This is a genomic window from Caulobacter sp. P1_D6 (genome assembly GCF_056406095.1).
The window spans coordinates 1-112,928 of sequence record NZ_JBFUAW010000013.1; the positions used below are offsets into that span (position 1 = coordinate 1).

At 68.9% G+C, this 112,928-nt stretch carries 100 protein-coding genes and 1 pseudogene (1 of these 101 running past the window's edge); 40 read left to right on the top strand and 61 right to left on the bottom strand.

Features of this window, described 5'->3' with window-relative positions; all coding sequences use genetic code 11:
• Positions 1-383 precede the first annotated feature (383 nt).
• The gene (locus AC1DYP_RS09320) at positions 384-2,348 is read right to left on the bottom strand and encodes a transglycosylase domain-containing protein (RefSeq protein WP_477046087.1); all 1,965 of its coding nucleotides are present in this window, start codon (positions 2,346-2,348) and stop codon (positions 384-386) included.
• Between the two features lie 300 nt (positions 2,349-2,648).
• Here AC1DYP_RS09320 and recQ point away from each other — a divergent pair, with 300 nt between their 5' ends.
• Positions 2,649-4,511, top strand: a complete 1,863-nt coding sequence (recQ, locus tag AC1DYP_RS09325) for a DNA helicase RecQ (protein WP_477046088.1) — start codon at positions 2,649-2,651, stop codon at positions 4,509-4,511.
• Between the two features lie 76 nt (positions 4,512-4,587).
• On the top strand, positions 4,588-4,884 hold the full coding sequence (locus AC1DYP_RS09330; protein WP_477033747.1) for a hypothetical protein: 297 nt from the start codon (positions 4,588-4,590) through the stop codon (positions 4,882-4,884).
• Positions 4,885-4,948: 64 nt separating this feature from the next.
• Here the strand turns inward: AC1DYP_RS09330 and mmcB are convergent, their stop codons facing one another.
• The 5 genes from mmcB to AC1DYP_RS09355 all read right to left on the bottom strand — a co-directional run bounded on the left by mmcB (position 4,949) and on the right by AC1DYP_RS09355 (position 8,217).
• Positions 4,949-5,407: a DNA repair putative endonuclease MmcB gene (gene mmcB, locus AC1DYP_RS09335; RefSeq protein ID WP_477033748.1), complete on the bottom strand. Its 459-nt coding sequence runs from the start codon at positions 5,405-5,407 to the stop codon at positions 4,949-4,951.
• A 68-nt stretch (positions 5,408-5,475) separates the two neighbouring features.
• On the bottom strand, positions 5,476-5,721 hold the full coding sequence (locus AC1DYP_RS09340) for a type II toxin-antitoxin system Phd/YefM family antitoxin (protein WP_477046089.1): 246 nt from the start codon (positions 5,719-5,721) through the stop codon (positions 5,476-5,478).
• A 207-nt stretch (positions 5,722-5,928) separates the two neighbouring features.
• A complete protein-coding gene (locus AC1DYP_RS09345) occupies positions 5,929-6,477 on the bottom strand; it encodes a lipocalin family protein (RefSeq protein WP_477046090.1) in 549 nt (182 codons plus the stop codon).
• On the bottom strand, positions 6,477-7,004 hold the full coding sequence (locus AC1DYP_RS09350) for a lipocalin family protein (protein ID WP_477046091.1): 528 nt from the start codon (positions 7,002-7,004) through the stop codon (positions 6,477-6,479). The genes AC1DYP_RS09345 and AC1DYP_RS09350 overlap by 1 nt, the downstream gene beginning before the upstream one ends.
• An 88-nt stretch (positions 7,005-7,092) precedes the next feature.
• A complete protein-coding gene (locus tag AC1DYP_RS09355) occupies positions 7,093-8,217 on the bottom strand; it encodes a ferritin-like domain-containing protein (protein ID WP_477033752.1) in 1,125 nt (374 codons plus the stop codon).
• Positions 8,218-8,375: 158 nt separating this feature from the next.
• Between AC1DYP_RS09355 and AC1DYP_RS09360 the strand changes: the two are divergent.
• Positions 8,376-9,082 (top strand): annotated as a pseudogene (locus tag AC1DYP_RS09360) (NAD-dependent deacylase).
• A 40-nt stretch (positions 9,083-9,122) separates the two neighbouring features.
• Here AC1DYP_RS09360 and AC1DYP_RS09365 read toward each other — a convergent pair.
• From AC1DYP_RS09365 to AC1DYP_RS09385, 5 genes are all read right to left on the bottom strand, one after another.
• On the bottom strand, positions 9,123-10,418 hold the full coding sequence (locus AC1DYP_RS09365) for an MFS transporter (protein WP_477046092.1): 1,296 nt from the start codon (positions 10,416-10,418) through the stop codon (positions 9,123-9,125).
• Positions 10,411-11,493 carry a LacI family DNA-binding transcriptional regulator gene (locus AC1DYP_RS09370; protein WP_477046093.1) on the bottom strand — a complete coding sequence of 361 codons (1,083 nt, stop codon included), beginning with the start codon at positions 11,491-11,493 and terminating at the stop codon, positions 10,411-10,413. The genes AC1DYP_RS09365 and AC1DYP_RS09370 overlap by 8 nt, the downstream gene beginning before the upstream one ends.
• 249 nt (positions 11,494-11,742) lie before the next feature.
• The gene (locus AC1DYP_RS09375) at positions 11,743-14,745 is read right to left on the bottom strand and encodes a TonB-dependent receptor plug domain-containing protein (RefSeq protein WP_477046094.1); all 3,003 of its coding nucleotides are present in this window, start codon (positions 14,743-14,745) and stop codon (positions 11,743-11,745) included.
• Between the two features lie 182 nt (positions 14,746-14,927).
• The gene (locus tag AC1DYP_RS09380) at positions 14,928-17,978 is read right to left on the bottom strand and encodes a glycosyl hydrolase family 28-related protein (protein WP_477046095.1); all 3,051 of its coding nucleotides are present in this window, start codon (positions 17,976-17,978) and stop codon (positions 14,928-14,930) included.
• 29 nt (positions 17,979-18,007) lie between these two features.
• Complete coding sequence (locus tag AC1DYP_RS09385; RefSeq protein ID WP_477046096.1) at positions 18,008-21,016, bottom strand: glycosyl hydrolase family 28-related protein; 3,009 nt, start codon at positions 21,014-21,016, stop codon at positions 18,008-18,010.
• Between the two features lie 168 nt (positions 21,017-21,184).
• On the opposite strand from AC1DYP_RS09385, the gene AC1DYP_RS09390 reads away from it, so the two are divergent.
• A complete protein-coding gene (locus AC1DYP_RS09390; protein ID WP_477046097.1) occupies positions 21,185-21,751 on the top strand; it encodes a gluconokinase in 567 nt (188 codons plus the stop codon).
• On the opposite strand, the gene AC1DYP_RS09395 is transcribed toward AC1DYP_RS09390, so the two are convergent.
• Positions 21,740-22,417 (bottom strand): FadR/GntR family transcriptional regulator, encoded by a 678-nt coding sequence (locus AC1DYP_RS09395; RefSeq protein ID WP_477046098.1) that lies wholly within the window; start codon positions 22,415-22,417, stop codon positions 21,740-21,742. The two genes, AC1DYP_RS09390 and AC1DYP_RS09395, sit on opposite strands and share 12 nt — an antisense overlap.
• Positions 22,418-22,775: 358 nt before the next feature.
• On the opposite strand from AC1DYP_RS09395, the gene AC1DYP_RS09400 reads away from it, so the two are divergent.
• A complete protein-coding gene (locus tag AC1DYP_RS09400; protein ID WP_477033761.1) occupies positions 22,776-23,036 on the top strand; it encodes a helix-turn-helix domain-containing protein in 261 nt (86 codons plus the stop codon).
• 16 nt (positions 23,037-23,052) lie between these two features.
• Here AC1DYP_RS09400 and AC1DYP_RS09405 read toward each other — a convergent pair whose 3' ends face one another.
• The gene (locus AC1DYP_RS09405) at positions 23,053-23,475 is read right to left on the bottom strand and encodes an SWIM zinc finger family protein (protein ID WP_477046099.1); all 423 of its coding nucleotides are present in this window, start codon (positions 23,473-23,475) and stop codon (positions 23,053-23,055) included.
• Complete coding sequence (locus AC1DYP_RS09410; RefSeq protein ID WP_477046100.1) at positions 23,472-23,873, bottom strand: metallopeptidase family protein; 402 nt, start codon at positions 23,871-23,873, stop codon at positions 23,472-23,474. The genes AC1DYP_RS09405 and AC1DYP_RS09410 overlap by 4 nt, the downstream gene beginning before the upstream one ends.
• 149 nt (positions 23,874-24,022) lie before the next feature.
• Between AC1DYP_RS09410 and divL the strand changes: the two genes are divergently transcribed.
• Positions 24,023-26,335, top strand: a complete 2,313-nt coding sequence (gene divL / locus AC1DYP_RS09415; protein ID WP_477046101.1) for a cell cycle protein kinase DivL — start codon at positions 24,023-24,025, stop codon at positions 26,333-26,335.
• A 179-nt stretch (positions 26,336-26,514) separates the two neighbouring features.
• Here divL and AC1DYP_RS09420 read toward each other — a convergent pair whose 3' ends face one another.
• From AC1DYP_RS09420 to AC1DYP_RS09465, 10 genes are all read right to left on the bottom strand, one after another.
• Positions 26,515-26,835 (bottom strand): 2Fe-2S iron-sulfur cluster-binding protein, encoded by a 321-nt coding sequence (locus AC1DYP_RS09420; protein WP_477033765.1) that lies wholly within the window; start codon positions 26,833-26,835, stop codon positions 26,515-26,517.
• A 32-nt stretch (positions 26,836-26,867) separates the two neighbouring features.
• Positions 26,868-28,088: an NAD(P)/FAD-dependent oxidoreductase gene (locus AC1DYP_RS09425; RefSeq protein ID WP_477046191.1), complete on the bottom strand. Its 1,221-nt coding sequence runs from the start codon at positions 28,086-28,088 to the stop codon at positions 26,868-26,870.
• A gap of 183 nt (positions 28,089-28,271) precedes the next feature.
• Entirely contained in the window at positions 28,272-29,054 is a 783-nt protein-coding gene (locus AC1DYP_RS09430) for a succinate dehydrogenase iron-sulfur subunit (RefSeq protein WP_056755985.1), read from the bottom strand.
• An 11-nt stretch (positions 29,055-29,065) separates the two neighbouring features.
• Positions 29,066-30,853: a succinate dehydrogenase flavoprotein subunit gene (gene sdhA, locus AC1DYP_RS09435; RefSeq protein WP_477046102.1), complete on the bottom strand. Its 1,788-nt coding sequence runs from the start codon at positions 30,851-30,853 to the stop codon at positions 29,066-29,068.
• Complete coding sequence (gene sdhD / locus AC1DYP_RS09440) at positions 30,853-31,257, bottom strand: succinate dehydrogenase, hydrophobic membrane anchor protein (RefSeq protein WP_477046103.1); 405 nt, start codon at positions 31,255-31,257, stop codon at positions 30,853-30,855. The genes sdhA and sdhD overlap by 1 nt, the downstream gene beginning before the upstream one ends.
• Before the next feature lies 1 nt (position 31,258).
• Positions 31,259-31,666: a succinate dehydrogenase, cytochrome b556 subunit gene (gene sdhC, locus AC1DYP_RS09445; RefSeq protein WP_477046104.1), complete on the bottom strand. Its 408-nt coding sequence runs from the start codon at positions 31,664-31,666 to the stop codon at positions 31,259-31,261.
• 165 nt (positions 31,667-31,831) lie between these two features.
• Entirely contained in the window at positions 31,832-33,079 is a 1,248-nt protein-coding gene (locus AC1DYP_RS09450) for a hypothetical protein (protein WP_477046105.1), read from the bottom strand.
• Positions 33,080-33,150: 71 nt separating this feature from the next.
• Positions 33,151-33,729, bottom strand: a complete 579-nt coding sequence (locus AC1DYP_RS09455; RefSeq protein WP_477046106.1) for a GDP-mannose pyrophosphatase — start codon at positions 33,727-33,729, stop codon at positions 33,151-33,153.
• A 9-nt stretch (positions 33,730-33,738) separates the two neighbouring features.
• Positions 33,739-34,857 carry a cell division protein ZapE gene (zapE, locus tag AC1DYP_RS09460; RefSeq protein ID WP_477046107.1) on the bottom strand — a complete coding sequence of 373 codons (1,119 nt, stop codon included), beginning with the start codon at positions 34,855-34,857 and terminating at the stop codon, positions 33,739-33,741.
• Between the two features lie 50 nt (positions 34,858-34,907).
• Positions 34,908-35,819, bottom strand: a complete 912-nt coding sequence (locus tag AC1DYP_RS09465; protein WP_477046108.1) for a LysR family transcriptional regulator — start codon at positions 35,817-35,819, stop codon at positions 34,908-34,910.
• A gap of 114 nt (positions 35,820-35,933) precedes the next feature.
• Here AC1DYP_RS09465 and AC1DYP_RS09470 point away from each other — a divergent pair, with 114 nt between their 5' ends.
• Complete coding sequence (locus AC1DYP_RS09470; RefSeq protein WP_477046109.1) at positions 35,934-36,689, top strand: SDR family oxidoreductase; 756 nt, start codon at positions 35,934-35,936, stop codon at positions 36,687-36,689.
• 94 nt (positions 36,690-36,783) lie between these two features.
• The gene (locus AC1DYP_RS09475) at positions 36,784-36,975 is read left to right on the top strand and encodes a hypothetical protein (protein WP_477046110.1); all 192 of its coding nucleotides are present in this window, start codon (positions 36,784-36,786) and stop codon (positions 36,973-36,975) included.
• A 41-nt stretch (positions 36,976-37,016) separates the two neighbouring features.
• Here AC1DYP_RS09475 and AC1DYP_RS09480 read toward each other — a convergent pair whose 3' ends face one another.
• Entirely contained in the window at positions 37,017-37,652 is a 636-nt protein-coding gene (locus AC1DYP_RS09480; RefSeq protein ID WP_477046111.1) for a hypothetical protein, read from the bottom strand.
• Between the two features lie 122 nt (positions 37,653-37,774).
• On the opposite strand from AC1DYP_RS09480, the gene AC1DYP_RS09485 reads away from it, so the two are divergent.
• The 7 genes from AC1DYP_RS09485 to trxA all read left to right on the top strand — a co-directional run bounded on the left by AC1DYP_RS09485 (position 37,775) and on the right by trxA (position 47,960).
• Positions 37,775-38,629, top strand: coding sequence for a 1-acyl-sn-glycerol-3-phosphate acyltransferase (locus tag AC1DYP_RS09485; protein WP_477046112.1), 855 nt, complete (start codon positions 37,775-37,777; stop codon positions 38,627-38,629).
• Positions 38,626-39,081: a tRNA (adenosine(37)-N6)-threonylcarbamoyltransferase complex ATPase subunit type 1 TsaE gene (gene tsaE, locus AC1DYP_RS09490; RefSeq protein WP_477046113.1), complete on the top strand. Its 456-nt coding sequence runs from the start codon at positions 38,626-38,628 to the stop codon at positions 39,079-39,081. Before AC1DYP_RS09485 ends, tsaE begins: the two co-directional genes overlap by 4 nt.
• Positions 39,071-40,162, top strand: coding sequence for an N-acetylmuramate/N-acetylglucosamine kinase AmgK (amgK, locus tag AC1DYP_RS09495; protein WP_477046114.1), 1,092 nt, complete (start codon positions 39,071-39,073; stop codon positions 40,160-40,162). The genes tsaE and amgK overlap by 11 nt, the downstream gene beginning before the upstream one ends.
• On the top strand, positions 40,159-40,884 hold the full coding sequence (gene murU / locus AC1DYP_RS09500; protein ID WP_477046115.1) for an N-acetylmuramate alpha-1-phosphate uridylyltransferase MurU: 726 nt from the start codon (positions 40,159-40,161) through the stop codon (positions 40,882-40,884). Before amgK ends, murU begins: the two co-directional genes overlap by 4 nt.
• 2 nt (positions 40,885-40,886) lie before the next feature.
• Positions 40,887-43,871, top strand: a complete 2,985-nt coding sequence (gene addB, locus AC1DYP_RS09505; RefSeq protein WP_477046116.1) for a double-strand break repair protein AddB — start codon at positions 40,887-40,889, stop codon at positions 43,869-43,871.
• A gap of 136 nt (positions 43,872-44,007) precedes the next feature.
• On the top strand, positions 44,008-47,508 hold the full coding sequence (gene addA / locus AC1DYP_RS09510; RefSeq protein WP_477046117.1) for a double-strand break repair helicase AddA: 3,501 nt from the start codon (positions 44,008-44,010) through the stop codon (positions 47,506-47,508).
• An 89-nt stretch (positions 47,509-47,597) separates the two neighbouring features.
• Entirely contained in the window at positions 47,598-47,960 is a 363-nt protein-coding gene (gene trxA, locus AC1DYP_RS09515) for a thioredoxin (RefSeq protein ID WP_477046118.1), read from the top strand.
• A gap of 65 nt (positions 47,961-48,025) precedes the next feature.
• On the opposite strand, the gene AC1DYP_RS09520 is transcribed toward trxA, so the two are convergent.
• From AC1DYP_RS09520 to ftsY, 6 genes are all read right to left on the bottom strand, one after another.
• Entirely contained in the window at positions 48,026-48,346 is a 321-nt protein-coding gene (locus tag AC1DYP_RS09520) for a hypothetical protein (RefSeq protein WP_477033782.1), read from the bottom strand.
• Between the two features lie 111 nt (positions 48,347-48,457).
• Positions 48,458-49,444: a ribosome small subunit-dependent GTPase A gene (gene rsgA, locus AC1DYP_RS09525; RefSeq protein WP_477046119.1), complete on the bottom strand. Its 987-nt coding sequence runs from the start codon at positions 49,442-49,444 to the stop codon at positions 48,458-48,460.
• 165 nt (positions 49,445-49,609) lie between these two features.
• On the bottom strand, positions 49,610-49,720 hold the full coding sequence (locus tag AC1DYP_RS09530) for a hypothetical protein (protein WP_018061233.1): 111 nt from the start codon (positions 49,718-49,720) through the stop codon (positions 49,610-49,612).
• Positions 49,721-49,914: 194 nt separating this feature from the next.
• On the bottom strand, positions 49,915-50,499 hold the full coding sequence (locus AC1DYP_RS09535) for a MarR family winged helix-turn-helix transcriptional regulator (protein ID WP_477033784.1): 585 nt from the start codon (positions 50,497-50,499) through the stop codon (positions 49,915-49,917).
• A gap of 233 nt (positions 50,500-50,732) precedes the next feature.
• Positions 50,733-51,371: an inner membrane-spanning protein YciB gene (locus AC1DYP_RS09540; RefSeq protein WP_477046120.1), complete on the bottom strand. Its 639-nt coding sequence runs from the start codon at positions 51,369-51,371 to the stop codon at positions 50,733-50,735.
• A 2-nt stretch (positions 51,372-51,373) separates the two neighbouring features.
• The gene (ftsY, locus tag AC1DYP_RS09545) at positions 51,374-52,315 is read right to left on the bottom strand and encodes a signal recognition particle-docking protein FtsY (RefSeq protein ID WP_477033786.1); all 942 of its coding nucleotides are present in this window, start codon (positions 52,313-52,315) and stop codon (positions 51,374-51,376) included.
• Between the two features lie 116 nt (positions 52,316-52,431).
• Here ftsY and AC1DYP_RS09550 point away from each other — a divergent pair, with 116 nt between their 5' ends.
• Positions 52,432-53,058: a trimeric intracellular cation channel family protein gene (locus tag AC1DYP_RS09550; protein WP_477046121.1), complete on the top strand. Its 627-nt coding sequence runs from the start codon at positions 52,432-52,434 to the stop codon at positions 53,056-53,058.
• 27 nt (positions 53,059-53,085) lie between these two features.
• Here the strand turns inward: AC1DYP_RS09550 and AC1DYP_RS09555 are convergent, their stop codons facing one another.
• The 6 genes from AC1DYP_RS09555 to dapF are packed head-to-tail and all read right to left on the bottom strand — an operon-like array spanning position 53,086 to position 58,606.
• Positions 53,086-53,529 carry a GFA family protein gene (locus AC1DYP_RS09555; protein ID WP_477046122.1) on the bottom strand — a complete coding sequence of 148 codons (444 nt, stop codon included), beginning with the start codon at positions 53,527-53,529 and terminating at the stop codon, positions 53,086-53,088.
• Between the two features lie 8 nt (positions 53,530-53,537).
• Positions 53,538-54,629, bottom strand: coding sequence for an endonuclease/exonuclease/phosphatase family protein (locus AC1DYP_RS09560; protein ID WP_477046123.1), 1,092 nt, complete (start codon positions 54,627-54,629; stop codon positions 53,538-53,540).
• Positions 54,630-54,631: 2 nt separating this feature from the next.
• Positions 54,632-55,975 (bottom strand): tRNA (N(6)-L-threonylcarbamoyladenosine(37)-C(2))-methylthiotransferase MtaB, encoded by a 1,344-nt coding sequence (gene mtaB / locus AC1DYP_RS09565; protein ID WP_477046124.1) that lies wholly within the window; start codon positions 55,973-55,975, stop codon positions 54,632-54,634.
• Positions 55,972-56,913, bottom strand: a complete 942-nt coding sequence (gene lepB, locus AC1DYP_RS09570; protein WP_477046125.1) for a signal peptidase I — start codon at positions 56,911-56,913, stop codon at positions 55,972-55,974. Before lepB ends, mtaB begins: the two co-directional genes overlap by 4 nt.
• Positions 56,910-57,824, bottom strand: coding sequence for an SDR family NAD(P)-dependent oxidoreductase (locus AC1DYP_RS09575; protein ID WP_477046126.1), 915 nt, complete (start codon positions 57,822-57,824; stop codon positions 56,910-56,912). The genes lepB and AC1DYP_RS09575 overlap by 4 nt, the downstream gene beginning before the upstream one ends.
• A complete protein-coding gene (dapF, locus tag AC1DYP_RS09580; protein WP_477046127.1) occupies positions 57,737-58,606 on the bottom strand; it encodes a diaminopimelate epimerase in 870 nt (289 codons plus the stop codon). The genes AC1DYP_RS09575 and dapF overlap by 88 nt, the downstream gene beginning before the upstream one ends.
• Before the next feature lie 96 nt (positions 58,607-58,702).
• Here dapF and AC1DYP_RS09585 point away from each other — a divergent pair, with 96 nt between their 5' ends.
• From AC1DYP_RS09585 to AC1DYP_RS09595, 3 genes are all read left to right on the top strand, one after another.
• Positions 58,703-59,497, top strand: coding sequence for a potassium channel family protein (locus tag AC1DYP_RS09585; protein ID WP_477046128.1), 795 nt, complete (start codon positions 58,703-58,705; stop codon positions 59,495-59,497).
• 94 nt (positions 59,498-59,591) lie between these two features.
• Positions 59,592-61,733 (top strand): prolyl oligopeptidase family serine peptidase, encoded by a 2,142-nt coding sequence (locus AC1DYP_RS09590; protein WP_477046129.1) that lies wholly within the window; start codon positions 59,592-59,594, stop codon positions 61,731-61,733.
• Positions 61,734-61,819: 86 nt separating this feature from the next.
• Positions 61,820-62,902 carry a GNAT family N-acetyltransferase gene (locus AC1DYP_RS09595; RefSeq protein ID WP_477046130.1) on the top strand — a complete coding sequence of 361 codons (1,083 nt, stop codon included), beginning with the start codon at positions 61,820-61,822 and terminating at the stop codon, positions 62,900-62,902.
• A gap of 20 nt (positions 62,903-62,922) precedes the next feature.
• On the opposite strand, the gene AC1DYP_RS09600 is transcribed toward AC1DYP_RS09595, so the two are convergent.
• The 4 genes from AC1DYP_RS09600 to AC1DYP_RS09615 form a co-directional block, all read right to left on the bottom strand.
• Positions 62,923-63,063: a hypothetical protein gene (locus AC1DYP_RS09600; RefSeq protein ID WP_477033796.1), complete on the bottom strand. Its 141-nt coding sequence runs from the start codon at positions 63,061-63,063 to the stop codon at positions 62,923-62,925.
• A 182-nt stretch (positions 63,064-63,245) separates the two neighbouring features.
• Positions 63,246-63,584, bottom strand: coding sequence for a DUF2218 domain-containing protein (locus AC1DYP_RS09605; protein ID WP_477033797.1), 339 nt, complete (start codon positions 63,582-63,584; stop codon positions 63,246-63,248).
• Between the two features lie 3 nt (positions 63,585-63,587).
• A complete protein-coding gene (locus tag AC1DYP_RS09610) occupies positions 63,588-64,160 on the bottom strand; it encodes a PadR family transcriptional regulator (RefSeq protein ID WP_477033798.1) in 573 nt (190 codons plus the stop codon).
• A gap of 144 nt (positions 64,161-64,304) precedes the next feature.
• Positions 64,305-66,467 (bottom strand): M3 family metallopeptidase, encoded by a 2,163-nt coding sequence (locus tag AC1DYP_RS09615; protein ID WP_477046131.1) that lies wholly within the window; start codon positions 66,465-66,467, stop codon positions 64,305-64,307.
• A 240-nt stretch (positions 66,468-66,707) separates the two neighbouring features.
• Here AC1DYP_RS09615 and AC1DYP_RS09620 point away from each other — a divergent pair, with 240 nt between their 5' ends.
• Together AC1DYP_RS09620 and AC1DYP_RS09625 are read left to right on the top strand one after the other, a co-directional pair.
• Entirely contained in the window at positions 66,708-67,559 is an 852-nt protein-coding gene (locus AC1DYP_RS09620) for a glutamate racemase (protein WP_477046132.1), read from the top strand.
• A gap of 197 nt (positions 67,560-67,756) precedes the next feature.
• Positions 67,757-68,284, top strand: coding sequence for an SRPBCC family protein (locus tag AC1DYP_RS09625; protein WP_477046133.1), 528 nt, complete (start codon positions 67,757-67,759; stop codon positions 68,282-68,284).
• A gap of 10 nt (positions 68,285-68,294) precedes the next feature.
• Here AC1DYP_RS09625 and AC1DYP_RS09630 read toward each other — a convergent pair whose 3' ends face one another.
• A complete protein-coding gene (locus tag AC1DYP_RS09630; RefSeq protein ID WP_477046134.1) occupies positions 68,295-69,968 on the bottom strand; it encodes a hypothetical protein in 1,674 nt (557 codons plus the stop codon).
• Positions 69,969-70,268: 300 nt separating this feature from the next.
• Here AC1DYP_RS09630 and AC1DYP_RS09635 point away from each other — a divergent pair, with 300 nt between their 5' ends.
• Positions 70,269-71,117: a bestrophin-like domain gene (locus AC1DYP_RS09635; RefSeq protein ID WP_477046135.1), complete on the top strand. Its 849-nt coding sequence runs from the start codon at positions 70,269-70,271 to the stop codon at positions 71,115-71,117.
• Between the two features lie 112 nt (positions 71,118-71,229).
• On the opposite strand, the gene AC1DYP_RS09640 is transcribed toward AC1DYP_RS09635, so the two are convergent.
• The 3 genes from AC1DYP_RS09640 to ahpC form a co-directional block, all read right to left on the bottom strand.
• Positions 71,230-72,612 carry an intermediate filament-like cell shape determinant CreS gene (locus AC1DYP_RS09640; protein WP_477046136.1) on the bottom strand — a complete coding sequence of 461 codons (1,383 nt, stop codon included), beginning with the start codon at positions 72,610-72,612 and terminating at the stop codon, positions 71,230-71,232.
• Between the two features lie 258 nt (positions 72,613-72,870).
• Positions 72,871-74,460, bottom strand: a complete 1,590-nt coding sequence (ahpF, locus tag AC1DYP_RS09645) for an alkyl hydroperoxide reductase subunit F (protein ID WP_477046137.1) — start codon at positions 74,458-74,460, stop codon at positions 72,871-72,873.
• Positions 74,461-74,606: 146 nt separating this feature from the next.
• Complete coding sequence (gene ahpC, locus AC1DYP_RS09650; RefSeq protein ID WP_477033806.1) at positions 74,607-75,170, bottom strand: alkyl hydroperoxide reductase subunit C; 564 nt, start codon at positions 75,168-75,170, stop codon at positions 74,607-74,609.
• Positions 75,171-75,351: 181 nt separating this feature from the next.
• On the opposite strand from ahpC, the gene AC1DYP_RS09655 reads away from it, so the two are divergent.
• The 5 genes from AC1DYP_RS09655 (at position 75,352) to AC1DYP_RS09675 (ending at position 80,596) form a co-directional block, all read left to right on the top strand.
• The gene (locus AC1DYP_RS09655) at positions 75,352-76,278 is read left to right on the top strand and encodes a hydrogen peroxide-inducible genes activator (RefSeq protein ID WP_477033807.1); all 927 of its coding nucleotides are present in this window, start codon (positions 75,352-75,354) and stop codon (positions 76,276-76,278) included.
• 43 nt (positions 76,279-76,321) lie between these two features.
• Positions 76,322-77,314, top strand: a complete 993-nt coding sequence (locus tag AC1DYP_RS09660) for a TraB/GumN family protein (RefSeq protein WP_477046138.1) — start codon at positions 76,322-76,324, stop codon at positions 77,312-77,314.
• A gap of 155 nt (positions 77,315-77,469) precedes the next feature.
• Complete coding sequence (locus AC1DYP_RS09665; protein ID WP_477046139.1) at positions 77,470-77,946, top strand: hypothetical protein; 477 nt, start codon at positions 77,470-77,472, stop codon at positions 77,944-77,946.
• Between the two features lie 34 nt (positions 77,947-77,980).
• Positions 77,981-80,131: a M10 family metallopeptidase C-terminal domain-containing protein gene (locus tag AC1DYP_RS09670; RefSeq protein ID WP_477046140.1), complete on the top strand. Its 2,151-nt coding sequence runs from the start codon at positions 77,981-77,983 to the stop codon at positions 80,129-80,131.
• A 72-nt stretch (positions 80,132-80,203) separates the two neighbouring features.
• Positions 80,204-80,596 (top strand): VOC family protein, encoded by a 393-nt coding sequence (locus tag AC1DYP_RS09675; RefSeq protein WP_477046141.1) that lies wholly within the window; start codon positions 80,204-80,206, stop codon positions 80,594-80,596.
• Positions 80,597-80,669: 73 nt separating this feature from the next.
• On the opposite strand, the gene AC1DYP_RS09680 is transcribed toward AC1DYP_RS09675, so the two are convergent.
• Positions 80,670-81,092 carry a CVNH domain-containing protein gene (locus AC1DYP_RS09680; protein WP_477046142.1) on the bottom strand — a complete coding sequence of 141 codons (423 nt, stop codon included), beginning with the start codon at positions 81,090-81,092 and terminating at the stop codon, positions 80,670-80,672.
• 313 nt (positions 81,093-81,405) lie between these two features.
• Here AC1DYP_RS09680 and ffh point away from each other — a divergent pair, with 313 nt between their 5' ends.
• The 4 genes from ffh (at position 81,406) to AC1DYP_RS09700 (ending at position 84,762) form a co-directional block, all read left to right on the top strand.
• On the top strand, positions 81,406-82,941 hold the full coding sequence (gene ffh / locus AC1DYP_RS09685; RefSeq protein WP_477046143.1) for a signal recognition particle protein: 1,536 nt from the start codon (positions 81,406-81,408) through the stop codon (positions 82,939-82,941).
• Between the two features lie 24 nt (positions 82,942-82,965).
• Positions 82,966-83,544, top strand: coding sequence for a 30S ribosomal protein S16 (gene rpsP / locus AC1DYP_RS09690; RefSeq protein ID WP_477046144.1), 579 nt, complete (start codon positions 82,966-82,968; stop codon positions 83,542-83,544).
• A gap of 66 nt (positions 83,545-83,610) precedes the next feature.
• Positions 83,611-84,180, top strand: coding sequence for a ribosome maturation factor RimM (gene rimM, locus AC1DYP_RS09695; RefSeq protein ID WP_477046145.1), 570 nt, complete (start codon positions 83,611-83,613; stop codon positions 84,178-84,180).
• Positions 84,181-84,189: 9 nt separating this feature from the next.
• Entirely contained in the window at positions 84,190-84,762 is a 573-nt protein-coding gene (locus tag AC1DYP_RS09700) for an NUDIX hydrolase (RefSeq protein WP_477046146.1), read from the top strand.
• Between the two features lie 21 nt (positions 84,763-84,783).
• On the opposite strand, the gene tesB is transcribed toward AC1DYP_RS09700, so the two are convergent.
• Positions 84,784-85,638 carry an acyl-CoA thioesterase II gene (gene tesB / locus AC1DYP_RS09705; RefSeq protein WP_477046147.1) on the bottom strand — a complete coding sequence of 285 codons (855 nt, stop codon included), beginning with the start codon at positions 85,636-85,638 and terminating at the stop codon, positions 84,784-84,786.
• A gap of 79 nt (positions 85,639-85,717) precedes the next feature.
• Between tesB and AC1DYP_RS09710 the strand changes: the two genes are divergently transcribed.
• Entirely contained in the window at positions 85,718-86,647 is a 930-nt protein-coding gene (locus tag AC1DYP_RS09710) for a histone deacetylase family protein (protein WP_477046148.1), read from the top strand.
• A 346-nt stretch (positions 86,648-86,993) separates the two neighbouring features.
• Here the strand turns inward: AC1DYP_RS09710 and AC1DYP_RS09715 are convergent, their stop codons facing one another.
• Entirely contained in the window at positions 86,994-87,413 is a 420-nt protein-coding gene (locus AC1DYP_RS09715; protein WP_056443546.1) for a PaaI family thioesterase, read from the bottom strand.
• Positions 87,410-87,925: a PaaI family thioesterase gene (locus AC1DYP_RS09720; protein ID WP_477046149.1), complete on the bottom strand. Its 516-nt coding sequence runs from the start codon at positions 87,923-87,925 to the stop codon at positions 87,410-87,412. Before AC1DYP_RS09720 ends, AC1DYP_RS09715 begins: the two co-directional genes overlap by 4 nt.
• Positions 87,926-87,966: 41 nt before the next feature.
• Here AC1DYP_RS09720 and AC1DYP_RS09725 point away from each other — a divergent pair, with 41 nt between their 5' ends.
• Positions 87,967-88,974, top strand: coding sequence for a ligase-associated DNA damage response exonuclease (locus AC1DYP_RS09725; protein ID WP_477046192.1), 1,008 nt, complete (start codon positions 87,967-87,969; stop codon positions 88,972-88,974).
• Between the two features lie 7 nt (positions 88,975-88,981).
• Here the strand turns inward: AC1DYP_RS09725 and AC1DYP_RS09730 are convergent, their stop codons facing one another.
• Positions 88,982-89,401, bottom strand: coding sequence for a PaaI family thioesterase (locus AC1DYP_RS09730; protein WP_477046150.1), 420 nt, complete (start codon positions 89,399-89,401; stop codon positions 88,982-88,984).
• A 119-nt stretch (positions 89,402-89,520) separates the two neighbouring features.
• Here AC1DYP_RS09730 and AC1DYP_RS09735 point away from each other — a divergent pair, with 119 nt between their 5' ends.
• The 3 genes from AC1DYP_RS09735 (at position 89,521) to AC1DYP_RS09745 (ending at position 92,889) form a co-directional block, all read left to right on the top strand.
• Complete coding sequence (locus AC1DYP_RS09735; RefSeq protein WP_477046151.1) at positions 89,521-90,243, top strand: hypothetical protein; 723 nt, start codon at positions 89,521-89,523, stop codon at positions 90,241-90,243.
• A gap of 112 nt (positions 90,244-90,355) precedes the next feature.
• Positions 90,356-91,252 carry a DUF4349 domain-containing protein gene (locus AC1DYP_RS09740; protein WP_477046152.1) on the top strand — a complete coding sequence of 299 codons (897 nt, stop codon included), beginning with the start codon at positions 90,356-90,358 and terminating at the stop codon, positions 91,250-91,252.
• Positions 91,253-91,284: 32 nt separating this feature from the next.
• Positions 91,285-92,889 (top strand): cisplatin damage response ATP-dependent DNA ligase, encoded by a 1,605-nt coding sequence (locus AC1DYP_RS09745; RefSeq protein WP_477046153.1) that lies wholly within the window; start codon positions 91,285-91,287, stop codon positions 92,887-92,889.
• A 58-nt stretch (positions 92,890-92,947) separates the two neighbouring features.
• On the opposite strand, the gene AC1DYP_RS09750 is transcribed toward AC1DYP_RS09745, so the two are convergent.
• From AC1DYP_RS09750 to AC1DYP_RS09765, 4 genes are all read right to left on the bottom strand, one after another.
• A complete protein-coding gene (locus AC1DYP_RS09750) occupies positions 92,948-94,174 on the bottom strand; it encodes a multidrug effflux MFS transporter (protein WP_477046193.1) in 1,227 nt (408 codons plus the stop codon).
• Between the two features lie 136 nt (positions 94,175-94,310).
• A complete protein-coding gene (locus AC1DYP_RS09755; RefSeq protein ID WP_477046154.1) occupies positions 94,311-95,192 on the bottom strand; it encodes a hypothetical protein in 882 nt (293 codons plus the stop codon).
• Positions 95,192-95,941 (bottom strand): hypothetical protein, encoded by a 750-nt coding sequence (locus AC1DYP_RS09760; protein ID WP_477046155.1) that lies wholly within the window; start codon positions 95,939-95,941, stop codon positions 95,192-95,194. The genes AC1DYP_RS09755 and AC1DYP_RS09760 overlap by 1 nt, the downstream gene beginning before the upstream one ends.
• 63 nt (positions 95,942-96,004) lie before the next feature.
• Positions 96,005-97,165: a DegT/DnrJ/EryC1/StrS family aminotransferase gene (locus tag AC1DYP_RS09765; protein WP_477046156.1), complete on the bottom strand. Its 1,161-nt coding sequence runs from the start codon at positions 97,163-97,165 to the stop codon at positions 96,005-96,007.
• Positions 97,166-97,327: 162 nt separating this feature from the next.
• Between AC1DYP_RS09765 and AC1DYP_RS09770 the strand changes: the two genes are divergently transcribed.
• Complete coding sequence (locus AC1DYP_RS09770; protein ID WP_477046157.1) at positions 97,328-98,311, top strand: mechanosensitive ion channel family protein; 984 nt, start codon at positions 97,328-97,330, stop codon at positions 98,309-98,311.
• On the opposite strand, the gene AC1DYP_RS09775 is transcribed toward AC1DYP_RS09770, so the two are convergent.
• From AC1DYP_RS09775 to AC1DYP_RS09795, 5 genes are all read right to left on the bottom strand, one after another.
• The gene (locus AC1DYP_RS09775) at positions 98,241-99,416 is read right to left on the bottom strand and encodes a trans-sulfuration enzyme family protein (protein ID WP_477046158.1); all 1,176 of its coding nucleotides are present in this window, start codon (positions 99,414-99,416) and stop codon (positions 98,241-98,243) included. The genes AC1DYP_RS09770 and AC1DYP_RS09775 overlap by 71 nt on opposite strands.
• Positions 99,417-99,506: 90 nt before the next feature.
• On the bottom strand, positions 99,507-100,907 hold the full coding sequence (locus AC1DYP_RS09780; protein WP_477046159.1) for a pyridoxal-phosphate dependent enzyme: 1,401 nt from the start codon (positions 100,905-100,907) through the stop codon (positions 99,507-99,509).
• Positions 100,908-101,008: 101 nt separating this feature from the next.
• Entirely contained in the window at positions 101,009-101,242 is a 234-nt protein-coding gene (locus AC1DYP_RS09785; RefSeq protein ID WP_477033830.1) for a hypothetical protein, read from the bottom strand.
• 134 nt (positions 101,243-101,376) lie between these two features.
• On the bottom strand, positions 101,377-102,030 hold the full coding sequence (gene fsa / locus AC1DYP_RS09790; RefSeq protein WP_477046160.1) for a fructose-6-phosphate aldolase: 654 nt from the start codon (positions 102,028-102,030) through the stop codon (positions 101,377-101,379).
• A gap of 78 nt (positions 102,031-102,108) precedes the next feature.
• Complete coding sequence (locus AC1DYP_RS09795; protein WP_477046161.1) at positions 102,109-102,660, bottom strand: D-glycero-alpha-D-manno-heptose-1,7-bisphosphate 7-phosphatase; 552 nt, start codon at positions 102,658-102,660, stop codon at positions 102,109-102,111.
• Positions 102,661-102,779: 119 nt separating this feature from the next.
• Between AC1DYP_RS09795 and AC1DYP_RS09800 the strand changes: the two genes are divergently transcribed.
• Complete coding sequence (locus AC1DYP_RS09800) at positions 102,780-103,937, top strand: AGE family epimerase/isomerase (RefSeq protein WP_477046162.1); 1,158 nt, start codon at positions 102,780-102,782, stop codon at positions 103,935-103,937.
• On the opposite strand, the gene AC1DYP_RS09805 is transcribed toward AC1DYP_RS09800, so the two are convergent.
• Positions 103,921-105,237, bottom strand: a complete 1,317-nt coding sequence (locus AC1DYP_RS09805; RefSeq protein WP_477046163.1) for a mannose-1-phosphate guanylyltransferase/mannose-6-phosphate isomerase — start codon at positions 105,235-105,237, stop codon at positions 103,921-103,923. The genes AC1DYP_RS09800 and AC1DYP_RS09805 overlap by 17 nt on opposite strands.
• A 95-nt stretch (positions 105,238-105,332) precedes the next feature.
• A complete protein-coding gene (locus tag AC1DYP_RS09810) occupies positions 105,333-107,369 on the bottom strand; it encodes an NAD(+) synthase (protein ID WP_477046164.1) in 2,037 nt (678 codons plus the stop codon).
• A gap of 199 nt (positions 107,370-107,568) precedes the next feature.
• On the opposite strand from AC1DYP_RS09810, the gene tkt reads away from it, so the two are divergent.
• Positions 107,569-109,533 carry a transketolase gene (tkt, locus tag AC1DYP_RS09815; RefSeq protein ID WP_477046165.1) on the top strand — a complete coding sequence of 655 codons (1,965 nt, stop codon included), beginning with the start codon at positions 107,569-107,571 and terminating at the stop codon, positions 109,531-109,533.
• Positions 109,534-109,662: 129 nt separating this feature from the next.
• Positions 109,663-112,928, top strand: partial view of a M10 family metallopeptidase C-terminal domain-containing protein gene (locus AC1DYP_RS09820; protein ID WP_477046166.1) — the 5' portion only. Its footprint extends 3,679 nt past the window's final position; only the first 3,266 of its 6,945 coding nucleotides appear in the window; it begins with the start codon at positions 109,663-109,665; its stop codon lies off the right edge, out of view.

Genomic DNA, 112,928 nt, shown 5'->3' on the forward strand with positions numbered 1-112,928 from the left:
GCGTGTATTGCCCATTGGCCCGCGCCCTCGGCGGCTGGGACTGGTTGGAAACGACCGGGACCGGGTCCGGCTAAGCCTCAACAGGGCTGCCCACCGGATGCTGGCGGATAACGATGGCGCGGAGCGGTCGGCTTCGTCGAAACGGTATTTGCTTCAAACACTCCGGACGTCGTCCGGCGCTCCGCGACCCTTTCCACACCTTCAGCGGCGATCCGCGTGAAGCGGCGAAGCCGTGCCAGTTAGGTCCTCCCCCTGTGGGGGAGGTGTCGGCGCAGCCGACGGAGGGGGGAGGGATCGGAAGGTGACCACAATCCGGATCGAACGACCCTACAACTCCCCCCACCGGCCTTCGGCCGCCTCCCCCACAGGGGGAGGGCCTAGGATCAGTAAGGCAGCTGCTCCGGCGCCGGCGTCCCTGGAGCCGGCGTCTCGGCCGCCGGGCCTTCGGGTCCCGTCGGTCCGGTCAGGATGTCGCCGATCGGGTCGTCGGTCGCCGGGGGCGGGGGTTCGATCACGCCGCCGGGGATCGGGGTGGCCTTCAGACGCGGCAGGGCCGCGGACATGAAGGTCTTCCAGATCTCGGCCGGGGCGCCGCCGCCGGTGACCCGCTTCATCGAGGTGTTGTCGTCCTTGCCGGTCCACACCGCGGTGACGAAGCCGCCCGTGTAGCCGACGAACCAGGCGTCGCGGTAATCGCTGGTGGTGCCGGTCTTGCCGGCGATGTCGTAGCCCGCGACCTTGGCCCGCGTGCCCGTGCCGCCGGCCACGACCTGGCGCATCATCTGGTTCATGTACTGCAGCGACGGCGAGCCGATCACGGCCGGGCGCTGGGTCTTGTCGACGCTATGGTCGTACAGGACCTTGCCGCTGGTCGTGCGGATGCGCTCGATGCCGTAGCCCTTGGCCAGGAAGCCGCCGTTCGAGAACGGGGCGTAGGCCTGCGCCATCTCCATCGGCGAGACCTCGACCGCGCCCAGGGCCATCGACGGGTCCAGCTGGATCTTGCTGGTGATCCCCAGGCGACGGGCGGTGGCGGCGACGTTGCTGGTGCCGACCTCGCTGGCCAGGCGCGCGGCGACCGTGTTGATCGACTGGGCCAGGGCCGTCTGCAGGGTCATCGGGCCCAGGTACTTGTTGGTGTAGTTCTTGGGCTCCCAGTTGCCGATCTTCACCGGCTCGTCGACGACCATGACGCTGGGATTGCGGCCCTGGTCCATGGCGGTCAGGTAGACGAACGGCTTGAAGGCCGAGCCGGCCTGGCGGCGGGCGCTGGTGGCGCGGTCGAACTGGGTCTCGCCATAGTCCGCGCCGCCGACATAGGCGCGGATGCGGCCTTCGCCGTCGATGGCGACGAGCGCCGCCTGCTGGACGCCCTGGGCCTTGTGGCCCTCGACCCCGAGCTGCACCGAACGCTCAGCGGCCACCTGGATCGGCAGGTCCAAGGTGGTTTCGACCACCAGGTCCTCGGTCGGCTCGCCGACCAGCGAGCGCACCTGGGCGTCGACATAGTCGGTGAAGTACTGGGCGCGCTGGTTGGCCAGGGTGGCCGAGACGCGGACCGGCTCGCGGAACGCCTCGTCGCGCTGCTCGGCGGTGATGGCCTTCATCCGCACCATCTCGTCCAGGACGATGGTGGCGCGGCGGGCGGCGCGGTCGCTGGCCGAGACCGGCGAATAGCGGGCGGGCGCCTTCATCAGGCCGGCCAGCAGGGCGGCCTCGCCGACGGTCAGCTGCGAGGCGGGCTTGTTGAAATAGCGCTGCGAGGCGGCCTCGATCCCATAGGCGCCGGCCCCGAAATAGACCCGGTTCATGTAGAGGGCCAGGATCTGCTTCTTGCTGAACTTCAGCTCCAGCCAGACGGCCAGGATCAGCTCCTGGGCTTTGCGGCGATAGTTCTGGGCCGGGCTGAGGAACAGGTTCTTGGCCAGCTGCTGGGTGATGGTCGAGCCGCCGCGCTGCGGCCCGCCCTCGTGGGTCATGTTCCAGATCAGCGAGCGGGCGATGCCCCAGGGGTTGAAGCCGATGTGGTGGTAGAACTGCCGGTCCTCGATCGCCACGAAGGCGGCGGGCACGTATTCGGGCAGGGCGTCCAGGTCGACCGGCGGCGCGTACTGGCTGCCGCGCACGGCCAGCAAGGCCCCGGACCGGTCCAGATAGTTGATCGAGGGCTGGCGCTTGACGTCGTACAGCTTGGAGGTGTCGGGCAGGTCGCTGGCGAACACCGCGAAGAAGGCGACGACGAAGATCAGGCCCCAGACGCCGAGCACGACCGTCCAGTAGAGCAGCGCCTGGAGAGGCGTGCGCTGAGGTCTCGCCGGCTTGTTCCCGCCGAAGGCGCCGTTGGCCATGTCGTCCCTGTCTCGAAAGTCGAAGTCCCGAAAGGCGCGGATGTCCCGGGGTCGCGCCGAAATCCGTTTAGCCGAAGCCCACAAAACGCGCGACAAGATTGACGAGAGATGAACGGCCCCTCATCGCCCTTGCGCGTCCCGCGTGTTCATGTTTCGTTTCAGCTTCCGGTCGCACCGCCGAGACGGTGAAGACCCCATTTGCAGGGCCCATGAAGCCGATGTCCGCTTTCAAGCCGAATTCCGGGGCCAGATCGTGGCGCCGCGCTTGGCCTGGGGTCCGAGCACTGTCAAAAGACGCCCGTGTACGACCTTCCTGATTCCGCCCAAGACCGACCCGCTCCTTCGCTCGAGGCGGCGCGCGAGGTGCTGCGCCGCACGTTCGGCCACTCGGACTTCCGGGGCCTGCAGGCCGGGGTGATCGGCGAGTTGCTGGAAGGGCGCAGCGCCCTGGCCGTGCTGCCGACCGGCGGCGGCAAGAGCCTGTGCTATCAGATCCCCGCCCTGGTCCGCCCGGGCCTGGGCCTGGTGGTCTCGCCGCTGATCGCCCTGATGGCCGACCAGGTGGCGGGCTTGCAGCAGGCGGGCGTCGCCGCCGAGCGCCTGGACAGCAACACCCTGCCGGGCGAGCGCGCCGAGATCTGGCGGCGGATCGACGCCGGGGTGCTGGACCTGCTGTACTTGTCGCCAGAAGGCCTGATGCAGCCGTCGATGCTGGAGCGGCTGTCACGCCTGCCCCTGTCGCTGGTCGCCGTCGACGAGGCCCACTGCGTCAGCCAGTGGGGCCACGACTTCCGGCCCGAATACCGCATGCTGGGCCGTCTGGCCGAGGTCTTCCCCCACGCCCCGCGCCTGGCCGTCACCGCCACCGCCGACGCCCGGACCCGCGACGACATCCGCGCCGAACTGCGTCTGCAGGGCGCGGCCGAGTTCGTCGACAGCTTCGCCCGCCACGAGCTGGCCCTGAACGCCGAGCGCAAGAAGGGCAAGGGCCACGACCGGGTCATCGAACTGGTCACCGAGCGCCCCAACCGGGCCGGCGTCGTCTACGCCGGCAGCCGGGACAGCACCGAGAAGCTGGCCGAGAAGCTGATCGCCGAGGGCATCCCGGCCCTGGCCTATCACGCGGGCCTCGACAAGGCCGTGCGCGCCCGCCGCCTGGAGGAGTTCCTCGAGGCCGAAGAGGCGGTGATGGTCGCGACTATCGCCTTCGGCATGGGGGTCGACAAGCCCGACGTCCGCTTCGTGATCCACGCCGACCCGCCAGCCGCCATCGAGGCCTACTGGCAGGAGATCGGCCGGGCCGGCCGCGACCGCCAGCCGGCCGAGGGGATCACGCTCTACAGCTCGGCCGACCTGGCCTGGGCCGTGCGCCGCATCGAGGCGCAGAGCGCGCCCGACGAGGTCAAGGCCGTGCAGCTGCGCAAGCTGCGCCAGTTCTACGCCATGCTGGAAGGCGTCACCTGCCGCGCCGCCGCCGTCCGCCGCTATTTCGGCGAGGAGGGGGTCGAGCGCTGCGGGGTCTGCGACATCTGCATCTCGCCGCCCACCGGCGTCGACGCCACGCAGGCCGCGCAGAAGGCCCTGTCGGCCGCCCATCGGATGGGCGGGCGGTTCGGACGGGGCCGCCTGGTCGACCACCTGCTGGGCAAGACCAAGGACGTCACCCAGGCCGAGGCGACCATGTCGACCTTCGGGATCGGCAAGGAGTTCAGCCCCCAGGGCTGGCGCGACCTGATCGACACCCTGGTGTTCGAGGGCCTGCTGCGCGAGGACCCCAACGACGGCCGGCCGCTGATCGGTCTGGGCGACGGCGAGGGCGTGCGCCAGGTCTATCGCGGCGAACGGCCGGTCTCGCTGCGCCAGCAGCCGGCCACCGCCGACGGTCCTGGGCGTTCAGGCGCCGGCAAGACCGCCCGCAAGCGCCAGGCCCTGACCGTGCCGCTCGAGGACCAGGCGCTGTTCGAGGCCCTGCGCAGCTGGCGTCGCGAGGAGGCGGCGCTGCAGCACGTGCCGCCCTACGTCATCTTCCACGACGCCACCCTGGCCGAGATCGCCGCCGCCCGTCCGGCCACGGCCGGCGCCTTGGCCAAGGCCGGCGGCGTGGGCCAGGGCAAGCTCGATCGCTATGGCGAGGCGGTGCTGAAGGTGGTGCGCGACAACTAGATCCGCACCTGGGCAAGGAAACGTTTCGCGGCGCGACGTGTTACGATGGTCGGCGCCTCCATCCGCAGGATTTCGCATGACCGACTTCACGATCAAGACCCCGGCCCCCAAGGCCTCCGCCAAGACCACGGCCAAGGAAGGCGTCAAGCGCGCCAAGGCCGCCGTCGAGAAGGCGGTCGAGACCGTGGCCGAGAAGACCGAGGTCGCCCGGACCTTCGCCGCCGAAAAGGCCGAGGTCGGCAAGACCTGGAGCATCGAAAAGGCCAAGGCGGCCCACATTGTCGCCGAAGAGCGCCCCGTCGCCCTGGCGGTCGGGACCTTCGTGGCCGGCCTGGTGTTCGGCTTCCTCCTGGCCCGTAATTTCGACCGTTGAGCGCCGTCCTTGCTTTGACGCGTTTTCTTCACGCGAACCGGTCGCCACTTCGCTCGAAAGCGCTTTAGAGCGTCAGCCGCTCGGCGTTGACGCCGGCGGCGCGCAAGGCGGCCAGCCGGGCGAAGGCCAGGGTCAGCGCCTTGCGCCGCGCCGGGGCCAGGGGCGCGACCGGCGCCTCGCGGACGACAGCCCCGCCAAAGCCGTCGGCGACGATCAGGCCCGGCTCCTCGGGCAGGATCCCTTCCGGAAAGTCCGGCGACACCGAGAAATAGAAGGCGTCGCAGTAGGGCGCGTATTCGGGCCATTTGCGGTCGACCCGGAAATCTTCCAGCCCCGACTTCACCTCGACGATCAGGATGTCGCCCTTGGGGCCGAGCGCCATCAGGTCCGCCCGACGACCGTTGGGCAGCGTGACCTCGGCCAGGGGCGCATAGCCCAGCGAAACCAGGAACCGCCCGGCCCCGCGGGTCACCAGGCCGGTGGTCTCGGGCCGCGAAGGCCGAAGATCGATGACGACGTCCATGCCGGAACTTTGTTCCAGCTTTGTTCGTGGATCAAGAGGTCAGTCGCGAACGCGACATGCACGCCTCTCTACGGCTCGATCAGGTCCCGTTCGCCGCCTTGCCCAGCATCGAGTTGCGCAATCGAGTCCCTCAGGCGGCTCTCGTTCGTCTGCGACGAAAACAGATGCATCAAGGGCTTGTCAGACTTGGGATCTGGTTCGCCCGACGCGGCCAACAGCAGCTCGCAGGTTTCGATCCCCTCAGTCACCGCCTTGCGCCAGACCTCGTGGCCTTCGGCCCCGCGTAGGAATTCCAGCTCGTCGAGGCCGTCCACCAAATCGATGAGCTCTGTCCGCACTCCAGCGGCCTTCATCCGCGAAAGCACTGCAGGCTGCCCAACACCCGAAACACTTCGTCTGGGTGGGCTTTGCCCTCCTTCAGGGCGTGCAGGAATCCAAGCACCGCAAAGACGACGAGCTTCTCTGTCGATCGATCCATCATCTCGGCAGCATGCCACGGTCAAGCAGTGACTTCGACCTCTTCAGGTCGCGGCGTGCTTCGTCACCCGCAGCATCGCGGTGTCGTAGCCCATGGCCTTGGCGCGATCGATCAGGGCCCTGAGCTCGGCGGGCGTGGGCGGCGTGCGGGTCAGGAGCCACAGGTATCGGCCCGAGCCTTCGCCGACGATCGACCAGCTGTAGTCGTCGGCGTGGTCCAGCACCCAGTAGTCGCCGAGGAAGAACGGACCGAAGAACGAGACCTTCAGCTTGGCCCGGGTGGCGAGGTCCGCGACCTTGGCCTTGCCCTCGCTGACCTTGACCGGTCCGGTCGGCCCGCCCTCGTGGCAGGTGTTGACCACCCGGATCAGCCCGTCGGGCCGCTTGGAATATTCGGCCGTCACACCGTCGCAGCCCTTCTCGAACCGCATGTCGTAGCGCGCCGCCTCGTACCAGAGGCCGGCATAGCGATCGAGGTCGACGGCCTTGGCCGGCTGCGGCGGATTGCGATTGCCGCTGGGTCCGCCCACGCAGGCGGCGACCGCGATCGCGGTCAGGACGACGGCGGCGAGCAGGCCCGGAACGCGGCGCATCAGGCCGGCGGCTGCTGCGGATATTCCAGCTTGGCGTAGCCCAGGGCCTTCACCCGCTCCAGGGCCTGCGCCTTGTCGGCGGGGCTCATCACCGCCTTGCGCGACAGCAGCCAGACATAGTTGCCGCCGGGGGTGGCCATGATCGCCCAGGACTGGTCGTCGGCCCGGTCCAGCACCCAGTATTCCTGCTTCTTCAGCCCGCCCAAAAAGCTCATCTTGAACTTGGCGTTCTGGGTGCCGGCGACGATCGCGCCCGTGGTGTTGAAGGTCTTGGCCGCGCCCGAGGGCGAGCCCTTGCGGCAGATCTGGCGCGCGGAGAAGCCCTTTTCACCCTTGCCGGTGAACTCCGTGGTCGGCGCCTCGCAGTCGCGCTGGCCGCTGTTGGGGGTGCGGGCGATCTCGTACCATTTGCCGCTGTAGAAGCTGGCGGCGATCGGCTTCGACGGCGGCTGAGCGGCCGCGAGGGCCAGGCCGGGGGTCTGTATCGCGAGCAGGCTCGCGGCGAGGAGGATCGAGAGAATTCGCATGTCGCCACCTTGCCCCACAAGGCGCCAGAAACGCAAAGCGCCCCGCCAAGGTTCCCTGGCGGGGCGCTCCGAGTTCTGAACGACAGGCCTATTCGGCGGCGATGGTCACCGGCGTGGCGCGGTCCTTGAAGTTGATGGCCTGCAGGTGGCGGATGCCCTCCTCGGCGATGTCGTCGCCGACCATCCGATCGCCCTCGCCCCGCAGTTCGTCGATGTCGACGTACATGGCGTAGAAGGCCTTGGTGCGGTCGGTGATGATGCCGGCGTTCAGCAGCGTCTTGACCAGCACCCGGAAGATGTTGGTCTGCTCCTTCATGTTCTCCCGACGCAGGTCGTCGGTCATGATCTTCCCGTACTCCTCGACCACCTTGTCGGGATCCAGGCCGAACTCGGCGTAGAGGTCCAGCTGCTGGTGCGGCGAAACGAGGTTGAACAGCAGGGTCTGGAAGCAGTGCGCCGCCCAGTCCTCGATGATCGCGTGCTCCTCGGGAGTCAGCTTGGGCACCGTGCGGTCGGCCCAGATCTTCCCGAACTTGTGGTGGAAGGCCTCGTCGGTCATCACCAGCTGCAGCATCTTCTTGCCCAGCGGGTCATTGATCTGATTGTAGAAGGTGGCGAAGGCGCCCATGGCCAGGCCCTCGACCAGCATCTGCATGCCGATGATCTTCTTGTAGACCTCGGGCGCGCCGATGATCTCGACCAGCAGGGTCTTCAGAGCCGGCCCACATTCCACCGGCTTGCCCCAGCGCGCCTTGATGTACTTGGCGAAGGCCGTGACGTGGCGGGCCTCTTCGCGGGTCTGGTTGGCGGCGTATTCCTGGGCGCCCTGGTCCTTGAGCACATGGCAAAGGCTGGCCGACAGGTTCAGCGCGCCCTGCTCGCCGTGCAGGATCGACGAGAAGCTGCGCAGCACCGACTGGTTGATGAAGCGGATGCGCTGCTTGGGATCGCTGAGGTGGTTGGAGACGTAGTCGGTCGACAGGGCGATCACGAGGTCCTCGGGAACCAGGGCCTGGTTCTCCATGTCGAACGGCTCGTCGTAGTCGATATAGGCCTTGTCCAGCGGGTCCCAGAAGTGGTCGTGGGTCGCGGAAATGATCTTGTCGAAAGCCGTGGAGCGGTTGTTGTAACGGTCCAGTTCGAGCATCGACTCGAAGTCGTCCGGCGCCACCGCGTCGTACATGGCGTCCTTGGTGATGTTCTTGTCCGTCACGGGGGGCTCCTCGCCAATGGGTCTGGACAGGATCCGTCTAACGCGGGTCTCTTTCCTATCTAAACACTGTCAACTCAAAGAGCCGATGGGGTCAAATTAAAAGTGACGACTGCGTCAGGTTCGCAAGAACGCCCGAAGGGCCGGGGGAAAGCACGACCATGGGACTCAACGTCTTCGTCCTGACCGGCGCCGGGATCTCGGCCGAGAGCGGCCTGGGCACCTTCCGCGACACCGCGGGATCTGGACCCAGTACGACCTGTCGGAGGTGGCCACGCCCGAGGGCTTCGCCCGCGACCCGGCCAAGGTGCGGGCCTTCTACAACGCCCGCCGGGCCAACCTGGCCAACGCCGCGCCCAACGCCGCGCACGCGGCCCTGGCGCGACTGCAGGCGGGTCTGGCGGCGCGCGGCGGACGCCTGTTCCTGTGCACCCAGAACGTCGACGACCTGCACGAGCAGGGCGGCTGCGTCGACGTGGTCCACATGCACGGCCAGTTGCGGATGACGCGCTGCCACGACTGCGGCGCGACCTGGCCGGACGCCGAGCCCTTGAGCGCCGACAGCGCCTGCCCGGCCTGCCGCATCGTCGGCACGGCGCGGCCGCACGTGGTCTGGTTCGGCGAGGTCCCCCTGTTCATGGACGAGATCGACGACGCCCTGGAGGAGTCCGACCTGTTCGTCTCGATCGGCACCTCGGGCGCGGTCTATCCGGCCGCCGGTCTCGTGGCCCAGGCGCGGCGGCTGGGCATCCGGACCTGCGAGCTGAACCTCGAACCCTCGGACAATGCGAGAGCCTTCGACGAACGCCGCTACGGTCCGGCGACCGAGGTCGTGCCGGCCTGGGTGGACGAGGTGCTGGGCGGGTGAGGGCTAATGAAAACCGAACGCCTAGCCGGCCGGGCGATGGTCACCCGCTGGTCGCTCGCGCCTTCTCCAGCTGGGCCATGGCGTAGAAGATCAGCACGGCGGTCACCATCAACACGGCGGCCAGGGCAAGCATCGGCGCGAGGTTGCTGCCCGTCGCGTCGCGCACCATCGGCACCAGGTTCTGGGCGATGAAGCCGCCCAGATTGCCGATCGCGTTGATCGCCGCGATGCCGGCGGCCGCGCGCGGTCCGCTGAGGAAGCTGGGCGGCAGGCTCCAGAACACCGGCTGGGCCGAGAAGATCGCCGGCGCGGCGATGCACAGCATGGCGAACTTCAGGGCCGCGCCAGGCAGGACCACGCTCAGGATCAAGGCGGCCGCGCCCACCAGGACGGGTCCGGCGATGTGCCAGGCGCTGGCGCCGTGGCGCGCGGCGTGGCGGGGCACGAACCACAGGGCCACGGCGACCAGAAGCCAGGGGATGATGTTGATCAGCCCGTTGACGGTGTTGGAGACGCCGAACGACTTGACGATGGTCGGCAGCCAGTAGCTCAGGCCATAGGCGCCCAGCGGCATGCCGATATAGAGGCCCGCCAGCAGCAGCACGCGCGGATCGAAGATCGCCTTCCAGGCGCCGCGATGATCGTCGACCACCCCGCCCCGCTCCGCGTTGAGGACGCCGGCCAGCCAATCCTTTTCGACCTGCGGCAGCCACCGGGCCTGGGTCGGACCGTCCGGCAGGCGCCACAGGACGTAGGGCGCCAGCAGCACGGCCGGAACGCCGGTGACCAGGAACACCCATTGCCAGCCCGCCAGGCCCAGCGTGCCGTCCAGGTCCAGCAGCAGGCCGCCCACGGCCGCCCCGACGGCGTTGGCCACGGCGCTGGCGATCATGAACAGGCCCACCATCCGCCCGCGATGGGCCTGCGGGTACCAGAGGGTCAGCACGTAGAGCACGCCAGGGAAGAAGCCCGCCTCGGTGACCCCCAGCAGGAACCGCAGGACGTAGAACATCGCCGCGTTCTGGGTGAAGCCCAGCGCCAGGGTGACCAGGCCCCAGGTGAACATGATCCGCGTGAACCAGACCCGCGCGCCCACCCGGGCCAGGATCAGGTTCGACGGCGCCTCGAACAGGAAATAGCCGATGAAGAACAGCGACGCGCCCAGGCCGTAGGCCGCCTCGCTGAGGCCCAGGGCCTGGACCATGTCGAGCTTGGCGTACGACACGTTCTGCCGATCGATATAGGCGATCAGGTACATCACGCAGAACAACGGCATCAGGTGACGCGTCACCCGCCCGACGGTCGCGCGTTCCATGTCGGGGGACGGATCAGGCATGCGATGACCTCTCGCGGGCTTTCACGCCCGAAATCTGGGTGACGTGTCGGGGCGGCGCGGTGGACTCGCGCTCGATCAAGGCGTGGCCCAGGACGTAGTCGGCGGAAGCTTCGGCCGACGGCTCGGTCGATCGCAGGACGCGCATCAGCCGATCCAGGGCCACGGCCGCCATCTGCCGCACCGGCTGGCGGATGGTGGTCAGTGGCGGCCAGAGCGTGGTGGCCACGGTCGTGTCGTCGAACCCGACCACGGTCAGGTCGCCCGGCACGTCGAGGTGTCGGCGATGGGCCACCGACACGGCCGCGGCGGCCATGTCGTCGTTGCTGGCGAAGATCGCGGTGGGCGGCGGGTCGGCGTCGAGCAGCTGCTCGGCGGCGCGCAGGCCCGAAGCGTAGGTGAAGGCGCCCCGGGCCAGGACTAGTTCGGCTCCCGCGACCGCGGCGACCGCCGCGCGGGCGCCCTCGATGCGCTCGCCGCTGGCGGTCTGGTCGGGGTTGCCGGCGATGAAGCCGATCCGTCGGTGGCCAAGGTCCAGCAAGTGCTCGGCCATGGCCTGGCTGGCCTGGCGGTCGTCGATGCGGACGTTGATGGCGTCGGTCGGCGGACGGCCAGCGGCGACCACCGCGACGGGCAGGTCGGCGGCGCGCAGGATGTCGCGCACGACGGCGGACTCGCCCAGCGGCGGCGCCAGGACCACGCCGTGGACGCCCGACCCCAGCAGCCGCCGCAGCTCCTGCGGCGCCGGGATCTGGCCGTTTTCGCCCCGCACCAGGATCAGCCGGGCGCCGGCGCTGGTGGCCTCTTCGAACACGCCGATCAGGAAGTCGCTCATGAAGGCGGCGCTGGGATTGGAATAGATCACCGCGATCCGCAGTTCGCCGGCCATGACCAGATTGCGGGCCGCGAGATTGGGCGCGTAGTGCAGCTCGCGGATGGCGGCCAGGACCGCCAGGCGCGTCTCTTCCCGGACCTTGTCCCCGTCGTTGATCACTCGCGACACCGTCATGCGCGAGACGCCCGCCAGTCGCGCGACATCGACAATGGTGGCGCCCCGGGCGCGGTCCGGCCTGATCAATGGATAGCCCGCTGAAGGTCCGCCGGCGATGCGGCGGCGAGGTATTGGTCCGATCGTCGGAGCTTCACCTCCGACGTGGGGCAATAGGGACGCGGCGCGCCCGCGAACGCAAGCGCCGCGCGCCCCAGGATCAAGTCCTGTCCAAGGCATGGATCGCCTGGCCAGAAAAATGCGCCCGGATCGGGCCGGCGATCAGCCGGACCGACCCGGGCGGCGCCGCCCAGGGGGAGGTGGAAGAGGCGGCTCAAGTTAGAAGCTGTAGCGCAGGCCGACGTGGTAGAACCGGCCCAGCAGGTCGTAGAGCGCCGGGTTGGCGTCCAGACCGGTGTTGGTCTGCGGCGACGGCGTCGGGTCCTTGTTGAACAGGTTGGCGACCTTGAAATAGGCCGTCAGCCCATCCTTGATCTCGTAGGAGCCGCTGACGTCGACATAGGTCGCGCCCTTCATCTGGTTGTAGTCGATCGTCGGATAGTTGTTGTTATCGGCTGAGGATCTCCCCACCGGACAGCTGCCGGCGGCGCACTCGATGTACTGGCCGCCGATGACGCCGTCGCTGAACCAGCGCTCCTGCAGGCTGAGCATGAACCGGTCCGAGGTCCAGGTCTGGACGGCGAGAACCTTCCAGTCCGGCGTGTTGCCGGAGTTCTGGCCCGCGGTATCGACAACGGAGCCGCCGGGGAAGCCTTGATTGGTGACGAACTTGTGGGTGTTGGTCGCCAGGGCGCGCAGATCGAATTGGCCCGGCACGCTGGGCAGGTCGAAGCGGTAGCTGGCCTCGATGTCGAAACCGCTGGTCTTGATCGAGGCCAGGTTGAACACCTGGGCGTTCACGAAGGGGGCGCCCGGGTTGAGGTTGAAGCCGCCGCAGTACTGCGTCAGACCCGAATAGCAGAAGTTGACCACCTGCTGAGCGCTGAGGCTGGAGATGCCGCCGTTCAGCACGATGTTGTACCAGTCGACGGAGGCGCTGAAGCCCGGCAGCCACTTCGGGTTCGCCAGGACGACGCCGAGCGTGAAGTTCTTGGCGATTTCCGGTTTCAGGTTCGGGTTGCCGATCACGTTCTGGAAGAGCGTCAGCGCGCCTGGTCCCGCGGGCTGGCCCGCTGGGGGCGTGCCGTTCGAGGGAATGGTGAAGTTGGGCAGCGTGGTCGTGACCGGCGCGGCGAACAGCTCCGACAGGTTGGGGGCTCGCACGTCGCGCGAGGTCACCGCCCGCAGGCGGATTCCGTCGACCGGCGTGTCCCAGGTGCCGCCGACCTTCCAGGTATAGACGGTGCCCGAGGTGCTGTAGTCGGTCCAGCGGCCGGCCATGTTCAGGTTGGCCTTGCCGGCGGCGTCGGAGTCCACCAGCGGCAAGTTCACTTCCGCGTAGGCCTCCTTGACGCTGTATTTGCCGGCGCCGGAGTGATAGTTGCCCGCGAACCAGTTGTTGCCAGCCGTATTTAGAGCCGGGTCGGCCGGATAGTCTGCGGTGTAGGGCGAGGCAGCCGAACCGTCGCCGTAGGGGTCGCCTTGCACATGGTACTGCTCGCGGCGGTACTCGGCGCCGAAGGCCAGCGCCACCGGGCCGGCCCAGCCCTGGATGGGCTCGCCGCTGAAGTTGATGCTGGCGACGTCCTGCTTCTGGACCGAGTGCTGATACGGGCCGTTCTTCGGGGTGATGTAGGCCAGGGCCGCGTCGCTGGGCGTCTGACCGCCGAAGACGTTGATCGGTTGGCACCCGTTGGCGCGGGCGGTCGCGTCGACGCAGACGATCTGGCCGTTCAGCGTGGTCGCCTGGATGGCCAGCCGATACCGCGGGTTCAGCATGATGTCGTTGACGTGGATGTTCGTCGTGTTCTCGCCGTGCGTGTAGTAGGCGTCATAGTGCCAGTCCGTGCCGAAGGCGGCGAACTTGCCGTCGGCGCCGATCACGCCGCGATACTGGGTCCGCGTCGGATGCACCGAGATGTTCCTGGGCAGCAGCGCATTACTGGTGCCGAACGTGAACTGGGTGATGCCGGCGTTGGCGCAGGCCGTCACGACCGACGCCGGCAGGTAGGGGTTGGAGCACTGCATCGTCAGGCCCGTCGTCGCCCCACCCGGATTGGGCTGGTTAGCGGATTCGACGCGCGCGATGTTCAGCGTTCCGTAGATCTCGTTGTTGTCGTCGATGTCGTAGGCGACGCGGCCGTAGCTGTTCATCCGCGTGATTTCGGACTGCAGCGACGTGCCGACGCCGACGTTGCCCGACAGGTCGCCGCCGATGCAGAAGCCGCCGTTCGAGTAGCAGTTGCTGACCGCGCCGTTGGCGGCCTTGGACGGCACGCCGTTGGAGCCATACTGGAACTGGAACGGGTTGCCGTTCTTGTCGAAGGCGGTGCCCTGCAGCGGCCCGGCGCTGATCAGGCCGTACTTGGTGTACTGATAGGCTTGGGCGTGCTCGCGGTAGAGGTATTGCGGCGAGCCGTCGTTGGTGATGCCACGATTGACCAGGGTGGCGGTCGTGTACCAGTCACGGCTGCCGGGCGCGTCCTCGCCGAAGCCGCCGGCGGGAACGCCTTCCTCCTCGTCGTATTCGGCGCTGACCTGCACGTGCAGGCGATCGTTCAGGAAGGCCTTGCCGCCCGCCAGCTGCAGCAGGAACTGCTCATTGTCGCCATAGGTCGTGACCCCGGCGGAGACATTGGCCTTGAAGCCTTCGAAGCGCTTGTCGGTGATGAAGTTGACCACGCCGCCGACCGCGTCGGAGCCGTAGGACGCCGAGGCGCCGCCGGTCACGACGTCGACCCGCTGGACCAGAAGCTGCGGGAACAGGCTGATGTCGGGAACGCCGGTGATGTTGGCCGGGACCACGCGCTGGCCGTCCAGCAGGGTCAGGGTCCGGATGGTGCCCAGGCCGCGCAGCGAGAACGAGCTCAGGCCTTGCGAGCCGCTCGACGTGCTGAACGTGCCCGTCGTCGCGCCCGTCGACCCCTGCAAGGAGGGCAATTGGGCGATCGTCGTGAAGACGTTCGGCTCGGCGTTGCGCTCGAGGTCGGCCTGGCCAAGGGCCTGGGTCGGCGTCGGCGCGGTGAACCCGCTGGACCGGATCCGAGAGCCGGTGACGATGATCTCGGTCAACGCCGTGGGGTCGGACGCCCCCGGCGCAGGCGAGGGCTGCGCCGTCTGGGCGCCGGCCGCGCCGGCCGCCGCCATCAACGCCACCGCGCTCGTTGCGAACAACGCGCTCAAAAAGGGCGATCCCCCCCGTACACGACCTCCAGCACTCATCCCGCTGCCTCCCATTTTCGTTGAGCCCACCCGACGATGGCCTTCCTGGAAGCTGTCAGACAAAGGGGTCGCGAACCATTACGACCATGGTCGTACGTCGGACGGTCCGGGGATCCACGCAGCCGACTTCGAAGGCGCTTTCGCGCCTTTTCGGTCGGCCGGTCGACGGCGTTGTCCTGGATCTATTCGGGCCGCACCGCGTAGAGCGCGTGATGGGTCAGGACGAACAAGGTCCGCTTGCCGGGCCCGCCGAACACCAGCTGCAGCGGCCGCTCGGGGACGTCGATACGCCCCAGCTCCCGCCCATCCGGGGCGTAGACGAAGACCTGGCCGTTGGCGACGTAGACGCGTCCCTCCCCGTCCGTCGCGACGCTCTCGCCGCCCCGGTTGGCGAAGACTTTCAGGTCGGTGATCGCGCCCTGGTTTCCGACCAGGCCGCTATAGGTCTTGTTCTCCGAGCTGTTGGCGACGAACACCCTCTGACCCGGCCTGGCCGTGGTGAAGCCGTAGGTGTCGAGCGCGTCGGAGAAGCGCAGTCCGCGATAGTCGGGCGGTCCCTGCTGGATGACCCTATAGGCCGGCAAGACCAGGCTGCCGTCGGGCGAGACGTATTGCTGGGGCTTCGGCAGCGCCATGTCGCGCGCGAACATCTCGGCCAGGGTGGTGAACTGGTAGGTCTCCAGGTCCAGCTGATCCTCGAACTCGCCGTTCTTCCACCAGTTGACCGGTAGAACGGTCGCCGTGTCCGCGGAGTCGGCCGCCGGCGTCGCCGGGATCACCGTGACCTCGCTGTCGGGACTGCCGGGCTTGAAGCTGTAGACCGTGCCGTTGCGGCCGTCCGACGACAGCACCAGCAGGTTCCCCGAGCCGTCGACGGCCAGGTTGATCGGATCCAGGGTGTTGTCGCGGACGATCGACAGCTTGCGCTGGTCCGACCAGCTGTAGATGCGCTGGTGGCGGCGGTCGGTGAAGTACAGCGTTCCGGCCGCGTCCACGGCCCCGCCGCCCAGCGAATAGAAGCCGTCGCCCAGCTTCTCCACCCGCGCGCCGGCGGGGAAGGTCGAGGGCGTGACCGGCTTTGGATCGCCGGTCAGGTCCAGCACCGCGAACTGGCGCTCGCGCGTCTCCAGCCCGCTGGTGACATCCAGGATCGCGTTCTCGTAGGGGTACTTGGTCAGGCGCAGGAAAGTCGTGCAGCCGTTCTCGTCGCAGGTCCCCACGCCGCTCTCGCCGTTCACCGCCACGTTGCGGAAGCGGATGTCGCGCGAATTGTAGACCCTGACGGCCGCCGACGCCGGCTTGCGGGTCCGGGTGACGCGGTAGCCGTGATAGTTGGCCACCAGGATGTCGTGGGAGTCGCGGATCTCCAGCGAGACGGTGTCCTCGCCCTCGCCGGCCTCCTCCTCGGTCTGCGGGGCCAGGAGCTCCCAGTTGGCGACCCGGTTGAGGCTGATCTCGGTGCGCACGTGGTGCTCGACCGAGGCCTGGTAGATACGGCCGGGCGTCTGGGTGTCGGACACGTAGATGCCGGAATAGGCGTAGGTGCTGGGGCTCCAGATGTTGGCGAAGGTCCCGCCGCCGCCGTTGGTCACCCAGAGGCTGGGATACTGGCCCGCCCAGCGCTTGGCCGGATCGGAGTCGGCCGTGCCGTTGGCGTTGTAGGGAACGACCCGCGTGCCGTCGTAGAGGTTGGTGCCGTGGCCGCCCTGGAACTTGACGTCGTCGACCAGCGAACTGGCGCCGGCGGTCCACAGCAGGGCCGTGGCGCGCGGATTGATCCCGCCGGTGTTGAGGCCCAGCCCCGAGACGACGGCGTCGCCGCCCGCCGCCGACGCGACCAGCGCCTTGGGGGCGCCGACGCCCTGATAACCGGGCGTGCGGTCGGGCAGCACGATCTGGGTGAGGCTGGGGTGCAGGCCGACCAGCACCGTGTCCGGCCGCAGCTTCAGCGTGTCGGTGACGTGGTAGAAGCCGGCCGGGAAATAGACCACCCTGTGGGTGTCGATGGCCTTCTGGATGGCGGCGGTGTCGTCGGCGGCGTTGTCTCCTTTGGCGCCCAGCGTGCGCACGTTCACCCAGTCCGACATGGACGGCAGGGCTCGGATCGCGCGAGCGGGCCGGGCCGGCAGGCCAGGAATCGTCTCGGCCTTCATGTCCGTCTTGTAGGCGCCCATCTGGCCCAGGCCCGGCAGGGTCAGACCGTGGGTGAACGACGAGACCCGGTAGGCGCGCCCCTTGCCCGGCTCGGTCTTGCCGCTGTCGCGGAAGCGGGCGAACACCGGGGTGTTGGCGGCCACGGCGTTCTCGAAGCCCACCTGGGTGTAGACGTTGTTCTCGTTGGAGATCACGACGGCGGCCTTGGAGACGTTCTCGAAGCGGACGTCCTTGCCCCACTGCCAGTCGCCGTAGCCGCGGTCGATCTCGATCCCCACGGGGGTGTCGCGCATGGCGACATTGACCAGGGTCAGGCCGGCCTCGTGCTCGCGGATCGCGGCGTCGCGCTGGCCCTCGAACGTCGAGTCCATCAGCACGAAGCCCCAGGCCGGCGAGGTCTTCTCGGCCAGGATGCCGTAGCGCCCGCCCTTGAAGTGCAGGTCCGTGGCGGCGTTGGCGACCTGGTGGAGGCCCGCCAGGCCCGAGCCGATGTCGAACTCCATGTGGCTGAGATAGGCGTGCTGGGCGGCGTGGAAGCGGATCACCGTCGCGGCCGGATTGCCCTTGCCGATCTTGAAGTCGATGTTGCTCATCGCCGAGTAGAAGGTGCCGGGATTGGCGTCGGCGACGTCCTTGTCGAACGGCACGCTGCCCGGCGGCGGGAACGGCACGCGACGCGCCGGATCGCGCTTGGCGCCGGCGAAGATCACCATGTTGGCCAAGCCCTTCTGGAACCCCGGCGTCGCATCGCCCAGCAGGACCTGCGGGCGCGTGGCGCCGACCCCGAACACCCGCACGCCCGGCCAGAGGAACAAGGTCTTGCTGATGCGGTAGCGGCCCGACGGCAGGAAGACGAGACCGCCGCCGTCCTTGGCCGCCGCCGCGTCGATCGCGTCCTGGATCGCGGCGCTGTCGTCGGCGCGGCCGTCAGCCTTGCCGCGCACCACGACGGCGGTCGGATCATCCGGCGCCTTGGCGAAGGCCGAGACCGAAGTCGCCGCCAGGACGTCCGATGGTCCGCTCGCCGCCACGAGCAACGCGATCAGAGCCGCGCACGGCGCGAGAAGCCAGTTCTTCATGGCGAACCTTTTCGTACCTACGGTCTTGGTCAGGGCGTCACCGCGTACAGCGCGTGATGGGTCAGGACGAACAGGGTGCGCTTGCCCTCGCCGCCGAAGATCAACTGCAGCGGCCGCTCGGGCAAGTCGATGCGACCGGCCAGCCGACCATCGGGCTCGTACTGGAAGATCTGGCCGTTGGCGACGAACACCCGGCCCTGGCCGTCGACCGCCACGCTCTCGCCGCCGCGATTGGCGAACACCTTCAGGTCGATCAGCGTGCCGCCGGGCCCGACCTGGCCGCTGTAGGTCTTGTTCTCGGACCCGTTGGTGACGAACACCCGCTCGCCGACCGCGCCGCCGATCAGCCCGTTGGCCTGCAGGCTGTCGGCCCAGCGCCAGCCGACATGGTCGGGCGGTCCCTGCTGCCACACCCGGAAGGCCGGCAGCGACAGGCTCCCGTCGGGCGACACATAGGCCTGGGCCTTGGGCGCGGCGACGTCGCGGGCGAACATCTCGGCCAGGGTGGTGAAATGGTCGGTCGCGGGATCGTACTGGTCCCTGAACTCGCCGTTGACCCACCAGTTGACCGGCAGCAGCGTCTTGGCGCCCGGCCGCGAGGTCGCCGGCGTGGGCGCGATCATCGTCATCGCGTCCTTGGGCCCGTCCGGGTCGATCGAATAGACGCTGGCCTGCGGGCCGTACGAGGACACCACCAGCAGCTTGCCCGAGGCGTCGACCGCCAGGTTCACGGGGTCGAGCGAATGGTCGCGCACCACTTCCAGGCCCTTGGCCGCCGTCCAGCGATAGATCCGCTGGAAGCGCTTCTCGACGAAATAGAGCGCGCCGTCCGCGCCGACGGTCGCGCCGGAGATCGACCAGAAGCCGCTCTCCAGCTTGCGGACCTTGTCGTCGCCCTCCACAGCGGCGGCCGGCTTGGCCTCGCCGACTACGTCAAGCACCGCGAATTCGCGCTCGCGGACCTCCAGCTTGCGGGTCTTGTCCTGGATCGCGTTCTCGAACGGGAACTTGCTGGCGCGCAGATAGGTGCCGCAACCGATCTGGTCGCAGAGGGCGATGCCGCTCTCGGCGTTGATGTGGACGTTGCGGAAGCGGATGTCGGTCGAGTTGAACAGCTTCACCGCCGTTTCGGCGGGATGGTACGACCGCGTCACCCGATAGCCGTGATAGTTGGCGAACAGGATGTTGCGCGAGTTGCGGACCTCAAGCGAGACGGCGTCGGGGCCGTCGCCGACCTCCTGCTCGGTCTGGGGCGCCAGGAATTCCCAGTTCTGGACGTTGTCGAGCACGAACTCGTTGCGCACGTGGTGCTCGACCGAGACCTCGTAGATGTGGCCCGGCGTGCTGGTGTCGGAAATGTAGAAGCCGGCCGAGGCGAAGGTGTTGGGGCTCCAGACGTCGGCGAACGTGCCGCCGCCGCCATCGGTCACCCAGATGCTGGGGTACTGGCCGTCCCAGCGGCCGTCGGCCACCGGATCGCCGCTGCGCGCCTGGGCCGCGCCCAGCGGCTTGCCGTCCATGGTGGGCGTACCGCCGCCGCCCATGATCTTGAGGTCGGTGACCTGCGAGGTCGCGCCCGAGCGCCACAGCAGCGCCGAGGCGCGCGGGTTGACGCGGCCGGTGAACACCCCGATCCCCGAAAGGATGTTGTCGCCGCCCTTGGGCGTTTCCAGCACGGGCGCCACCGGTCCGACGCCGGCATGGCGCGGATTGTCGTCGGGGATCACCAGCTGGGTCAGGGCCGGATGCAGGCCGACCAGCACGGTGTCGGGCCGAAGCTTCAGGGTGTCGGTGACCTTGTAGAAGCCGGTCGGCAGATAGAGCACGCGGTGCGTGTCGATCGCCTTCTGCAGAGCGGCGGTGTCGTCGCTCGTGCTGTCGCCCTTCACGCCCAGGGTCTTGACGTTGACCCAGTCGGCGACCGGCGGCAGGGCGCGGATCGCCGGGGCCTGCGCCGCCGGCGGGCCCGGCAGCGGGGAAAGGTCCACGTTGGTCTTGTACTCGCCCATCTGGCCCAGACCCGGCAGTGTCAGGCCGTAGGTGAACGAGGCCACCCGATAGGCGCGGCCCTTGCCGGCCACCGTCTTGCCGCTGTCGCGGAAGCGGGCGAACACCGGGGTGTTGGTGGCCACCGCGTTGTCGAAGCCGACCTGGGTGAAGACGTTGTCCTCGGCGGAGATCACGACGCCGGCTTTCGAGACGTTCTCGAAGCGGACGTTCTTGCCCCACAGGCTGTCGCTGTAGCCGCGGTCGATCTCGATGCCTACCGGCGTGTTCTTGATCGCCACGTTGACCAGGGTCAGGTCGACCTCGTGCTCGCGGATGGCCGCGTCGCGCTGGCCGTCGAACGTCGAGTCGACCAGGGTGAACTGCCAGGCCGGCGAGGTCTTCTCGGTGACGATGCCGTAGCGGCCGCCGTGGAAGTGGACGTCTTCCATGATGTTGCCCGCCTGGTAGACCCCGGCGAAGGCCGAGCCCAGGCGGAAGTCCATGTGGCTGAGGAAGGCGTGCTGGGCCATGCGGAACCGCACCGCCGCCGCCGCCGGATTGCCCGCGCCGATCTCGACGTCGACATTGCTCAGGGCCGAATAGAAGGTGCCGGAATTGGCGTCGCGCACCTTGACGGTCGACGGCACCACCGTCGGTACGGGCACGGGGATCTCCCCGACCTGGTATTGGTCGCCGCCCGTGAACACGATCATCGTGCCCACGCCCTTCTGGAAGCCCGGCGTGTTGGGTCCCAACACGAACACCGGCCGGGTGGCGCCCACGCCGAAGATGCGCACGCCCGGCGGCACCAGGATGCTGCGGCTCAGGCGATAGCGGCCCGACGGCAGGAAGACGAGGCCGTGGCCGGTCTTGTCGCGCGCGGCGTCGATGGCTTTCTGGACCGCGTCGGTGTCGTCGGCGCGGCCGTCGCCGACGCCCTTGACGGTGACGGCGCGGGGATCGTCGGGCGCGGTGAGCAGGACGGAGCCGGTCGAGGCCAGAGCTGGGGTCGAAACCACCAGGAACGCCGCCAGAAGGACCGCTCTCATACCGCTACTCCTCGTCGCAATCCCTTATCGATAAGGAAACGCCGCCCGCCCGCCATCCTCGACCATGGTCGTAGTTACGCCCTGTCGGCGGCCCGGTAGAACCCGATTTCAACCGTGCGATCGGCCTGTCGGTCCTTCGCCCTGCCGGCCGCCTTCCAAGGAGACCGCTTGCCGTCGCCATCCCGCCTCGCCCCGTCCGCCGGGTTCGCCATCATCGCCATGGGCGTGAGCGGGAGCGGAAAGTCGACGCTCGGCGCCCTGCTGGCGAACAAGCTCGACTGCCCGTTCCTGGAAGGCGACGACTTCCACGACGCGCGCGCGATCGCCAAGATGAGCGCCGGTCAGCCCCTCGACGACGACGACCGCTGGCCCTGGCTGGATCGCCTGGGGTTGGCGGTCGGCGAGGCCCTGACGTCGGGAGGGCGGGTCGTGGCGGCCTGCTCGGCGCTGAGACGCAGCTATCGCGAGCGCCTGCGCGGCGCCATCGCCGCCCCCACGCGCTTCGTGATGCTGGACGCCAGCCACGACGAGCTCCTGCGGCGTCTCACCAGCCGGTCGGACCACTACATGCCCGCCAGCCTGCTGGAGAGCCAGCTGGCCACGCTGGAGCGTCCCGGCGCCGACGAGGCGGTCTTCACGCTCGACGCCGCCGCCCCGCCCGAGCGGCTCTGCGAGATCGCCCAGGCTTGGCTGGAAGACGCGCGCAGGGCCGCTGCGGGCGCCTCAGGGCATTAGGCGTTTTCGACCGCGCGACAGATGCCAGCGCATGGCCAGGGCGGCGCTGTCGCCGTCCTGCGCGCGGATCGCTTCGACGATCATCTCGTGCTCGCGCATCATCTCGCCGATCACTTCCGGCGGCCGCGATCGCGAGATGTCGACGCCCGCCCGCATGATCCGGTCGACATCGGCCTCCAGGGCCTCGAAGGTGACCAGGAAGGCGGGATTGGCCGTCGCCAGCACGATCCGGCGATGCAGCTCCATGTCCTCGGCGTGGGCGGGCGCGTTCGACAGCAGCGCCTCGCGCAATTTCGAAAGCCCTTCCTCGATGCTGGCCATCTCCTCGGCCGAGCGTCGGACCGCCGCCAGCCGCGCGGCCTCGGCCTCGAGCACGAAGCGCACCTCGTAGCTGCCCATCGTCGACGGCAGTTCGGAAAGGGGCATGTAGGCGCCCAGCTTGTCGGAGGGCCGGCTCTTCACGAACGAGCCGGCGCCGCGCCGGGCCTCGGTGATGCCGTCGGCGGCCAGCCGAACGAGGGCCTCGCGCMCGATCGTGCGCGACATGCCGAAGATCTCCGCCAGGCGCGCCTCGGAAGGCAGACGATCGCCGACCGCCAATCCGTCGGCGTTGATCATCTCAACGATGCCCGTATACGCCCTGTCCGCTAGGCGGCCTTCGCTCATCCGTCGGTCTCCAACTCGAACGGCGCCACCATCGCGCTATTCGCCCGGCATAGAAAGCCGGCGCGCCATCCACCCTCCAAGGGCGCTTTCGGGCGCCGGACAGGCCGGCTTCGCTTCGCTCGCGACGAGCCTTTTTCGGCTCACTGTATGCCAAACCTGTATGACAGGTTTCGAGATGAAACTCTACAGATCGAAATGTTCACGCTCACATCGGCCAAATCGCTTGAACTTGTCCAACAGATAGCGTTACCATCACGAACGCGACCCGGATTCACCGACCATCACTCGGCGAACAAAAGAAACCGGGCGCTGCGCCGTCCAAAACGGCCGCGCAGGGATGAAGCAGAGGGGTTCAGCAATGACCACGACGGCAGTCCGCTTTATCGACCGGAATCTGGAGGCGGCGTTCGACGAACTGACGCCGACCCAGCTGAAGGTCCTGGAAGGCGTCAATTCGGGCCTGCTCAACAAGCAGATCGCTTTCGACCTCGGCATCGCCGAGGCCACGGTCAAAGCGCACATGACCGCGCTGATGCGCAAGCTCAACGTTCACAACCGGACCCAGGCCGCGATCGCGGCCCAGGCCCTGGCCTACTGGCCGCGGTCCGCCGCCCGATAAACCGTCGAGCCGCCGCCTAGCCTTCCAGCGACGCCAGCACCTTCGGGTCGCGCTTGGCCAGTTCGACGATCCGCTCGATCAGGGCGTCCTTGCTCTCCAGCGCCAGGCCGTCGCGCAGGCGGGCCAGGCGATCGCGCACATAGCCCCGGCCCGTCGTGTCCAGCAGATTGGCGGCGACCACCACGGCCGCCTGGTGCTTGCAGGCCCCGAACTTCTCGAAGCCCGGGCAGGTGCAGGCGCCCTCGCCGTCCGGGGCGCGCAAGCTGACGACATAGAGGTCGCCGACGCTGCCGGTCACGTGGGCGGTGACGGCGTCGTCCTCGATGGCCACCAGGTCGACCTTGCCCGCTTCCGCCAGCTGGACGCCGCTCTCGAACCAATGCGCCTCCATGCGTCCCTGCCAGGCTTCGGCGTCGAACAGGCTGTCGGCGGAACTCATGCGTCGTCCTCGATGCGGTGGATGTCGTCGTCCGACAGGCCGAAATGGTGGCCTATCTCGTGGACCAGCACGTGCGCGATCAGCTCGCCCAGGGTGACGTCGCCGCGCTCGCACCATTCGTCGAGGATCGGCCGGCGGTAGAGAAACACCATCGACGCCTGCGGCGTGGGGTCGAACAGCGAGCGGCGGGCCAGGTCGACGCCCTGGTAGAGGCCGGTCAGCTCGAACGGATCCTCGATGCCCAGATCGTCCAGCACCTCCTCGGAGGCGAAATCGTCGATGCGGAACACGACGTCGCCGGTCTGGCGGCGGAAGTCGGCGGGCAGGTCGTCGAACGCCTTTCGCGCCAGGGCGGCGAAGTCGTCCAGGGACGGTGCGAGGCGATCGGTCCAGGTCATGGTCGGTACATAGGCTGGCGGGACCGCGCCGGAAAGACCAGTAAGGGCTGTGCGACAGCCACGCTCATCGCGCTCTGGTCACGCGCGGCCTAATCTGTGAATCTGATTCGCTAACCACGTCCGCAGCCCGGGGGCCGACGACAAGCCTGATGACCTCGTCCGACCTGATCTTGGCCGCGACGGCCGGCGCGGTCTGCCTCGCCCTTTGCGCCACGCTGTGGGCGATGTCCCAGCGACGGCGGTTCGAGGACCATCTCGTCCGCCTGAAGGCCCGCGCCCAGGTCCTGGAAACCCGGCTGATGGACAGCCAGGGGGCCGCCGAGGCCTTCGAGAGCGCTGTGGTCGCCATCCACGACGGCGGCGTCGACCTGGTGTCCGGCGAGGACGCCCTGGCCGAATGCGCCAAGATCCTCGACGTCGCCGCCGACGCCCAGGCCGTGGTCGTGGCCCTGACCGAAGCCGATCCGTCCCACGCCCAGAAGCTGAAGGCCTTGTTCGAACAGGGCGAGGTCTGCGCCTTCGAGGCGCGCGGCCCGCGCGGCGGCGTGCTGGTCGAGGGCCGGGCGGCTGGAACCCGGGCCTGGCTGCGCCTGGCCGCGGCCGCCGCCAACGAGACCGGCCTGCCCGACGCCGGCCGCTTCGCCGCCTTCATGGACGGCCTGATCGAGCCGGCCTGGATCTCGGGCGCCGACGGCGCGCCGGTCTGGGGCAACGCGGCCTATCTGCGGGTGGTCGGGGTCGAGACCGCCGGCGACGCCACGCGCGACAACAAGTCGATCGACCGCGCCGCCGACGCCTTGGTGGTCGAGGCCGCCAAGGCCGGCGAGCTGCGCGAACTGGTCCGCTGGGTGCCGCTGGACGGCCGCCGCCGGGCCCTGCGCTTCTCGGCCCAGCCGCTGGAAGGCGGCGGGGTCGGGGTGTTCAGCAGCGACGTCACCGAGGTCGAGGACATGCGCGACGCGCTGAAGAAGCACGTCGCGGCCCACGACGAGACCCTCAACCACATCGCCGACGCGGTGGCGATCTTCAGCGCCGGTCGGCGTCTCGCCTTCCATAACACCGCCTTCGCCGAGCTGTGGGGCCTGGAGCCGGCCTGGCTGGCCGAGCGTCCCACCCACGGCGAGGTGCTGGACCGCCTGCGCCAGCGCCGCCGCCTGCCCGAGACGGTCGACTACGCCAAGTGGAAGGCCGCCGAGCTGGCGCGCTACGAGGACCTGGGCCCCCAGGCCGACGAAATGTGGGACCTGCCCGACGGCCGCACCCTGCGCGTCGTGCGCCAGCCCCACCCGCTGGGCGGCATGCTGCTGCTCTATTCCGACATCACCGGCGAGCTGCGGCTGAAGGCCCAGTACAACGCCCTCATCCAGGTGCAGCAGGCCACGCTGGACAAGCTGAACGACGCGGTGGCGGTGTTCGGCTCCGACGGCCGCCTGCGGCTGCACAACGAGGCCTTCGAGACCTTCTGGAACGTCTCGGCCCAGGCCCTCGAGGCGGCGGTCGACTTCGAGGGCGTGGTCGAGTTGTGCGTGCCGCGCCTGCATGACCTGAGCTTCTGGCGCGAACTGAAGGGCCGGGTGGCCGATCCCGACCCGCAGATGCGCGCCCCGACCTCGGGCGAGACCCGCACCTCGGACAATCGCATCATCGTCTATCAGAGCCGTCCGCTGCCCGACGGCGCGACCCTGATCGCCTTCGCCGACGTCACCGACACCCGCCAGCTGGAAAGCGCCCTGGCCGACCGCTCCCAGGCCCTGACCGAGGCCGAGCGGCTGAAGCGCGACTTCGTCGGCAACGTCTCGTACGAGCTGCGCACGCCGCTGACGACGATCATCGGCTATTCGGAACTGCTGGAGCGGGCCGACGGCCTGTCGGAACGCAGCCGGGGCCACGTGGCGTCGGTGCGCTCGGCGGCCACCCAGCTGGCCCGCTCGATCGACGACGTGCTGGACATGGCCCAGATCGACGCCGGCGAGATGGCGCTGGAGATCGAGGACATCCGCGTGGCCGGCCTGATGAGCGACGCCCAGGAGCGGTCGCTGAAACTGGCTCAGTTGGGCGGCGTCACGCTGTCGGTGGAGTGCGATCCGGACGTCGGCCTGATCCGCGGCGACCACAAGCGGCTGTCGCAGATCCTGGACCACCTGATCGAGAACGCCCTGCGCCAGACCCCGCCGGACGGGGTGGTCACCCTGTCGGCACGGCGCGCGCTGGGCGAGGTGCGGCTGGACGTCGCCGACACTGGCCGGGGCGTGCCCTTCCACGTCCAGGCCCACATCTTCGACCGCTTCGTCGGCCGCGACCGCGGCGGCCCGGGCCTGGGCCTGGCCCTGGTCAAGGCGCTGGTCGAGCTGCACGGCGGCTGGGTGGCGCTGGAGAGCGAGCCCGGCGCGGGGTCGATGTTCACGTGCCACCTGCCCGAGACGCAGCAACCCGGGGCGGCGCAGCCGGAGTTTGGGTTCTAGAACCTAGTTTCGCGCGGCGAACGCTTGCCCTACGGATCGCTTCGCGATCGTCTTCCCCCACAGGGGGAAGAGGCGCCGCCGGCGAGGTGCACGAGCCTCCGCCCCCTATGGGGGCGGACAGACCGCGAAGCGGTCAGGTGGGGGCAGGTGAGTGAGCCACCGCCCCAGAAAACACCCAGCTAGTGCTGGCTCTCAGGCAGCCGCACCACCAACCCGTCCAGCCCGTCCGACACCTTGATCTGGCACGACAGGCGCGAGTTCGGCTCGACGTTCTCGGCGAAGTCCAGCATCGACTCCTCCATGGCCGACTTCTCGCCGGTCTTGGACAGCCACGCGTCGTCGACATAGACGTGGCAGGTGGCGCAGGCGCAGGCGCCGCCGCAGTCGGCGTCGATGCCCGGCACGTTGTTCTTCACCGCGCCTTCCATGACCGTCAGGCCCGGCTTGACGTCGATGACGTGGTCCGTGCCGTCGTGCTCGATGTAGGTGATCTTGGCCATGGGTCCCCTGAACTCGCTTTTGAACGGTCGTTTTACGCCGCTACTTCTTTCATGGAAATCGTCGGATCCGCCAGCTTCTCGATGCTGACGGGCGTGCGCTTGGCGATCAATTGCTTGCCGGCCATGAACTCGGGCGGCGCGTTGACCGCCTCGACGGCCTGGACCAGGTCGCCCTTCAGGTGGAAGACGGCGAACTTGGCGGCCGCAACGTCGCCGCGCACCACCTGGCGGTCGGCGTCGAACGGCAGGCCGGCGATCTGCAGTTTCAGATCGTATTGGTCGGACCAGAACCACGGGATCTCGTGCGGCGGCATCGGCCGGCCGGCGATGGCGGCGGCGGCCTGCTTGGCCTGCTCCAGGGCGTTGGGCACGCTTTCCAGGCGGAACTGGCGGCCGTAGATCGGCAGCGGGCGGTGGGTCAGGTCGCCGATGGCGAACACGAACGGATCGGCCGTGCGGGCCTCGATGTCGACCACCACGCCGTTGGCGCACTCCAGCCCGGCGTCGCGGGCCAGCTCCTCGTTGGGGATCGCCCCCACGCCGACCAGGGCCGCGTCGCAGGCGATCACCGAGCCGTCGGTCATCCGCACGCCCGTGACGTGACCATCGACACCGTCGAACCCGGCCACCCCGGCGTTGAGCACGAAGGTCACGCCCCGCGCGCCGTGATAGTCCTGGAAGAAGCTCGACAGGGTCTCGCAGGCCACCCGGGCCAGCACACGCGGCTCGCGCTCGATGATCGTGGCGTGGCCGCCCAGGGCCATGGTCGAGGCCGCGGCCTCCAGGCCCACATAGCCGCCGCCGACCACCGCCAGACGCTTGCCGGGACCCAGGTGGCTCTTCAGCGCCTCGGCGTCGGCCGCCGTGCGCAGGGCCAGGACGCCGGCCAGGTCCGCGCCGCGGATCGGCAGGGCGCGGGCCCGGGCGCCGGTGGCCAGGATCAGGTAGTCGTAGGGAAGGTGCTCGCCCGAGGCCAGGGTGACGGTCTTGGCGCCGCGATTGAGGCTGACCACCACGCCGCCCAGGCGCAGGGAGACGCCCGCCTCCTCGTACCAGCTGCTGGGCTTGAGCTGCAGGCTGTCGGCGTCGGCCTCGCCCTTCAGCCAGGCCTTGCTGAGCGGCGGGCGCTGATAGGGCAGCAGGGGCTCGTCGCCGATCAGCACGATCGGGCCGGTGTGGCCGTATTGGCGAAGGAAGGCGGCGGCCGAACCGCCGGCATGGCCGGCGCCGACGATCACGACGCGGGCGTTCAGATCACCGGTCCCTGCTTCACTCAACGCCAAAGTCCTCCCGTTCGAGCAAAGATGACGGTGGCGTCACCTTTTTGCAAGCCGATCGGCCTTGGGCTCGAAGATCGGTTTTAGCGATCTTCTGCGGCGTTTGAAGCACCCTCGTCCCGAGCCCGTCGAAGAACGAGGGAAATGGAGCCGTGGTGTCTAGACCACGCGCTCCACCAGCATCTTCTTGATCTCGGCGATCGCCTTGGCCGGGTTCAGACCCTTCGGGCAGACCTGGGCGCAGTTCATGATCGTGTGGCAGCGATAGAGCTTGAACGGGTCCTCGAGGTTGTCGAGGCGGTCGCCCGTGGCTTCGTCGCGGCTGTCGATCAGCCAGCGGTAGGCGTGCAGCAGGGTCGCCGGGCCCAGGTACTTGTCGCCGTTCCACCAGTAGCTGGGGCACGAGGTCGAGCAGCAGGCGCAGAGGATGCACTCGTAGAGGCCGTCCAGCTTGGAGCGGTCTTCCGGCGACTGCTTCCACTCGGTCTGCGGCTCGGGCGTGACGGTGTGCAGCCAGGGCTCGATCGAGGCGTACTGGGCGTAGAACAGCGTCAGGTCGGGGATCAGGTCCTTGACCACCGGCTGGCTGGGCAGCGGGCTGATCTGCACGGCCTTGCCGGGGGTGTCGGCGTGGCCGTGGGTGCAGGCCAGGGTGTTGCGGCCGCCGATGTTCATCGCGCACGAGCCGCAGACGCCTTCACGGCACGAGCGGCGGAAGGCCAGCGTCGGGTCGATGGTGTTCTTGATGTAGAGCAGGGCGTCCAGGACCATCGGGCCGCAGGCGTCGACGTCCACCTCGTAGGTGTCCCAGCGCGGGTTGCGGCCGTCTTCCGGATCGTAGCGATAGACCTTGAACGCGCGCGTGTTCTTGGCGCCGGCCGGAGCGGGCCAGGTCTTGCCGTTCTGGACGGTGGAGTTCTTGGGGAGGGTGAGCTGAACCATCGATCGTACCCTCAGTACACGCGCTGCTTGGGCGGGATGTAGTCGATATCTTTCGACATGGTGTAGCTGTGCACCGGCCGGAAATCGATCTTCACCTTGCCGGTCGACTGGTCGAGCCAGGCCAGGGTGTGCTTCATCCAATTGGCGTCGTCACGCGTGGAGAAGTCCTCGCGGGCGTGGGCGCCGCGGCTTTCGGTGCGGTTGACCGCCCCGGCCACGGTCACGACGGCCTGGCCGATCAGGTTGTCGAACTCCAGGGTCTCCATCAGGTCGGTGTTCCACACCAGACCCCGGTCGCTGACCTTGATGTCCTTGGCCTTGTCCCAGACCGCCTGCAGGCGCACGACGCCGCTTTCCAGGCTTTCGCCGGTGCGGAACACCGCGGCGTCCTCCTGCATGGCCTTCTGCATCTCGAGGCGCAGGGCGGCCGTCGGCTGGGCGCCGTTGGCGTTGCGGTAGCGGTCGAAGCGGGCCAGGTGGCCGTCGGTCATGCTGTCCTTCAGCTCCGGCTGGGTGGCCATCGGCTTGAGGATCTCGGCGCAGCGCAGCGCGGCCGCGCGGCCGAACACCACCAGGTCGATCAGGCTGTTGGAGCCCAGGCGGTTGGCGCCGTGCACCGACACGCAGGCGGCCTCGCCCACGGCCATCAGGCCGGGGATCACCTGGTCGGGGTTGTCGCCCGACTTGGTGACGACTTCGCCGTGATAGTTCGTCGGGATGCCGCCCATGTTGTAGTGGACGGTCGGCAGGACCGGGATCGGGGCCTTGGTCACGTCGACGCCGGCGAAGACCTTGGCGGTCTCGGAGATGCCGGGCAGGCGCTCGTGCAGGATCTTCGGGTCCAGGTGGTCCAGGTGCAGGAAGATGTGGTCCTTGTTGGGGCCCACGCCGCGGCCTTCGCGGATCTCGATGGTCATGGCCCGGCTGACCATGTCACGCGGGGCCAGGTCCTTCACCGACGGGGCGTAGCGCTCCATGAAGCGCTCGCCTTCCGAGTTGGTCAGGTAGCCGCCTTCGCCGCGCGCGCCTTCGGTGATCAGGCAGCCGGCGCCGTAGATGCCGGTGGGGTGGAACTGCACGAATTCCATGTCCTGCAGCGGCAGGCCGGCGCGCAGCGCCATGGCGTTGCCGTCGCCCGTGCAGGTGTGGGCCGAGGTGGCCGAGAAGTAGGCGCGGCCGTAGCCGCCGGTGGCCAGGATGACCATCTGGGCCTGGAACCGGTGCAGGGTGCCGTCGTCCAGCTTCCAGGCGGTGACGCCCCGGCAGACGCCGTCTTCCATGATCAGGTCGAGCGCGAAGTACTCGATGAAGAACTCGGTGTCATGGGCCAGGGACTGGCCGTACATCGTGTGCAGCATGGCGTGACCGGTCCGGTCGGCCGCCGCGCAGGTGCGCTGGATCGGGCCTTCGCCGAAGTTCTTGGTCATGCCGCCGAAGGCGCGCTGATAGATCTTGCCGTCCACGGTGCGCGAGAACGGCACGCCCCAGTGCTCCAGCTCATAGACCGCCGCCGGCGCGTTGCGGGTCAGGTATTCGATGGCGTCCTGGTCGCCCAGCCAGTCCGAACCCTTGACGGTGTCGAACATGTGCCAACGCCAGTCGTCCTGGCCCATGTTGCCCAGCGAGGCCGAGATCCCGCCCTGGGCGGCGACCGTGTGGCTGCGGGTCGGGAACACCTTGGTGACGCATGCCGTCTTCAGGCCCGCTTGCGCGCAGCCGAGAGCCGCGCGGAGGCCCGAGCCGCCGGCGCCGACGACGACGACGTCGAACTTGTGGTCGATGAACTTGTAGGCCGACATCAGAAGGCTCCGGTGAAGGCGACCTTGAGGATCGCCACGACCCCAAGAGCGCCGCCGAGGACGCAAACGAAAAGATTGGCGAGGACCAGCACGGTCTTGACCGTGAAGTCCGGGACGTAGTCCTCGATCACGACCTGCACCTGAAGCCTCAAATGGATCAGGGCGACGACGATCAGCAGGCAGAGCAGGACGGTGTTGTGCGGGATCGACACCCAGATGGCGGCGCCGTCGAAGTCCAGGGCGGCCAGGCGCAGGCCGGCGAACAGGCCCCACAGGGCCAGCGGAATCAGGGCGATGCCCGACACGCGCTCGGTGATGAAGTGGCCGACGCCGTGGTGCGAGGCGCCCAGGCCGCGGGCCCGGGAGATCGGCGTGCGGAAGCGGGCGGAGGAAGGACCGGCCATATCAGAGCGCTCCGGTTTGGGCGGCGATGACCCAGACGACGACGGCGCCGACCACCGCGAAGGCGATGGCGCAGGCGCCGGACATGTCGGCGATCTTCGGCGTGAAGCCCTTGCCGGCGTCCCAGACGGTCTGACGCACGGTGTAGGCGATGTTGTAGAGCACCGCGACGGTCAGGCCGAACAGCACCAGCTTGCCGAGGAACGAGCCCAGGGAGCCGGTGTAGCAGGCGTAGGCTTCAGGACCCGAGGCCAGGGCCAGGGCCCAGCCGGCCAGCAGCAGGACGCCGACATACAGCGCGAAGACGGTGGCCCGGTGCAGGATCGAGCAGGCCATGGTGATGTGCCAGCGCCAGACTTGCAGGTGCGGCGACAGGGGGCGGTCGGGAAGGCCCCCGCTGGTGTCGGTCATGGTTGCGTCCAACCCTTTGGCTTTGTGCGTTGCGGGATGCTTTTAAGCGCGACGTTGGGGGTGTCAACGCGGCCGCCCTTGTTGAGAAACGTTCTCAGGGCAAGGCGATCAAGCAGCGGAAGCCAAAAGCTGGAACCTGGATTGCGACAGGCCGAGCAAGCCCTCTCAGGTAACCTGATTGTTGTAGCCGTTCGAATTCGTGCCGCCCAAGGAGATCGCGCCGGTCCCGTTGCGGTGAGCATAGGTGACGGAGGTGGTGATGCGATCGGTGTTGGCCTCTGCGAGGATGCCATAGGCGCCGTTGTCGCTGTAGCTGCCGCCGACGAAGCCGACCTCGGTGACAAAGCCGGCGCCGTCGGCGCTGACCAGCGCGCCGTAGCCGGCGCAATTGTTCACCCGGTGGCCCGTCACCTGGCCGTCGCGAACAGCTCCCGCCCCAGCGGTTCCCTTGATCAGCAAACCTTGCGAACTGCATTGCGAGGAGGAGCCGCCCGTGATGGTCCAGCGGGTGGAATCCAAGATGTAGATCCCGGCGGCCGACGCGCCTAGGGCATGGCAATTGGCGATCTCGAAATTGTCGCTGCCGTTGGCGAGGATGCCCACATATCCGCCCGTCGTACGAATGCTGGAAAGCAGCACCTTCCCGCCACGCTGGCTGTTCGCCGTCTGCAACATCACGCCGTAGGCGCCTGTCGGGACCTCGACGACGAGATCGGAGAAGACGACGTCTTCGTATCGTTCCGAAGCCGCCGCACCGTGGGCGGTGAAGCCGCGGATGGTCCCGTTGCTGACCACCAGCCGTTTGGCGACGGTGTCGCCGCCTGGATTGGTGTTGAGCCCGTAGGATCCGCGAGGCGCGCCGGCGCTGTCCGACAGATCGATATGGAAGTCCGTGACGATGACATCGACACAGGCGTGATAGAGATAGAGGCCTCTATTGAAGCACTTGTAGACCTTCACGCCCGAGATCCGGCCGACATTCACGCCGTCGAAGACGATGCCCATGTAGAACCCGTTCGCGGCGCCCGACACGGTCACGTTCTCGACCGTCACGTCGTTGGTGTTGTAGGCGCAGATCGCGGCGTTGAAGCTGGAGTTGGTGGGTTCGGTGGTCTGTGTGGACTGGATCTTCAGATTGCCGATGCAGTACGGGCCCGCGCTTCCGGCGTTGAAATAGATCACCGGGCTGTCGAGATTGCCCGAACGCGTCAGGACGCTGGTATCGCCTTCGCCGAAGATCCGGATCGGGGCCGTGATCGGATAGGTGTGCGCGCCGAGACCCAGATTGGTGTTGGCGGGAATGTAGAGCGGCAGCCCGGTCGACAGGGCGTTGGCGATCGCCTGGGTGAACACCGCATGGTCATCGACGCCCGTGATGGGGCCGCAACCACGAACATCGATCCGATCAACCATCGCACGAGCATTCCACAGCCAAGGCTGACTCAACCCTAGGCCTAGAATGTGACAAAGCCAACCTTATCCGGCTAGAACAGGTTCAGCGCCGCGTGCTGCAGCAGCATGATGGTCTTGGCGTCGCGGATCTCGCCTCTGGCGACCATGGCCAGGGCCTCGTCGATGGTCAGTTCCAGCACCTCGATGTCCTCGCCCTCGTCGGGATGGCCGCCGCCGTCGCCGATCCGCATCGAGGCGTCGTACTCGGCGACGAAGAAGTGCAGGATCTCGGTCACCGAGCCTGGGCTCATGAAGGCCTGGAAGACGGGCGTCACCGCGCCCAGCCGATAGCCCAGCTCCTCCTCGACCTCGGCGCGGATGCGCACCTCCGGCTCGGCGTCGTCCAGCAGGCCGGCGGCGGCCTCGATCAGCAGGTCGTCGTAACCGTTGACGAAGGCCGGATAGCGGAACTGCTTGACCAGCAGCACGGTGCGGTTGGCCAGGTTATAGGGCAGCAGCACCGCCCCGTTGCCCCGGTCGTAGTGCTCGCGGTGCTGGGTCTGCCAGGTCCCGTCGCGGCGCTTCCAGTCGAAGGTGGTCGTCTTCAGGACGTACCAGTTGTCGGAGAGCAGTTTGGTCTCGTGGACGCGGACGCGGTCTTTGATGCTCATCAGGCTCTCCTAATCCCGGATCCGAGCGACATAGTCGGCCGAACGCATTTCCTGCAGGCGCGACACCGTCCGCTCGAACTCGAACGACCCGTCGCCGGCCGGGTACAGCGCCTCGGGCTCGCCGTGGGCCAGGGCCACCAGCTTGGCGTCGGCCTCGTAGAGGGCGTCGACCAGGGTGTTGAACCGCTTGGCCGCGTCGCGCCGGTCCGGCGTCAGCAGCGGCACGTCTTCCAGGAACAGGGTGTGGAAGCGCTCGGCGATCGCCAGGTAGTCCTGCGGGCCCAGCGCCTGCTGGCAGAGGCTGGCGAACGAAGCGCGCAGCAGGCCGCCGGCTGCGCGGGGGAAGTGCATCTTGCGGCCCAGCACCTCGATCTTGGCGCCGGTCTCCTCGGCCCCGTCCAGCATGTCGGCCCACAGGGCGTCGAACGCGGCGAGGTTGGTCTTGTCGTCCGGGGCCAGCCAGGTGCGGGCGGCGCGCAGGCGGTCCAGGCGGAAGTCGACAGGCCCGCGCACGGCGACCACGTCCATCTTCTCCTTCAGCATGTCGATGAAGGGCGTGAAGAGCTGGCGGTTGAGGCCGTCCTTGTAGAGGTCGTCCGGCGGGCGGTTCGACGTGGCCACCAGGGTCACGCCCTGGGCGAACAGGGCCTCGAACAGCCGGCCCAGGATCATGGCGTCGGCGATGTCGGTGACCTGCAGTTCGTCGAAGCACAGCAGGCGGGCGTCGGCGGCGATCAGGTCGGCCGTGGGCGCGATCGGGTCGTCGCCCTTGTGCTGGCCGAAGCGCGCCTTGCGCTCGGCCGCGTCGCCCTTGCGCCAGGCGTTGATGTGCTCGTGGACCTCGGCCATGAAGGCGTGGAAGTGCGCGCGGCGCTTCTTGGTCACCGGGGCGCTGTCGAAGAACAGGTCCATCAGCATGGACTTGCCGCGCCCGACCGGTCCCCACAGATAGACGCCCTTCTGACCCTTGGGCTTGCGGCCGAACAGCGAGAAGCCCGGCTCGCCGGCGTTGTCGAGATCGGCCTCCAGCCGCGACAGGGCGTCGACCGCGGCGGCCTGGGCGACGTCGGGCTTGATCTCGCCCTGGGCCAGGCGCTCTCGGTAGGCGGTGCGGACGGATGTGGGCATCGCCACGGGGGTTAGCGCGCCAGAAGCTCCAGGGAAAGGGGGCGAAGAGCCTAGGCGCGGCCCGGCGTGCGAAGGCGGCCGCGCATGAACTCCACGAAAGCGCGGAGCGGAGCGGAAGCGCCCAGGCGGCTTGGATAGTAGAGACGCCAGTCGGTGGGACCGGCCAGATAGGGGTCCAGCACCCGCTCCAGCCGCCGCGTCATCACGTGCGGCATGGCCAGGGGCTCGGGCTGGTAGGTCAGGCCCAGCCCGTCCAGCGCGCCCTTCAGGAGGAAGTCGAAGTCGTTGACGCTGATCGCGCTGTCGACCGCCACCTGGAACTCGCGGCCGTCCTCCTCGAACTCCCAGCGGTAGTTGTTGCGGCGGGTGGTCTGCAGGACGTTCAGGCAGGGAATGTTTTTCAGGTCACGCGGATGCTCGGGCCGGCCCCAGCGCTCCAGCAGGGCGGGCGCGCCGACCACGCAGAATTGGAACGGGTTCGACACCCGGACGGCCACCATGTCGGGCGCGATCATCTCGCCCATCCGCAGGCCGACGTCGAAGCCCTCCTCGATCAGGCTGACCTGGGCGTCGTCGACGACGATCTCCAGCCGCACGTCCGGATAGGCACGGAGGAAGTCGGTGACCACCGGGGCCAGCACCATCCGCAGGGCCAGGCGCGAGGTGGTCAGGCGCACCGTGCCCGCCGGACCCTCGCCCAGGGCCCGCGCCGAGACCGTGGCGGCCTCCATCGCCTCGACGGCCGGCTGGGCGCCCTGCAGGTAGCGCCGGCCGGCCTCGGTCAGCCCGACCTCTCGCGTGGTGCGGGCGAACAGCACCACGCCCAGCCGGGCCTCCAGCTGCTTGACCGCATGGCTGACCGCCGCCGGCGTAACGCCCAGGTCGGCCGCCGCCACGGTGAAGCTTCGCCGCCGCGCCACGGTGGTGAAGGCCACGACGCCGTCCAGCAGGTCGCGCTGCATTATCAAATCCTGTTTGAAACAACGTTCAGACTATCAAGGATTATCGCGAGGAGGTCGAGCGCTCATCTTCTGGCCACGGGGCGAGCACGCCCCACGGAACAAGGAGATCCAGCCATGACCGACAGCATCGACAACAACATTTCCGGCAAGGTCGTCGTCGTCACCGGGGCCAGCAGCGGCCTGGGCGAAGCCACCGCCCGCCACCTCGCCGCCAAGGGCGCCCGCCTGGTGCTGGCCGCCCGCCGCATCGACCGCCTGGAAGCGCTGGTCGCCGAGATCACCGCCGCCGGCGGCCAGGCCATCGCCGTCCAGACCGACGTCACTGTCAAGGCCGACGCCGACGCGATGATCGCCGCCGCCGTCAAGGCCTTCGACCGCGTCGACGTGCTGATCAACAACGCCGGCTACATGGCCATCGCCCCGATGTCGGCCGCCCTGACCGACGAGTGGGACAAGATGATCGACATCAACATCAAGGGCCTGCTGTACGGCGTCGCGGCCGCCCTGCCGGTGTTCGAGGCGCAAGGCTCGGGGCACTTCATCAACATCAGCTCGATCGCCGGCCGCAAGGTCTTCAGCCCGGGCGGCACGGTCTACAGCGGCACCAAGTTCGCCGTTCACGCCATCTCCGAAGGCCTGCGGCATGAAGTCGGCTCGAAGATCCGGGTGACCGTCATCTCGCCCGGTGGGGTCAACACCGAGCTGAAGCACGGCAGCTCTGACGCGGAGTCGCTGAAGAACCTCGACGCGTTCTACCAGATCGCCATCGGCGCCGACGCCATCGCCCGCGGCATCGCCTACGCGGTCGAGCAGCCGGCCGACGTCGACGTCAGCGAGATCGCCATCCGTCCCACCGCCCAGGACTTCTGAGCTCCGGGTTCTGACCGAACCGCTCGCCCCCGGCCATGAAACGTGACCGGGGGCGACGTCGTTTGTTTCCCTGACACGTCAGAAGGAGACCGACATGGCCCAACCCGAAGACCGCGCGATTCCCTCGGACCTCGCCCCCGAAGGCGAGACGGCGGCGCTCTACGACGCCGACGACAACCTCGACCTCGACGCGGGCGCCGCGCCGCGCGACGGCGACCTCGACCACCGCCCCGGAACCAAGACCCGTCAGGCGCGGAAGGCCGAGATCAGCAACCGGCCAGTGTGATCCGACTGGGGACATGCCCTCGCGGCGTGTCCCCGGCCTTCCTAGGCCCCCAGATCCTTCCGCACGAACCGATAGGTCTCGCGCTTCTCGCAGGCGCAGGCCTTCATCTTGCCGTCCGGGGTCCACCAGACCAGCAGCGGATAGGCGAAGTTCACGCCGTTGGCCTTGAGCAGCGGCCGCAGGTCCTCGACGGTCTTGCGGCCGGCCTCGATCACGGCGGTGCGGGCGACGTCGCCGTCGGCTGGCGCGATGCCGGCCGCCGTCCAGGCCTCGACCGGGGTGGCGTCCCACTTCTCCGACAGCGCCCAGCTGCGGTTGACCCACATCTCGGCCACGGTCGCGCGCTCGGCGGGGGTGGACTTCGGCACGCCGTTGCGGTCGGCGCGGGCGATCTCGATCAACCGGGTGTCGACGCCCGCCTTGTGCAGGCCCGGATATTCCTCGTGCTTGAAGCGCACGCAGTCCGGACAGGTGCGGAAGCTGACCATGTAGAGTTTCGGCCCCTTCAGCCCCGGCGACACCCAGCCCGCGCTTTCCAGGATCTTGGTGATCTCGGCCTGGTTCCTGGTGATCGTCTTGGGCCGCCAGCGCAGTTCGAAGTTCCAATAGGCCCAAGCCCCCGCCCCGACGGCGGCGACCACGACGATGGCGACGAGCCAGCGACCGAAACGCTTCATGCAATAACTCCCTCTTCCCCAGCCCCTAACGTCCGACGTCGCGAGCGGTCCGTCAAATTTGGCGGACCCTCGCCTTGGCCACCTCTCTTGGAACGGCGCGGCGGCTTCTCTAGAGTCGGCGGATGAACACGTCGCAGGCCGTCGAACCGGCCCGCCCCCACATCATCGACACCCTGATCGCCGAGCGGGCGCCGAAACTGTGCGGCTCGCCGGCCTGGCCGCTGGCGCGTGGGCCGCTGCACGCCCTGCTCAGCTACGGCAAGGCCCGGGCCATGGTCGACGCCATCGCCCCGATGGGCGGCCGCGAGGCGCTGGAATATGTGTCCGACCTGCTGAGCGTCGAGGTCGACGTCCAGGGCCTGGAGAACCTGCCCGCCAAGGGCCGCGTCGTGGTGATCTGCAACCATCCCACCGGCATCGCCGACGGCATGGCGGTCTATGACGCCCTGAAGGCCCGGCGGCCGGACATGCGGTTCTACGCCAATTCCGACGCCCTGCGCGTCTGTCCGGGCCTGGACGAGGTGCTGATCCCGGTGGAGTGGGTCGAAGCCAAGCGCACCTTGAGCGACACCCGCCGCGTGGTCGAGCGCACCCGGGCGCTGCTGAAGAACGAGCAGGCCCTGATGATCTTCCCCGCTGGGCGCCTGGCCACCAAGGTCGAGGGCAAGCTGACCGACAAGCCCTGGCAACCCTCGGCGGTGTCGATCGCCCGCTGGAGCGACGCGCCGATCACGCCCATGCACCTGTCAGGACCGTGGTCGACCCTGTTCCACCTGTTCGACGGCCGCGCGCAGGAACTGCGCGACATCACCCTGTTCCACGAGATGCTCAACAAGCGCGGGCGGCGGTTCTCGCTGATCGTCGGCAAGCCGATCGCCGCCAGGGCGCTGGACCCCGACGCGGCCATGGCCACCGGGGCGCTCAAGCACTTCGTCGAGCGCGTGCTGCCCACCAACCCCGACGCGGTGTTCGGATGATCCAGATCGACCTGCCCGACGAGGCGGCCACCCAGGCCTTGGGCCAGAAACTGGCCTCGGCCCTGCGCCCCGGCGACGCCGTCTGCCTGACCGGTCCCCTGGGGGCCGGCAAGTCGACCCTGGCCCGCGCCCTGGTCCGCGCCCTGACCTCGCCCGACGAGGAGGTCCCCAGCCCGACCTTCACCCTGGTGCAGTTCTACGACGGCCCCGACTTCCCGGTCGCCCATTTCGACCTCTACCGCCTGACCGACCCGGACGAGGCCTACGAGATCGGGCTGGAGGAAGCGCTCGAGGACGGCGCGGTCCTGATCGAATGGCCCCAGCGCCTGCAAGGCCGCCTGCCGGCTGACCGACTCGCTATAGACATCACCCCGATAGGCGACGATGGGCAGGCGCGCCGCGCCGTCATCACGCCGCACGGAACCTTCGAAGGACGCAAGCTTGAGCTCTGATCGCGAAACCCTCAAGGCGGCCTTCCTGTCGGCCCACGGCTTCGGCGACGCGCGCCGCGAACTGTTGAGCGGCGACGCCTCGACCCGGGCCTACGAGCGCCTGACTCGAGGCGGCGAAAGCTTCATCTTCATGGACCAGCCGCCGGCCCTGGAGAGCGTGGTCTGCCCGCCGGGCGCCAGCGACGCCGAGCGCGTGGCCCTGGGCTACAACGCCGCCGCCCGCCTGGCCGCCGGCTCGGTCGCCGCCTTCGTGGCCACCGCCGCCTATCTGCGCGCGCGCGGCCTGTCGGCCCCGGTCATCCTGGCCCACGACGTCGAGGCCGGTCTGGCGGTGCTGGAAGACCTGGGCGACGGCCTCTACGCCACCCTGATCGCCGAGGGCCAGGACGAGGTCCCGCTGTACGAGACCGCCGTCGACGTGCAGGTGGCTCTGCACGCCGAGACTCCGCCCGACGTCCTCACGGCGGAAGGCGGCGTGGCCTGGCCGCTGCTGACCTACGACACCCTGGCCCTGAAGATCGCCACCGACACCTTCCTGGAATGGTGGCCGAAGTTCTCGGGCCTGTCTGCGTTCGATGACGCGGCCGTGGCCGAGTGGGACGCCCTGTGGGCCCCGGTCTGGGTGCGCGGCGAGGCCGGCGCGTCGGTGTTCACCCACCGCGACTATCACGCCCAGAACCTGCTGTGGCTGCCCGAGCGCGACGGCGTGGCCCGGGTTGGCCTGCTGGACTTCCAGGACGCCCTGCGCGCCCACCCCGCCTGGGACCTGACCCACCTGCTGCAGGACGCCCGCCGCGACGTCTCGCCGGAACTGGAGCAGGCCATGCTGGACCGCTACCTGGCCGCCCGGCCCGGCGTCGACCGCGCCGCCTTCATCGCTGACTACCGCGCCCTGGCCGCCTCCAACGCCGCCCGGATCCTGGGCCGGGTGTTCGCCCGCCAGGCCCTGCTGGGCCGGCCGCAGTACGAGGCCTACATGCCGCGCACCTGGCGCTATCTGGAGCGGAATCTCCAGGACCCGGCGATGGCCGGGCTGAAGGCCTGGTTCGACAAATACGTGCCGTCGGAGTTCCGTCGATGAGCGCCGCCCCGAAGATCGCGATGGTCCTGGCCGCCGGCCTCGGCACCCGCATGCGCCCCCTGACCGACGACCGGCCGAAGGCCCTGGTCGAGGTCGGCGGCAAGGCGCTGATCGACCACATGCTGGACCGCCTGGCCGCCGCCGGGGTCGAGACCGCCGTGGTCAACGTCCACTATTTCGCCGATCGGCTGGAGGCGCACCTGGTCCAGCGCGCCGCCGCCCATCCCCTGCCGCACATCGTCATCTCCGACGAGCGGCCCCAGGCCCTGGAGACCGGCGGCGGCGTCAAGCACGCCCTGCCGCTGCTGGGCGAAGATCCGATCTGGGTCGCCAACATYGACTCCGTCTGGATCGAGGACGACTCGGCCATCGAAGCCGTGGCCCGCGCCTGGGATTCGGACAAGATGGACGTCTGCTTGATGCTGGCCTCGACCACGGAATCCCTGGGCTTCCACGACACCGGCGACGTGTTCCTCGATGGCGACGTCGTACGCTTCAAGGGTCCCGGCGAGACCGCGCCGCTGGTCTATGTCGGCGTCCACATCACCAAGCCGAAGATCGTGGCGGACGGTCCGGACGGTCCGTTCTCGCTGACCCCGATCTGGAAGGCCCTGGCCGCCCAGGGGCGCGTGCGCGGCGTCGCGCCGTCCGGGGTGTGGATGCATGTCGGCGACCCCGACGCGCGGGACATCGCCGAGGCCCGGCTCGCAGGCGGCGCCTGACCATGACGGGCCCCTTTGATCGCCCGGGGCCGCGCTGGTTCTCGATCCCCGCCCACCGGCCCTTCGTCGAGGACCTGGCGCGCGGGCTGCTGGACGCCTTGGCGCCGCTGGGGCCCGAAGCCCTGCCCGCCGCCACCGTCCTGACCCCCACCCGACGCGGCGCCCGCGCCCTGGCCGACGCCTTTGTCGCGGCCGGCGGCGGCAGGGCCCTGCTGCTGCCGCAGATTCGGCCGCTGGGCGACCTGGACGAGGGCGAGCCGCCGTTCGAACCGGGCGAACTGAGCCTGGACCTGCCGCCCGCCGTCTCCTCGCGCCGCCGCCGGTTCGAGCTGGCCCGGCTGGTCGCCGACAACAGCCATCTGCTGTCGTTCCAGCCCCAGGCGGGCCAGGCGCTGGAGATGGCCAAGGCCTTGGCCGAGTTCCTCGACAGCTGCCAGATCGAGGAGGTCGTCACCGACGACGGCCGCCTGGACGGCCTGGCCGAGGGCGACCTGGCCCAGCACTGGCAGGTCTCGGCCCGGTTCCTGAAGGCGGTGCTGACCGCCTGGCCCAAGCGTCTCGAAGAGATGGGGCTGATCGACGTCAGCGACCGACGGGTGCGGCTGCTCAACGCGCTTTCGGACCAGTGGGAGCAGAACCCTCCTCAGGGCGTACTGGTCGCCGCCGGCTCGACCGGCACCGCGCCGGCCACCGCTCGGCTGCTGCGGGTGATCGCGAGCCTGCACCAGGGCGCGGTCGTGCTGCCCGGTCTCGACGACGGCCTGGCCGACGACGCCTGGGACCAGATCGAGGGCGTGCAGGGCGAGCAGCATCCGCAGGGCGCGATGAAGCGCCTGCTCGACGGGGCCAAGGTCACCCGCGCCGACGTGCGTCCCTGGTGGCCCGAGGCCGACAGTCGGGGCCGCTGGCGTCGTCGCCTGATCAACGAGGCCCTGCGCCCGGCCCAGGCCACCGCCGACTGGCTGGCCCAGATCGACCGGCTTCGTGCGGAAGCGCCCGGACTCGATCCGATCGAGGAGGGGCTGAAGGGCCTGTCCCTGGTCAACGCCCGCACCGAGGAGGAGGCGGCCGTCGCCTGCGCCCTGCTGCTGCGCGAGGCGCTGGAGACCCCCGGCCAGACCGCCGCCATGGTCACCCCCGACCAGGAGCTGGCCCGACGGGTCAACGCCCGGCTGGTGCGCTGGGGCGTGATCCCCGACAGCTCGGCCGGCGCGCCCCTGGCCGCCAGCGCCGCGGCGATCCTGGCCCAGCACGTGGCGGGCCTGGCGGTGGATTCTCTGGATCCCGTGCGCCTGCTGGCCGTGGCCAAGCATCCGCTGCTGCGGGGCGACGCCGAGGTCACTCGCGACCTCGAACGCTGGGGCCTGCGCGGCCCCGCCCCCCGCGACGCGGCCCAGCTTCTGGAACGGCTCGCGAAGTATCCTGACGCGAAGGCCCTGATCGAACGCGTCCTGGCCGCCGCCCATCGCGTCGCCGCGCCCTATGTCGCCGACCCCAAGGCGGGCCAGCCGGCCGCCGCCGCGCGGGCCCTGGTCGAGGCGCTGGAGGCCCTGGCCGATCCCACCGACCCGTGGGCCGGCTCGGCCGGCGAGAGCCTGGCGGGCCTGCTGTCCTCGCTGATCACCGACGGCGTCGCCCTGCCGCCGGCCTCGGCCCAGGGCTTCGCCGACCTGTTCGACCGGCTGGTCAACGAGGAGACCCTGCGCACCGGCGGCGCCACCCACCCGCGCCTGCGGATCTTCGGGGCCATCGAGGCGCGGATGGTGCGGGCCGACCGGCTGATCCTGGCCGGGCTGGAGGAAGGGATCTGGCCGCGCGGCGCGCCGATCGACCCGTTCCTGTCGCGGCCGATGCGCGCCAAGCTGGAGCTGCCGCCGCCCGAGCGCCGCATCGGTCTGACCGCCCACGACTTCGCCCAGGCCGCCTGCGCGCCCGACGTGATCCTGGTCCATAGCGAGCGACGCGGCGGGGCGCCGGCCGTCGAGAGCCGCTGGCTGTGGCGGCTGAAGACCCTGGCGCGCGGCGCCGGCCTGCACCTGACTGAGCGGCCCGACGTGCTGGCCTGGGCCCGCGACCTCGACGCGCCTGGCCCTTACGAGCCGATCAAGCGTCCGGCCCCGACTCCGCCGGTCGCCGACCGTCCGCGCAAGATGGCCGTGACGCGGGTCGAGGCCCTGACCCGCGACCCCTACGCCGTCTGGGCCCGCGACATCCTCAAGCTCTTCCCGCTGGACCGCCCCGACGAGCCGGTCGAGGCCCGGGCGCGCGGCACGGCGATCCACGCGGCGTTCGAGACCTTCTCGCTGGAGCATCCCGGCCCTGTGCCGGCCGAGGCCGCCGCGATCTTCGCCGGCCTCTACCTCGGCGAACTGGAAAAGGCCGGCATGCCGCCCGCCGCCCTGGCCCGCGAACGCGCCCTGGCTCGCGAAGCCGCCCTGTGGGTCGCCGAGCTGGAGACCCGCCGCCGGGCGGGCGCCGAACGGATCGTCGTGGAAGCCGCCGGCGAACTGACCTTCGACATCGGCGGGCGGCCGTTCACGGTCACCGCCAAGGCCGACCGGATCGAGCCGACCGCCGACGGGATGGCCCACATCCTCGACTACAAGACCGGCGCCGCGCCGTCGAAGAAGCAGGTCGAGACCGGTTTCTCGCCCCAGCTGACCCTCACGGCCGCCATCCTGCGCGAGGGCGGCTTCAAGGACATCGGTCCGCGCGAGCCGGGCGACCTGACCTATCTGCGGGTCACCGGCCGCAAGCCCGCGGGCGTCGAGGAGGTGCGCGCCGCCGCCGGTGTCGACAGCCAGGAGGCGGCGATCAAGGCGCTGAACGGGCTGCGCGAACTGATCGAGCGGTACGACAATCCGCGTCAGCCGTACCTGTCGCGCGTGGCGCCGCAGTTCGTGCACGACCACGTGGGCGACTACGGGCACCTGGCGCGGGTGTTCGAGTGGTCGACCAGCGGCGATGACGGGGAGGGCGGCGAATGAGCGGCTCGACCGGCCAGTCCCTCCCCCTGTGGGGGAGGCGCTCGCGAAGCGATCGGTTGGGGGATACTGCCGAGGTGGGACCACTCCCCCCTCCGGCCCATTCGGGCCGCCTCCCCCACAGGGGGAGGGACTAGCCGTGTCCGACGCCCTGACCCTGCAACCTGACCCCCAGCGCATCGCCGCCGATCCCGCCATCTCGGCGTTCGTCACGGCCAACGCCGGCTCGGGCAAGACCAAGACCCTGATCGACCGGGTCGCGCGCCTGCTGCTGGCCGGCTCGTCGCCCGAGGCGATCCTGTGCGTGACCTACACCAAGGCCGCCGCCGCCGAGATGCAGCGCCGGTTGTTCGAGCGCCTGGGCGAGTGGTGCGTCACCCCCGACGTCAAGCTGCGCGAACAGTTGGGCGCTCTGGAGGGCCGCGATCCCACCAGCTTCAGCCACAAGCAACTGTCCGAGGCACGGGGCCTGTTCGCCAAGGCGCTGGAGACGCCCGGCGGGCTGAAGATCCAGACCATCCACGCCTTCTGCGAGAAGCTGCTGCGGCGCTTCCCGCTAGAGGCCGGCGTCTCGCCCGGCTTCCAGGTGATGGACGACAGCGCCTCGGCCGCCATCGCCCAGGGCGCGCTGCGGCAGGTGGCGACCTACGTCACCGACCACGACGACGCTTTCGCCCTGGCCTATGCCCGGTTCTCGGTGGCCCTGGACTTCGCCAGCTTCGAGGCGATGTTCGCCACCTTCGAGACCCAGCGCGGGGCGATCGGCGAGTATCTGGGGAAGGTCGGCGGCCTGCAGGGCGCGATCAAGGACGTCTGGAAGGTCTGCGGCTTCCACTATGGGGCCAGCAGCGTCGAGGACGTCGTCGCTGAAGCGATGGCGGAGCTGGACCGCGACCTCTGGCGCTCGGTCGCCGACGTGCTGTTGAACGGCACCAAGACCGACATCAAGTGCGCAGGCCAACTTCGGGCGCTGGCCACCGACCCCGACGCCGACCTCGACCAGGCCTTGGCGGCCCTGTTCACGGAGAAGGGGGCCGGCACGCCCGCCACCTGGCCAGCCAAGACCTCGGGTCTGAAAGCCCACGAGCATCTCCGCGAGCGGTTGCTGGCCGAGCAGGAGCGCCTGGCCGAGGCGCGCGAATGGCTGCGCGCCGCCCGGGTGGCCGAGGACAGCGCCGACGCCCTGCGCCTGGCCGCGCTCTACGTCACCTCGCACCAGATCGAGAAGGACGCCCGGGGCGCGCTCGACTTCGCCGACCTGATCGACAAGACCAGGGTGCTGCTCACCGAAAAAGTCGACGCGGCCTGGGTGCTGTACAAGCTGGACGGCGGCATCGACCACATCCTGCTGGACGAGGCCCAGGACACCGCGCCGGAGCAGTGGGCGATCCTGCGGGCCCTGACCTCGGACTTCTTCGCCGGCGAGGGCGCGGTCCGCTGGCGCGCCCAGCATCAGGGCCCAAATGGGGGGAACGACGCGCGGACCCTGTTCGTGGTCGGCGACGAGAAGCAGTCGATCTACTCGTTCCAGGGCGCCGATCCGCAGCGCCTGCTGGCCGAGACCCAGAGCTATATCGCCCAGATCACCGACGTCGGGCAGGTAGGCAAGGCCGTGCCGCTGATCACCTCCTACCGCTCGACCGTGGAGGTGCTGAGCTTCGTCGACGCCCTGTTCTCGGCCCCGGAGACCCGCTCGGGCGTGCCCGCCCCGGCCGGCGAGGACGTGGTCCGCCACCAGCCGTTCCGGGTCGACCACAAGGGCTGCGTAGACCTGTGGCCGCTGGAGCGCGAGCTGCCCGGCGAGGAGCGCGAGGCCTGGGACGCGCCGCTCGACGCCGAGAGCGAGCACGGCGCCAACCGCCGCCTGGCCGAGAAGATCGCCGTCGAGATCCAGGCCCTTATCGCCCGCGGCGACGCGGTGTTCGACAAGGAGGCCCGCCAGTGGCGGCCGGCCCATCCGGGCGACATCCTGGTGCTGGTGCGCCGGCGCAAGGCGCTGTTCGAGGAGGTGCTGCGGGCCCTGAAGCGGCGCGGCGTGCCGGTGGCCGGGGCCGACCGCCTGAGCCTGTCGGCCCACATCGTGTTCGACGACCTGCTGGCCCTGGGCCGGTTCTGCCTGTTCCCCGACGACGACCTGACCCTGGCGGCCCTGCTGAAGAGCCCCTTCTGCGGCCTGTCGGACGACGACCTCTACGCCCTGGCCAAGGGGCGGCCGGGCACGCTGTGGAAGGCCGTGAACGAGCGCGCCGCCGAACAGCCCAGATGGTCCGCCGCTCGCGACCTGCTGCGCTGGGCCCTGGCAGAGAGCCGCCGCAAGCAGCCGTTCGAGTTCTACGCCCTGCTGCTGGGCCGGGTGGACGACACCGTGCGTTCCAACCGCGCCAAGGTGCTGACCCGCCTGGGCGAAGAAGCCGCCGAGGCCCTGGACGAGTTCCTGGCCCAGATCCTGGCCGCCGAGCAGCGCGGGGTGCGCGACCTGGAGGCCCTGGTCGCCGACTTCGCCAGCCTCGACATCGTGGTCAAACGCGAGATGGAGGGCGCGCGCCAGGAGGTGCGGGTGATGACCGCCCACGGCTCCAAGGGCCTTGAGGCGCCGATCGTCTTCCTGCCCGAGACCACCATGAAGGGCGGGGCGCGCGGCTCGCCGCTGATGCAGACCGAAGCCGGCGGCTTCCTGTGGTGCGCGTCCAAGGCCAACGACTGCGAAGCCAGCATGATGGCCCGCGAACGTCGCGAGAAGAAGGACGCCGAGGAGGCCCTGCGACTCTACTACGTGGCCCTGACCCGGGCGCGGGACCGCCTGATCCTATGCGGCCGGATCGACGCGCGGACCAAGGACGAGAACGTCGGCGGCTGGTACGCCGCCGCCCAGGCCGCCTTCGCCCATCCCGATATCGAATCCGGGGTGCGGGAGATCTCCGACGACGGCCGCAAGCGCTTCGGGCCGGACCCGATGAAGGCCGAAGCCCTGGCGCCGCGCATCGCTCCCGCCATGGTCCCGACACCCGCCTGGACCCTGGCTCCCGCCGCGCCCGAGACCCCCGCCGCCCGCTATGCCGCCCCCTCCACCCTGGAGGACGAGGCCCGGGGCAGCGCGCCCTCGCCCCTGGCGGCTGTGTCGGGCCTGGGCCGCTATCGGCGCGGCGAGATCATCCACCGGCTGCTGCAGCTCCTCCCCGACATCGAACCCGCCGCCCGCAGGACGGCCGCTGGCCGTCTGCTGGCCGCCGAGCGCGACCTGACCGACGACCAGCGCGCCGAAATGGCGTCGGCGGCCTTCGGCGTGCTGGAAGACCCTCGATTCGCCGCCGTGTTCGGCCCCGGCTCGCGGGCCGAGGTCTCGGTGGCGGGCGGGGCGTCCAAGCTGCCCGCCGAGCTGAAGATCGCCGGCCGGGTCGACCGGCTGGTGGTCACGCCGGACCGCATCCTGGTGGTCGACTACAAGACCAACCGCCCCTCGCCCGACCGCATCGAGAACGCCGATCCGGCCTATCTGTCGCAGATGGCGGTCTACGCCGCCGTGCTGGCCGAGGTGTTCCCCGACCGCCCGATCGAGGCCGCGATCGTGTGGACGGACGGCCCCAAACTCATGGCGGTTCCAGAAAAGGTGATGGCCTCGGCCCTGGCCCGGCTGTTCTAGATCATTGCCGAGGGGGGCGCGGGTCCCTAAATCTTGCTGCAAGACGGGGAGCGAATCCCCGATAATGACAGTTTTCTAGCGCGCCCCGGATGTCCGGGCGCAGATGGAGCCAAGCGATGAGCACCGTGACGGTGACCGACGAGTCCTTCGAAAAGGACGTCCTGCAGGCCGAAAAGCCGGTCCTGGTCGACTTCTGGGCCGAATGGTGCGGCCCGTGCAAGCAGATCGCCCCGGCCCTGGAGCAGATCTCCGAGGAACTGGCCGACCACGTCACCGTGGCCAAGGTCAACATCGAGGACAGCCCCACGACCCCGTCGCGTTACGGCGTGCGCGGCATCCCGACCATGATGCTGTTCCGCGGCGGCCAGATGGCTTCGATGAAGGTCGGCGCCATGCCCAAGGCCAAGATCCTGGAATGGCTGAACGAAGCCGGCGTGCACCAGCCCGCCTAAGCGTTCGCCGCTGATCTCCAGCGCACAGCCGCCCGCCTCGCCGACGCGAGGCGGGCGGTTTGCGTTTACGAGGGCTCCGTCTCGCTTTCGCGGAATTCGTCCGCCTCCACGAAGGCCACGCCCTCTTCGTCCAGCACCCACGCCCCCATGAACGCGGGATGCGCCGGATCCAGCTCCTCGTCGATCAGGTCGCCTTCGTAGAGGCCGACATTGCTGTAGTCGAAGTCCAGCGAGAGTTGATGGGCCAGACCCACCATCTCTTCAGCCATTCGGCGCGAGTAGCCCAGCGCTTCGCTCTCGTTGACGAACTCGTCCGCGAGCGTGCTCACCTCCGCCGCATCGCTGCCTTGGGTCGCGCTGGTGGTGACGATGGTGAAAGCGGGCATTGGCGTCTCTCGTAAGTGGCGATCCCTCACCTAGCCCCGTTTGTCGGGAGGCGCGGGCTATATTCTGAAAATACCGCTCGCGACGGCGGGGAGCCGCTGAGCGTCGGACGGTCAGTCGGCGCCCCGGTCGTCCTTCTTGGTGGCGCGGTATTTCTTCTGAAGCCCGCCCAGGCGGCGGCGCTCGGCGTCCTTGGCCGCGCGATCGGCCTTGTCGTCCACGGCGGCCAGTTCAAGCCCCAGCTTCTGGAAGTGCGCCCAGCGATCGGGATCCAGGGCCCCGCTCTCCAGCGCGCCGCGCACCGCGCAGCCGGGTTCGTTGGCGTGGCCGCAGTTGTTGAACCGGCAGGCCTGCGCCAAGCGCTCGATGTCCTCGAACACCTCGCTCAAGCCTTCCTCGGCGTCGATCAGTCCGACCTCCCGGATGCCGGGCGTGTCGATGATCAGCCCGCCGCCGGGCAGCAGGACCAGCTCGCGATGGCTGGTGGTGTGGCGTCCCTGGTCGTCGGCTTCACGGATCGCCTGGGTCGCCATGCGCTGCTCTCCCAGCAGCACGTTGACCAGCGTCGACTTTCCAACGCCGGACGAGCCGATCAGCACGCAGGTCTCGCCCGGAGCCAGATGGGCCAACAGGGCGTCGAGCCCCACGCCTTGCCGCGCCGACACCTGGACGACGGGGCAGTTGGCCGCCAGGGCCTCGATCTCGGCGGCCTGGAGCGACGGTTCGGCGCAAAGGTCCGACTTGGTCAGCACCACCACGGCGCGCGCGCCGCTCTGCAAGGCGGCTGCGAGGTAGCGCTCGATCCGGCGCGGATTGAGGTCGGCGTTCATCGAGGTGACGATGAAGGCCAGGTCGATGTTGGCGGCGACCACCTGCGGCGTTTGCGTGCTGTCAGCGGCCCGACGCACGAAGGCGGTGCGGCGCGGCAGGATGGCGTGGATGGTGGCGGTGCGCTCGACGAGGTTCCTCGACAACGCCACCCAGTCGCCGACCGCCGGGTGGCCGGCCTCGCGCGCCTCGTGACGCAGGCGTCCCGACGGTTTGGCGCGCAGTTCGCCCTCGTCGGTGGCCACCAGGTATCCGTTCCGCTGCTGGACCACGACGCGCCCCGGAACATGGCCCGCGCGCGCGTGCGGTTCGAAGGCCCGCGCTAGCGGATCGGACCATCCATACTGCTTGATCACGTCACGGCTTCCACAAGTACGGGGACGGGCCAAACCCCACCGCCCACCCCACCAACGCGGAGCGGGCGGTCTGGCGTGCGTCTACTTCTTGCCGGGCGTGACAATGAACGGCGAGACCGAGGCCGGGGCCGTCTTCTTGTCGGCCTTCGGTTTGCGGACTTCCTTATTGGATTTCTTCTGACCCTTGGCCATGGCGGCTCCTGCCCGGACGCTCGCGCGCCTGGGAAATCCAGCGGGCCGAGCCGCCCTTTCGGCGTGGAGTGATCCTTAAAGCGTCGCCGAGCGGGGGTCTAAAGGTTTCGGTGGAAGCCCTCCCCCATCCTACGACCGTCGTCCCGACCACAGGGTCCGGGATGACGGCTGAAAATAGAGGGAGGGACTAGGGCCTAGGCGGCCTTCTTGGCCGCCTTTTCCTTCTTGGGTTTCTTGTCCTTCTTGCCGTGGGCCGGCTTCTCGGCCTTGGGGGCCTTGAGCTTCTTGGCCTTGGCTTCGGGCTCGGCGTGGACGTCCGAGACGGCCATGTCGCTGAGCAGCTCCAGGAAGCCCTCGCGCTTGCTGGGCTTGAGCAACGCGAGAATGCGGGCGTCGGCCATGGCCACCTTGGGGCGGCTCTCCTCCAGGACGGCGGCGCCGGCGGGGGTCAGGCTGACGGTGTTGGCGCGGGCGTCCTGGTCGGAGCGCTGGCGCTCCAGGTGACCCTTGGTGATCATCCGGGCGACCATGTCGGCCAGGGTGGAGCGGTCGATGCCGGTGGCGCGGACCAGACCCGTCTGGGTGACGCCCTCGTTCTCGGCCACGGCGGCCAGGACCGCGAACTGGCGCTGGGTGATCCCGCCCGTCCCGCTTTCCTCGGCGTAGATGTCGAGGGCCAGTTGCAGGACCCGGTGCAGGAGATGGCTGGGCGAACGGGCCAAGGCCCCGCCGTTATCGCTCCCACGCTCGCTCTTCGAGTCGCCCTTGGTCTTGGCCATGGTCCGTCGTCCCTCGTTTCCGTCGACGGACCTTTAAATACCACGGTTAGACGTCGTTTTGACGACAGACGGTCCGTGGGCTGTCGATATCGCCTTCCCTGCCGCTCATCCCGGCGAATGCCGGGACCCAGATGGAATGACGGTGTGGCTGACGCCATGAACGCCGAGCGTTTCCAATCAGCCCACAGCTTTAGGATCTGGGTCCCGGCATTCGCCGGGATGAGCGGATTTTCTTAGAACCCCGCATCAGGCGGTTCAGGAGTCTTGGCGTCGTCGCCCTTGGCGATGTGCTTCATCATGAAGGGCACCTGGCTGAGCGAGAACAGCAGGGCCAGGGGCAGCAGGCCGATCCGGAACTTCACCCACATGTCGGTGGTCTGGGTCAGGCGGACCAGTTCGTTGGCGATGGCGGCGAAGGCGAAATAGCCGCCGTAGCGCAGGGTCAGGGTGCGCCAGGCCGCGTCGGGCAGGTGCACGGCCTCGCCCATCAGGGCCTTCAGCGGCGCGCGGCCCGTGAACACGCCGCCGATCATGAAGATGGCCAGGGCCGAGTTCACCACGGTGACCTTGATCTTCACGAACACGTCGCTGTGGAACACCAGGCCCAGGGTCCCGAAGATCAGGGCCATGACGCCGGAGAACAGCGGCAGCAGCGCCACGCGGCGCTCGACCACATAGCCCAGGACCAGGGCCAGGGCCGAGGCGGCCACCAGCACCCAGGTGGCGGTCTGGAAGTTGCGGCCGGTGGCGAAGAAGGCCACGCCGAACGCGACCGGCGCGCCGTAGTCGATGGCGGTGCGCACCCAGGCGGCGTTCTTTTTCTTGGTCGCTTCGGGGGCGGCTTCGGGAGCGGTGGGAGGCGTGTCGGTCATGTTCAGTCTTCCAGGCCCACCAGCGAACGGGAGAAGGCGCGCGCGTCGAACGGCTGCAGGTCATCCACGCCCTCGCCGACGCCGATCAGCTTGATCGGGCTGTCGGAGGCGCGGGCCACCGGCACCAGCACCCCGCCGCGCGCGGTGCCGTCCAGCTTGGTCATCACGATGCCGGACACCCCGACCTGGTTGCCGAAGATCTTCTCCTGGGCCAGGGCGTTGCGGCCGACCGTGGCGTCCAGCACCAGCAGGGTCTCGTGCGGGGCGTCGGGATCGACCTTCTTGAGCACGCGGATGACCTTCAAGAGCTCGTCCATCAGGCCCTGCTTGTTCTGCAGCCGGCCAGCGGTGTCGATCAGGACGACGTCGTGGCCTTCCTGCTGGGCGCGCTCGACGGCCTCGTAGGCCAGGGCGGCGGCGTCGGCGCCCGGCGGGCGAGACATGAAGTCGGCCCCGGCCCGGTCGGCCCAGACCTTCAACTGCTCGACGGCGGCGGCGCGGAAGGTGTCGCCGGCGGCGATCAGCACCTTGGCGTTCTTGCTCGTCAGGTCCGAGGCGATCTTGCCCAGGGTGGTGGTCTTGCCCGAGCCGTTGACGCCGATGAACAGCACCACATACGGCTTGGGGCCCGAGAGCGGATCGAACACCCCCTCGCGGTCGGTCAGTTCGGCGGCGACCAGCTCGGCCAGGGCTTCCTTGACCTCGATCTCGGTCGACGACTTGCCGAACCGCGCCTTGCCGAAGGCGTCGGTGATGCGCGCGGCGATCTGGGGGCCCAGATCGGCCTCGATCAGCATCTCCTCCAGCTGGTCCAGCTGCTCCTGGTCCAGCGGCTTCTTGGTGAAGGCGCCGGTGACCTGCTCGGTCATCTGCTGGGACGACCGGGCCAGGCCGGACGTCAGGCGCTGGAACCAGCCTTTTTTCTGCTCGGGCTTTTCGCTCATGGCGTTCCTTTAGAGCGTGGCAGCTGAAAGTGTGAGCGGTTTCAGCGCCCGCCACGCTCCAATTAATAGAGATAGAGCCCGGGACAGGCTCTATCGGGGTGTGGCATCAAACGCCAATGGACGCGCTTTCGACCACCCTATTCTGGCTGGATTACGCCGCCGTCGCCGTGTTCGGCGCGACCGGCGCGTTGGCCGCCGCCCATCGCAAGCACGACATCATCACCTTCGGCTTCTTCGCGGCCATCACCGGGGTCGGCGGCGGGACGCTGCGCGACCTGCTGATCGACGCGCCGGTCTTCTGGATCCAGCGCCCCGGCTACATCATGGTCTGCCTGCTGGCCGCGGTGATGGTGTGGATGCTGGGCAAGCGGGGGTGGCGATTCCGGGCCCTGCTGTGGCTGGACGCCCTGGGCATGGCCGCTTACGCCGTGGTCGGCACCGCCAAGGCCCTGAACCTGGGCGTCCATCCGTTCACGGCCGTGATGATGGGCGTGCTGACCACCGCGTTCGGCGGCATCATCCGCGACGTGCTGGCCGAGGAGCCGAACCTCTTGTTGCGTCGTGAGATCTACATCACCGCCGCCCTGGCGGGGGCCGCGGTGTTCGCGGGACTGACCGTGCTGCACGTCGGCTTCTGGCCGGCCGGGATCGCCGGCTTCGCCACCGCCTTCGGCCTGAGGGCCTGCGCGATCAAGTTCGGCTGGCATCTGCCGGGCTTCAAAGGTGGCGAGGAGGAGGTCTAGATCCTTCTCCGCTCGCCGGAGAAGGGTTCAGGTGTCGTGATCGGGATGCTGGTGCGAGGTCACCGGCCCTGACGGCCCCATGGGCGGGCGCACAGGCATGTCGGCCAGGTTATCCATCCAGGCCGGGCGGCCCTCGACGGCCAGCTGAACGCCGGGCTCCACCCGTGACGGGTCGTCGAAGGCGAACACCGCCAGGTCGATCTTGTCAGCGCTCCACTCGAAGGTCAGGGGCGTGCCGCAGGCGGCGCAGAAGCCGCGCCGGACGGCGTCCGAGCTTTGGAAACCTGACGGCGCGCCGCGCGTCCAGGTCAGGTCGGCGACGTCGACGGTGACCAGCGCCCCGAACGGACCGGCGAAGGCCTTCTGGCACATGCGGCAATGGCAGATCGACGCCCGGCCGACCTCGCCCTCGACCCGGAAGCGGACGGCGCCGCATTGGCATCCCCCGGTCAGGACAGAAGCGTCGGACATCGGAAACCTCAGGGCTTGTGCGGCGGAACCGGCAGGACGGGGATCGGCGTCAGGCGGAAGGTCACTTCATAGGCGTCGTGGTCGGACAGCACGGGACCGCCCGTGGCCGAGCCGTCGAAGCGGGCCTCGACCTGGATCGGCCGGATCGCCACCCGGTCCCCCGCCTTGAAGCCGATCAGGTCCTGGGTGTCGAGCCACGGGGCGTCGCCGTCGGCCGAGATCTTGGCGTCGCAGCTGCCGGGAGTCCGGAAGCAGACCTGGCTGACGACGTCGAACGGATAGCGCTGCATCACGTAGTCGTACCGATCGGGGGCGTGCATGACGTTGAAGTCGCCGCCGACGATCAGCGGGGCGCCGGGCGTGCGGTCGGTCTCCATGAACCGTCCCAGCTCGGCCGCCTGCAGGTGGTGAGCGGTCTGGTTGCGATTGCGCGGCACGCCCGAGGCGCCCTTGGAATTGAGGTGGGTGTCGGCGATCTCGACCGGGACCGGCAGGCCGGGCACCTCGAGGCTGACCAGCATCACCCCCTTGTTGGCCAGGCAGTCCAGGCCCGCGCAGTAGTGGTAGGCGTGCGACTTGACCCAGTTGATCGGGTGGTTGCTCAGCACCCACAGGCCGCTGGAGCCCCACTTGCCCCAGCCCTCGCCCTTGCGGCGGTACTTCACCCGCTTGTAGCGCGGCCGATCCTCGCGGGTCAGCTGGCTGCCGTCGCGCTGCTTCTTGCGCGGCCCCTTGGCGACATAGGGATAGCCGGAGAGCTCGATCAGGTCGTCGACCTCGTCGCGGAAGCCTTCCTGCAGCAGCACGACGTCGGGCTCGACCCCCTTCTCGCGCAGGGAGGCCAGCTGCCGGCCGATCTCCTTGAGCTTGGACCCGCGCCCCGTCCGCACGGGCCAGGGCAGGCCCTCGACGTTGTAGGTCATGACGCTGAGCTCGACCGGCTGCATCGGACCGATCGGCTGGAAGGCGGCGGGAGGAGAGTCCTCGGTCTTGGGTTCCGGCGCCAGGTCCTGCGGCGGCGGGACGTCCTGCGCGTAGGCCGCGCCCCCGGCCAGCAGGGTCGCGGCAAGAACGGCGATCAGCACGCGACGATCGATCATCCCTAGGCGGCTAGCTCCGCGATGACCCGCGTTCCGTCGTGCCCGACCACCCGGAAGGCGGCGATCTCCCCCTGGGGAGCAACGCCCCCCAAGGCGGGATCGAAGGCGATTTCGGTGAAGTCCTCGGCCCGGGCCACGCCGTCGCGCTCGACCAGGCCCGACAGGGTGCGGCCGACCTGGCGGCTCAGATGCCGTTCGAGACCGGCCTGGCCCGCTTCGCGCAGGCGGCGGGCGCGATCCTTGATCACCGGCCCCTTCACGGGCGGCATACGGGCGGCGGGCGTGCCGGGGCGGGCGCTGTAGGGGAAGACGTGCAGGAAGGCCAGACCCGCCTCCTCGACCAGCTTCAGGGTGTTGGCGAACGCCTCTTCGCTCTCGGTCGGGAAGCCGGCGATCAGGTCGGCGCCGAACGCGGTGTCGGGACGCACGCGGCGCACCTCGGACACCAGCTTCAGGGCGTCCTCGCGGCTGTGGCGGCGCTTCATGCGCTTGAGCACCAGGTTGTCGCCGGCCTGCAGCGACAGGTGCAGGTAGGGCATCAGGCGCGGCTCGGTCTCGAGCAGCTTGAACAGGTCGGGATCGATCTCGGCGGCGTCGATCGACGACAGGCGCAGGCGGGGCAGGCCGGGGACCAGCTTCAGGATCCGGCCCACCAACTGGCCCAGGGTCGGCTCGCCGGGCAGGTCGGCACCCCACGAGGTCACGTCGACGCCGGTCAGCACCACCTCGCGATAGCCTTCGGCCGACAGGCGGCGCACCTGTTCCACCACCTCGCCGGCCGGGGCCGAGCGCGAGTTCCCGCGGCCATAGGGGATGATGCAGAAGGTGCAACGGTGATCGCAGCCGTTCTGGACCTCGACATAGGCCCGGGCCCGGTCCTTGAGGCCGGCGATCAGGTGACCGGCGGTCTCCTTGATCGACATGATGTCGTTGACCCGCACGCGGGTGGACGTGTCGAGCAGGGCGCCCGGCGCGGCCTTCTCGGCGTTGCCCAGCACCAGATCGACCTCGGGCATGGCGGCGAAGGCGGCGGGGTCGATCTGGGCGGCGCAGCCGGTGACGATCAGCCGGGCGTCCGGCCGCTCGCGGCGGGCCTTGCGGATCGCCTGACGGGCCTGGCGCACGGCCTCGTTGGTCACCGCGCAGGTGTTGAACACCACCGCGTCGGCCAGGCCGTCGGCCGAGGCGCGGGCCCGGATGGCCTCGGACTCGTAGGCGTTCAACCGGCAGCCGAAGGTGACGACGTCGACGCCGTCCGGCCCGGACACGGTGGTCGCGGGGCCGCCTTCCTCGCCGACTTGCGGCTTGGGCGTGGGGGGGCGTGAGATGAGGGTGTAGGTCGTCACGGCTTCACCCCCACGCGGGCGGTGTCGGTCGACTTCAGGATCTTGGTCACCACGCCGCAGATATCTTTCTGGGCGACGGGACCCTGGGTGCGGGAATCCAGGCTGTTGTCGCGATTGTCGCCAAGCACGAACCAGGCATTGGCCGGAACGGTGACGGGAGTCAGATTGTCGATTTCGGTGTCATTGGCCAGATCAAGGGTGTCGTAGGTCCGTCCGCCCAACGTCTCGCGATAGACCCGCCCTTCAACGTAGTCGCCGCCTTGAACGTGTACGCCCCAACCCGCAGACACCCGTGGCGTGGGACGCCCATCCACGCTCAGCATACCGTTTCGCATTGCGACCACCTGGCCCGGGCCAGCGACCACGCGCTTAACGTAGCGCACCTTGCCGATACGATGGATGATCACGTCGCCCACGGCGGGCTTGATCGAGCCGCAGAGCGCTCGCGCGCCGTACACACCCAGGATGTCGACCTGAGCGAGGGTCGGATTCATCGACGCGGAGGAGGTCGTGTAGGTGGACAGCGGAAAGAACAGGCGCAGCCCCAATCCGACTAGAAGCGGCGTCACGGCGAACACCAGGTGGACCAGCAAATGCGGTCGCTTCAGGGCGACGCCGGTCGCGCGCGCGCGCCAGGCGATCCAGCCGGCATGAAGCGCGGCCAGCACGTTGAGAATCCAGACCGGGCCGAGCTTGGATGCGTCGTCTGCCCACCGATAGACTCCCGGAGGCGATTGGAACGTCCAGCCGATCACCGCCGCCGTGGCGACGACCAACAGGGCCAGGAACCCCAGCGCCAGACGCATACGGCCAACGAATACATAGCCCACTGGCGGAAGCAGCAGGTTGAGGACGAAAGCCCCGACCACGCCGCGACGCGACAGCGGCTTGGTCGAACTTTCACCGGCTTGGGGGGATGAGAGAACGGCCTCGGTCATGGCTGGTCGACGAACGCCGCGAAGGCGTCCTTCCAGTCGGGATGCCAGCGCGACAGGGCCGGGCGGTTCTCGATGACGTCGCCCATGGCCCAGGCCATGCGCTTTTCATCGACGGCGCGCGGCACGTCGTTGTCGGGACACAGGATGTAGAAGTCGCCGCGCGCGATGCTGTCCAGCATGAACCGCACGGTCTGCTCCGGCGTCCAGGCGGCGGCCGGCTTGTCGGTCCCGCGCCGGGTCATGCCGGTGAAGACGTAGCCAGGGATCAGCAGGCGGGCGTCGACCTGGCAGTCGACGATCTCGCGCAGGCTGTGGGCGAGCCCCTCGGTCAGGGCCTTCACCGCCGACTTGGACACGTTGTAGGCCGTGTTGCCCGGCGGCTGGGTGATGCCCTGCTTGGAGCCGGTGTTGATGATCAGGCCGGGCCGGCCGCTGGCCGCCATCTCCTCGCCGATCAGCTGGACGCCGTTGATCACGCCCCACAGATTGACGTCGAGCACGCGCTTCCACGGGTCCTCGCCCGAGAAGGCGTCGCCCCCGCCGCCGACGCCGGCGTTGTTCATAAGCACGTCGATCGCGCCGAACTTGTCGACGGCCGCGTCGCGCAGGGCCTGGACGGCGGCGCGGTCGGCGACGTCGGTCTCCACGGCCAGGGCCTTGTCGCCGATGGCGTCGGCGGCCTTCTTCAGGGCGCGGCCCATGATGTCGGCCATGACGACGTTCATGCCCTGGGCCGCGAAGGCCTGGGCGGCGGCCAGGCCGATGCCGTCGGCCGCGCCGGTGATCACGGCCGTCTTGCCGGGTCCGATGGCGGGATGGATCGTCATGCGGCGACGAGCTCCGGCAGCCTGCCGGTGAATTCCAGGGTGATCGGGCCGGTCATGATCACGTGGCCGTCGGCCTCGCGCCATTCGATGGTCAGGGCCCCGCTCTCGAACTCAACCTTGGCGATGCGGTCGGTCAGGCCGCGACGCACGGCGGCCACCTGGGCCGCGCAGGCGCCGGTGCCGCAGGCGGCCGTCAGGCCCGCGCCGCGTTCCCAGACCTTCAGCCGGATGTGGTCGCGGCTCTCGACATGGGCGAAGCCGACATTGACGCCGTCGGGGAACAGCGGGTGGTGCTCGACCAGGCTGCCCGTGCCGCGCGCGAAGTCGTCGCTGACCGGGGCGTCGACGAAGAACACCACGTGCGGATTGCCCATCGACACGCAGCCGGGCGTATGGACCAGCGGCGCGTCGATCGGACCGACCTGCAGCTCGATGCCCACGGTGTCCATCTCTTCCGACAGCGGGATCTGGTCCCAGGCCAGGCCCGGCCGGCCCATGTCGACCGTCACCAGCTTGTCGCCGGCCATCACGCCCGACAGGCGCCCGGCCACGGTGTCGAAGGCCACGGACTCCTTCTTGGCCGACTGCATCAGCAGCCAGGCCACGCAGCGGGTGCCGTTGCCGCAGGCCCCGGTCTCCTCGCCGTCCGAATTCCAGAACCGCACATAGGCCGAGGCGCCCTCGGCGCGCGGCGGGTCGATGGCGATCACCTGGTCGCAGCCGATCCCGCCCTCGCCCCCATCCTTGCTGGGACGTTTGGCGATGGCGCGGATGTCCTCAGCCGTCGGATTGAAAGGCTGGGTCAGGGTCTCGATCACGACGAAGTCGTTGCCGAGGCCGTTCATCTTGAGAAAGGTGCGGCTCATGGTGCGGGCTATATAGTGGAAAACCTCGTCCGAGTCAGAGGTCGGGCCCGACTGCGGCGATTTGAGCGTGAGTTTTCCTGTCTGGAAGGGGCTTGAGTGGGCGATCGCGACAGTGAGGAACAGGGTCTGCGCCTGAGGGCCCGGCTGCGGGCGCTCTATCATGGCGCGTCGCCCACGGCGGTGCGGTTCCGCTATGGGATCATCGTCATCGACCTGGCGATCATCGCCTTCTTCGTCGCCGCGCCGCTGATGCGCCGCCACGGCCTGACCTTCTACGCGATCGACTACGGGGTGGCCGCGTTCCTCGGCCTGGACCTGGCGGCCCGGGCCATCGCCCACGGCGAGATCAAGACCTGGCTGAGGAAGCCGATCACCTGGGTCGACCTGTTCGTGCTGGCCACCCTGCTGTTCCCGGCCTGGCTGTTCAACTTCGGGTTCCTGCGTGTGGTGCGGCTGTGGACCCTGATCCACAGCGAGTTCTTCTGGCGCACGATCGGTCGCCGCTACGACGACACCCGGGTGGAGCAGATCACCCGCGCGGCCTCGACCCTGGTGACCTTCGTCTTCGTGGTCACGGGCTTCGTCTATTCCAGCTTCGCCGGGCGGCACGCGGGCATCGGCGGCTATGTCGACGCCCTCTATTTCACCGTCACCAGCCTGACGACCACCGGCTATGGCGACGTCACCCTGCCCGGCGTCTGGGGCAAGCTGCTGTCGATGGCGGTGATGCTGGGCGGGGTGTCGCTGTTCATCGGCCTGATCCAGTCGATCCTGCGACCGCACAAGGTGACCTTCCCCTGCCCCTGCTGCGGCCTGCGCCGGCACGATCCCGACGCGGTGCACTGCAAGGCCTGCGGTCAGGTTCTGAACATTCCCAACGACGGCGACTGAGCGATCTGGCGCCGGACGGCTTTTGCGATACCGTCACGACAAAGGCGCCGCTCCAGAGGCGGCCCACCTGTCACGACAGCCGCCGGATCCCCAGATGCGCAGACTGCTCCTCGTCCTCCTCGCCTCCACGAGCCTCATGACCACCACCGCCCAAGCCGCCGATCCCGTCCCCGCCGACACCGAAGCCCGGACCCCCTTGGCCGAACTGGGCAAGGACGATCCCTACAAGTGGATGGAGGAGATCGAGGGCGAGCGGCCGCTGGCCTGGGCCAAGGCCGAGAACACCCGCAGCTTGGCGATCCTGCAAGGCGACAGCCGCTATGCCGGGCTGGAAAGCCAGGCCCTGGCCATCCTCAACGCCAAGGACCGCGTGCCGGGCGTGTCGTTCGCCGGCGACGGATCCCTGCGCAACTTCTGGCAGGACGCCGACCATGTGCGCGGCATCTGGCGCAAGACGACGCTGGAGAGCTACCGCACCGCCGAGCCCCAGTGGGAGACGATCCTCGACATCGACGCCCTGTCCAAGGCCGAGAACGCCAACTGGGTGTTCAAGGGCGCGGGCTGCCTGGCGCCCGAGGAGACCCGCTGCCTGGTCACCCTGTCGAACGGCGGCAAGGACGCTGTGACGATCCGCGAGTTCGATACGACGACCAAGGCGTTCGTCCCCGGCGGCTTCGTCCTCCCCGAGGGCAAGCAGAACGTCGGCTGGCTGGACAAGGACACCCTGCTGGTGGCCCGTGAATGGGAGCCGGGCCAGGTGACCAAGTCGGGCTATCCCTACGTGGTCAAGGCGCTGAAGCGCGGCCAGGCCCTGGCCGACGCCAAGGAGCTGTTCCGGGGAACGCCCGACGACGTCTCGGCCTCCGCCTACACCCTGACCGACGCCGACGGGAAGGTCGTGGCCGTGCTGGCCGGCCGCGCGGTCAGCTTCTTCGAGGCCGAGACCTATCTGCTGACCGACACGGGACCGGTGAAGCTGCCCTTCCCGCTCAAGCATTCGGTCCAGGGCTATGTCGCCGGCCAGGTGGTGATGTCGCTGGAGCAGGACTGGCCCGAGAAGGGCTTCAAGACCGGCGACCTGCTCAGCCTGGACCTGGCGGCCCTGAAGGCCGATCCGGCCAAGCCCGCGCCCGTCCTGGTTCTGCGCCCCACCGCCAGGCAGTCGGTGGAGGGCGTCACCTCCACCCGCGACAAGCTGGTGGTCGGGTTGCTGGACAACGTCACCGGCGGGGCCCTGGTCTACAGCCATGGGCCCGAGGGCTGGACCTCGCAAAAGCTGGCCCTGCCGACCAATTCGACGATCGGCCTGGGCTCGGCCTCGCAGAAGGACGACCGGCTGTTCGTCAGCGTCACCGGCTATCTGACGCCATCGACCTACTGGCTGGCCGACGCCGCCTCGCTGAAGCTGGAGCAGGTCAAGGCCTCGCCCGCCCGCTTCGACGCCTCGACCCACGTGGTCGAGCAGTTCGAGGCGGCCAGCACCGACGGGACGAAGATCCCGTACTTCGTCGTGCGGCCCAAGGGCGTGAAGTACGACGGGACCGCCCCGACCCTGCTCTACGCCTATGGCGGCTTCCAGGCCTCGATGACCCCGGCCTATTCGGGCGTGATGGGCAAGCTGTGGCTGGAACGCGGCGGCACCTATGTGGTGGCCAACATCCGCGGCGGCGGCGAGTTCGGTCCGGCCTGGCACAACGCCGGCCTCAAGGAGAACCGCCAGAAGGTCTATGACGACTTCTTCGCCGTCTCCCAGGACCTGATCACCCGCAAGATCACCTCGCCGCGCCGGCTGGGGATCATGGGCGGATCGAACGGCGGCCTGCTGATGGGCGTGGCCCTGACCCAGCGGCCCGAGCTCTACAACGCCATCGTCGTGCAGGTGCCGCTGTTCGACATGATCCGCTACACCCAGATCGGGGCCGGCGATTCCTGGAAAGGCGAATACGGCGATCCGGCCATTCCGTCCGAGCGGGCGGTGATCGCCAAGTACGACCCCTATTCCAACCTCAAGGCGGGCCAGAAGTACCCCGAGGTGTTCATCGAGACCTCGACCAAGGACGACCGCGTCCATCCGGCCCACGCCCGCAAGGCGGCGGCCCGGCTGGAGGAACTGGGCTATCCGGTGCTGTATTACGAGAACATCGACGGCGGCCACGCGGCCAGCGCCAACCTGGCCGAGACCGCGCGTCGCCAGGCGCTGGAGTACGTCTACCTGTCGAAGAAGCTGATGGACTGATCCGGGCGTCGTAAACCCAAGTTCAATCTATCCCCGTCAGGATGCCGTCGATTATCCGGCCGCTCTCGAGCCGGTTCGAGGTTGCCTTGAAGATCGACGTCTTCCCCGCCCTGGAACTGCCCGCGGAGGTCCACGCGGCCTGGTCGGCCGTGCAGGCCGGCGAGGCGCGCCTGGACAGCCCGTTCCTGTCGCCGCTGTGGGCCCAGGCCGTCGCCCGCGCCCAAGGCCCGGCCGGCGGCGTGCAGGTCGCTGTCCAGTACGATGAAGCCAGCCGGCCGGCCGCTTTCCTGGCCGTGCGCAAGCGCGGCTCGACCGCCATGCCGGCCGGCGCGCCGATGAGCGACTACCAGGCCCTGGTGACCCGCGACGGCTTCCGGGCCGATCCGCGCGCCATGCTCCAGGCCCTGGGCGTGTCACGCTACGATTTCTGCCACATGCTGGCCGAGGATCCGGCCTTCCAGGGCCACGCTCGCGGCCGCGACGTCTCCTGGGTGGTCGAGGTCGCCGACGGCTATGCCGCCTACGAGGCGGAACGCAAGGCGGCCGGGGTCGGGGCGCTGAAGGACATCGACAAGAAGCGCCGCAAGGTCGAGCGCGAGGTCGGCCCCGCCCGCTTCACCGCCCTGTCGGACTCCCGCGCCGACTACGCGCAGCTGATCGCCTGGAAGCGCGCCCAGCTGGCCGCCACCGGCCAGACAGACCTGTTCAAGACGGCCTGGGTCATGCGGCTGATGGACGAACTGCTGGAGACCCGCGACCCGGCGTTCGGCGGCGGGCTCTACACCCTGCACCTGGGCGACGAACTGGCGGCCGTGCACTTCCACCTGCGGGGCGGCGCCACGATCCACGGCTGGCTGATCGCCCACGACCCGAAGTTCGAGCGCTATTCGCCGGGCCTGCTGCTGTTCCAGGACATCCTGCGGGGCCTGGACACCGGGCCCTACAAGCGCCTGGACCTTGGGGCCGGCGACTATCGCTTCAAGCGCGAGCTGTCGAACCGGCAGCAGGGGGTGATGTTCGGGTTCCTGGGCGCGCCGTCGGTTTCGACCCTGGCGCGCACCGCGGCCTACAGCCTGCGCGAGGTGGCCGAGGCCCTGCCGCTGGGGGCGGTGTCAGCCCTGCCGGGCAAGGCGATGCGACGGATCGACGTCCTGCGCGGGCTGCGCTGAACGTCACGCTCCAGTGATGTCTAGGAAGCCCGTGCGATCAGCGCGATCACGCAGCTCCAGAGCATGAGATTGACGCCGGAAATAAGCAGAAGCCAGCCCAGGCGACCCTGACGGCCGTCCTGCCGCGCGCGATACGCAACGCCGCGAACCACATGACCCATGGTTTCCTCCAAAGCTCTCTACTGGAGCTTGAGTCGGATGAAACCCCTGTTCCGAGGCACGCGCAAGCAAGTTTGATCGGCTGTCCCAGGACAATCTCGAAAATGTGACGGTGGTCTAGCTTTGGGCGTGACAGCCGAAAGTGGATGCCGGTTCGGCGTCCGCCACGCCCTCGATGTTCAAGCTAGGAGGAAACGGCGTTGATCCGCAGGGCCGGCGGGTCGATGCGGCCCGCCTCCCAGGCGCGGGTCCAGCCCAGGCGCTTGACCGGCTCGCGGAAGGCGAAGCGCAGCAGGTGCTCGGCGACGACGTCCTCCAGCCGGGCCAGGCCCTCCAGGTCGGCCGCCTCGATCGTGACGTCCAGCCCCTCGGGGTCGGCCAGCATGCTGCAGGTCCCCAGCGGCAGCGGGATCAGGGCCGAGATGTCGTCGTACGTCACCTCGAACCTGTGGCCCCAATGCTTGGCTAGCTGGATCATGTAGCGCGAGCCCTTGTCGGTGTTCAGGCGGGCATGGCTCTGCATGGGCTAGACCCCTTCGATGGCCGCGGCCGCGTCGTCCATGACCTTGGCGATCGCCGCGACCTGTTCGGGGGTCAGCGAGCCGGAGGTCAGTTTCAGGCGCAGGGCGGTCTTGAGGTTCTCGCGGGCCCGCATGATCTGCGGCGAGAAGGCGGCGCTCTGGGCGGCGGCTTCGGCCATGCGGGTGAACAGGCCGTGGACCGGTTGGCTGTTGCTTTCCAGGAAGGCCTGGCCCTCATCGGTGATCGTGTAGAGCTTCTTGCCGCCGCCGGCGTCGGCCGCGGTGACGTAGCCCAGCTCTTCCAGCAGGGTCAGGGTTGGATAGATCACGCCGGGGCTGGGGGTGTAGGCCCCGCCGGCGGCGGTCTCGACGGCCTTGATCAGCTCGTAGCCGTGGCTGGGCTTGTCGGCGATCAGCTTCAGCACGACCAGGCGCAGGTCGCCGTGATCGAAGAACCGGCCCATGCGGCCGCCGCGACGATGATGGCCTTCGTGGCCGTGGAAGCCGAACGGATGGCGGCCGAAGGGCGCGCCGTGATGACCGCCGTGGCGGCCGTGGTGGGGATGACGTCCAAACATGTAGGTTTTAGATCCTGTTTCGTTATATCGAACTTACAGATATATCGGATTGGCCGAACGTCAAGAGTGTTTTCCGATATATCTGAAATCGATCTAAACAGATCGTGGCCGGGGACAGGCGCATGCGCCTGTCCCCAATCGTGGTTACGCGCCCGGCGGCACCGGGAAGCCGCGGTTGCGCATCAAGGCGCCGATCTTCACGTCGCGGCCGCGGAAGCGGCGGAAGGCCTCGCCCGCGTCGATCGTGTTGCCCACGCTCATGATGTCGTCGTGCAGGCGCTTGGCCACGGCCTTGTCGTAAAAGCCGCCCGGCGCCTCCTCGAACGCCTCGGCGGCGTCGGCGGTCAGGGTGTCGGCCCAGATGTAGTTGTAGTAGCCGGCCGAATAGCCGTCGCCCGAGAAGATATGGCCGAACTGGGTGGGCCGGTGGCGCATGACGATCTCGGACGGCAGGCCGATCTCGGTCAAGGCCGACTTCTCGAACGCTTCCGGGTCGATGGCCTGGCCCCCCCCAGGACGCCATTGGGCGGCCAGGTGGATCTTCATGTCGTAGATCGCCGAGGCCAGGTACTCGACCGTCGAGAAGCCCTGGTTGAAGGTCTTGGCCTTCTCGATCTTGGCCACCAGATCGGCCGGGATCGGCTTGCCGGTCTGGTAGTGGACGGCGAACTTCTCGAGCACCGGCTTGGTCGGCAGCCAGTGCTCGTTCAGCTGGCTGGGAAACTCGACGAAGTCGCGGGCCACGTTGGTGCCGGCCAGGGTCGGATAGGTCACGTCCGAATTCAGGCCGTGCAGGGCGTGGCCGAACTCGTGGAACATGGTGACGGCGTCGTCCCACGAGATCAGCACCGGCTCGCCGGGCTTGCCCTTCACGAAGTTGCAGTTGTTGGAGACGATCGGGGTGATCACGCCCTTGAACTTCTCCTGGGTGCGGTACTCGCTCATCCAGGCGCCCGACTGCTTGCCGGCCCGGGCATAGGGGTCGAAGTACCACAGGCCCACGCGTTGTTTCCCATTGGGCCCGCCCTTGGTCACTTCCCAGACGCGCACGTCGGGATGGCAGACCGGCACGTCGGTGATCTGGGTGAAGCTGAAGTCGTAGAGCTGGCCCGCCGCCCAGTGGATGGCCTCGCGCAGCTTCTCCAGCTGCAGGTAGGGTTTGACCACGTTCTGGTCGAGGTCGTAGCGCGCCTTGCGCACCTTCTCGGCGTAGTGGCGATAGTCCCAGGGGGCGATCTTGAAGGTCGCGCCTTCGGCGTCGGCGACCTTCTGCATGTCGGCCACTTCCTCGTGGACCCGGGCCACGGCCGGCTTCCAGACCTGCATCATCAGGTTCATGGCCGCGTCCGGGGTCTTGGACATCTGGTCGGCCGTGATCCAGTGGGCGTAGGTTTCGAAGCCCAGCAGCTGGGCCTTCTCGGCCCGCAGCTTGAGGATCTCGGTGATCACCGCCTTGTTGTCGTGGGCGTCGTTGTTGTCGCCGCGCGACACCCACAGCTTCCAGCCCTTCTCGCGCAGGTCGCGGCGATCGGAATAGACCAGGAAGGGCTCCATGGACGAGCGGGTGTTGGTGATCAGCCACTTGCCCTTCAGGCCCTTTTCCTCGGCGGCGGCGGCCGCGCCGGCCTTCACCGAATCCGGCAGGCCGGCCAGGTCGCCCTCGGCCAGCTCCAGGGTGTAGCCCTCCTCGTCGGCCAGCTCGTTCTGGCTGAACTTCGTGTAGAGGCTGGCCAGGGCCTGGTTGATCTGGCCCAGGCGGGCCTTCTTGGCGGCGTCCAGCGCCGCGCCCTGGCGGGCGAAGCTGTTGTAGACCACCCAGGTCAGGCGCTTCTGCTCGGGCGTCAGGTTCGAGGTCTCGCGGGCGTCGTAGACGGCCTTGATGCGGGCGAACAGCTGCTCGTTCTGGATGATCTCGTCGCCGAACGCCGCCAGCTTCGGCGTGCTCTCGGCCTCGACCTTCTGCATGGCCGCGTCGTTCATCGTCGAGGTGAACACCCCGAACAGCGCCCCCACCCGGTTCAGGGTCCGACCGGAGTCCTGGAACGCGGCCATCACGCCCTCGAAGGTCGGCGCCATGCGCTTGGCGGTCAGGGCGAAGATCTCCTGGCGCTGCTCGGCCATGGCCGTCTCGAAGGCYGAGGCGAACAGCTCGGGCTTGACCTTGTCCAGCGGCGGCAGGCCGCCGTGCGGGCCGGTCCATTGGGCCAGCAGGGGATTTGCGGAAGCGGCGGCGGGGGTGGCGGCTTTGGCGATCATGGGCATCAGGGCGGTCGCGCTGGCGGCGGCGAGGAAGGAACGACGCTTCACGGGCGGGTCTCCGGAGAAAGGAAGCTGAACCCTAGAGCGCCGCGAGGCTCATCGTTAAGCGCTTTCATGCGGAATTCGTCCCACGAAGCGTGAATTCGACGACAGAAACTCTCCCGCGCCCCTTCGGACCGGGACCGGTTCGTGCCGGCGCCGGACCTGCACGATGCCGCCATGGGCCCGGCGCCAGAATCTCAAGGCGCCCGCGTGGACGGCCGGGCGGCGGCGGGGTAAGCCAGATCCATGTCCATCGGCGTCTTCGACTCCGGCGTGGGCGGCCTCACGGTCCACCGCGCCCTCGTGAACCGTCTGCCCCAGGCGGACTTCACCTATCTGGCCGACCAGGCCAACGCGCCCTACGGCGGGCGTCCCGGCGAGGAGGTCGTCGACCTGACCCGGGCCGGCTGCGAGCGCCTGTTCGACACCGGCGCCAGCCTGGTGGTCCTGGCCTGCAACACCGCCTCGGCCATCGCCCTGCGCCGCCTGCAGCAGACCTGGCTGCCGGGTTACCGCAAGGCCCTGGGCCGGCCGATCAACATCCTGGGCATCATCGTGCCGACCATCGAGGCGGCCACCGGCCTGCCCTGGGAGCACGAGGCCGAGCGGCGCGGCGACAAGGTCGAGCAGCTGGACGTGCTGGGGGTGTTCTCGACCCAGGGCACGACCAATTCGCGCGTCTACGAGATCGAAATCGACAAGCGCAAGCAGGACATCGCGGTGTTCTCGCAAGCCTGCCCCGACCTGGTGCCGATGATCGAGGCCGACGCCGGGGCCGTGGACCTGGCCAAGGCGGTCGAGGTCTATGTCCAGGCGCTGAAGACCCGCATCGGCCGCTATCCCGATCGCGCGGTGCTGGGCTGCACCCACTACGAGATCATCGCCGACATCTTCCGCGCCGCCCTGCCGGCCGGCACGCCGGTCATCCACCAGCCGGCCTCGACCGCCGACGCGCTTGAGCTCTACCTGCAGCGCCACCCGGAGTTCGATCCGGGGACGGGCGGCTCGCGCAAGTTCCTCACCACGGGCGCGCCGGGGCCGCAGAACGGGCTGGTCGAGAGTTTCTGGGGCGGGCCGTTGCGGTTCGAGGCGGCTTAGGAGGACTAGTCCCTCCCCCTGTGGGGGAGGCGACCCGAAGGGTCGGTGGGGGGAGTTTTAGGATTTTCGACCCTGAATTCTGGTTCCTTCCTACCCATCCCCCCTCCGTCGGCTTCGCCGACACCTCCCCCAGGGGGAGGGCCTTGACGGTGAGAGCCGACCGACGGACGGTCCTTCAACCGGGAGGGGCCCACCCCATGAAACACCTGCTGATCGCCGCCGCCGCGCTCGCCGTGACGACCACCGCCCGCGCCGAAGTCGTCGACGCCCAGGCCAACGGCTTCGAGGTCAAGCGCACGGCCGTGCTGAACGCGCCGGCCGACAAGGTCTACGCCGCCCTCGCCCAGCCCTCGCAGTGGTGGAGCAAGGACCACACCTGGTCGGGCTCCTCGGCCAGCCTGTCGCTGGCCCCGATGAGCGGCGGCTGTTTCTGCGAGAAGCTGCCCAACGGCGGCTCGGTGATGCACATGACCGTGGTCTACGCCCAGCCCGGCCAGGGCCTGCGGTTGTTCGGCGCCTTGGGGCCGCTGCAGATGTCCGGCGCGACCGGCCACCTGGGCTGGACCCTGTCGGAGACCAACGGCAAGACCACCCTGACCCAGACCTACGACGTCGGCGGCTACATGAAGGGCGGTCTCGACAAGATCGCGCCGGGCGTCGACCACGTGCTGAGCGAGCAGTTCGACCGCCTGAGGGCCTATGTCGAAACGGGCAAGGCGCCCTAGCCGGCGACCGTCATCCCGGACGCAAGTCCCTGAGCAGCCAGGAGAAGTCGGCGGTCAGCTGGCCCGACTGGTTCCCCTTGCCGGTCTTGGGATCGTACGAGGTCCAGACCCCGGCCGACGAGTGGCAGCCCATGCAGCTTTCCGTCTGGAAGGTCAGGGTGTTGATCCCCGGCGTCACCGGCTTGCCCTGATTGTTGAGCACCGAGTTCCAGACCGGCGGCTGGGCGGCGCCCGAGGCGGGGCAGTCCTGGCCGCTGGGCAGTTCCTCGCCGTTGCACGCCACCTGGTTGCCCTTCTGGAAGTAGGTTTCCATGGTGACGTTGGTCAGGAACACCGGGGTGGGATTCCCGCCCGGTTTGTTGCCGATGGCGTTCGGCAGGCCGCCGTTCCACGGGGCCGGTCCCGCCGTCGGGTCGGTCGGCCACTGGGTGTCGATCAGCTGGTAGTACTGCCAGACCGAGCCCTGGGCCTTCAGGGCCGCCTGGGCCTGGCGGTTCAGGGCGACCTTGTCGCCGGGGATCGGGATGCCGCGCCAGGCCTGGGTCGGGATGCGCGGATAGACGCCCTTCACCTTCTGCGGCAGCTGGTTGACGGCGCACATCGGGCAGTTGGGATCGACGAACGACGGGTTGAGCTTGGGGTGGGCCACCGCGTCGACGTCCAGGTTGTCGACCTGCTCGAAGGTGGACCAGATCCATTGCGGCGAGGTCGTGGACTTGTGGCCGATATGCATGCCGACCAGGCCGACCGTCACCTTGCGCTCCAGCTGCTTGCCGTCCGGCCCCTGGTCGATGACCACCGCCGGGCTGGTGTGGAAGCGGCTGAAATCGTCCTTGCCGGGCTTCAGGATCCGCCAGGCGAACTTCAGCTCGAACGACCCGCTCCAGTCCTTGCCGGGCGTGCCCAGCGGCATGGCCACCTTGTTGCCGGCCTTGGAGAAGGCGACCTGGCCGTTGATGTTGTACAGGCTGTTTTCGCAGAGATAGCCGACCTCGTTGGGGTCGATCATGATCTCGTAATAAACGAACTCGCCGTTCTGATCGAGCATCGGGCCCGAGAAGGCCTGGTTGATGTCGTCGCCCAGATTGGCCGCGTTCAGCTCGCCCACCGCCGACAGCACGCCCAGGAACCGGGTCGCGCGCGGATCGGCGTTGGCGACGGCCTGGGCCGAGAACGCCGCCAATCCCTTGCTGACCGGCTTGCCCAGGTCGCCCCGGAACAGGGTCAGGGTCCGGGCCTTGGGCGACACGCCGCAGGCGGCCGGCTTGGCGCCGTCGGTCTGGAAGATCGAGCTGGAATTGTGCCACAGCGTCCAGTGCGGCGCCCCGAACCGGGTGTCGGTCAGCTTGGGCGCGGCCACGCCCTGGCTGTTGGTGGGCCAGTTCAGCGCCAGGAACATCTGCCAGGAATAGAGGTCGAACTCGCGCTGGACCTCGGAGAACTTCTGGGCCTTTTCCAGCTGGGTCTTCAGCGCGATGTCGACGTCGCCCGGCATCTGCGGCGTCAACTTCGGCGCGAAGTTGGGGAAGGCGGCCAGATAGGCCGGCTTGGACGGCGGCGCCGCGTTGAGGCCCTGGGCGACGAACAGGCCGCCCCCGCCCGCCAGGCACACCATCACGGCGGCCAGCGCCCGCCAGCCGCTCTTCCGTCCCGTTCCCGAGCCTTTTGGTCCTGAGCTTTTCATCACGCCCTCCGCCCTTTTGGCCGGGTCCGCGCAAGGCTGCGCCATGCGTCATGGGCCCGAGCTTCGCCACAGGCTGATCACTCGAAGGGAGAGTCGTCAACATATAAACGTTATGGTAGATCGGCTCGGTTTTCGAGGGCCATCGAAAATCCGGGGGAAGAACCAGCCGCGCCAGGGTTTCGCCCCATGGCGGAGCCGGACGTCGAGTCGAAAGATCGGCGCGAGATTTCGATCCCCCGGGAGGTCCAGGATGGCTAGCGAACTCTATGTCGCCCCGGCCGGCCGTCAGGCCTCCGCGCGATGAACGGCGCCTTCGCCAACTGGTTGGAGACCACGCCGTCCTGGTTGATCGGCCTGGTCCTGCTGGCGACCATGTTCGGGGCGTCGCTGTTCGGCGAATGGCTGCAGCGGCGCACCGCCAAGCCAAAACGCGAAGGCGGGGACGAGGGCGACGGCGGCAAGGAAGGCTACATCGTCTCGGCCACCCTGGGCCTGCTGGCCCTGCTGATGGGCTTCACCTTCTCGCTGGCCGTCGACCGCTTCGAGGCGCGGCGGATGCTGGTGCTTGAGGAGGCCAACGCCATCGGCACCACCTATCTGCGCACCCAGATGCTGGAACCCGTCGACCGCGCCCGCATCAGCCAGATGCTGGTGGACTATACCGACAACCGCCTCCTCCTGGCCAAGGCGCCCCCCGACCAGGTCCAGCCGCTGCTGGCCAAGAACGACCAGATGCTGACCGACCTGTGGACCGCCACGCTCGCGGCCTGGCCATCGATCAAAGGGCTGGATTTCTCCAGTTCGTACCTGGAGACCATGAACAACATGATCGACCTGGACGCCGCGCGGGAGGCCGCGCGGCTGGCCCGGGTGCCCAGTACGGTGTTCTTCGTGCTGTTCGTCTACGTGGTCACGTCGGCCGGCGTGCTGGGCTACGCCGGGGCGAACAAGGAAGGGCGCGGCGCGACCGCGTTCCTGTTCCTGTTGCTGGCGATCTCGCTGCTGCTGACGTTGGACATCGATCGGCCCCGGACCGGCCGGGTCACCGAAAGCCAGGCGCCGATGGAGCGGCTGAGGGACACGCTGCGGAGCCAGCCGCCCGAGGTGTTCGACCGGATGTCGGCCGCGAAGGCCGCTCCGACGCCCTAAAGCATTCCCAAGCGAAGCGGCTTCCGGTTCGCGTGAAGAAACACGCCGGACAAACAACTAGGGCCCCGACCTGATGAGGTCGGGGCCCTAGGCGAAGCGGCGGGCGCGAAGTTTAGCCGGCGGCCTGGACGTCGTCGCTGGTGGCGCCCAGCAGGGCCATCTGCAGGCGCGAGCGGTCGCGGCGGGCCGATTCCAGGGCGCCTTCGGCCAGGGCGGCCTCCGAGCGGATCCGTTCGATCTCGGTCTGCATCTCGGCGACCTTGTCGTCGTGAGCGCGGCGGGTCTCGTCTTCCGAAGCCTGGAGAGCCTCGAAGCGGGTGCGCAGCTGGGCGGCGCGTTCCTCGGCGCGCTTGAGCGCCTTCTCGTGGGCCACCACGGTCTTGGCCAGCTGGTCGGCGCGCTCGATCGCGGCGGCGCGGGCGGTGTCGACGCCGGCGTGGCGGCCGCGCAGGTCCTCGACCTCGTCCTCCAGATTGCGGACCCGTTCCAGGGCGCGTTCCAGGGCGACGTTGAGATCGCCGGCCCGGCGTTCGACGGCCTGCTGCTGGGCGCTGCTCTCGTTGAGGCGGGCCGAGATCTGGCCGTTCATTTCCTCGAGCTTGTCGGCGCGGCCGGTCGCGGTCTCCAGGCGGGTCTGCAGGGCCAGCACCTCGGCGCGGCCCGACTCGACCTGGGCTTCCAGGCCGCGGATCGTGCGGGCGCTGTCGGCCTGGACGGTGGTCAGGGCGTTGTCGGCGGCCAGCAGGCGGGCGCGCTCGGCGGCGACCTGGGCTTCCAGTTCGGTCTCGATGCGCGACAAGCGGGCGACGTCGGCGCCGGCTTGTTCAAGGCGCTTCTTCAGGGTGCCCAGCTCTTCGACCTGCAGGGCCGATTGCTGCTTGGCGGCGGCCAAGGCGGCCTCGGACTCGCCGCGGCGGGTGTCGATGTCCTGGGTCTGGATCCGCAGGGTCTCGACGTCCTGGGTCAGGTGCTCGGCGCGGGCGGTGGCGTCGCGCAGCGAGGCCTCCAGGCCGCCGACCTTCAGCTCGGACTGCTGCAGGCCGTTGCGCAGGCGGTCGATCTCCAGGGCGCCGTCCTCGAGGGCGACGTCCAGCGATTGGCGACGCGCGTCGGATTCGGTCAGGGCGGCGTCGGCGGTCGCCAGCTTGGCGGACAGCTCGCGTTCCTCGGCCTGGGCGTGGGCCAGTTGGCGGGCGGCCTGTTCGAAGGCGGCGCGCAGGGCGATCAGTTCGGCGTGCTCGGCGCGGCGGGCCTCGAACTCCTCGGCGACCGGGCCGCGGATCTCGGAGAGCAGCGGCTCGATGGCCCGCAGGTGCTCGACCACGCGGCTGATGCTGTCCAGCCCGCCGTGGATGGTCTCATAGCGGACGCCGATGGCCTGGGTGGCCTCGACCAGGCGGTCGCTGTCCCCCTCGGGACGATCGTTCTCGGCGGCAAGCATCACGGGTTTGACGCCGCCCTTGGTGTTGCGATCGCCCTTCGACAGCAGCCTCATCTTGCCCATCCCCTACAATTCCCGGGACGACGCCCATCGCGCCGATTCGGCCGTGCCGACCCGTAGAATCATTTGCCCATTCGTTAACAAGATAGCCCGCCCCCGAGATTGCTGTCGAGGTCAAGATCGCGCGTTCGGCGAGAGGCGCATTGACGCATAGCCAGAAACACGAAAGCCGCCGAAACCGCCCTGAAAAGGCGGTCGCGGCGGCTTCATGAAGGTCCGATCGGGGACGTTTCGCTCCCTGTCGGTCGCGCCCTAGGCGGCCTCTTGCTCGGCGGGAACGTCCGGCTCCAGGCGGATCATGTAGTCGAAGGCCGACAGGGCCGCCTTCGAGCCCTCGCCCATGGCGATGATGATCTGCTTGTACGGCGTGGTCGTCGCATCGCCGGCGGCGAACACGCCGGGCAGCGAGGTCTCGCCGCGATGGTCGACCTCGATCTCGCCGCGCGGGGTCAGGGCCACGCCCGCGTCCTTCAGCCATTCGGTGTTGGGCACCAGGCCGATCTGAACGAACACGCCTTCCAGGTCGACGGTATGGACCTGGTCGTGGTTGCGGTCCTTGTAGGTCAGGCCGGTGACCTTGTTCCCGTCGCCCAGCACCTCGGTGGTCATGGCCGAGGTGACGATCCGCACGTTGGGCAGGCTGGCCAGCCTGCGCTGCAGGACGGCGTCGGCGCGCAGTTGGCTGTCGAACTCGATCAGGGTCACGTGGGCGACCAGGCCCGCCAGGTCGATGGCCGCCTCGACGCCGCTGTTGCCGCCGCCGATCACCGCCACGCGCTTGCCCTTGAACAGCGGGCCGTCGCAGTGCGGGCAGTAGGCCACGCCCTTGTTCTTGTACTCGGCCTCGCCGGGCACGTTGATGTTCCGCCAGCGGGCGCCGGTGGCCAGGATCACGCTGCGCGAGGTCAGGCTGGCGCCGTTCTCGAGCTTGATCTCGATCAGGCCGCCCGGCGTCTTGGCCGGGACCAGGCCCACGGCCTTCTGCAGGTTCATGATGTCGACGTCGTAGTCCTTGACGTGCTGCTCCAGCGCCGAGGCCAGCTTGGGGCCTTCGGTGTGCGACACCGAGATGAAGTTCTCGATGGCCATGGTGTCCAGCACCTGGCCGCCGAAGCGCTCGGCCGCCACGCCGGTGCGGATGCCCTTGCGGGCGGCGTAGATCGCCGCGGCGGCCCCAGCTGGGCCCCCACCGACAACAAGGACGTCGAAGGCGTCCTTGGCCTTGATCTTCTCGGCTTCACGCGCCGTCGCGCCGGTGTCCAGCTTGGCCAGGATCTGTTCCAGGCTCATGCGGCCCTGGCCGAACGGCTGGCCGTTCAGCAGGATGGTCGGCACGGCCATGACCTGGCGTTCCTCCACTTCTTGCTGGAAGAGCGCGCCGTCGATGGCGACGTGGGTGATGTTGGGGTTCAGCGCCGCCATGGTGTTCAGCGCCTGGACCACGTCCGGGCAGTTCTGGCAGCTCTGCGAGAAATAGGTCTCGAAGCGGAACTCGCCCTCCAGGGCGCGGACCTGGTCCAGGACCTCGGCGTCGAACTTGGGCGGGTGACCGCCGACGTGCAGCAGGGCCAGCACCAGCGAGGTGAACTCGTGGCCCAGGGGCAGGCCGGCGAAGCGCACATCAGCGCTTCCATCCGCCCGGTTGATCGCGAAGGACGGCTTGCGGGCGTCGTTGCCGGCCAGGTTCAGGCTGACCTTGTCGGAGGTCTCGGCCACGGACTCGAGCAGCGCGCGCATGTCCTTGGAGCCCTGGCCCTCGCCCAGCGAGGCGACCAGCTCGATCGGCTGGCGCAGGTTCTGCAGATAGGCTTTCAGCTGGGTCTTCAGACCATCGTCCAACATGGCGGGCTCCGACTGTAGGCGCGCGGGGAGGGACGCGACGCCGGATTCTTGGAAACTGGAGGGGTGTCGCCGCCGGCTCCGTGGGCTGACGGAACCGGCGGACGACGCCTGTCGCGGCCCGAAGGCGCGACAGGCTGTAGGCGTGCTTAGATCTTGCCGACCAGGTCGAGCGACGGGGCCAGGGTCTTCTCACCCTCTTCCCACTTGGCCGGGCAGACTTCGCCCGGGTGCGACGCGACGTACTGGGCGGCCTTGATCTTGCGCAGCAGTTCGATGGCGTTGCGGCCGATGCCTTCGGCGGTCACTTCGACGAACTGGATCACGCCTTGCGGGTCGATCAGGAAGGTGCCGCGGTCGGCCAGGCCCACGCCTTCGCGCATGACGCCGAAGTTGTTGGTGATCGCGCCCGACGGGTCGCCGACCATGACGTACTGGATCTTGCCGATGGCGGGCGAGGTGTCGTGCCAGGCCTTGTGCGAGAAGTGGGTGTCGGTCGACACCGCGTAGATCTCGACGCCCAGGCGTTGGAACGTGGCGTAATTGTCGGCCAGGTCTTCCAGCTCCGTCGGGCAGACGAAGGTGAAGTCGGCCGGGTAGAAGAACACGACGGACCACTTGCCCTTCAGGTCGGCGTCGCTGACCTCGACGAACTTGCCGCCCTTGTAGGCCTGGGCGGTGAAGGGTTTGATCTGGGTGTTGATCAAGGACATGAAGTTCTCCTGCAGGAATTGCAAAGGCCTTGTACGCAAGGGAAATCGATAGGACCAATCGATTGTTTCATGCTGGCCGATAGGGTCGCTCTATGCGCCGATCCTGCCGGCCTTCGCGAGTGCAGCAAAGATATCGTCAATTGTCTTTTGATTTCCGATAGATCGCCCCTATCTTGCGGACATGCTCCCCACCCTGCGCCAGCTGCAATATCTGAAGCTCCTGTCCGAGCACGGCTCGTTCAGTCGGGCGGCCGAGGCCTGCCACGTCACCCAGCCGACCCTGTCGGCCGGGATCCAGGAGCTGGAGAAGATCCTGGGCGCCCCGGTCGTCGACCGGGCCCGCTCGGGCGTGATCCTGACCGCGGCCGGTCAGGAAGCGGTGCGCCGGGCCGAGGCGATCCTGGCCCAGGCCGAGGATCTGGTGCAGGCGGCGCGTGGCGCGGGCCAACCGCTGGCCGGTCGGTTCCGTCTGGGCGTGATCCCCACCGTCGCCCCCTATCTGCTGCCGCGCGCCCTGCCTGCCCTGCGCGACCAGTTCCCCAAGCTGAAGCTGTACCTGCGCGAGGACCTGACCCATCGGCTGATCGCCGCCCTGAAGTCCGGCGCCCTGGACGCCGCCCTGATCGCCCTGCCCTACGACATGACCGGTCTGGACTGGGCCCACGTCGAGGATGACGAGCTGTTGGCCGCCGCCCCGGCCAACCACCGCATGGCCGCCTTCGACCGGGTCGATCCCGACAGCCTGCGCGGCGACGACATGATCCTGCTGGAGGACGGCCACTGCCTGCGCGACCACGCCCTGGCCGCCTGCGGGCTGGAGCCGCCGCGCGGCGTCCCCGGCGACGAGGAAAGCTTCGCGGCCACCTCCCTGCCCACCCTGGTGCAGATGATCGGCTCGGGCCTGGGCGTGTCGTTCCTGCCGTCGATGGCGGTGGCGGCGGGCCTGGTCCAGAACGCGCCGGTCACCATCCGTCCCCTGAACTCCGACCATTCCAGCCGCGAGATCGTCGTGGCTTGGCGGGCGGGCTCCAGCCGGGGCGCCGAGGGCCGGCTGCTGGCCCAGACCCTGCGCGATCTGCCGCCCGCCGCGCTTTCGCCACGGCACTAGAGCACCTATCCTCTAGCCACGCTTTGAGGAGACGAGGACGGTCATGGTTCGACGCATATCGGCGCTGATCGGCGGCGCGGCCCTCGCCTTCACCACCCTGGTCCTCCCGGCCCCGGCCCAGACCCCGCCGCCCCAGACCGTCGAGCTGCTTCCCCAGGATCCCGGCAGCGCCGTGGTCGAGGAGCTGTTGGTCGTCGCCCGGCCGCCCGGCCCGGCGCTGTGGCTGGTCGAGAAGGGCGGCGCCAAGCTCTATGTGGTCGGCTCCGCCCCGCCCCTGCCGCACCAGTTGAAGTGGGACAGCCCGCGCCTGAACCGCGCCATGGACGAGGCCAGCCTGGTGCTTGTGCCGCCGGAGGCCTCGGTCGGCCCCCTGCAGGTCACCAAGTTCTTCCTGACGGGGGGCGGCGGCGTGCGCCAGCCGTTCGGCAAGAAGCTGGAGAACCGCCTGCCGCCCGACCTGCTGGCCCGGTTCGTCAGCGCCCGCGAGCGAGCCGAGCGCACCGCCGTGCCCTACAAGGACTGGAAGCCCGCCGTCGCCGGCTTCATCGTACTGTCGGACTTCCGCCAGGCGGCGGGCCTGTCCGAGGCCAAGCCGGTCAGCACCATCGAGCGCATGGCCAAGGCCAAGGGCGTCAAGGTCAAGGCCATGAGCCAGTACCGCCTGGGCCCCATCCTCTCCAGCGCCGGCAAGCTGTCGGACGAGGCCAACCTGGCGTGCCTCCGCGACGCCCTGAGCGAACTGGAGTTCGAGGGCTCTCATCCCGCCACCATCGGGACCGACTGGGCCAACGGCGACCTGGCCAGCGTGCGGGCCCGCTATTCGGCCTCGGCGGCCCAGCGCTGCGTGATGCGCGCGCCCGGCGGCCCCGGCCTGCTGGCCCAGCAGATCGGCCAGTCGGCCGATGCCCTCAACGAGGCCCTGAACCGGCCCGGCGTGACCATCGCCGTCGTCGACCTGGCCTTCCTGCTGCCGGCCAACGGCGTGCTCGACCGCCTGAAGGCCTCGGGTGCGACGATCACGTCTCCAGCCAGTTGACGCTCGCGGCCGAAGCTTGAGCACACCTCAAGATATGTAAACTTCACAATACACGTTACGCTTGCATAACGCTGATTTCCTCGCAAAGGTGATGGGGTCGATGACGCCCCATACCGAACGGCTGCGGGAAATCCATGTCGCCATTCCGACAATTCATGGCATGGGCCTGCGCCCTTACCCCGATCTGGGCCATGATTTGCGGCGGGCCGGCGGCAGCCTCGACCCCGGTCCTGGCCTGGGACGGCGCCAAGCGCCTGGGCGTCCAGTGCCTGGTCGATCCGGACCGGCTGCCTGACCGCCGCCGGCTGCAGGCCGCCCTCTGCGAGCGCGTCAGGGCCCTGGCCGCCGACAAGGCGCCGATCCCGGTCGTCCTGCTGGCGCCCGGCGATCCCCGCCTGATCGCCGCCGACACCGCCGTCCTGCTGTTCCACGGCAATGTTCAGCCCAGCGACGGCAAGGGCGGATCGCTGCTGGTCTTCAGCCTGCGCGTCTTCCGCGCCACGGCCGCGCCGTCCGAGCTGTTCGGCGCCGCGCCGCGCGCGACGGCCCCGCCCCCTGGCCCCCAGTTCGACGCGGCCGTGAACGCCGCCCTCGCCGAGACCCTGCCGTGGCGCTCACGGCCGGCCCCCTGACCCCATGGAACAACCTTTAAAACGGGAAGAACCGATGCGCCTCCACGACGAAAGCCTGGACCAGGATCTCCATCGCGAAACCAGCTTCCCGGTGTTCAACGGGCCGACCGACGCGGTCGCCCCCGCCCTGGACGTCTCGGTCCAGCCGGTCGACGCCTCGGTGGACGGCCAGGGCGGCACGATCCGCGACAAGCCGGTGTTCACGATCGAGCAGGTGATCGAGCAGCTCAATCGCGGCGGGGCCGGCTGGACGCCAGGCAATATCGACCACGCCGTGCCGCGCGACGGCGACGTCAGCGTGCTCAACTTCGGCTTCCACACCGCCGACAGCATGTTCGCCGAGCCCTACGTCTATGAAGAGGACGGCGTGCTCTACGGACGTAACGAGTATTTCGGCTTCGCGCCGTTCACCGAGGCCCAGAAGGCCGCCGCGCGCGAGGCCATGGCCAGTTGGGACGACCTGATCGCCCCCACCCTGGTGGAAAGCGCCCCCGAGGTCGCCGACATCACCTTCGCCAACTACACCAACCGGCCCGGCACCCAGGCCTATGCCTACCTGCCGTACGACTACACGCCCGACAACGCCGACCTGATCGCCGGCGACGTCTGGATCAGCGCCAACCAGCCCAGCAACTTCCAGCTGGATGAAGGCCTCTACGGCATCCACACCCTGGCCCACGAGAGCGGCCACGCCCTGGGTCTCCAGCACCCCGGCGACTACAACGCCGCCCCCGGCGTCAGCATCACCTACCCCGCCAACGCCGAATATTATCAGGACAGCCGCGCCTACAGCATCATGTCCTACTTCGCCGCCGCCGAGACCGGCGCGCGGCACTTCGACTTCAACATCTCGACCACGGTCTACGCGGCCACGCCGCTGGTGCACGACATCGCCGCCATCCAGGCGATCTACGGCGCCGACATGACCACGCGGACGGGCAATACGACCTACGGCTTCAACAGCAACGCCGGGCGCGATTCCTACGACTTCACCAAGACTCCGGCCCCGGTCATGGCCATCTGGGACGCCGGCGGGATCGACACCCTGGACGCCTCGGGCTACGCGACCGACCAGATCATCGACCTGACCCCCGGCTCGCTCAGCAGCATCGGCGGCGTGACCTTCGAGACCGCCCCGTCGTTCGAGCAGGTCAACGCCAACCGGGCGGCGGCGGGCTACGCCCCCGTGGCCCAGGCGACCTACAATTCGAACATGGCCGCGCTGGCCGCCAACCCCGTGGTCGGCCGGCTGACCGACAATGTCGGCATCGCCTACGGCGCGACGATCGAGAACGGGGTGGGGGGTGGCGGCTCGGACCGGCTGATCGGCAACACTGCGGCCAATATCCTGATCGGCAACGCCGGCAACGACACGCTGGAGGGTCGCGACGGCGCCGACATCCTTCTCGGCGGGCTGGGCAACGACATCCTCGACGGCGGCCTGGGCGTCGACAAGATGACCGGCGGGGCCGGCGACGACCGCTATGTGGTCGACAGCTGGCGTGACACGGTGACCGAGCTGGCCGGCGGCGGGAGCGACACCGTCTGGAGTTCGATCAGCTACAGCCTGGGCTCCAACCTGGAGAACCTGCGTCTGACCGGCGACGCCAATCTCGGCACGGGCAACAGCCTGGCCAACGTCATCGAGGGCAACGACGCCATCAACCTGCTGAGCGGCGAGGCCGGGAACGACAGCCTGTTCGGGGCGGGCGGCAAGGACATCCTGCTGGGCGGCGCGGGCAATGACCGGCTGAACGGCGGCGGCGATTTCGACATCCTGGTCGGCGGCTCGAGCAACGACGTCTTCGTCTTCGACAGCGCCGCCTTCGACGACCCCTCGCTCGAGAATGGGGACCTGTCGATCGACTTCATCAGCGACTACGCCCGCGGCGACCTGTTCGACTTCAGCGCCCTGGACGCCAACAGCACGCTGGACGGCGACCAGTCTTTCTCGCTGGTCTCGCACCTCGCGGCAACCGGGGCGGGCCAGATCATGGTCAGCAGCTACGCCAGCATCTTCTCGGCGATCGGCGCCCTGGGCGGCGTCGATTTCGGGGTGTTCGGACTGGCGGGGCTGTTCGAGCGCGCCTCGGTCATCTGGGGCGACCTGGACGGCGACGCCGAGTCGGACTTCGCCCTGCTGGTCTCGGGCGGCGGCCTGTCGACCACGGGCTGGCTGCTCTGATCCGCCGGCCTTGCCTCCGGCACGGGCGATGAATACCTCGGACGGGACCGCTTTCCGTCCGAGGATTTCGTCATGCGCCTGCTCGGCATCGACCACGTGGTGATCCGCGCCCGCGACCCGGTCGCCCTGGAGTGCTTCTATGTCGAGGTGTTGGGCTGCGCGGTCGAGCGGCGGCAGGACGCCATCGGCCTGGTGCAGCTGCGGGCCGGCGCCCAGCTGATCGACCTGGTCGACGTCGCCGGGCGCCTGGGGCGAATGGGCGGCGCCGCGCCGGGACCCGACGGCCACAACATGGACCACCTGTGCCTGCGGGTGATCGACTTCGACGTCGACGCGGTCCGCGCCCATCTGGAAGCCCACGGCGTCGCCGTCGGCGACATCGGCGAACGCTACGGCTCGACCGGCGAGGCGACCTCGCTCTATCTGGCGGATCCGGAAGGCAACGGGCTGGAGCTGCGAGGCTGAGATCGGAAGGTCGCCGGAGCGCCCCGGATGGGGGGAAGCGGAGCGCTCCGGCCGCCGGGTCTGGAGCCGGCGATCAGTAAGTCAGGTTGCCGTTGGTGTTGCCGATGTTGTTCAGCGGCAGGCTGGTGGCGTTGCTGCCGCCGCCGCTGTTGCGGCACAGGGCCGTCAGGGTCGCGCCCTGGGCGTTGGCTGTGATCTGGATGTTGCCGCAGCTCTTCTGGAACGTGCTGGCGCCGCCGCTCTGCACCAGATTGCCGTTGCTGTTGCCGATGCCCTGCAGAACAAGCGACGTGCCGTTGGCCGAGCCGTCGGCCTTCAGGCACATGGCGTTCACCGCCGCCTGGCTGCCGGAGACGTAGGCGAAGGTGATGTTCGAGCAGGTGTTCTGGAAGCCGCTGGCCGCGGCGGCCGGCGTGGCGATCCCGATCATGGCCGTCGAGCCGAGGCCGGCCAGGGCCAGCGCCAGGGCGCCGGTCGTCTTGAAGAGTTTGGACATGTCTTCCTCCCTATTGTTGTTGGCCACCGAAGCGGCTGCACGCGATGCGGGCGCGGCGAAGCTATCACAACCTATTAGGGATACAATACGCCATACTCGCAAAACGGGTATGGCGTGGGGGCGGGTTTTGACTCCTCGCGCCTTTCCGTGCATAAGCGCGCGCTTCCGGCGCTTCATCAGCAGCGCCTCCACCGTCACGACCCCGGCCTGCTAGCGCAGGATTCATCCGGACGAGGACGGCGAGGACCCCCATCGACGTGATCGTCCATGGGGGCTGATCGCGTTTGGATGTTGTCTTAAGCCAGGGTTCCGCATGTTCGACGGCCTTACAGAGCGACTTTCAGGGGTCTTCGACCGCCTCGGCGGTCGCGGCGTGCTGTCCGAGAAGGACGTCGACGAAGCACTGCGCGAAGTCCGCGTCGCCCTGCTGGAAGCCGACGTCGCCCTGCCGGTGGTCAAGGACTTCATCAGCAAGGCCAAGGAAGCCGCCTCTGGCGAAGCGGTGATCCGCTCCGTGAAACCGGCCGACCAGGTGGTCAAGATCGTCTATGACGGTCTGGTCGACATGCTGGGCGGCGAGGTCCCCACCGGCCTGAACCTGGCCCTGAACCCGCCGTCGGTGATCCTGATGGCCGGCCTGCAAGGCTCGGGCAAGACCACCACCACCGGCAAGCTGGCCCTGCGGCTGAACAAGATCGAGCGCAAGAAGGTGCTGGTCGCCTCGCTCGACACCCGCCGTCCGGCCGCCATGGAACAGCTGGCCATGCTGGCCAAGCAGGTCGAGGTCGAGAGCCTGCCGATCGTCGCGGGCCAGAGCGCCGCCGACATCGCCAAGCGCGCCATGCTGGCCGCCAAGCTGGGCGGCTACGACGTCCTGATCCTCGACACCGCCGGCCGCACCACCCTGGACGAGGCGATGATGAGCGAGGCGGCGGAAATCGCCCGCATCGCCACGCCGACCGAGACCATCCTGGTCGCCGACAGCCTGACCGGCCAGGACGCCGTGCGTACGGCGAAAGCCTTCCACGAGCGCCTGCCGCTCACGGGCCTGATCCTGACCCGCGCCGACGGCGACGGCCGCGGCGGCGCGGCGCTGTCGATGCGCCACGTCACGGGCCTGCCGATCAAGTTCCTGGGCGCCGGCGAGAAGATCGACGCCCTGGACGTGTTCGACGCCCGCCGCGTGGCCGGCCGGATCCTGGGTCAGGGCGACGTCGTCGCCCTGGTCGAGAAGGCCGCCCAAGACCTCGACGTGGCCGAAGCCGAGCGCATGGCCAAGAAGCTGGCCAAGGGCCAGTTCGACCTCAACGATCTGGCGGCCCAGCTGGGCCAGATGCAGAAGATGGGCGGCATGCAGGGCATCATGGGCCTGCTGCCAGGCGTCCAGAAGGTCAAGAAACAGATCGCCGAGAGCGGCATCGACGACAGCATCTTCCGCCGCCAGCAAGCGATCATCGGTTCGATGACCAAGCTGGAGCGCAAGAAGCCCGACGTCCTGGCCGCCTCGCGCAAGCGCCGCATCGCGGCCGGGGCCGGCGTCGACGTCGCCGAGGTCAACCGCCTGCTCAAGCAGCACCGCCAGATGGCCGACATGTTCAAGGCCATGAGCAAGGACGGCGGCAAGGGCATGGCCCGCATGGCCCAGATGATGGGCGGCGGCGACATGTCCCGGCTCAAGGCCATGGGCGGCGGCAAGGCGGCCGCGTCCGATCAGAATTCCGCGGGGGGCCTTGCCGGCCTTCCGGGGCTCCCCGGTCTTCCGGGATCCGGGGGCGGCGGCGACGCCAAGCCCAACCTCCTCTCCGGTCTGGGCGGCCTGCCCCCCGGTTTCAACCCGTTCAAGAAATAGAACTCAGAACCAAGGACTACCGATATGCTGAAGATCCGTCTCGCCCGTGGCGGCGCCAAGAAGCGCCCCTACTACTCGATCGTCGTCGCCGACAGCCATTCGCCCCGCGACGGCCGCTTCATCGAGAAGGTCGGCACCTACAACCCGCTGCTCAAGAAGGACGACGCCGCGCGCGTGACCCTGAAGGTCGAGTCGATCCAAGCCTGGCTCGCCAAGGGCGCCCAGCCGACCGACCGCGTCGCCCGCTTCCTGGCCGCCCAAGGCCTGGTCCAATGGACCCACGGCAACAACCCCGAGAAGGCCAAGCCGGGCAAGAAGGCCCAGGAACGTGACGCCGAGCGCACCCAGCGCGACGCCGACCGCGCCGCCGCCGAAGCCCAGGCCAAGGAAGACGCCAAGGCCGCCGCCGAAGCCGCCAAGGTCGCCGCCGCCGAAGCCGCTGCTGAAGCCGCCGCCGCTCCGGCTCCGGAACCGGAAGTCGTCGCCGAAGAAGCTCCGGCCGTTGAAGCCGCTGCCGAAGAAGCTCCGGCCGCCGAAGAGGCCCCGGCCGCTGAAGCCGCCGCTGAAGAAGCCCCGGCTTCGGAAGAAACCACCGAAGGCTAAGGCCTTCGGAAGCGCCGCCGCCGGGCTCCCGCCTGGCGGCGGCGTTTTCTTTTGCGCGATACGCTCATGACCCAATCGTCCCCGCAGAACCTGATCCTGGTCGGCCGCGTCGCCGGCGGCTTCGGCGTACGCGGCGAGGTGCGGATCGCGACCTTCACCGAAGACCCGCTGACCCTGACCAGGTTCAAGGTGCTGATGCGCCAGGACGGCTCGCCCGCCCTGACCCTGACCACCGCCCGCGTGGCCAAGGAGGGCGTCGTCGCCCGCTGCGTCGGGATCGAGACCAAGGAAGCCGCCGACGCCCTGCGCGGCCTGCGGCTCTACGTCCCCCGCTCGAGCCTGCCCGAGCCGGACGAGGACGAGTTCTACCTGGCCGACCTGATCGGCCTGACCGTGCGTCACGCGGCCACCAACGACCTGATCGGCAAGATCAAGAGCGTCCAGAACTTCGGCGCCGACGACCTGCTGGAGATCACCCCGGCCCTGGGCGGCCAGACCTGGTACCTGCCCTTCACCCGCGCCGCCGTGCCCGAGGTGAAGATCGCCGAGGGGTTGGTCCTGGCCGATCCCCCGGCGATGGTGGGCGAGCCGGAAGGGCCTGTTGAAGACCCTCTCGAAGGCGAAGACCAAATCTAGGAGCCGGCCATGACGTCCGACGGCAAGTGGCGGGTGACGGCTTCGCGCTACATCCTCAAGGATCGCTGGATCGCTCTGCGCGCCGACGACTGCCTGACCGCTGACGACGTGTCGGTCGCACCCTACTACGTGCTGGAATATCCGGACTGGGTCGAGATCGTGGCCCTGGACGCCGAGGACAACGTGCTTCTGGTGCGCCAGTACCGGCACGCCATGGGCGAATTCACCATCGAGCTGCCGGCCGGGGGCATGGCACCCGCGGACACCGACCCTTGCGTCGCGGCGACACGGGAGTTGCTGGAGGAGACCGGCTGCGCCGGCGTCATGACCTATGTCGGCGAGGCTCGTCCCAACGCGGGAACCCATACTAACCGCATCCACACGCTGCTGGCGCGCAACGTGATCCAGACCGCCGAGCCCAAGGACGACCCCACCGAGCGCATCGAGCACTTCTGGGTTCCCGCCGCCGAGGCGCTGCGCATGGCCCTCGCTGGTGAACTGGTCGTGGCCATGCAGGTGAGTTCGCTGCTGCGGGGACTGACCCAGGCGGGCGTGGCCAACATCAGCGTCCGCGACCGCTGAGGCGCGGACGGCCAGAGGGCGCTATTTGCGAACTCGCATCAGGCATTCCTGGGCCACCGAGGCCACCAGCTTGCCGTCGCGGGTGAACATCTGGCCGCGCACCAGGCCGCGGCCCTGTGAGGCCGACGGGCTGTCCTGCGAAAACAGGATCCAGTCGTTGAAGTCGAACGGATGGTGGAACCACATGGCGTGGTCCAGGCTGGCGGCCTGCAGGCCGGGCGTCGTCCAGATCATGCCGTGCGGGCGCAGGGCGCTTTCCATGAACGCCATGTCCGAGGCGTAGGCCAGGGCGCACTGCTGCAGGCGGACGTCGTCGCCCAGCGGGGCGCGGGCCCGCATCCAGACCTGTTTGGTCGAGGACTTGGGCGTCGGCTTGGTCGGGTGCTGCGGGTCGACCCAGCGCAGGTCCACCGGCCGGGGATATTCGGCCATCTTCACGAAGCGCGGATGCACCTCGTCGCCCAGCGAGCGCATGTATTCGGCCTCGGTCGGCAGGCTTTCCGGATCGGGGGCGTCGGGCATCTCGCTCTGATGCTCCAACCCCTCTTCGGGGGTCTGGAACGAGCAGGCCAGGTTGAAGATCTGCTCGCCGTGCTGGATGGCCGCCACCCGCCGGGTGGTGAAGGTGCCGCCGTCGCGCGCCCGTTCGACCTCGTAGAGCACCGGGGCGTTCACGTCGCCGGGCCGGATGAAATAGGCGTGCAGCGAGTGGCAGATGCGGTCGGGCACGGTCTTGTAGGCCGCGGTCAGGGCCTGGGCGATGACCAGGCCGCCGAAGATGCGGGGAAAGCCGTCATTGGGGCTGACGCCCCGGAACAGGTTCACCTCGATCGGCTCGAGGGTCAGGATTTCGGCGAGGTTCTCGGGCGTGCGCATGGCGGTTGGTTAGGCGCGTGAGGCGGACGGGGCAAGTCGTGACCTTGCGTCAGGCCCTTGGGTTTCCCATCGTTGCGTCATGGCCACGCCTTTTCCCCCCGTCGCACCGCCCATCATCCACCACCCCGCCTTCCGCGCCGAGATGCCGGCCGGCCACCGCTTCCCGATGGACAAGTTCTCGCGGCTGGCGGCCGTGCTGGAGGCCGAGGGCGTGGCGGGGCCGGCCGGTTTCGTCCTGCCCGAGCCGATCGACCTGGACAGCCTGCTGCTGATCCACGACGAGGCCTATGTGCGCGGGGTGATCGACCTGACCCTGCCGGCCGACGTGGCGCGGCGGGTCGGCCTGCCCAACACCGAGTCTGTGGCCAGGCGGGCTCAAGCGGCCGTGGGCGGCACCCTGGCGGCGGCGCGCCTGGCGCTGGAGCACGGGATCGCCTGCAACACCGCCGGCGGCAGCCATCACGCCCAGGCGGACACGGGCGCGGGGTTCTGCGTGTTCAACGACGTGGCGGTGGCGGCGCGGCGGCTGCTGGCGGAGGGCAAGGTCGGCCAGGTCCTGGTCGTGGATCTCGACGTCCACCAGGGCGACGGCACGGCGCGGATCTTCGAAGGCGATCCCAGCGTCTTTACCTTCTCGATGCACGCCGAGAAGAACTTCCCGGCCCGCAAGGCGGTCAGCGACCTGGACGTCGACCTGCCGGACGGCACGGGCGACGAGGCTTATCTGAGAGAGCTGAGGGAGATCCTGCCGGATCTCTTGGCCCGAACGGCGCCGGACCTGGTGTTCTTCAACGCCGGGGTCGATCCGCACGCGGACGACAAGCTGGGGCGTCTGTCCCTGAGCGACGAGGGGCTCGCGCGACGCGAGGCGTTCGTCCTGGGCTCATGTCTGGAAAGGGGGATCCCGGTGACCGGGGTGATCGGCGGCGGATACGACGCCGACATCGATCGATTGGCGCATCGTCACGCCCTTCTCCACCGGGCGGCCCGAGAGGCTCTGAGAGCCTGAAGGGTCGCGCTTCCGGTGGAGCTACGCGGCGATCACTTAGAAGCTCGGGGCGATGGAGCCGATGATCACGACGAGGGGCAGCATGGCCAGGACGATGGTGGCGAAACCCGAGAAGGCGTTGTTCGAGAAGGACATTGTCTTAGTTCCCTGTTGGTCCGGCGCGCCGTCCGCGTCCGGTGATCAGGGGTATAGGCCCGCGGGATGGTGAACACCCGTTACCTTTGCTTCATGAAGCGTTTTTAAGAAACGTTGACACTGATAATCGGCATTACAGAGGTGTAATGTTGTCGATCTATATCGTTGCAGTGGAAACTTTCACCTTCAAGACCGACGTTCGACGTGCGGATCAGTCCTCCGCCGAGGTCAACAGGAAATGACCGCGCAGGGCCGCGATCGGCGCGGCGCGCTGCTCCTGCCAGGCCTCGACGTGGACGTTGGCGATCCGCCGGCCGACCTTCTTGATCTGGGCGCGGGCGAAGGTGGTCAGGGGGCGGCCGGTGCGCAGGTACTCGATCGAGACGTCGATGGTGCGCGGCTGGCGCTTCAGCGGCTCGGCCACCGACAGCTGGGCCAGGGCGGTCATCTCCATGAAGGCCCCCAGCACGCCGCCATGGATGGCCGGCAGCATCGGATTGCCGACGATGTGGTCGGAGAACGGCAGGATGGCGGTCATCTCGTCGCCGGCCAGCTCGGCGCGCATGCCGATGAACTTGGCGTAGGGGATCGAGCCGAGCACGGCGATCAGACGGGTGTCGGCGTCGCTCATGCGGCGTCTCCCTTACTGGCGCCCAAGTCCTTGCCGCGGGGCGGCTTGAAGTTGGCGCCGGGCTTCTTGCCGGCGCTGGAGTCCAGCATGAAGGCGGCCTGGGCGGCGGCGACCGGGTCGTCGGGATCGTCCTCGTAGGCCACGGCGCGCACGAAGGCGACCGAGCGGGTGACCTTGTAGCAGTGGGCGCGGGCCAGCACGTCGCGCCCCGGCTGGGCGGGCCGCATATAGTCGATGCGCAGGTCCAGGGTGGCGATCGAGGTCCATTCGCTGAGCGCGGCGTGCACCGCCTGGCCGCTGGCGTGGTCGAGCAGGGTGGTCACCACCCCGCCGGCGATCACGCCGGTCTCGGGATCGCCGACGATCTCGGGCCGGTACGGGACCTTGAGGATGGCCACCGCCTCGCCGATCTCCAGCGTCTGGAAGCCGAGGGCCCTGGCCTGGGGGCTGCCCTCGTTCATGGTGTTGGCGATCAGGCGATGCTGTTCGCCGGCGCTAAGATCCGTGCTCATGGGATAGGTTTATAGCCGCGCGCGTTGCCATATCCATCGTGATGAAGCCTCAGGACCTGATCTGTCCGAAGCCCGACGGGCTGTATTGCCCGCCCGGAGACTTCTACATCGACCCCGTCCGCCCCGTGGACCGGGCGGTGATCACCCATGGCCACGCCGACCACGCCCGGGCCGGCCACGGCGTCGTGGCGGCCACCCCCGAGACCCTGGCGATCATGGCCGAGCGCTACGGCGAGGACTTCGCCGGCCGCCGCGAGCCGATCGCCTGTGGCCAGAGCTTCACCCACAACGGCGTCGAGGTCTCCCTGGTCCCGGCCGGCCACGTGCTGGGTTCGGCCCAGGCGGTGATCCGCTGGAAGGGCATGACCATCGTCGTCTCCGGCGACTACAAGCGCCGCCGCGACCCTACCTGCCCCGCCTTCGAGCCGGTCCCCTGCGACGTGTTCGTGACCGAGGCGACCTTCGGCCTGCCAGTGTTCCGCCACCCCGACGACGCCGGCGAGATCGCGGCCCTGCTGAAGTCGGTGGAGCAGTTCCCCGAGCGCTCGCACATCGTCGGGGCCTACGCCCTGGGCAAGGCCCAGCGGGTGATCAAGCTGCTGCGCGAGGCCGGCTGGGACAAGACCATCCACGTGCACGGGGCCATGGAGCGGCTGAACCGCCTCTATGGCCGCCACGGCGTCGACCTGGGCCTGCTGGCCCCGGCCACGACGGGGACCAAGAAGGACTTCGAGGGCGCGATCATCATCGCCCCGCCCTCGGCCCTGGCCGACCGCTGGTCGCGGCGCTTTCCCGATCCGGTCGACTGTTTCGCCAGCGGCTGGATGCGGGTGCGGGCGCGGGCCCGCCAGCGCGGGGTCGAACTGCCGCTGATCATCTCCGACCACGCCGACTGGGACGAGCTGACCGCCACCCTCGACGAGCTGCGCCCCGGCGAGGTGTGGATCACCCACGGCCGCGAGGAGGCGCTGGAGCGCTGGTGCGAGCTGGAGGGCATACCGGCGCGGGCGTTGCGGCTGGTGGGCTATGACGAGGAGGAGGGGGAGTGATCCTCCGTCAGCTTGGGGTCACCACCTTGAACGTCGCCCGCGCCCGCGCCACCGGCTTGTCGTCGGCCAGCACCGTGGCCTCGGCGTAGCACAGGCTCTTGCCCGGCTTGATGAAGTCGGTGTCGAAGGCCAGCCACTGGCCCAGTTGGGCGGCGGCGATGTAGTCCAGCCCCAGCGAGACAGTGATCAGGCCGCTGCTGGGGATCTTCAGCCGGGTCAGCATCACCCCGCACGACAGGCCCATGGCGTTGTCGGCCAGGGCGGCGATCAGGCCGCCGTGCGGATTGCCCCGCGAATTGGTGTGCGGCTCGCGCACCTCCAGCGCCAGCACCCAGCGGTCGTCGCGGATGTCGGCGAAGATCGGCTCCCACGGCGAGGTCAGCGGGCTCTTGCGCGGATGCGGGACGAACGGCTCGGGCGGGGTCATGGTCGCCTCCAGGTCCGGGCTCCGGACAGGATCAATTCAAACAGATGTTCGAATTAACTTCAAGCCTCGCGCCTGTTCTCGCGACCATGCTAGCGTCGCCGCAGGATCGGGGGACCCGCATGGCTATCCGCAATGGCGCGCTGAAGCTCGACGCCGACAAGGTGGTGCAGACGCTCGATCACCTGAAGGCCCGGGTGGCGGAGCGGTTTCCGGCGTCCGGCCTGTCGGAGGTCTGCGACCAGCTGACGGCGGTGGCCCGGGTCACCGCCCGACGGGCGCGGCGGCTGTCGCGGCCGTATCTGGGTCTGCGGACCCTGGTGGCGGTGATCGCGATCCTGGCGATCGGGGCCGAGGCGGGGCTGATCAGCCGGCTCGACTGGCTGACCAGCCTGCGCAACGCCGGCGCCCTCAGCCTGGCCCAGAGCCTGGAGCCGGCGGTCAACCTGCTGCTGCTGTCGGGCGCGGCGATCTGGTTCCTGGTCTCGCTGGAGTCGCGATGGAAGCGCTCGCGGGTCCAGAAATCCCTGCACGAGCTGCGGTCGTTCGCCCACGTGATCGACATGCACCAGCTGACCAAGGACCCGACCCTGGTGCTGGGCCCGCGCACCGCCTCCTCGCCCGCCCGCGAGATGAACCGTTTCCAGTTGGCCCGCTATCTGGACTACTGCGCCGAGATGCTGGCCCTGACCGCCAAGCTGGCGGCGCTCTACGCCGGCGAGAGCGACGACCCGGTGGTGGTGGCCGCCGTCAACGACATCGAGACCCTGACCTCCGACCTCGGCCGCAAGATCTGGCAGAAGATCATGATCCTGGGCCAGCTGGACGAGACGCGGGCGGGCTGAGGTCGGAAGCCGACGCCGCCCCTTCCAGACCGACATATTAGTCCTGTAAATTTTACTCTGGTGTCCTCGCGCGAGCCTGCTAGCGTGGCCTTGGCGACAAGGGAGAGAGACCATGCGTATCGGCGTCCTGGCGGCCTGTCTGACGGCCTCGAGCATCATCCTGACCGGCTGCGGCCGGAGCGGCGGCTCAATGCCGATGGCCGACACCGCGGATGCTTACTTCGCCGAGCTGCCGCCGGCGGTCGCGAAGGCCGCGCCGCCGCCCGCGAACGCGCCCGGCCCGTCGGCCGAGGCCGTCGCGACCGCGCCGATGATCGCCTATGTCTATAGCGACGTGATCTGGGCCCCGGCCGATCGGGTCAAGCCGCTGATGCAACTGCACCAGAAGGCCTGTGTCGACGCCGGGCCGGTCGTCTGCCAGGTCGTGTCGATCCAGCAGAGCCAGGGCGAAGACGCCAGCGCCACCCTCGAGGTTCGCGCCACGCCGGCCTGGATCGCCAAGCTGCACGGACGACTGGACGGCGACCTCAGGACGGTCGGCGCCCGGATGACCCATTCCGAGGTCAGCAGCGAGGACCTGACCCGGGCCATCGTCGACGGCGAGGCCCAGCTGCGCGCCCAGACCACCCTGCGCGACCGCCTGCAGAAGCTGCTGGCCGAGCGTCCCGGCAAGCTGGCCGAACTACTGGAGGTCGAGCGCGAACTGGCGCGGGTGCAGGCAGAGGTCGATGCGGCCCAGTCGAACCTGGCGGTGATGAAGACCCGGGTGGCGACCTCGAGCCTGACCCTGACCTACCAGTCGCAGCAGCCCACGGCGCGGGCGGCGGGTTCGTGGGGCGCGCTGGTCGAGGCCCTGCGCGACATCCAGTCGACCCTGGCCTCCAGCCTGGGGGTCCTGGTGCGGGTCGCCGCTTTCGCCCTGCCCTGGCTGCTGGTCATCGGCCTGCCGCTGTGGCTGCTGCGCAAGCGCCTGCCGCGCCTGGGCCGCAAGCCGAAAGCGACCGAGTAACGGTCCGCCCCCTCGCGCGTTGAAGGACGACCATGCGCGCCTTCGCCCATCTTCTCGACCGGCTGTCCCTGACCAGCTCGCGCAACGCCAAGCTGACCCTGATCAAGGACTTCCTGCGCGAGACGCCCGATCCGGAGCGCGGCTGGGTGCTGGCGGCCCTGACCGGGGCGCTGTCGTTCAACGCGGCCAAGCCGGCCTTCGTCCGCAAGGCGGTCGAGAGCCGGATGGACGCCCAGCTGTTCGCCTGGTCCTACGACTATGTCGGCGACCTGGCCGAGACCGTGGCCCTGGTCTGGCCGGAAAAGCCGGGCGCCAACCGCGAGCCGGACCTGTCGGAGGTGGTCGAAAGCCTGCGCACCGCGTCGCGAACCGAGGTGCAGCGGTTGATCGAGGGTTGGCTGGACGCCCTGGACGCCGACGGCCGCTGGGCGCTGCTGAAGCTGATGACCGGCGGCCTGCGGGTCGGCGTCTCGGCGCGGCTGGCCAAGCAGGCCTGCGCCGATTTCGGCCAGGTCGAGATCGGCCAGGTCGAGGAGGTCTGGCACGCCATGACCCCGCCCTACGGCGATCTGTTCGCCTGGCTGGAAGGGCGGTCCGAACAGCCCTCGCCCGACGCCCCGGGCCGCTTCCGGCCGGTGATGCTGGCCCAGGCCATCGACGAGGCCGTCGACTTCGCCAAGCTGGACCCCGCCGACTACGCCGCTGAGTGGAAATGGGACGGCATCCGCGTCCAGGCGGTCAGCGAGCACGGCGAAAAGCGGCTCTACACCCGCACCGGCGACGACATCTCGGCGACGTTCCCCGACGTGGTCGAGGCCCTGACCTTCGAGGGGGCGATCGACGGCGAGCTCTTGGTGATGCGCGACGGCTCGGTGGCCAGTTTCGGCGACCTGCAGCAGCGGTTGAACCGCAAGACGGTCGACGGCAAGCAACTGGCGACCTATCCCGCCGGCATCCGCGCCTACGACCTGCTGCTGGACGGCGAGACCGACCTGCGCGGCCTGCCGTTCGTCGAGCGGCGCAAGCGGCTGGAGGCTTTCGTGGCCGAGGCCAAGAGCCCGCGCATCGACCTGTCGCCGATCCAGCCGTTCGACACCTGGGAGGGGCTGGCCGCCTTGCGCGCCGAGCCGCCGGAAGGCGACCCGACGATCGCCGAGGGCCTGATGCTCAAGCGCTGGGACAGCGTGTACGAACCGGGCCGGCCCAAGGGGCCGTGGTTCAAGTGGAAGCGCGATCCCCGGCTGATCGACGCGGTGCTGATGTACGCCCAGCGCGGCCACGGCAAGCGGTCCAGCTTCTATTCCGACTACACCTTCGGGGTCTGGCGGGAGGACGAGACCGGCACGCGCCATCTCACCCCGGTGGGCAAGGCCTATTTCGGCTTCACCGACGAGGAGCTGAAGCAGATCGACAAGTTCGTGCGCGACCACACCGTCGAGCGGTTCGGCCCGGTGCGCTCGGTGCGCGCCGACCTGGAGTTCGGGCTGGTGTTCGAGGTGGCGTTCGAGGGGCTGCAGCGCTCGACCCGCCACAAGTCCGGCGTGGCCATGCGCTTCCCCCGCATCAACCGCATCCGCTGGGACAAGCCGTCGCGCGAGGCCGACGAGTTGGAGACCCTGGAGCGGATGCTGGACTGATCTTCAAATTCCACTCAGCAAGTCACAGCCAAGCTTGAGCCAAACTTGACAATAAGCCCTAGTGGACCGCTCCCGCCCCTTCGAGGGCCGGGGCGCCCGCGCCCGCATGGAACATCCGGCCCTTCTCGGTGATCAGCACGGCGATCAGTCCGGCGATGCCGAAGCCCGCGAAGCCCAGGGTCAGGGGCACGGTGGTGCCGTCGAACAGCTGGCCGATCCAGAAGCCGAACAGCGCCCCGCCGATGGTGGTGATGAAGCCCTGCACCGAGGCCGCGGTGCCGGCCAGATGGCCCAGCGGCTCCATGGCGATCGAGCCGAAGTTCGACATCACCAGGCCGAAGCAGAACATCATCCCCGCCTGCAGCAGCGAGAACGTCCAGAGGGTCTCGTGGCCGCTCAGGGCGACCAGGGCGTGAACCACCGCGAAGGTGAGGTAGCCCATCAGGGCGACGTGCGAGACCAGGCGCATGCCCAGGCGGCCGACGATGCGGGAATTGAGCAGCGACGAGACGGCGATGCCGGCGGCGATCGCCGCGAAGATCAATGGGAACGAGCGGCCAGCCCCCAGCACGTCGACAAACACCTGCTGGGCCGAGTTGAGGAAGCCGAACAGCCCGCCCAGCACCAGGGTGGCGGCCAGGGTGTAGCCGACGGCGACACGGTTGGTCAGGCACTCCTTGAACGCCGCCAGCACCGGCGTGACCTCAAGGGGTACGCGGTCTTCCGGATGCAGGGTCTCGGGCAGCTTGATCCACGACCAGGCGATCACCGCCAGGCCGAAGATCGACAGCACCCCGAACACCCACGGCCAGGGCGCGACCAGCAGGATGGCCTGGCCGACGGAGGGGGCGATGATCGGCACGCCCAGGAAGACGATGAACGACAGCGACATCACCCGCGCCATCTGCCGGCCGCTGTAGCAGTCGCGGACGATCGACACCGACAGCACCCGCGTGGCGGCCGCCCCGACCCCGCACAGGGCGCGGGCGATCAGCAGCATCTCGAACGAGGTCGCGAAGGCGCAGAGGGCGGCGAACACGACGTAAAGCGACAACCCCACCAACAGCACCGGCTTGCGCCCGTACCGATCGGCCAGCGGGCCGTAGACGATCTGGGCCACGCCGAAGCCCAGCAGATAGGCGGTCAGGATCCATTGCCGCTCGTTGGCGCTGGCCACGTTCAGGGCGTCGCCGATCTGCGGCATGGCCGGCAGCATCGAGTCGATGGCCAGGGCGTTGGTGGCCATCATCGCCGCGATCAGGGCGACGAACTGACCAAACCCCATGCCGGGATGAGGCGACGGCTTCTCGATGGTCGACATGATCTCGGTTTCCCGCCCACGGACGCCAGTGCGCCGGGCGGGCGCGAGACGCTACGGCGCCGATATAGGCGCGCATCGCCGTCCCGCCAACAGATCGCGCCTAGGAGCCCATCTGGAACTGGATGCTCACCGTCTGGTCGTCGCCCGCCTTGGAGGCGCCCTCCTGCGACTGGCCCACGCTGGCCACGCGCAGCAGGGGCTGCGACCCAGGCTGTTCGGGCGGCGCGTTGCGCAGGGCGGCCAAGGACGGCTGGGCGGCGGTCAGCGCCTGATGGAAAGCCGCCGCGCGCTGCAAGGCCAGGCTGGCGGCCTGCTGTCCTTCGGCGCTGAAGGCGTCCAGATTGGTCTGGCTGACGACGTTGGCGACGGCCAGCTTGGGTCCGCTCTGGCAATCGGCCGACGCCGCCACGCCATAGCCCAAGCAAGGCAGACGCCCCATCAGGATGCGGGCGACCTGGCCAGCGATCCGCTGTCCCTCGGGTGAAAGCGTGGCCGATCCATGGACGAACAACTGATCGGCGCGGAAGCTGAGCGAGCCGCTGGACGGATCGCCGGCGATCGGCACCTTGGCGTCGCGCAGGTCGGAGTCCAGCGCTTGCATCAGCAACTTCTGGGCGTCGACGATCGAGACCGCTTCAACCGAGACCTTGGTCGGCGGCGAGAACGCGAAGCAGCGGCGCTGTCCGGCCGCGCCTTGGCCGGTCTCCGAGAGAGTGGCCTCCGGCACGCACAGGACCTGGGCCTTGTAGTCGATTTCGATGTCGGCGGTCTTGGGCGTGAGGTCGGCCGCCGTCTGCAGCAGGGCGGCCGTCTCAGGATGCTTGGCCGTGGTGAGCTTGGCCGTCGTCGAGCGGAACTCGAACGCGAAATAGCTGAGCATGATGATGAAGATGAAGATCACCCCCACCATCATGTCGGTCATCGAGACGTAGTAGCTTTCGCCTTCCTCGACATCGACCGTACGACCGCGCTTGCGCCGCATCAGGCGGCGTCCACGGCGGCGGTCCTGCCGGCGAGGGCCGCCTCGATCCGGCCGAGCACCGCCAGCTGCTCCAGCATCACCTTTTCCGGCGGCGCGAAGCGGACGCAGGCGTCCAGCAGCGCGAAGAAGTGAGCCTCCTGCGCCTCGATCGCGTGGCGTCGGCGTCGGGCGACCAGGCGCAGGATGATCGAGGCGAGCACCCCGGCGATCGACGTCCAGAACTTGGTGGCGGCAATGGTCAGCAGGTTGATCAGAGCGCCCTGCATGGCCGCCCCGCCGCCGCTCATGGCCGAGGTCGCCTCGGTCAAGGCCGCGACAATGCCCATGAAGGTGATCACTAGGCCGATCGCCACCATGATGTTGGCCCACCACTCCAGGGTGCGGGCCGGCGTGTCGGCGAGGTCGAAGGCGTCGGAGGCGTGGATCGAAGCCGCCAAGCGCCCATCCTCGGTCGAGGTCAACTGACTTCGATAATGGGCCCAGCCCAGTTCAAGCACCGGATGAGCCACGCCGCCCAGGCCCTTGTCGACCGCCTCGAAAGCCTCGGCGAACGCTTTCTGCCGATCGCCGCGCAGGTCCTCGAGCAGGTCGGAACGCCGCCGCAGGTCGTCCCGGAGGGGCGAATACTCGAAATGTCCGGACTGGAAGATCAAGCCGATCGCGAAGACCAGGATCGCGCCAGCCATGGCCAGGGCCGCGCCGGGCATGCTGAACACCGCGACCACGAATGACGTTACGGGATCGTGCATTGGAACCTTCGAATCAACTTGCGCGCCACAATACCCCGAGGTGGGGCACGATTAGGGCGCAGCTCAGCCGTTAAAGGCGCGGATCGCGTCGATGATCCGTTGTTGGTCGGCTTCCGCCAGATAGGGATGCATCGGCAGGGCCAGCACGCGCTCGGCCTTGGCCTCGGTCACCGGCAGGCCGCCGGCCCCACGCGGGAAGTCGGCATAGGGCGCCTGCACGTGCATCGGCACGGGGTAGTAGACCGCCGTCGGGATGCCCTGGGTCTTCAGATGGGCGGCCAGGCCGTCGCGGTCGGCGTGCTCGATCACGTACTGGGCCCAGACCGACACCCCGCCGTCGATGACCTTCGGGGTGGCGATCACCGCGCCCTTCAGGCCCTGGGCGTAGCGGTTGGCCACCACCTGGCGCAGGTCGATCTCCTCCTGGAAGATCGCCAGCTTCTCGATCAGGATCGCCGCCTGAAGGGTGTCCAGTCGCGAGTTCATGCCGATGCGGGTGTTCAGGTACTTGGTGTCGTGGTCGAAGGTGCGGCCGACCAGGTCGGGGGCCACGGCCTTGCCGTGCACCCGGAAGCTGTCCATCAGGTCCCAGAGCTCCTGGTCGTTGGTCAGCACCGCCCCGCCGTCGCCGTAGCAGCCCAGGGGCTTGGCCGGAAAGAAGCTGGTGGTGGCGACGTCGGCCCAGTGCAGCGGATGCTTGCCGTCCAGGGTGCAGCCGAAGCCCTGGGCGCTGTCGGAGATCAGCTTCAGGCCTTCGCGGTCGCAGATGGCCTTGATCGCCGGATAGTCGGCGGGCTGGCCGAACAGGTCGACGGCGATCACTACCCGGGGCGTCAGCTTGCCGTCGGCCTTCACGCCGGCGATCGCCGCTTCCAGCCTGGCCGGATCGAGGTTGAAGGTGTCTTCCAGCACGTCGACGAACACCGGCGTCGCCCCGACCCACGGCACGACTTCGGGCGTGGCGGCGAAGGTGAAGGACGGGCAGAACACCGCGTCGCCGGGACCCACGCCCCAGGCCATCAGCGGCAGGGCGATGGCGTCGGTGCCGTTGGCGCACGACAGGGCGAGCTTCGCCTGGCCGAACGCCGCCAGCTTGGCCTCGAACTCGCGTACCTGCGGACCCATCACATAGGCCCCGCTGTCGAGGACGGCGGCGATCGCGGCGTCGATCTTGGCGCGGATCCGGCGCTGCTGCGCGGCGAGGTCGATGAAGGACATGCTCATGGGCGGCGCTCTTAGAGGCGGATCGGCTCGGATTCGAGCCAATTGATGTAACCGAGTGTTTCCGGAGAACGAAGCGCCGCCTTGGCGGGGAACGGGGTCGGGCCCTGTTTCGTTGACGGGTCTTCGTTGACGGTTCGGGGCGGGGGCGCCATCGAGAGATCCATGCAGACCAAGCCGAACCTGATGCCCGCCGACGCTTCCCTGCCGTCCATCGCCAACATCAAGGCCGACGAGACCATGTTCGGGCATTTCCTCGACTGGCTGGGCAAGCTGGCGGTGAACCTGGTCGTCGCCGCCCTGATCCTGTTCGTCACCTTCTGGGTGGCCGGCTGGCTGGCGGGCGTGGCGCGCCGCGGCCTGGGCCGGGTGCATCGCAAGAACCCCGACCCGACCTTGGAAAGCTTCATCGCCTCGCTGGTGCGCTACGCCGTGGTCGCCGTGGGCCTGGTGGCGGTGCTGCAGCAGGTAGGCGTGCAGGCCACCTCGATCATCGCCGTGCTGGGCGCGGCCTCCCTGGCCATCGGCCTGGCCCTGCAGGGCGCGCTGTCGAACGTGGCGGCCGGGGTGATGATCCTGCTGTTCCGGCCCTACAAGGTCGGCGACGTGATCGAGACCTCGACCCGCAACGGCACGGTCAAGTCGCTGGACCTGCTGTTCACCGAGATCGCCACCCCCGACAACGTCAAGGTGATGATCCCCAACAGCAAGGTGTTCGGCGACGTCATCCTCAACTACTCCACCCACCGCAACCGGCGGGCCGACGTGGTGTTCAAGGTGCCGCTGAAGACCGACCTGGTCACCGTGCTGCAGAAAATGCGCGAGCGGGCCGAGGGCGATCCGCGGGTGCGCCAGGACCCGGCCCCGATGATCGAGGTCGTCGACCTGTCCGAAGCCTTCGCCCAGGCCGCGATCCGCGTTTGGACCGCCAAGGAGGACTACGGCCCGGTCCGGACCGACCTGATGCTGGCCGCCCACCTGTGGGCCGAGGACCCCACCCGGATCCTGCCGCCGCCCCGCCCGTCCAAGGCTCCGGATCCCTCGCCGGTCATGCCCGGCGACAAGGACCATCACCTGTTCAGACTGCCAAAGCCTCGGAGAGGTCGGCAATCAGGTCCTCGCAGTCCTCGATCCCCACCGAAAGCCTGATCAGGGTGTCGGAGATGCCCAGGGCCGCGCGCTGATCGGCCGGGATCGAGGCGTGGGTCATGATGGCCGGGTGCTCGATCAGGCTCTCGACCCCGCCCAGGCTTTCCGCCAGCGTGAACAGGCGCGTGCGCTCCAGCATCCGCTTGGCGGCGCCAACGTCGCCCTTCAGCTCGACCGAGATGATCCCGCCGAAGCCGCCCAGCATCTGGCGCTTGGCCAGGTCGTGCTGCGGATGGCTGGGCAGGCCGGGATAGATCACTCGCTCGACATCCTTGCGGGTCGACAGCCACTTGGCGATGGCCAGGGCGCTGTCGCAGGCCCGCTGCATGCGCAGGGCCAGGGTCTTGACGCCTCGCAGCGCCAGGAAGCTGTCGAACGGCCCCAGCACCGCGCCGACGGCGTTCTGCAGGAACTTCAGCTTCTCGGCGATCTCGGCGTTGTCGCCGACCACCGCCACGCCGGCCACCACGTCGGAGTGGCCGTTCAGGTACTTGGTGGCCGAGTGCATGACGATGTCGAAACCCAGCTCCAGCGGCCGCTGGACGAACGGGCTGGCGAAGGTGTTGTCGGCCACGGTGATCAGGCGGTGCTTCTTGGCCAGGGCCGCGATGCCGGCCAGATCGGCCAGGCGCAGCATCGGATTGGTCGGCGTCTCGACCCAGATCATCTTCGTTTCGGGCGTGATCGCCGCCTCGATGGCCGCCAGGTCGCCCATGTCGACGAAGCTGAAGGCCAGGCCGGCCGAGCGCTTGCGCACCTTGTCGAACAGCCGGAACGAGCCGCCATAGAGGTCGTCGCTGGCGATCACGTGTGCCCCGCTGTCGAGGATCTCCAGGATCGTCGAGGCCGCCGCCAGGCCCGAGGCGAAGGCGAAGCCGGCCGTGCCGCTCTCCAGGTCGGCGATGCAGCGCTCGAAGGCGAACCGGGTCGGGTTGTGGCTGCGGCTGTACTCGAAGCCCTTGTGCTCGCCCGGACTGGACTGGACGTAGGTCGAGGTCGCGTAGATCGGCACCATCACCGCCCCGGTCGTCGGATCGGGGAACTGGCCGCCGTGGATCGTGCGGGTGGCGAAGGCCAGGCGGTTCTTGCCGGGGATGTCGGTCATGGAAGGTCCTTGGACGCCGCGCGACGGGGCATGGCGTGAAGAGTGGTGCGGACGGGCCGGTCCCACAAGCGGGCGCCGGCCCAACCGGTCCTAGGCGCTCATGCGCAGGTGGTTGATCAGGTCCACCCGGGTGATCACCCCGACGAACTCGTCGCCGTCGCAGACCAGGGCCACCTCGTCGCGGTCGAAGACGTCGGGCAGGGCGTCCACGCCTTGCGTCGATTGCAGGGTGTTGACGGCCTTGGTCATGGCCGCCCCGACCAGGGTCTTGAACTTCGGACCGCGATCGTCGTCCACGCCCTCGACGGCGGCCAGGATGTCGCTCTCGTCGAGGATGCCGACCAGCTTGCCGTGGTCCACCACCGGCAGCTGGCTGATGTCGCCGCTGCGCATGCGGTTGTAGGCGGTCAGCAGGGTGTCTTCCGGGCCGATCGCCACCACCCCGCCGTCGGCGTAGCGCTTGGCGATCAGGTCGCGCAGGTCGCCGTGCAGCTCACGCTGGTCGAAGCCGTGGGCGGCCAGCCACATGTCGTTGAACATCTTGGTCAGGTACTTGGAGCCCGTGTCGCAAACCAGGGTGACCACCCGCTTGGGCTCGGTCTGCTCGCGGCAGTAGCGCAGGGCGGCCGCCAGCAGGGTGCCCGAGGACGAACCGGCCAGCACGCCTTCCTTGCGCAGCAGCAGGCGGGCGGTCTCGACGCTCTCGCGGTCGCTGATCGAATAGGCGTGCCTGACCAGGCTCATGTCTGCCACGGCCGGGATGAAGTCCTCGCCGATGCCTTCGACGATCCAAGAACCGGCCTCGCCGTAGCTGCCGGTCGCCACGTATTCGCAGAGGATCGAGCCGACCGGATCGGCCAGCACCATCTGGGTCTTGGGCGAATGCCGGGCCATGAACCGGCCGACGCCCGTCAGGGTGCCGCCCGAGCCGACGCCGACCACCACCGCGTCGACGTCGCCGCCCATCTGCTCGAAGATCTCGGGGGCGGTCGTGGTCTCGTGCGCCTTGGGGTTGGCCGGGTTCTCGAACTGGTTGACGTAGATCGAGCCGGGGATCGACTGGGCCAGGGCCTGGGCCATGTCCTGGTAGTATTCCGGATGGCCCTTGCCGACGTCGCTCCGGGTCAGGCGCACATCCACGCCCATGGCCCTCAGGTGCAGGATCTTCTCCCGCGCCATCTTGTCGGGCACCACCAGGATCAGCTTGTAGCCCTTCAGGGTCGCCACCTGGGCCAGGCCCAGGCCGGTGTTGCCGGCCGTCGCCTCGATGATCGTTCCGCCCGGCTTGAGGCTGCCGTCGGCCTCGGCCGCCTCGATCATCGAGCGGGCCACGCGGTCCTTGATCGAGCCGCCGGGGTTCTGGTTCTCCAGCTTCAGGAACAGCCGGCAGGGCCCGGTGTCGAGGTTGCGGACCTCGATCATCGGCGTGTGGCCGATCAGATCGAGCGCGGAACCGACGACCGGAGGAAGGGTGAATTTGGGGTCGTTCATGGCGCAACTCGGCGACAGAGAGAAATGATCTCCCTATCTAGGCCCGTTTCGCGAAAGCGCAAACAGCGTTACGCGAGCTTCGCCACAAGCCCTTGCCGGCCCTAGGCCCCGCAGGCCGCGAGCCGGTCCATCCGCCATTCGCGGGCGAACTTGCGCCCGACCACGGCGTCCTCGAACACCACCTTGCGGCGCTCGCCCGACAGGTCCGGCGTGTCGTGGATCATGACGAACGGAAAGCCGTTGCGGGTCAGGAAGTCCCGGACGAATCCCGAGAAGCGCAGGGCCTCCTCGGCGGAGGCGATGCAGATCTCGACGGCGATGTCGGCGGCGTTCATGGGCGCGCTCCCGAAAGCGGTTACTAAGACCCTAACGCACGAACTCGCAAATGCGAACAACCTTCGCAGCTGCAAAATGAAACGGCCCCGGATTTCCCCGGGGCCGCATGAAAATCGAACAGCGTTCGAGCAGTCTACAGGATCGACTGACCGGTTCCGGCCCAATCCTTCAGAAACTGCTCCAGGCCCTTGTCGGTCAGCGGATGCTTGAACAGGTCGCCGAACACGGCCGGCGGGATGGTCACCACGTCGGCGCCGACGATGGCCGCGTCCTTGACGTGGGCGACGTTGCGCACCGAGGCCGCCAGGATCTCGGTCTCGTAGCCGTAGTTGTCGTAGATCGCGCGGATGTCGCGGATCAGGTCCATGCCGTCGAAGCCGTAGTCGTCCAGGCGGCCGATGAACGGCGAGACGAAGGTCGCGCCGGCCTTGGCGGCCAGCAGGGCCTGGGTCGGCGAGAAGCACAGGGTGACGTTGGTCGAGATGCCCTCGCCGGCGAAGGCGGCGCAGGCGATCAGGCCGTCGCGGGTCAGCGGGATCTTCACGACCACGTTCGGCGCGATGGCGGCCAGCTTCTTGCCCTCGGCGATCATCGCCTCGTGGGTGGTGGCGGCGACTTCGGCGCTGATCGGGCCCGGCACCAGGTCGCAGATCTCGGCGATCACCTCGAGCATCGGACGGCCCGCCTTGGCGATCAGGGTCGGGTTGGTGGTCACCCCGTCCACCAGGCCGGTGGAGGCCAGGTCGGCGATGATCTTGGTGTCGGTGCTGTCGAGGAAGATCTGCATGGACCTGCGCTTTATGTTTTTCGGGGGTTTCAGGCTCGTTTATCCGTCCCGAGGGTCCGCGCCAAGCCGGTAAAGCCCCTAGGCGACGCCCAATCCGTCGACGGGCGGAAACCGCTCGCCCAGGTTTTCGCGCAGGAAGGCCAGCAGGTCGCCGCCCCGGAACCGCAGGCCTTCGACGCCGGCCCGGCGGGCGGCCTCGACGTCCGAACCCTTGTCGCCGACCAGCACGGTCTCCTCCGGCGTCAGCGACCAGTCGGCCAGGCCGCGCAGGATCATGCCGGGATTGGGCTTGCGGTCGGGGTGGTCGGGATGGCGATAGCGGTCCAGGGCGGCGTCCTCGTGGTGGGGCGCGACATAGAAGGCGTCGATCCGGCCGCCGACCTCCGCCAGGCCCGCCTGCAGGGCTTCGTGGAAGGCGTCGACCTGGGCTTCGGTGAAGTAGCCGCGCGCCACGCCCGACTGGTTGGTGACCACCAACACCTTCACGCCCGCCGCGTTCAGCGCCGCGACCGCCTCGCGGGCCCCGTCGATCCAGTCCAGCCGATCGGGCTCGCAGACATAGCCGTGGTCGAGGTTCAGCACCCCGTCGCGGTCGAAGAAGACGGCTTTCAGCGGCGCTTTTCCGGACATGTCCCCGCCTTACGACAGCCCGTCCGGGGCGACAAGACGCGGGAACCCCGCCGGGGCTTGGCGAAGCGCGGCGCGTGGGCCTAGAACGGCTCCAGCCTCGCAAGCCCTCAGGATCGCAGATGACCGACGACTTCGCCAGCCTTGTCCGCCTGCGCGACGAACTCAAGGCCTGGGCCCTGGAGCACGCCTTCCCGGTCTGGTGGGAGGTCGGCGCCGACAAGGCGCAGGGTGGTTTCTTCGAGAAGATCGCCCTGGACGGGACGCCGGTCGAGGCCCCGCGCCGGGCGCGGGTGCAGCCGCGGCAGATCTATTCCTACGCCGTGGCCGGCCTGCTGGGCTGGGACGGCCCGTGGAAGCAGGCCCTGGAGCACGGGCTGGACTTCTATCTGAGCAAGTACCGCCGACCCGACGGCTTCATGCGCACCCTGGTGGCCAGCGACGGCTCGCCGCTGGACGACAAGGTCGACCTCTACGACCAGGCCTTCGGGCTGTTCGGCCTGGCCATGGCCAGTTCGGTGCTGCCCGAGCGCGCCGACCTGCCCGCCCTGGCCGTCAGCCTGCGCGACGCGCTCTACGCCACGCTCAAGCATCCCGTGGCCGGCTTCGAGGAGAGCGTCCCACGCACCCTGCCGCTGCTGTCGAACCCGCACATGCACATGTTCGAGGCCAGCCTGGCCTGGATCGAGACGGGCGGCGACGACCAATGGCGCGCCATGGCCGACGAGATCGCCGAACTGGCCCTGACCCGGTTCATCGATCCCAAGAGCGGCGGCCTGCGGGAATATTACGACGGCGACTGGAATCCGGCGCCGGGCGTGGACGGCCGCATCGTCGAGCCTGGCCACCAGTTCGAATGGGCCTGGCTGCTGCTGCGCTGGGGCAAGCTGGCCGGCCGCGACGACGCGGCCAAGGCCGCCCTGCGGATGATCGAGATCGGCGCGGGGCCCGGGGTCGATCCCAAGCGCGGCGTGGCGATCTTCGCCCTGCTCGACGACATGAGCGTGCACGACGACGTCGCCCGCCTGTGGGCCCAGACCGAACAGATCAAGGCCGGCGTGCTGGCCGCCCAGCTCACCGGCGACGCGCGCTGGTGGACCACGGCCGCCAACGGCGCCGAGGCCCTGCTGAAATATTTCGACGTGCCGGTGAAGGGCCTGTGGCGCGACAAGCTGCGGGCGGACGGGACCTTCGTCGAAGAGGCCGCGCCCGCCAGCTCGTTCTACCACATCGTCTGCGCGATCCTGGAGCTGGACCGGGCGGTCAGCGCCAGGTCGTGACCAGGACGGAGGTCGCGACGGTCGCCTTGACCAGGACCGGCGAGTGCAGGTCCTGGCGCGCGCCGGCTTCGTAGGTTTCCCGGTCGGCGGCCAAGGCGCCGTCCAGCACCTGGAGGGAACAGGCCGGCAGGTCGGCCACCGCGCCGGCCTCCATCCGCCAGAGCTGAACCCGGGCGCTGGGCGTTTCGGTCACCGGCTGACGCTCCACGCCGCCGCTGAAGGCGATCGCGTGGCGGTGAGCGATGTCGCGGCCGCTGGCCTTGAGGACATCGACCAGGGTCTTCACGGCCTGGGCGTCGTCGCGACGGCAGACCAGAAGCGCGTCCGGCTCGGCGATGATCAGCAGGTCCTCCACGCCGATCGCGCCCACGAACGGGCCGGACGAGCGGGCGAGCACGTTCTTGGTGTTGATCAGATGGATGTCGCCGCTGGCGGCGTTGCCCTCGGCGTCGCGGATCGAGGCTTCCCAGATCGCGTCCCACGCGCCCAGGTCGGACCAGGTGAAGGCGGCCGGCGCGACGGCCGCACGGGTGGTGCGCTCCATGACCGCATAGTCAAGCGACTTCTTGGTGGTCGTACCGAATGCTTCGCGATCCAGGTGCAGACGAACGCCGTCGCGCTGGCCCTTGGCGACGGACTCGATCGCGCCGTCGCGGATCGCCGGCTCGAAGACGGCCAGTTCATCCAGCAGAGTCCTGGCGGTGAAGGCGAAGTTGCCGCTGTTCCAGTAGTAGCCGTCCTGGATGTAGGCCTTGGCCGTGGCCAGGTCGGGCTTCTCGACGAAGGCCGCCACGGCCTTCACGCCGCCGGGCAGGCTGTCGCCTGGCTTGATGTAGCCGAAGCCGGTGGCCGGCCCGGTCGGCTGGACGCCGAAGGTGACGATGAGGCCGTCGCGCGAGGCGTCGATGGCCACGAGGGCCGCGGCGCGGAACATCTCGGGTTCGGCGATGTGGTGGTCGGCCGCCAGCATCAGCATGACGCCGTCCGGCGACTGGGACGCCACATAGGCGGCGGCGGCGGCGATGGCCGGCGCGGAGTCGCGCGCCTCGGGCTCGATGATCACCGTCAGCTTGACGTTCAGTTCCAGCGCCTGGCGTTCCACCAGCTCGGCCATCGCCTTGCCCGTCACCACGACGATCTCGTCGGCGCCTGGCAGGTCCATCACCCGCAGGATCGTGTCCTGGAAGCTCGACCGATCGCCGATGAGCTTGAGGAACTGCTTGGGGCGGTCCGCGCGCGACGCGGGCCACAGGCGCGTGCCCGATCCGCCGCACAGGATCACTGGATAGATGGCAGGCAACGAAAATCCCCCTGGGAAAGCAACAACCTGACGCGAAGCGATGTCAGGTAGCACATCGTCTTCGCCAAAATGGAGACTTTATGGCGACGCGCGGGTCAAACGGGCACGGCGGCGTGGAGTTCAGCCAGCCACGCCTCGGCTGACGCATCCGAGGGCATCCGCCAGTCGCCGCGCGGCGAAAGGGCTCCGCCCGACGAGATTTTCGGGCCGTTGGGCATGGCCGAGCGCTTGAACTGGTTGGTGAAGAACCGCTTCAGGAACAGCTCCAGCCAGCGCTTGATCTCCGGCAGGTCGTAGGCGCGCCTGGCGTCCTCGGGAAGCCCCACGGGCCAGGCGCCGGCGGCGGCGTCATGCCAGGCCGTCCAGGCCAGGAAGGCGATCTTCGACGGCGCCATGCCGTAGCGGGTCAGGTAATAGAGGTTGAAGTCCTGCAGGGCGTAGGGCCCCACGAAGCTCTCGGTGGCCTGGACCTGCTCGCCCGGCACCAGCTCCGGCGAGATCTCGGTGGCCAGGATGTCTTCCAGCAGATCGCCGGTCGCCTCGTCCACGTCGCCCGAGGCGGCCACGAAGCGGATCAGGTGCTGGATCAGCGTCTTGGGCACGCCGGAATTGGGGTTGTAGTGGCTCATCTGGTCGCCGACCCCGTAGGTGCACCAGCCCAGGGCCAGCTCCGACAGGTCGCCGGTGCCCACCACCATGCCCTGGTGGTGGTTGGCCAGGCGGAACAGGTAGTCGGTGCGCAGCCCCGCCTGGACGTTCTCGAAGGTCACGTCATAGACCGCCTCGCCCTTGGCGAACGGGTGGCCGAGGTCCGCCAGCATCTGCCGGGCCGCCGGGCGGATGTCGAGCTCCTCGGCGGTGACGCCCATGGCGGTCATCAGCTTCCAGGCGTTGGACTTGGTGCCCTCGGAGGTCGCGAAGCCCGGCAGGGTGTAGGCCAGGATGTCCGAGCGCGGCCGGCCCAGCTGGTCCATGGCCTTGGCCGCGACGATCAGGGCCTGGGTCGAGTCCAGGCCGCCGGACACGCCGATGACCAGGCTCTTGGAGCCCGTCGCCTCGACGCGGCGCGCCAGGCCCTGGACCTGGATGTTGTAGGCCTCGTAGCAGTTCTCGGCCAGCTTGGCGGGGTCGGACGGGGTGAACGGGAAGCGCTCGATCGGCCGGACCAGGGCCAGGTCGCCGGCCGGCGGCGTGAAGTCGATCGGCACGATCCGGAACGGGGTTCCCGGCGGGCTCAGGGCCATGGAGTCGCCGAAGCTGCCCACCCGCATGCGCTCCTGGCGCAGCCGCGCCACGTCGACGTCGGCGATCGCCATCACCGGCCCGGTCGAGAACCGCGGGCTCTGGGCCAGCAGGGCGCCCATCTCATGGATGTCGACATGGCCGTCCCAGGCCAGATCCGTCGAGCTCTCGCCCGCCCCGGCCGCCGAATAGACATAGGCCGCGATCGCCCGGGCCGACTGGCTGGCGCACAGCAGGCGCCGGGTCTCGGACTTGCCGATGGTGATGTTGCTGGCCGACAGGTTCAGCAGGATCTCGGCTCCGCCCATGGCCTGGGCGGTGCTCGGCGGATTAGGGGTCCAGACGTCCTCGCAGATTTCGACGCCGACCGTGAAGGCGGCCTGGCCGAGATTGCGCAGCAGGATGTCGGTGCCGAACGGCGCGGCCTGGCCGGCCAAGTCCAGGGTGCGGCCGACCACGCCCGAGCCCGGCGTGAACCAGCGGCGCTCGTAGAATTCCCGGTAGTTGGGCAGGAAGCTCTTGGGGATCACCGCCCGCACCCGGCCGCCCTGGATGGCGATCGCGGTGTTGTAGAGCCGGCCGTTGTCGCGAAGCGGCGCGCCGACCACGAACAGCGGCGAAAGATCCTTGGTCTCCTGGGCCAGGGTCGCGATCGCCGTCTCGACCGCGTCGAGCAGGGCGTCCTGTTGCAAGAGGTCGTCGATCGTGTAGCCGGTCAGGCCCAGCTCGGGCAGCACCAGCACCGCGACGCCGGCCTCATGGGCCTCGCGCACCAGGGCCAGCGCGCTCTGGGCGTTGGCCGCCGGATCGGCCAGCTTGACCTTCGGGACGGCGGTGGCGACCCGGACGAAGCCATGGCGATAGGGCGAGAAGAACGACGGAGAACTCAAGAGACCCGGCCTTTCGAGGTTATGCTAAAAATGAGCATAAGTCCGCTTACAGCTATAACGCCTGCGCACGTTGTTGCATAGCGCCCACGCGAGGGCGCCGGTAGGGCTCGCGGGCCGGCTCGCGGGTTGACCCCAGGGGGTCATCGTGCGACTCGCGGCCTCGCGCAGCCCCGCAAAACAAGAACAACCCGGAACTCCCATGCCCGTTTCGCCCGTCAAGCTGGCCGACGCGATCCGCGTCCTTTCCATGGACGCCGTCCACAAGGCCAAGTCCGGCCACCAGGGCATGCCGATGGGCATGGCCGACGTCGCCACGGTGCTGTGGGGCAAGTTCCTGAAGTTCGACGCCTCCAGGCCCGACTGGGCCGACCGCGACCGCTTCGTGCTGTCGGCCGGACACGGCTCGATGCTGCTCTATTCCCTGCTTCACCTGACCGGCTTCAAGGCCGTGACGATGAAGGAGATCGAGAACTTCCGTCAGTGGGGTTCGCTGACCCCCGGCCACCCCGAGGTGCACCACACCCCGGGCGTGGAGACCACCACCGGCCCGCTGGGCCAGGGCCTGGCCACCGCCGTGGGCATGGCCATGGCGGAGGCGCATCTGGCCGCCCGCTTTGGCGGCGACGTCGTGGATCATCGCACCTGGGTGATCGCCGGCGACGGCTGCCTGATGGAGGGCGTCAGCCACGAGGCGATCAGCATCGCCGGCCGCCTGAAGCTCAACAAGCTGACCGTGCTGTTCGACGACAACAACACCACGATCGACGGTGAAGCCACCATCGCCGAGACCGGCGACCAGCTGATGCGCTTCAAGGCCGCCGGCTGGGCGGTCAAGGCCGTCGACGGCCACGACCACGGCAAGATCGCCGCCGCCCTGCGCTGGGCCACCAAGCAGGACCGCCCGACCCTGATCGCCTGCAAGACCCTGATCTCCAAGGGCGCGGGCCCCAAGGAAGGCGATCCCCACAGCCACGGCTACACCCTGTTCGACGACCAGATCCGCGACGCGCGCCTGGCCATGGGCTGGGACGCCGCGCCGTTCACGGTGCCGGACGACATCGCCAAGGCCTGGAAGAGCATCGGCCGTCGCGGCGCCCGCGTCCGCAAGGCCTGGGAAGCCGTCGTCAAGGCCTCGCCGCTGGCCGACGACTTCGCCCGCGCCATGAAGGGCCAGCTGCCGGCCGACGCCTTCAAGGCCCTGGACGCCCACATCGCCGAAGCCGCCAGAACCAAGCCGGGCAACGCCACGCGCGTCCATTCCGGCGCGGCCCTGGACCAGTTGATCCCGACCGTCATCGACATGGTCGGCGGCTCGGCCGACCTGACCGGCTCGAACAACACCTTCGTCAAGGGCATGAAGCCGTTCGACGCCCCCGACTACGCCGGCCGCTACGTCCACTACGGCGTGCGCGAGTTCGGCATGGCGGCGGCCATGAACGGCATGGCGCTGCACGGCGGCGTGGTCCCCTATTCGGGCACCTTCCTGGCCTTCGCCGACTACAGCCGCCCGGCCATCCGCCTGGGCGCCCTGATGGGGGCCAAGGTCATCCACGTGATGACCCACGACTCCATTGGCCTGGGCGAGGACGGCCCCACCCACCAGCCGGTCGAGCACGTGGCGTCCTTGCGCGCCATTCCGAACCTGCTGGTCTTCCGTCCGGCCGACGCGGTCGAGACCGCCGAGTGCTGGAAGATCGCCCTGGAGCAGGCCGCCACCCCATCGGTGATGTGCCTGTCGCGCCAGAAGGTGCCGGGCGTGCGCGACAGCGCCGCCGCCAACCTGTCGGCCAAGGGGGCTTACGAGCTGCTGGCCGCCGAGGGCGGCGAAGCGGCGGTGACGATCTTCGCCTCGGGCACGGAAGTCTCGGTCGCCGTGGCGGCCCGCGACATCCTGCAGGGCCAGGGCAGGCCGACCCGCGTCGTCTCGACCCCCTGCTGGGAGCTCTTCGAGCAGCAGAGCGCCGCCTACAAGGCTTCGGTGATCGGCCAGGCGCCGGTGCGCGTGGCGGTGGAAGCCGCCGTCCGCATGGGCTGGGATCGCTTCATCGGCGTCGACGGCAAGTTCGTCGGCATGACCGGCTTCGGCGCCAGCGCGCCGTACGAGCGCCTGTACAAGGAATTCGGCATCACCGCCGAAGCCGTGGCGGCCGCCGCCCAGGCCTAGGTTCCCGCGCCAGCGCCCGTCGCCCCTGAGACCGACGGCCTGCTCGTTGAGATTGCAAAAGATGTCGCGGCCGATCTGCTATGACGCTAAAGCAGTGATCAGAGACGAGTAGCGTCGGGGGGCAGTCGAGTGGGCATTTTCAATGGTACGCCGGGCGACGACATCCTCGTCGGCGGCGATGGCGACGACACGCTCAATGGCGCGGGCGGCGACGACACGCTGAGCGGCGGCCTCGGCGCCAACACGATCGACGGCGGAAGTGGCGTCGACACCGTCGACTACAGCTGGGCCCCCATCGGCGTGAAGGCGGACCTGTCGGTCCTGACCGCCCAGCAGGTCCTTGGCCAGTGGGTCAATTCTTCCGAATGGCGCGCGGCCACCGACACGCTCGTCGGGATCGAGAACATCCGGGGCTCCGCTCAGAACGACGAACTGTGGGGAGACCTGGGCTCGAACCTCCTCGAAGGCGGCGCGGGCAACGACGTGCTGTTCGACGGCAAGGGCGGCGCCGACGACATCCTGCGCGGCGGGTCGGGGAACGACAGCCTGCAGACCTGGAACGGCAGCACCGGCGTCCATGTCGCGCACTATTACGGCGAAGACGGGGACGACAACCTCTACGTCTCCGACGACAACGCGCAGGCCGAATACTGGCTCTCCGGCGGCGACGGCGACGACCGCATCTCCGCCAGCCGCGACGCCTACGGCTCCGCGCACACGACGATCGACGCCGGGGCCGGCGACGACTATGTGGCGATCACCTACGGCGACGACTACCGGATCACGCTGGGAGCCGGCCGCGACTGGGTGACGTTCTACCCCGCCGATCAGGCGATGCGCGCCACCATCACGGATTTCCAGGTCACCGGCGCGTCCTCCGACGTCATCGATCTCGGCGCATTCATCTCCTATACGCTTTCGACGCTGACCGCCTATCTTCCGCCGCGCTGGGATCAGCACACCAACCCGTTCGCGGACGGCTATCTTCGGCTGACCCAGACGGGCGCCGACACCTGGCTGGAGATGTCCGCCTATCCCGGCGGGTCCTACCAACCCATCCTTGTCTTCAGCAACACGGTCGCGACGAGCTTCACCGCGGCGTCCTTCGCCGGCTACGACCCCTTGGGCGGCCCGGTCCTGGGCATGACCCTGACGGGCCACGGCGCGCTCGACTTCATCAAGGGCGCCGGCGGGGCCGACATCATCCAGGGCGGCGACGGCCAGGACCAGATCGAGAGCGGCCTCGGCGACGACGTCGTCCATGGCAACGCCGGCACCGACGTGCTCGATGACAACTCCGGAAACGACCAGCTCTACGGGGACGACGGCAACGACATCCTGAGATCGACCCGCTCAGGCAAGACCTTCTTCGACACGATCGTGATGGACGGCGGCGTCGGCGACGACGACATCGATTTCGCGAGCTACTACCGGACCTCGAGCGCCACCGTCACGCTGACCGGCGGAGAGGGCTCGGACTATATTCGGCTCTGGGGAAGCACCCGGGCCGTCGTCGAGGGCGGAGCGGGCGACGACCGCCTGCAATACTACGGCTTCGACAATCCTGGCGTCTCCGTCCTTTCGGGCGGCGACGGCGACGACTTCTTCTATCTGACGCTCAGCGACGAGGTCATCCTGCAGGGCGGAGCGGGCGATGATGGCGCCGAGGTGCGGCTCATCTATACGCTCAGCGGAGACCTGCGGTTCGACGGCCGGTCGAGCGCCCAGAACAACCTGATCACTCTCAACGGCGCCACCAAGGCGCAGCTGCAGGGCATCGAGCGCATCACCTTCTACGCGGAGTCGGGCAACGACGTCATCTACGGCGGCAGCGGCAAGAGCGAGATCCACGGCGGCGCGGGCGACGACGAGCTCGGCGCGGGTGCGGCAGGCGCCACCCTGTACGGCGACGACGGAAACGACCTGCTGGTCGGCGGGCCGGGCGACGACACGCTGGACGGGGGAGCCGGCCAGGACACCCTCCACGGCGGAGACGGAAGCGACCTGCTGATCGGCGGGCCGGACGCCGACACTCTGGACGGCGGCGCGGGGATCGACACCGCCAGCTACGCCGCTGCCCTCAGCCCCGGCGTGACCGTCAATCTCGCCACCGGCGTGGCGACCGCGGACGGCTCCACCGACACCCTGACCAATGTCGAGAACGTCGTCGGCTCGGCCCTCGCCGACCACATCACCGGCGACGACGACGACAACGTCCTGGACGGCGGCGGCGGCAACGACATCCTGGAAGGCGGACCGGGCAGCGACACGCTGCTCGGCGGCGCGGGCGACGACCTGCTGCGCGGCGGCCTGCGCGGCGCGTCCTACGGTTCGACGAGCGAAAAGCTGGACGGCGGCTCCGGCGTGGACCTGGCCGCCTATGACGAGCAGAACTTCCAGGTCACCGTGAACCTGGAGAGCCACAGCGCCTACGGTCTCGGCTTCATCCACACCCTGAGCAACATCGAGGACGTCCTCGGCTCGGCGTTCGCTGACACCCTGACGGGCGACGCGGGCGCCAACCGCATCGACGGCGGCCTGGGCGACGATCTCATCGCGGGCGGCGGCGGCAACGACGTGCTGCTGGGCGGTGTCGCCACGGGAGTCGACGTGCTGGTCGGCTTCTCGGACGTCATCCTCGGCTTCGGCGGCGACAGCGCCTATGGCGACGCGGCGGCCAACCTGATCAACGGCGGCGAGGGCGACAACTACATCGACGGCCGCGGCGGCGACGACAAGCTGTACGGCGGCGGCGGCAACAATGTCCTCGTCGGCGGCGACGGAAACGACCAGCTCGGCGCCGGCGAGGGCGCCAACCTCCTGATCGGCGGCGCGGGCAATGACCGCTTGTCCGCCGGCGGCCACAGCATCCTGATCGGCGGCGTGGGCGACGACCATTTCACGACCGGTGACAACGGCTTCGTCTCCTACGAGGACGCGACCAGCGGCGTGACCGTTTCAGCGCTGATCCACGTGGCGCAGGATGTCGGCGGCGGCCGGGGCATGGATACCCTGGAAAGCGTCGGGGGGCTGAGGGGCTCGGACTTCAACGACGTGCTGAAGGCCGCCCAGGTGCAGGGCGGTAAGGGCGACGACATTCTCACGGGCTATGGCTTCCTGGGGACGGCGCTCTATGACGACGCGACCAGCGGGGTCACCGTCGACCTGAGCATCACCAGCGCGCAGAACGTCGGCGGCGGCCTGGGCGCGGACACCCTTTCGGGCATCCTGAACCTGGTGGGCTCGGCGTTCGACGACGTCCTGACGGGCGACGCCTCGAACAACAGGTTCGACGGCGGCGGGGGCAGCAACGTCCTCAACGGCGGGGGCGGCGACGACACCCTGATGGGCGGCGCCGGCGCGGACGTCCTGAACGGCGGCGCGGGCGTCGACTT

Bases quoted from the DNA above. Each gene is read 5' to 3' on its own strand.
- AC1DYP_RS09400 (WP_477033761.1), top strand. From the start codon at position 22,776: ATGACCACGACGGCAGTCCGCTTTATCGACCGGAATCTGGAGGCGGCG.
- tkt (WP_477046165.1), top strand. From the start codon at position 107,569: ATGCCCGTTTCGCCCGTCAAGCTGGCCGACGCGATCCGCGTCCTTTCC.
- AC1DYP_RS09535 (WP_477033784.1), bottom strand. From the start codon at position 50,499: ATGGCCAAGACCAAGGGCGACTCGAAGAGCGAGCGTGGGAGCGATAAC.
- ahpC (WP_477033806.1), bottom strand. From the start codon at position 75,170: ATGTCCTTGATCAACACCCAGATCAAACCCTTCACCGCCCAGGCCTAC.
- AC1DYP_RS09430 (WP_056755985.1), bottom strand. From the start codon at position 29,054: ATGGTTCAGCTCACCCTCCCCAAGAACTCCACCGTCCAGAACGGCAAG.
- rpsP (WP_477046144.1), top strand. From the start codon at position 82,966: ATGCTGAAGATCCGTCTCGCCCGTGGCGGCGCCAAGAAGCGCCCCTAC.
- sdhD (WP_477046103.1), bottom strand. From the start codon at position 31,257: ATGGCCGGTCCTTCCTCCGCCCGCTTCCGCACGCCGATCTCCCGGGCC.
- AC1DYP_RS09670 (WP_477046140.1), top strand. From the start codon at position 77,981: ATGCGCCTCCACGACGAAAGCCTGGACCAGGATCTCCATCGCGAAACC.
- trxA (WP_477046118.1), top strand. From the start codon at position 47,598: ATGTCCGGGCGCAGATGGAGCCAAGCGATGAGCACCGTGACGGTGACC.
- AC1DYP_RS09730 (WP_477046150.1), bottom strand. From the start codon at position 89,401: ATGACCCCGCCCGAGCCGTTCGTCCCGCATCCGCGCAAGAGCCCGCTG.
- ahpF (WP_477046137.1), bottom strand. From the start codon at position 74,460: ATGTTGGACGATGGTCTGAAGACCCAGCTGAAAGCCTATCTGCAGAAC.
- AC1DYP_RS09750 (WP_477046193.1), bottom strand. From the start codon at position 94,174: ATGGGGTTTGGTCAGTTCGTCGCCCTGATCGCGGCGATGATGGCCACC.
- AC1DYP_RS09345 (WP_477046090.1), bottom strand. From the start codon at position 6,477: ATGCGCCGCGTTCCGGGCCTGCTCGCCGCCGTCGTCCTGACCGCGATC.
- ffh (WP_477046143.1), top strand. From the start codon at position 81,406: ATGTTCGACGGCCTTACAGAGCGACTTTCAGGGGTCTTCGACCGCCTC.
- rimM (WP_477046145.1), top strand. From the start codon at position 83,611: ATGACCCAATCGTCCCCGCAGAACCTGATCCTGGTCGGCCGCGTCGCC.
- AC1DYP_RS09550 (WP_477046121.1), top strand. From the start codon at position 52,432: ATGGACGCGCTTTCGACCACCCTATTCTGGCTGGATTACGCCGCCGTC.
- mmcB (WP_477033748.1), bottom strand. From the start codon at position 5,407: ATGGACGTCGTCATCGATCTTCGGCCTTCGCGGCCCGAGACCACCGGC.
- zapE (WP_477046107.1), bottom strand. From the start codon at position 34,857: ATGCCCACATCCGTCCGCACCGCCTACCGAGAGCGCCTGGCCCAGGGC.
- AC1DYP_RS09530 (WP_018061233.1), bottom strand. From the start codon at position 49,720: ATGGCCAAGGGTCAGAAGAAATCCAATAAGGAAGTCCGCAAACCGAAG.
- AC1DYP_RS09770 (WP_477046157.1), top strand. From the start codon at position 97,328: ATGCAGACCAAGCCGAACCTGATGCCCGCCGACGCTTCCCTGCCGTCC.
- ftsY (WP_477033786.1), bottom strand. From the start codon at position 52,315: ATGAGCGAAAAGCCCGAGCAGAAAAAAGGCTGGTTCCAGCGCCTGACG.
- tesB (WP_477046147.1), bottom strand. From the start codon at position 85,638: ATGCGCACGCCCGAGAACCTCGCCGAAATCCTGACCCTCGAGCCGATC.
- AC1DYP_RS09540 (WP_477046120.1), bottom strand. From the start codon at position 51,371: ATGACCGACACGCCTCCCACCGCTCCCGAAGCCGCCCCCGAAGCGACC.
- AC1DYP_RS09405 (WP_477046099.1), bottom strand. From the start codon at position 23,475: ATGAGTTCCGCCGACAGCCTGTTCGACGCCGAAGCCTGGCAGGGACGC.
- AC1DYP_RS09555 (WP_477046122.1), bottom strand. From the start codon at position 53,529: ATGTCCGACGCTTCTGTCCTGACCGGGGGATGCCAATGCGGCGCCGTC.
- AC1DYP_RS09775 (WP_477046158.1), bottom strand. From the start codon at position 99,416: ATGACCGACATCCCCGGCAAGAACCGCCTGGCCTTCGCCACCCGCACG.
- AC1DYP_RS09710 (WP_477046148.1), top strand. From the start codon at position 85,718: ATGGCCACGCCTTTTCCCCCCGTCGCACCGCCCATCATCCACCACCCC.
- AC1DYP_RS09520 (WP_477033782.1), bottom strand. From the start codon at position 48,346: ATGCCCGCTTTCACCATCGTCACCACCAGCGCGACCCAAGGCAGCGAT.
- AC1DYP_RS09630 (WP_477046134.1), bottom strand. From the start codon at position 69,968: ATGAAAAGCTCAGGACCAAAAGGCTCGGGAACGGGACGGAAGAGCGGC.
- divL (WP_477046101.1), top strand. From the start codon at position 24,023: ATGACCTCGTCCGACCTGATCTTGGCCGCGACGGCCGGCGCGGTCTGC.
- AC1DYP_RS09590 (WP_477046129.1), top strand. From the start codon at position 59,592: ATGCGCAGACTGCTCCTCGTCCTCCTCGCCTCCACGAGCCTCATGACC.
- AC1DYP_RS09610 (WP_477033798.1), bottom strand. From the start codon at position 64,160: ATGTTTGGACGTCATCCCCACCACGGCCGCCACGGCGGTCATCACGGC.
- AC1DYP_RS09745 (WP_477046153.1), top strand. From the start codon at position 91,285: ATGCGCGCCTTCGCCCATCTTCTCGACCGGCTGTCCCTGACCAGCTCG.
- AC1DYP_RS09575 (WP_477046126.1), bottom strand. From the start codon at position 57,824: ATGGCGCGAGGCCGACGGCCACGTGATCATGACCGGCCCGATCACCCT.
- AC1DYP_RS09760 (WP_477046155.1), bottom strand. From the start codon at position 95,941: ATGCACGATCCCGTAACGTCATTCGTGGTCGCGGTGTTCAGCATGCCC.
- AC1DYP_RS09780 (WP_477046159.1), bottom strand. From the start codon at position 100,907: ATGAACGACCCCAAATTCACCCTTCCTCCGGTCGTCGGTTCCGCGCTC.
- AC1DYP_RS09720 (WP_477046149.1), bottom strand. From the start codon at position 87,925: ATGAGCACGGATCTTAGCGCCGGCGAACAGCATCGCCTGATCGCCAAC.
- fsa (WP_477046160.1), bottom strand. From the start codon at position 102,030: ATGCAGATCTTCCTCGACAGCACCGACACCAAGATCATCGCCGACCTG.
- AC1DYP_RS09715 (WP_056443546.1), bottom strand. From the start codon at position 87,413: ATGAGCGACGCCGACACCCGTCTGATCGCCGTGCTCGGCTCGATCCCC.
- AC1DYP_RS09725 (WP_477046192.1), top strand. From the start codon at position 87,967: ATGAAGCCTCAGGACCTGATCTGTCCGAAGCCCGACGGGCTGTATTGC.
- dapF (WP_477046127.1), bottom strand. From the start codon at position 58,606: ATGAGCCGCACCTTTCTCAAGATGAACGGCCTCGGCAACGACTTCGTC.
- AC1DYP_RS09655 (WP_477033807.1), top strand. From the start codon at position 75,352: ATGCTCCCCACCCTGCGCCAGCTGCAATATCTGAAGCTCCTGTCCGAG.
- AC1DYP_RS09620 (WP_477046132.1), top strand. From the start codon at position 66,708: ATGTCCATCGGCGTCTTCGACTCCGGCGTGGGCGGCCTCACGGTCCAC.
- AC1DYP_RS09625 (WP_477046133.1), top strand. From the start codon at position 67,757: ATGAAACACCTGCTGATCGCCGCCGCCGCGCTCGCCGTGACGACCACC.
- AC1DYP_RS09380 (WP_477046095.1), bottom strand. From the start codon at position 17,978: ATGAAGAACTGGCTTCTCGCGCCGTGCGCGGCTCTGATCGCGTTGCTC.
- AC1DYP_RS09475 (WP_477046110.1), top strand. From the start codon at position 36,784: ATGGCCCAACCCGAAGACCGCGCGATTCCCTCGGACCTCGCCCCCGAA.
- AC1DYP_RS09605 (WP_477033797.1), bottom strand. From the start codon at position 63,584: ATGCAGAGCCATGCCCGCCTGAACACCGACAAGGGCTCGCGCTACATG.
- sdhC (WP_477046104.1), bottom strand. From the start codon at position 31,666: ATGACCGACACCAGCGGGGGCCTTCCCGACCGCCCCCTGTCGCCGCAC.
- AC1DYP_RS09635 (WP_477046135.1), top strand. From the start codon at position 70,269: ATGAACGGCGCCTTCGCCAACTGGTTGGAGACCACGCCGTCCTGGTTG.
- AC1DYP_RS09410 (WP_477046100.1), bottom strand. From the start codon at position 23,873: ATGACCTGGACCGATCGCCTCGCACCGTCCCTGGACGACTTCGCCGCC.
- AC1DYP_RS09740 (WP_477046152.1), top strand. From the start codon at position 90,356: ATGCGTATCGGCGTCCTGGCGGCCTGTCTGACGGCCTCGAGCATCATC.
- AC1DYP_RS09330 (WP_477033747.1), top strand. From the start codon at position 4,588: ATGACCGACTTCACGATCAAGACCCCGGCCCCCAAGGCCTCCGCCAAG.
- AC1DYP_RS09665 (WP_477046139.1), top strand. From the start codon at position 77,470: ATGGCATGGGCCTGCGCCCTTACCCCGATCTGGGCCATGATTTGCGGC.
- addB (WP_477046116.1), top strand. From the start codon at position 40,887: ATGACGGGCCCCTTTGATCGCCCGGGGCCGCGCTGGTTCTCGATCCCC.
- AC1DYP_RS09465 (WP_477046108.1), bottom strand. From the start codon at position 35,819: ATGCAGCGCGACCTGCTGGACGGCGTCGTGGCCTTCACCACCGTGGCG.
- AC1DYP_RS09420 (WP_477033765.1), bottom strand. From the start codon at position 26,835: ATGGCCAAGATCACCTACATCGAGCACGACGGCACGGACCACGTCATC.
- AC1DYP_RS09700 (WP_477046146.1), top strand. From the start codon at position 84,190: ATGACGTCCGACGGCAAGTGGCGGGTGACGGCTTCGCGCTACATCCTC.
- AC1DYP_RS09675 (WP_477046141.1), top strand. From the start codon at position 80,204: ATGCGCCTGCTCGGCATCGACCACGTGGTGATCCGCGCCCGCGACCCG.
- AC1DYP_RS09640 (WP_477046136.1), bottom strand. From the start codon at position 72,612: ATGAGGCTGCTGTCGAAGGGCGATCGCAACACCAAGGGCGGCGTCAAA.
- AC1DYP_RS09680 (WP_477046142.1), bottom strand. From the start codon at position 81,092: ATGTCCAAACTCTTCAAGACGACCGGCGCCCTGGCGCTGGCCCTGGCC.
- AC1DYP_RS09385 (WP_477046096.1), bottom strand. From the start codon at position 21,016: ATGAGAGCGGTCCTTCTGGCGGCGTTCCTGGTGGTTTCGACCCCAGCT.
- AC1DYP_RS09600 (WP_477033796.1), bottom strand. From the start codon at position 63,063: ATGGGTCATGTGGTTCGCGGCGTTGCGTATCGCGCGCGGCAGGACGGC.
- AC1DYP_RS09375 (WP_477046094.1), bottom strand. From the start codon at position 14,745: ATGAGTGCTGGAGGTCGTGTACGGGGGGGATCGCCCTTTTTGAGCGCG.
- AC1DYP_RS09785 (WP_477033830.1), bottom strand. From the start codon at position 101,242: ATGAACGCCGCCGACATCGCCGTCGAGATCTGCATCGCCTCCGCCGAG.
- AC1DYP_RS09455 (WP_477046106.1), bottom strand. From the start codon at position 33,729: ATGAGCATCAAAGACCGCGTCCGCGTCCACGAGACCAAACTGCTCTCC.
- AC1DYP_RS09350 (WP_477046091.1), bottom strand. From the start codon at position 7,004: ATGCGAATTCTCTCGATCCTCCTCGCCGCGAGCCTGCTCGCGATACAG.
- AC1DYP_RS09795 (WP_477046161.1), bottom strand. From the start codon at position 102,660: ATGTCCGGAAAAGCGCCGCTGAAAGCCGTCTTCTTCGACCGCGACGGG.
- AC1DYP_RS09660 (WP_477046138.1), top strand. From the start codon at position 76,322: ATGGTTCGACGCATATCGGCGCTGATCGGCGGCGCGGCCCTCGCCTTC.
- AC1DYP_RS09735 (WP_477046151.1), top strand. From the start codon at position 89,521: ATGGCTATCCGCAATGGCGCGCTGAAGCTCGACGCCGACAAGGTGGTG.
- AC1DYP_RS09765 (WP_477046156.1), bottom strand. From the start codon at position 97,165: ATGAGCATGTCCTTCATCGACCTCGCCGCGCAGCAGCGCCGGATCCGC.
- AC1DYP_RS09480 (WP_477046111.1), bottom strand. From the start codon at position 37,652: ATGAAGCGTTTCGGTCGCTGGCTCGTCGCCATCGTCGTGGTCGCCGCC.
- AC1DYP_RS09470 (WP_477046109.1), top strand. From the start codon at position 35,934: ATGACCGACAGCATCGACAACAACATTTCCGGCAAGGTCGTCGTCGTC.
- sdhA (WP_477046102.1), bottom strand. From the start codon at position 30,853: ATGTCGGCCTACAAGTTCATCGACCACAAGTTCGACGTCGTCGTCGTC.
- AC1DYP_RS09560 (WP_477046123.1), bottom strand. From the start codon at position 54,629: ATGATCGATCGTCGCGTGCTGATCGCCGTTCTTGCCGCGACCCTGCTG.
- AC1DYP_RS09800 (WP_477046162.1), top strand. From the start codon at position 102,780: ATGACCGACGACTTCGCCAGCCTTGTCCGCCTGCGCGACGAACTCAAG.
- tsaE (WP_477046113.1), top strand. From the start codon at position 38,626: ATGATCCAGATCGACCTGCCCGACGAGGCGGCCACCCAGGCCTTGGGC.
- AC1DYP_RS09755 (WP_477046154.1), bottom strand. From the start codon at position 95,192: ATGCGGCGCAAGCGCGGTCGTACGGTCGATGTCGAGGAAGGCGAAAGC.
- AC1DYP_RS09320 (WP_477046087.1), bottom strand. From the start codon at position 2,348: ATGGCCAACGGCGCCTTCGGCGGGAACAAGCCGGCGAGACCTCAGCGC.
- AC1DYP_RS09485 (WP_477046112.1), top strand. From the start codon at position 37,775: ATGAACACGTCGCAGGCCGTCGAACCGGCCCGCCCCCACATCATCGAC.
- lepB (WP_477046125.1), bottom strand. From the start codon at position 56,913: ATGACCGAGGCCGTTCTCTCATCCCCCCAAGCCGGTGAAAGTTCGACC.
- AC1DYP_RS09365 (WP_477046092.1), bottom strand. From the start codon at position 10,418: ATGCCTGATCCGTCCCCCGACATGGAACGCGCGACCGTCGGGCGGGTG.
- AC1DYP_RS09450 (WP_477046105.1), bottom strand. From the start codon at position 33,079: ATGGTTGATCGGATCGATGTTCGTGGTTGCGGCCCCATCACGGGCGTC.